This is a genomic window from Acidovorax sp. K2F (assembly GCF_025246485.1).
GTDB lineage: Bacteria > Pseudomonadota > Gammaproteobacteria > Burkholderiales > Burkholderiaceae_C > Acidovorax > Acidovorax delafieldii.
The window spans coordinates 110,284-222,196 of record NZ_JAOBSQ010000001.1 but is presented as its reverse complement, the minus strand read 5'-3'; the positions used below and the strand labels follow the sequence as shown (position 1 = coordinate 222,196).

110 protein-coding genes (1 of these 110 cut by a window edge) are annotated in these 111,913 nt (G+C 66.9%); 51 read left to right on the top strand and 59 right to left on the bottom strand.

The features are described 5' to 3' along the window. Together N4G42_RS01080 and N4G42_RS01075 are read left to right on the top strand one after the other, a co-directional pair. A protein-coding gene (locus N4G42_RS01080) for a class I adenylate-forming enzyme family protein (protein ID WP_260665839.1) crosses the window boundary here: on the top strand, positions 1–391 show its end. It extends 1,298 nt beyond the left edge of the window; only the last 391 of its 1,689 coding nucleotides appear in the window; its start codon lies beyond the left edge, outside the window; the stop codon is at positions 389–391. An 8-nt stretch (positions 392–399) separates the two neighbouring features. Beyond that, positions 400–1,917 (top strand): MFS transporter, encoded by a 1,518-nt coding sequence (locus N4G42_RS01075; protein ID WP_260665838.1) that lies wholly within the window; start codon positions 400–402, stop codon positions 1,915–1,917. 19 nt (positions 1,918–1,936) lie between these two features. Here the strand turns inward: N4G42_RS01075 and N4G42_RS01070 are convergent, their stop codons facing one another. Further along, a complete protein-coding gene (locus N4G42_RS01070; RefSeq protein WP_260665837.1) occupies positions 1,937–3,094 on the bottom strand; it encodes a hypothetical protein in 1,158 nt (385 codons plus the stop codon). A 207-nt stretch (positions 3,095–3,301) separates the two neighbouring features. Here N4G42_RS01070 and N4G42_RS01065 point away from each other — a divergent pair, with 207 nt between their 5' ends. Further along, entirely contained in the window at positions 3,302–3,946 is a 645-nt protein-coding gene (locus N4G42_RS01065; RefSeq protein WP_260665836.1) for a hypothetical protein, read from the top strand. 64 nt (positions 3,947–4,010) lie between these two features. Here the strand turns inward: N4G42_RS01065 and N4G42_RS01060 are convergent, their stop codons facing one another. From N4G42_RS01060 to N4G42_RS01040, 5 genes are all read right to left on the bottom strand, one after another. Then, positions 4,011–4,721: a hypothetical protein gene (locus tag N4G42_RS01060; protein ID WP_260665835.1), complete on the bottom strand. Its 711-nt coding sequence runs from the start codon at positions 4,719–4,721 to the stop codon at positions 4,011–4,013. A gap of 67 nt (positions 4,722–4,788) precedes the next feature. Continuing rightward, positions 4,789–6,165, bottom strand: a complete 1,377-nt coding sequence (locus tag N4G42_RS01055) for an SH3 domain-containing protein (RefSeq protein WP_260665834.1) — start codon at positions 6,163–6,165, stop codon at positions 4,789–4,791. 21 nt (positions 6,166–6,186) lie between these two features. After that, entirely contained in the window at positions 6,187–7,623 is a 1,437-nt protein-coding gene (yegQ, locus tag N4G42_RS01050; protein WP_260665833.1) for a tRNA 5-hydroxyuridine modification protein YegQ, read from the bottom strand. Positions 7,624–7,657: 34 nt separating this feature from the next. Then, positions 7,658–8,608 carry a tRNA 2-thiocytidine(32) synthetase TtcA gene (gene ttcA, locus N4G42_RS01045; RefSeq protein ID WP_192419539.1) on the bottom strand — a complete coding sequence of 317 codons (951 nt, stop codon included), beginning with the start codon at positions 8,606–8,608 and terminating at the stop codon, positions 7,658–7,660. A 177-nt stretch (positions 8,609–8,785) separates the two neighbouring features. Further along, positions 8,786–9,850 (bottom strand): homocysteine S-methyltransferase family protein, encoded by a 1,065-nt coding sequence (locus N4G42_RS01040; protein WP_056057104.1) that lies wholly within the window; start codon positions 9,848–9,850, stop codon positions 8,786–8,788. 185 nt (positions 9,851–10,035) lie between these two features. Here N4G42_RS01040 and recQ point away from each other — a divergent pair, with 185 nt between their 5' ends. From recQ to N4G42_RS01010, 6 genes are all read left to right on the top strand, one after another. After that, positions 10,036–11,895: a DNA helicase RecQ gene (gene recQ / locus N4G42_RS01035; RefSeq protein WP_260665898.1), complete on the top strand. Its 1,860-nt coding sequence runs from the start codon at positions 10,036–10,038 to the stop codon at positions 11,893–11,895. Between the two features lie 159 nt (positions 11,896–12,054). Next, on the top strand, positions 12,055–12,900 hold the full coding sequence (locus N4G42_RS01030; protein ID WP_260665832.1) for a hypothetical protein: 846 nt from the start codon (positions 12,055–12,057) through the stop codon (positions 12,898–12,900). 135 nt (positions 12,901–13,035) lie between these two features. Beyond that, the gene (locus tag N4G42_RS01025) at positions 13,036–14,235 is read left to right on the top strand and encodes a threonine ammonia-lyase (RefSeq protein WP_260665831.1); all 1,200 of its coding nucleotides are present in this window, start codon (positions 13,036–13,038) and stop codon (positions 14,233–14,235) included. An 88-nt stretch (positions 14,236–14,323) separates the two neighbouring features. Beyond that, the gene (locus N4G42_RS01020) at positions 14,324–14,470 is read left to right on the top strand and encodes a hypothetical protein (protein WP_165836532.1); all 147 of its coding nucleotides are present in this window, start codon (positions 14,324–14,326) and stop codon (positions 14,468–14,470) included. Positions 14,471–14,562: 92 nt separating this feature from the next. After that, positions 14,563–15,270, top strand: coding sequence for a 7-cyano-7-deazaguanine synthase QueC (queC, locus tag N4G42_RS01015; RefSeq protein WP_260665830.1), 708 nt, complete (start codon positions 14,563–14,565; stop codon positions 15,268–15,270). A 305-nt stretch (positions 15,271–15,575) separates the two neighbouring features. Then, positions 15,576–17,447 (top strand): phosphoenolpyruvate carboxykinase (GTP), encoded by a 1,872-nt coding sequence (locus N4G42_RS01010; RefSeq protein WP_260665829.1) that lies wholly within the window; start codon positions 15,576–15,578, stop codon positions 17,445–17,447. A 185-nt stretch (positions 17,448–17,632) separates the two neighbouring features. Here N4G42_RS01010 and N4G42_RS01005 read toward each other — a convergent pair whose 3' ends face one another. Beyond that, positions 17,633–18,073 (bottom strand): hypothetical protein, encoded by a 441-nt coding sequence (locus tag N4G42_RS01005; RefSeq protein ID WP_056057089.1) that lies wholly within the window; start codon positions 18,071–18,073, stop codon positions 17,633–17,635. Between the two features lie 137 nt (positions 18,074–18,210). Between N4G42_RS01005 and N4G42_RS01000 the strand changes: the two genes are divergently transcribed. From N4G42_RS01000 to N4G42_RS00980, 5 genes are all read left to right on the top strand, one after another. Beyond that, complete coding sequence (locus tag N4G42_RS01000; protein ID WP_015012001.1) at positions 18,211–19,188, top strand: LysR family transcriptional regulator; 978 nt, start codon at positions 18,211–18,213, stop codon at positions 19,186–19,188. A 12-nt stretch (positions 19,189–19,200) separates the two neighbouring features. After that, the gene (locus N4G42_RS00995) at positions 19,201–20,046 is read left to right on the top strand and encodes a metallophosphoesterase (RefSeq protein WP_260665828.1); all 846 of its coding nucleotides are present in this window, start codon (positions 19,201–19,203) and stop codon (positions 20,044–20,046) included. A gap of 113 nt (positions 20,047–20,159) precedes the next feature. Further along, positions 20,160–20,582 carry a universal stress protein gene (locus N4G42_RS00990; RefSeq protein WP_015011999.1) on the top strand — a complete coding sequence of 141 codons (423 nt, stop codon included), beginning with the start codon at positions 20,160–20,162 and terminating at the stop codon, positions 20,580–20,582. A 199-nt stretch (positions 20,583–20,781) separates the two neighbouring features. Further along, complete coding sequence (locus N4G42_RS00985; RefSeq protein WP_260665826.1) at positions 20,782–21,237, top strand: fasciclin domain-containing protein; 456 nt, start codon at positions 20,782–20,784, stop codon at positions 21,235–21,237. Between the two features lie 55 nt (positions 21,238–21,292). After that, on the top strand, positions 21,293–22,231 hold the full coding sequence (locus N4G42_RS00980; protein WP_260665824.1) for a fasciclin domain-containing protein: 939 nt from the start codon (positions 21,293–21,295) through the stop codon (positions 22,229–22,231). Positions 22,232–22,334: 103 nt separating this feature from the next. Here the strand turns inward: N4G42_RS00980 and N4G42_RS00975 are convergent, their stop codons facing one another. Together N4G42_RS00975 and N4G42_RS00970 are read right to left on the bottom strand one after the other, a co-directional pair. Beyond that, complete coding sequence (locus tag N4G42_RS00975) at positions 22,335–22,958, bottom strand: TetR/AcrR family transcriptional regulator (RefSeq protein ID WP_082564834.1); 624 nt, start codon at positions 22,956–22,958, stop codon at positions 22,335–22,337. Between the two features lie 116 nt (positions 22,959–23,074). Further along, a complete protein-coding gene (locus N4G42_RS00970) occupies positions 23,075–23,986 on the bottom strand; it encodes a LysR family transcriptional regulator ArgP (RefSeq protein WP_056057711.1) in 912 nt (303 codons plus the stop codon). Between the two features lie 176 nt (positions 23,987–24,162). Here N4G42_RS00970 and N4G42_RS00965 point away from each other — a divergent pair, with 176 nt between their 5' ends. Further along, positions 24,163–25,500, top strand: coding sequence for a D-amino acid dehydrogenase (locus N4G42_RS00965; RefSeq protein ID WP_260665823.1), 1,338 nt, complete (start codon positions 24,163–24,165; stop codon positions 25,498–25,500). Between the two features lie 48 nt (positions 25,501–25,548). After that, positions 25,549–26,124, top strand: a complete 576-nt coding sequence (locus N4G42_RS00960; RefSeq protein ID WP_108497655.1) for a flavodoxin family protein — start codon at positions 25,549–25,551, stop codon at positions 26,122–26,124. A 45-nt stretch (positions 26,125–26,169) separates the two neighbouring features. On the opposite strand, the gene N4G42_RS00955 is transcribed toward N4G42_RS00960, so the two are convergent. Both N4G42_RS00955 and N4G42_RS00950 read right to left on the bottom strand, forming a co-directional pair. Beyond that, positions 26,170–26,928, bottom strand: coding sequence for a YdcF family protein (locus N4G42_RS00955; protein ID WP_260665822.1), 759 nt, complete (start codon positions 26,926–26,928; stop codon positions 26,170–26,172). A 61-nt stretch (positions 26,929–26,989) separates the two neighbouring features. Continuing rightward, complete coding sequence (locus N4G42_RS00950; protein WP_260665821.1) at positions 26,990–27,781, bottom strand: alpha/beta fold hydrolase; 792 nt, start codon at positions 27,779–27,781, stop codon at positions 26,990–26,992. A 103-nt stretch (positions 27,782–27,884) separates the two neighbouring features. Between N4G42_RS00950 and N4G42_RS00945 the strand changes: the two genes are divergently transcribed. Both N4G42_RS00945 and N4G42_RS00940 read left to right on the top strand, forming a co-directional pair. After that, positions 27,885–28,406 (top strand): flavin reductase family protein, encoded by a 522-nt coding sequence (locus N4G42_RS00945; RefSeq protein ID WP_260665897.1) that lies wholly within the window; start codon positions 27,885–27,887, stop codon positions 28,404–28,406. Beyond that, the gene (locus N4G42_RS00940) at positions 28,403–28,993 is read left to right on the top strand and encodes an MOSC domain-containing protein (RefSeq protein ID WP_260665820.1); all 591 of its coding nucleotides are present in this window, start codon (positions 28,403–28,405) and stop codon (positions 28,991–28,993) included. The genes N4G42_RS00945 and N4G42_RS00940 overlap by 4 nt, the downstream gene beginning before the upstream one ends. A gap of 40 nt (positions 28,994–29,033) precedes the next feature. Here the strand turns inward: N4G42_RS00940 and yccS are convergent, their stop codons facing one another. From yccS to minC, 4 genes are all read right to left on the bottom strand, one after another. Continuing rightward, positions 29,034–31,232: a YccS family putative transporter gene (yccS, locus tag N4G42_RS00935; RefSeq protein ID WP_260665819.1), complete on the bottom strand. Its 2,199-nt coding sequence runs from the start codon at positions 31,230–31,232 to the stop codon at positions 29,034–29,036. Positions 31,233–31,402: 170 nt separating this feature from the next. Then, positions 31,403–31,669 (bottom strand): cell division topological specificity factor MinE, encoded by a 267-nt coding sequence (minE, locus tag N4G42_RS00930; RefSeq protein WP_015011987.1) that lies wholly within the window; start codon positions 31,667–31,669, stop codon positions 31,403–31,405. A gap of 2 nt (positions 31,670–31,671) precedes the next feature. Then, a complete protein-coding gene (minD, locus tag N4G42_RS00925; protein ID WP_056057067.1) occupies positions 31,672–32,487 on the bottom strand; it encodes a septum site-determining protein MinD in 816 nt (271 codons plus the stop codon). 47 nt (positions 32,488–32,534) lie between these two features. Continuing rightward, positions 32,535–33,299, bottom strand: coding sequence for a septum site-determining protein MinC (gene minC, locus N4G42_RS00920; protein WP_056057065.1), 765 nt, complete (start codon positions 33,297–33,299; stop codon positions 32,535–32,537). 173 nt (positions 33,300–33,472) lie between these two features. Between minC and N4G42_RS00915 the strand changes: the two genes are divergently transcribed. Further along, complete coding sequence (locus tag N4G42_RS00915; protein WP_260665816.1) at positions 33,473–34,396, top strand: DMT family transporter; 924 nt, start codon at positions 33,473–33,475, stop codon at positions 34,394–34,396. 101 nt (positions 34,397–34,497) lie between these two features. Here N4G42_RS00915 and N4G42_RS00910 read toward each other — a convergent pair whose 3' ends face one another. Beyond that, complete coding sequence (locus tag N4G42_RS00910; protein ID WP_260665815.1) at positions 34,498–35,010, bottom strand: hypothetical protein; 513 nt, start codon at positions 35,008–35,010, stop codon at positions 34,498–34,500. A 59-nt stretch (positions 35,011–35,069) separates the two neighbouring features. Then, positions 35,070–36,212 (bottom strand): MFS transporter, encoded by a 1,143-nt coding sequence (locus N4G42_RS00905; protein ID WP_260665814.1) that lies wholly within the window; start codon positions 36,210–36,212, stop codon positions 35,070–35,072. A 66-nt stretch (positions 36,213–36,278) separates the two neighbouring features. Here N4G42_RS00905 and N4G42_RS00900 point away from each other — a divergent pair, with 66 nt between their 5' ends. Next, complete coding sequence (locus tag N4G42_RS00900) at positions 36,279–37,160, top strand: LysR substrate-binding domain-containing protein (RefSeq protein WP_260665895.1); 882 nt, start codon at positions 36,279–36,281, stop codon at positions 37,158–37,160. A gap of 118 nt (positions 37,161–37,278) precedes the next feature. On the opposite strand, the gene N4G42_RS00895 is transcribed toward N4G42_RS00900, so the two are convergent. Together N4G42_RS00895 and pssA are read right to left on the bottom strand one after the other, a co-directional pair. Next, positions 37,279–38,121 (bottom strand): PhzF family phenazine biosynthesis protein, encoded by an 843-nt coding sequence (locus N4G42_RS00895; protein ID WP_260665813.1) that lies wholly within the window; start codon positions 38,119–38,121, stop codon positions 37,279–37,281. A gap of 42 nt (positions 38,122–38,163) precedes the next feature. Beyond that, positions 38,164–38,790 (bottom strand): CDP-diacylglycerol--serine O-phosphatidyltransferase, encoded by a 627-nt coding sequence (gene pssA / locus N4G42_RS00890; RefSeq protein WP_056057700.1) that lies wholly within the window; start codon positions 38,788–38,790, stop codon positions 38,164–38,166. 272 nt (positions 38,791–39,062) lie between these two features. Between pssA and N4G42_RS00885 the strand changes: the two genes are divergently transcribed. After that, positions 39,063–41,015, top strand: a complete 1,953-nt coding sequence (locus N4G42_RS00885; protein ID WP_260665811.1) for an AMP-binding protein — start codon at positions 39,063–39,065, stop codon at positions 41,013–41,015. A 90-nt stretch (positions 41,016–41,105) separates the two neighbouring features. Further along, positions 41,106–42,107 carry a Bug family tripartite tricarboxylate transporter substrate binding protein gene (locus tag N4G42_RS00880; RefSeq protein WP_260665809.1) on the top strand — a complete coding sequence of 334 codons (1,002 nt, stop codon included), beginning with the start codon at positions 41,106–41,108 and terminating at the stop codon, positions 42,105–42,107. A gap of 88 nt (positions 42,108–42,195) precedes the next feature. On the opposite strand, the gene N4G42_RS00875 is transcribed toward N4G42_RS00880, so the two are convergent. After that, a complete protein-coding gene (locus N4G42_RS00875) occupies positions 42,196–44,268 on the bottom strand; it encodes an acetoacetate--CoA ligase (RefSeq protein ID WP_260665808.1) in 2,073 nt (690 codons plus the stop codon). A 106-nt stretch (positions 44,269–44,374) separates the two neighbouring features. Here N4G42_RS00875 and N4G42_RS00870 point away from each other — a divergent pair, with 106 nt between their 5' ends. The 4 genes from N4G42_RS00870 to ubiM all read left to right on the top strand — a co-directional run bounded on the left by N4G42_RS00870 (position 44,375) and on the right by ubiM (position 48,195). After that, positions 44,375–44,986, top strand: a complete 612-nt coding sequence (locus N4G42_RS00870; protein ID WP_108498223.1) for a TetR/AcrR family transcriptional regulator — start codon at positions 44,375–44,377, stop codon at positions 44,984–44,986. A 247-nt stretch (positions 44,987–45,233) separates the two neighbouring features. Then, positions 45,234–46,130, top strand: a complete 897-nt coding sequence (locus tag N4G42_RS00865; RefSeq protein WP_260665807.1) for an alpha/beta fold hydrolase — start codon at positions 45,234–45,236, stop codon at positions 46,128–46,130. Between the two features lie 167 nt (positions 46,131–46,297). Then, complete coding sequence (locus N4G42_RS00860) at positions 46,298–46,729, top strand: hypothetical protein (protein WP_260665806.1); 432 nt, start codon at positions 46,298–46,300, stop codon at positions 46,727–46,729. A 179-nt stretch (positions 46,730–46,908) separates the two neighbouring features. Then, positions 46,909–48,195, top strand: a complete 1,287-nt coding sequence (gene ubiM, locus N4G42_RS00855; protein ID WP_260665805.1) for a 5-demethoxyubiquinol-8 5-hydroxylase UbiM — start codon at positions 46,909–46,911, stop codon at positions 48,193–48,195. A 100-nt stretch (positions 48,196–48,295) separates the two neighbouring features. On the opposite strand, the gene N4G42_RS00850 is transcribed toward ubiM, so the two are convergent. Both N4G42_RS00850 and N4G42_RS00845 read right to left on the bottom strand, forming a co-directional pair. Further along, entirely contained in the window at positions 48,296–49,210 is a 915-nt protein-coding gene (locus N4G42_RS00850) for a class I SAM-dependent methyltransferase (protein WP_260665804.1), read from the bottom strand. A gap of 196 nt (positions 49,211–49,406) precedes the next feature. Further along, positions 49,407–50,153 (bottom strand): zf-TFIIB domain-containing protein, encoded by a 747-nt coding sequence (locus tag N4G42_RS00845; RefSeq protein WP_260665803.1) that lies wholly within the window; start codon positions 50,151–50,153, stop codon positions 49,407–49,409. A 131-nt stretch (positions 50,154–50,284) separates the two neighbouring features. Here N4G42_RS00845 and N4G42_RS00840 point away from each other — a divergent pair, with 131 nt between their 5' ends. The 4 genes from N4G42_RS00840 (at position 50,285) to N4G42_RS00825 (ending at position 55,283) form a co-directional block, all read left to right on the top strand. Then, positions 50,285–51,574, top strand: coding sequence for a solute carrier family 23 protein (locus N4G42_RS00840; protein WP_056742381.1), 1,290 nt, complete (start codon positions 50,285–50,287; stop codon positions 51,572–51,574). A gap of 142 nt (positions 51,575–51,716) precedes the next feature. Then, positions 51,717–53,258 carry an acetyl-CoA hydrolase/transferase family protein gene (locus N4G42_RS00835; RefSeq protein ID WP_260665802.1) on the top strand — a complete coding sequence of 514 codons (1,542 nt, stop codon included), beginning with the start codon at positions 51,717–51,719 and terminating at the stop codon, positions 53,256–53,258. 199 nt (positions 53,259–53,457) lie between these two features. Continuing rightward, entirely contained in the window at positions 53,458–54,609 is a 1,152-nt protein-coding gene (locus N4G42_RS00830) for an ABC transporter substrate-binding protein (RefSeq protein WP_043565868.1), read from the top strand. Between the two features lie 251 nt (positions 54,610–54,860). Next, entirely contained in the window at positions 54,861–55,283 is a 423-nt protein-coding gene (locus N4G42_RS00825; RefSeq protein WP_108500132.1) for a hotdog fold thioesterase, read from the top strand. Between the two features lie 198 nt (positions 55,284–55,481). On the opposite strand, the gene N4G42_RS00820 is transcribed toward N4G42_RS00825, so the two are convergent. Both N4G42_RS00820 and N4G42_RS00815 read right to left on the bottom strand, forming a co-directional pair. Beyond that, the gene (locus N4G42_RS00820) at positions 55,482–56,051 is read right to left on the bottom strand and encodes a cob(I)yrinic acid a,c-diamide adenosyltransferase (protein ID WP_108500130.1); all 570 of its coding nucleotides are present in this window, start codon (positions 56,049–56,051) and stop codon (positions 55,482–55,484) included. Between the two features lie 261 nt (positions 56,052–56,312). Then, positions 56,313–56,753, bottom strand: a complete 441-nt coding sequence (locus tag N4G42_RS00815) for a hypothetical protein (protein WP_260665801.1) — start codon at positions 56,751–56,753, stop codon at positions 56,313–56,315. Between the two features lie 316 nt (positions 56,754–57,069). On the opposite strand from N4G42_RS00815, the gene N4G42_RS00810 reads away from it, so the two are divergent. Next, positions 57,070–57,438, top strand: coding sequence for an EF-hand domain-containing protein (locus tag N4G42_RS00810; RefSeq protein WP_099732274.1), 369 nt, complete (start codon positions 57,070–57,072; stop codon positions 57,436–57,438). 131 nt (positions 57,439–57,569) lie between these two features. On the opposite strand, the gene N4G42_RS00805 is transcribed toward N4G42_RS00810, so the two are convergent. The 10 genes from N4G42_RS00805 to N4G42_RS00760 form a co-directional block, all read right to left on the bottom strand. After that, positions 57,570–58,373 (bottom strand): amino acid ABC transporter ATP-binding protein, encoded by an 804-nt coding sequence (locus tag N4G42_RS00805; RefSeq protein ID WP_313771893.1) that lies wholly within the window; start codon positions 58,371–58,373, stop codon positions 57,570–57,572. Then, positions 58,357–59,010 (bottom strand): amino acid ABC transporter permease, encoded by a 654-nt coding sequence (locus N4G42_RS00800; protein WP_260665800.1) that lies wholly within the window; start codon positions 59,008–59,010, stop codon positions 58,357–58,359. Before N4G42_RS00800 ends, N4G42_RS00805 begins: the two co-directional genes overlap by 17 nt. A 6-nt stretch (positions 59,011–59,016) precedes the next feature. Continuing rightward, complete coding sequence (locus N4G42_RS00795) at positions 59,017–59,691, bottom strand: amino acid ABC transporter permease (RefSeq protein WP_260665799.1); 675 nt, start codon at positions 59,689–59,691, stop codon at positions 59,017–59,019. A gap of 68 nt (positions 59,692–59,759) precedes the next feature. Further along, positions 59,760–60,581, bottom strand: coding sequence for a transporter substrate-binding domain-containing protein (locus tag N4G42_RS00790; protein WP_260665797.1), 822 nt, complete (start codon positions 60,579–60,581; stop codon positions 59,760–59,762). After that, positions 60,578–61,372 (bottom strand): GntR family transcriptional regulator, encoded by a 795-nt coding sequence (locus tag N4G42_RS00785; protein WP_099731604.1) that lies wholly within the window; start codon positions 61,370–61,372, stop codon positions 60,578–60,580. The genes N4G42_RS00790 and N4G42_RS00785 overlap by 4 nt, the downstream gene beginning before the upstream one ends. A gap of 264 nt (positions 61,373–61,636) precedes the next feature. Continuing rightward, entirely contained in the window at positions 61,637–62,101 is a 465-nt protein-coding gene (locus N4G42_RS00780; protein ID WP_313771892.1) for a DUF2752 domain-containing protein, read from the bottom strand. Then, positions 62,073–62,645, bottom strand: a complete 573-nt coding sequence (locus N4G42_RS00775; RefSeq protein WP_260665796.1) for a hypothetical protein — start codon at positions 62,643–62,645, stop codon at positions 62,073–62,075. The genes N4G42_RS00780 and N4G42_RS00775 overlap by 29 nt, the downstream gene beginning before the upstream one ends. A gap of 107 nt (positions 62,646–62,752) precedes the next feature. After that, entirely contained in the window at positions 62,753–64,261 is a 1,509-nt protein-coding gene (locus N4G42_RS00770) for a carboxylesterase/lipase family protein (RefSeq protein WP_260665794.1), read from the bottom strand. Then, positions 64,258–65,256: a Bug family tripartite tricarboxylate transporter substrate binding protein gene (locus N4G42_RS00765; protein ID WP_260665793.1), complete on the bottom strand. Its 999-nt coding sequence runs from the start codon at positions 65,254–65,256 to the stop codon at positions 64,258–64,260. The genes N4G42_RS00770 and N4G42_RS00765 overlap by 4 nt, the downstream gene beginning before the upstream one ends. A gap of 95 nt (positions 65,257–65,351) precedes the next feature. Continuing rightward, the gene (locus tag N4G42_RS00760; RefSeq protein WP_260665792.1) at positions 65,352–66,044 is read right to left on the bottom strand and encodes a TetR/AcrR family transcriptional regulator; all 693 of its coding nucleotides are present in this window, start codon (positions 66,042–66,044) and stop codon (positions 65,352–65,354) included. A gap of 170 nt (positions 66,045–66,214) precedes the next feature. Between N4G42_RS00760 and N4G42_RS00755 the strand changes: the two genes are divergently transcribed. The 3 genes from N4G42_RS00755 (at position 66,215) to N4G42_RS00745 (ending at position 68,923) form a co-directional block, all read left to right on the top strand. Beyond that, positions 66,215–67,639 (top strand): FAD-binding oxidoreductase, encoded by a 1,425-nt coding sequence (locus N4G42_RS00755; RefSeq protein ID WP_260665791.1) that lies wholly within the window; start codon positions 66,215–66,217, stop codon positions 67,637–67,639. A 119-nt stretch (positions 67,640–67,758) separates the two neighbouring features. Continuing rightward, positions 67,759–68,550 carry a hypothetical protein gene (locus N4G42_RS00750; RefSeq protein ID WP_260665790.1) on the top strand — a complete coding sequence of 264 codons (792 nt, stop codon included), beginning with the start codon at positions 67,759–67,761 and terminating at the stop codon, positions 68,548–68,550. A gap of 79 nt (positions 68,551–68,629) precedes the next feature. Further along, positions 68,630–68,923 carry a hypothetical protein gene (locus tag N4G42_RS00745; RefSeq protein WP_101390007.1) on the top strand — a complete coding sequence of 98 codons (294 nt, stop codon included), beginning with the start codon at positions 68,630–68,632 and terminating at the stop codon, positions 68,921–68,923. Positions 68,924–69,065: 142 nt separating this feature from the next. Here N4G42_RS00745 and N4G42_RS00740 read toward each other — a convergent pair whose 3' ends face one another. Next, entirely contained in the window at positions 69,066–69,422 is a 357-nt protein-coding gene (locus tag N4G42_RS00740) for an antibiotic biosynthesis monooxygenase family protein (RefSeq protein ID WP_260665788.1), read from the bottom strand. Continuing rightward, positions 69,419–69,763, bottom strand: a complete 345-nt coding sequence (locus N4G42_RS00735; RefSeq protein WP_260665787.1) for an NIPSNAP family protein — start codon at positions 69,761–69,763, stop codon at positions 69,419–69,421. The genes N4G42_RS00740 and N4G42_RS00735 overlap by 4 nt, the downstream gene beginning before the upstream one ends. 79 nt (positions 69,764–69,842) lie before the next feature. Here N4G42_RS00735 and N4G42_RS00730 point away from each other — a divergent pair, with 79 nt between their 5' ends. Continuing rightward, positions 69,843–70,571 (top strand): ArsR/SmtB family transcription factor, encoded by a 729-nt coding sequence (locus N4G42_RS00730; RefSeq protein ID WP_099731615.1) that lies wholly within the window; start codon positions 69,843–69,845, stop codon positions 70,569–70,571. Further along, positions 70,565–70,891 carry a YnfA family protein gene (locus N4G42_RS00725; RefSeq protein WP_260665786.1) on the top strand — a complete coding sequence of 109 codons (327 nt, stop codon included), beginning with the start codon at positions 70,565–70,567 and terminating at the stop codon, positions 70,889–70,891. The genes N4G42_RS00730 and N4G42_RS00725 overlap by 7 nt, the downstream gene beginning before the upstream one ends. A 50-nt stretch (positions 70,892–70,941) precedes the next feature. On the opposite strand, the gene N4G42_RS00720 is transcribed toward N4G42_RS00725, so the two are convergent. After that, a complete protein-coding gene (locus N4G42_RS00720) occupies positions 70,942–72,417 on the bottom strand; it encodes an ABC transporter substrate-binding protein (RefSeq protein WP_260665893.1) in 1,476 nt (491 codons plus the stop codon). Between the two features lie 261 nt (positions 72,418–72,678). On the opposite strand from N4G42_RS00720, the gene N4G42_RS00715 reads away from it, so the two are divergent. Next, on the top strand, positions 72,679–73,197 hold the full coding sequence (locus N4G42_RS00715; protein ID WP_260665785.1) for a hypothetical protein: 519 nt from the start codon (positions 72,679–72,681) through the stop codon (positions 73,195–73,197). Positions 73,198–73,226: 29 nt separating this feature from the next. Here N4G42_RS00715 and N4G42_RS00710 read toward each other — a convergent pair whose 3' ends face one another. Then, complete coding sequence (locus N4G42_RS00710) at positions 73,227–73,757, bottom strand: BON domain-containing protein (RefSeq protein ID WP_260665784.1); 531 nt, start codon at positions 73,755–73,757, stop codon at positions 73,227–73,229. Between the two features lie 317 nt (positions 73,758–74,074). Here N4G42_RS00710 and N4G42_RS00705 point away from each other — a divergent pair, with 317 nt between their 5' ends. The 5 genes from N4G42_RS00705 (at position 74,075) to N4G42_RS00685 (ending at position 82,775) form a co-directional block, all read left to right on the top strand. After that, entirely contained in the window at positions 74,075–75,139 is a 1,065-nt protein-coding gene (locus tag N4G42_RS00705; protein ID WP_260665783.1) for a ligase-associated DNA damage response exonuclease, read from the top strand. Then, the gene (locus tag N4G42_RS00700; protein WP_260665782.1) at positions 75,136–76,833 is read left to right on the top strand and encodes an ATP-dependent DNA ligase; all 1,698 of its coding nucleotides are present in this window, start codon (positions 75,136–75,138) and stop codon (positions 76,831–76,833) included. Before N4G42_RS00705 ends, N4G42_RS00700 begins: the two co-directional genes overlap by 4 nt. Beyond that, positions 76,830–79,553, top strand: a complete 2,724-nt coding sequence (locus N4G42_RS00695; protein ID WP_260665781.1) for a ligase-associated DNA damage response DEXH box helicase — start codon at positions 76,830–76,832, stop codon at positions 79,551–79,553. The genes N4G42_RS00700 and N4G42_RS00695 overlap by 4 nt, the downstream gene beginning before the upstream one ends. 5 nt (positions 79,554–79,558) lie before the next feature. Then, complete coding sequence (pdeM, locus tag N4G42_RS00690; RefSeq protein ID WP_260665780.1) at positions 79,559–80,296, top strand: ligase-associated DNA damage response endonuclease PdeM; 738 nt, start codon at positions 79,559–79,561, stop codon at positions 80,294–80,296. A gap of 241 nt (positions 80,297–80,537) precedes the next feature. Then, entirely contained in the window at positions 80,538–82,775 is a 2,238-nt protein-coding gene (locus N4G42_RS00685; RefSeq protein ID WP_056742425.1) for an NADP-dependent isocitrate dehydrogenase, read from the top strand. Positions 82,776–82,882: 107 nt separating this feature from the next. Here the strand turns inward: N4G42_RS00685 and N4G42_RS00680 are convergent, their stop codons facing one another. The 3 genes from N4G42_RS00680 to N4G42_RS00670 all read right to left on the bottom strand — a co-directional run bounded on the left by N4G42_RS00680 (position 82,883) and on the right by N4G42_RS00670 (position 86,385). Then, on the bottom strand, positions 82,883–84,274 hold the full coding sequence (locus tag N4G42_RS00680; RefSeq protein WP_260665779.1) for a hypothetical protein: 1,392 nt from the start codon (positions 84,272–84,274) through the stop codon (positions 82,883–82,885). 176 nt (positions 84,275–84,450) lie between these two features. Beyond that, the gene (locus tag N4G42_RS00675) at positions 84,451–84,963 is read right to left on the bottom strand and encodes a DUF1993 family protein (protein ID WP_260665778.1); all 513 of its coding nucleotides are present in this window, start codon (positions 84,961–84,963) and stop codon (positions 84,451–84,453) included. Positions 84,964–85,107: 144 nt separating this feature from the next. Beyond that, positions 85,108–86,385, bottom strand: a complete 1,278-nt coding sequence (locus N4G42_RS00670; RefSeq protein WP_260665777.1) for an MFS transporter — start codon at positions 86,383–86,385, stop codon at positions 85,108–85,110. A gap of 65 nt (positions 86,386–86,450) precedes the next feature. Here N4G42_RS00670 and N4G42_RS00665 point away from each other — a divergent pair, with 65 nt between their 5' ends. After that, positions 86,451–87,398, top strand: a complete 948-nt coding sequence (locus N4G42_RS00665) for a helix-turn-helix domain-containing protein (RefSeq protein WP_260665776.1) — start codon at positions 86,451–86,453, stop codon at positions 87,396–87,398. A 239-nt stretch (positions 87,399–87,637) separates the two neighbouring features. Continuing rightward, positions 87,638–88,273, top strand: a complete 636-nt coding sequence (locus N4G42_RS00660) for a flavin reductase family protein (RefSeq protein WP_260665775.1) — start codon at positions 87,638–87,640, stop codon at positions 88,271–88,273. 11 nt (positions 88,274–88,284) lie between these two features. Here N4G42_RS00660 and N4G42_RS00655 read toward each other — a convergent pair whose 3' ends face one another. The 15 genes from N4G42_RS00655 to mnmG all read right to left on the bottom strand — a co-directional run bounded on the left by N4G42_RS00655 (position 88,285) and on the right by mnmG (position 102,044). Continuing rightward, positions 88,285–89,370 (bottom strand): alpha/beta fold hydrolase, encoded by a 1,086-nt coding sequence (locus N4G42_RS00655; RefSeq protein ID WP_260665774.1) that lies wholly within the window; start codon positions 89,368–89,370, stop codon positions 88,285–88,287. Between the two features lie 6 nt (positions 89,371–89,376). Further along, positions 89,377–90,339 carry a hypothetical protein gene (locus N4G42_RS00650; RefSeq protein ID WP_056056992.1) on the bottom strand — a complete coding sequence of 321 codons (963 nt, stop codon included), beginning with the start codon at positions 90,337–90,339 and terminating at the stop codon, positions 89,377–89,379. Positions 90,340–90,359: 20 nt separating this feature from the next. Beyond that, the gene (gene lpoB / locus N4G42_RS00645; protein WP_056742439.1) at positions 90,360–90,977 is read right to left on the bottom strand and encodes a penicillin-binding protein activator LpoB; all 618 of its coding nucleotides are present in this window, start codon (positions 90,975–90,977) and stop codon (positions 90,360–90,362) included. Between the two features lie 42 nt (positions 90,978–91,019). Next, complete coding sequence (locus N4G42_RS00640; protein WP_056056988.1) at positions 91,020–91,427, bottom strand: YcfL family protein; 408 nt, start codon at positions 91,425–91,427, stop codon at positions 91,020–91,022. 35 nt (positions 91,428–91,462) lie between these two features. Continuing rightward, positions 91,463–93,001 carry a COG3014 family protein gene (locus N4G42_RS00635; RefSeq protein WP_260665773.1) on the bottom strand — a complete coding sequence of 513 codons (1,539 nt, stop codon included), beginning with the start codon at positions 92,999–93,001 and terminating at the stop codon, positions 91,463–91,465. A gap of 333 nt (positions 93,002–93,334) precedes the next feature. Then, the gene (locus N4G42_RS00630; RefSeq protein ID WP_056056984.1) at positions 93,335–94,078 is read right to left on the bottom strand and encodes a class I SAM-dependent methyltransferase; all 744 of its coding nucleotides are present in this window, start codon (positions 94,076–94,078) and stop codon (positions 93,335–93,337) included. A 12-nt stretch (positions 94,079–94,090) separates the two neighbouring features. Continuing rightward, on the bottom strand, positions 94,091–95,446 hold the full coding sequence (locus N4G42_RS00625) for a hypothetical protein (protein ID WP_260665771.1): 1,356 nt from the start codon (positions 95,444–95,446) through the stop codon (positions 94,091–94,093). Positions 95,447–95,683: 237 nt separating this feature from the next. Continuing rightward, complete coding sequence (locus N4G42_RS00620; RefSeq protein WP_099731631.1) at positions 95,684–96,601, bottom strand: ParB/RepB/Spo0J family partition protein; 918 nt, start codon at positions 96,599–96,601, stop codon at positions 95,684–95,686. A gap of 42 nt (positions 96,602–96,643) precedes the next feature. After that, entirely contained in the window at positions 96,644–96,940 is a 297-nt protein-coding gene (locus tag N4G42_RS00615) for a cupin domain-containing protein (protein WP_056056978.1), read from the bottom strand. Positions 96,941–96,965: 25 nt separating this feature from the next. Next, on the bottom strand, positions 96,966–97,241 hold the full coding sequence (locus tag N4G42_RS00610) for a hypothetical protein (protein WP_146870385.1): 276 nt from the start codon (positions 97,239–97,241) through the stop codon (positions 96,966–96,968). Then, positions 97,238–97,780 (bottom strand): alpha/beta hydrolase, encoded by a 543-nt coding sequence (locus N4G42_RS00605; RefSeq protein WP_260665770.1) that lies wholly within the window; start codon positions 97,778–97,780, stop codon positions 97,238–97,240. Before N4G42_RS00605 ends, N4G42_RS00610 begins: the two co-directional genes overlap by 4 nt. Positions 97,781–97,814: 34 nt before the next feature. Further along, on the bottom strand, positions 97,815–98,627 hold the full coding sequence (locus N4G42_RS00600; RefSeq protein WP_056742454.1) for a ParA family protein: 813 nt from the start codon (positions 98,625–98,627) through the stop codon (positions 97,815–97,817). A 24-nt stretch (positions 98,628–98,651) separates the two neighbouring features. Further along, positions 98,652–99,266: a LysE family transporter gene (locus tag N4G42_RS00595; RefSeq protein WP_260665769.1), complete on the bottom strand. Its 615-nt coding sequence runs from the start codon at positions 99,264–99,266 to the stop codon at positions 98,652–98,654. 118 nt (positions 99,267–99,384) lie between these two features. Beyond that, positions 99,385–100,062 (bottom strand): 16S rRNA (guanine(527)-N(7))-methyltransferase RsmG, encoded by a 678-nt coding sequence (rsmG, locus tag N4G42_RS00590; RefSeq protein WP_260665768.1) that lies wholly within the window; start codon positions 100,060–100,062, stop codon positions 99,385–99,387. Then, positions 100,059–102,044: a tRNA uridine-5-carboxymethylaminomethyl(34) synthesis enzyme MnmG gene (gene mnmG / locus N4G42_RS00585; RefSeq protein ID WP_260665767.1), complete on the bottom strand. Its 1,986-nt coding sequence runs from the start codon at positions 102,042–102,044 to the stop codon at positions 100,059–100,061. The genes rsmG and mnmG overlap by 4 nt, the downstream gene beginning before the upstream one ends. Positions 102,045–102,372: 328 nt before the next feature. Here mnmG and N4G42_RS00580 point away from each other — a divergent pair, with 328 nt between their 5' ends. The 6 genes from N4G42_RS00580 (at position 102,373) to gstA (ending at position 106,734) form a co-directional block, all read left to right on the top strand. Further along, the gene (locus tag N4G42_RS00580) at positions 102,373–102,969 is read left to right on the top strand and encodes an NADPH-dependent FMN reductase (RefSeq protein ID WP_056743165.1); all 597 of its coding nucleotides are present in this window, start codon (positions 102,373–102,375) and stop codon (positions 102,967–102,969) included. Between the two features lie 12 nt (positions 102,970–102,981). Continuing rightward, positions 102,982–103,302 (top strand): YkgJ family cysteine cluster protein, encoded by a 321-nt coding sequence (locus N4G42_RS00575; protein ID WP_260665766.1) that lies wholly within the window; start codon positions 102,982–102,984, stop codon positions 103,300–103,302. Between the two features lie 123 nt (positions 103,303–103,425). After that, positions 103,426–104,304, top strand: coding sequence for an RNA polymerase sigma-70 factor (locus N4G42_RS00570; protein ID WP_260665765.1), 879 nt, complete (start codon positions 103,426–103,428; stop codon positions 104,302–104,304). Positions 104,305–104,528: 224 nt separating this feature from the next. Continuing rightward, positions 104,529–104,987 (top strand): carboxymuconolactone decarboxylase family protein, encoded by a 459-nt coding sequence (locus N4G42_RS00565; protein WP_260665764.1) that lies wholly within the window; start codon positions 104,529–104,531, stop codon positions 104,985–104,987. Between the two features lie 248 nt (positions 104,988–105,235). Next, the gene (locus N4G42_RS00560) at positions 105,236–106,009 is read left to right on the top strand and encodes a class II aldolase/adducin family protein (RefSeq protein ID WP_056742476.1); all 774 of its coding nucleotides are present in this window, start codon (positions 105,236–105,238) and stop codon (positions 106,007–106,009) included. Between the two features lie 116 nt (positions 106,010–106,125). Then, positions 106,126–106,734: a glutathione transferase GstA gene (gstA, locus tag N4G42_RS00555; RefSeq protein WP_260665763.1), complete on the top strand. Its 609-nt coding sequence runs from the start codon at positions 106,126–106,128 to the stop codon at positions 106,732–106,734. A 112-nt stretch (positions 106,735–106,846) separates the two neighbouring features. Here the strand turns inward: gstA and N4G42_RS00550 are convergent, their stop codons facing one another. Further along, complete coding sequence (locus N4G42_RS00550; protein WP_260665762.1) at positions 106,847–108,073, bottom strand: YbfB/YjiJ family MFS transporter; 1,227 nt, start codon at positions 108,071–108,073, stop codon at positions 106,847–106,849. A 172-nt stretch (positions 108,074–108,245) separates the two neighbouring features. On the opposite strand from N4G42_RS00550, the gene N4G42_RS00545 reads away from it, so the two are divergent. Next, on the top strand, positions 108,246–109,349 hold the full coding sequence (locus N4G42_RS00545; protein WP_260665761.1) for an alkene reductase: 1,104 nt from the start codon (positions 108,246–108,248) through the stop codon (positions 109,347–109,349). A gap of 104 nt (positions 109,350–109,453) precedes the next feature. Here the strand turns inward: N4G42_RS00545 and N4G42_RS00540 are convergent, their stop codons facing one another. Continuing rightward, positions 109,454–110,041, bottom strand: a complete 588-nt coding sequence (locus N4G42_RS00540; protein ID WP_056056944.1) for a hemerythrin domain-containing protein — start codon at positions 110,039–110,041, stop codon at positions 109,454–109,456. A gap of 154 nt (positions 110,042–110,195) precedes the next feature. Further along, the gene (locus N4G42_RS00535; protein ID WP_260665760.1) at positions 110,196–111,863 is read right to left on the bottom strand and encodes a methyl-accepting chemotaxis protein; all 1,668 of its coding nucleotides are present in this window, start codon (positions 111,861–111,863) and stop codon (positions 110,196–110,198) included. Positions 111,864–111,913: the final 50 nt, after the last annotated feature.

Here is a 111,913-nt window from a genome sequence, read left to right as displayed (position 1 = left end):
CCAGGCGCTGAACCCGCGTGAGATCGAAGAAGTGGCGCACTCCCACCCGGCCGTCAAGGAGGCCTGCCTGGTGCAGCATGGCACCGCCGCCGTGCTGGTGGCCAGCCTGCGGCAAAGCTGGCGCAACGACCGGGGCACCCAGGCCCTGGAGCACGATCTGGCAGAGTTTCTGGTGCAACACCTGCCGCCCGAGATGCGGCCCGACGATGTGCGCCTGGTCACCGAGATTCCGCGCAGCTTCCTCAACAAGATGCTGCGGCGCGAGGTGCGCCTGATGCTGGAAGCCATGCCGCCGCGCAGCAGCGCGGCGCACACGGCGCGCGCAGAGCCTGTGGCGGGCTCGATGGTGACGGCTGCCCGGGCCGAAGCAATGGCATCCGCGCACCCATGACAGCCCCCATGAACATGCAGTACACCCCACACATCCGGCTGAGCCTGGGCACCAAGCTCGGCTACGCCGTGGGCAACGTCGGCCTGCAGATGCTGATTGCGGCCATGAGCTTCCTGCTCATGATCTTCTACACCGATGTGGCCCTGGTGCCTCCGGCCGTGGCCGGTGCGGCGCTGCTGGTGGGCAAGGTGTGGGACACCATCAACGACCCGCTGTTTGGCTGGCTGACCGACCGCACGCGCTCGCGCCACGGCCGCCACCGCGTGTACCTGATCTACGGCGCCCTGCCCCTGGCGGTAGTGGCTGCCGCCGTGTGGATGGTGCCCCCGGGCCTGAGCCCCTGGGCAGCGTTTGTATGGATCGCCGTCACCTACACGCTGTTCGACACCGCGATGACGCTGGTGCAGCTGCCCTACCAGGCCATGGCCGCCAACATGACGCAAGACTACGACGAGCGCACCAGCCTCACGGCTTTTGCATCCATGGGTGCCCTGCTGGGGTTTTTTGCGGGCAGCGTGTTCATGCCCCTGCTGGTGCGGGCCGCGCCCGATGCACGCACGGGCTACGCACTGGCAGGCGCCTGTTTCGGGCTGGCCGCCGGGGTTGCTGTGGCCGTGGTGGCCTGGCGCGTGCGCGAGCCCGCCGCCACCGGCGACTTATCGCCTACGGCCCCAACCCCTCCAGCAGCCACACCCGGCTGGGCATCGGTACGCAGCACCCTGCTGGCCACGCTGCGCAACCGCCCGTTTGTGATGCTGGTGAGCGCAGCCGGGCTGGTGCGGCTCGGCCTCACGCTGGTGCAGGCCTCGCTCGCTTATTTCGTCATCTACCAGCTGCAGGGCGACAAGGGCGATTTGCCACGCTTCATGGGCATCCTGCTCGCGGTGGTGGGCGTCTCGCTGTTCGTCTGGAAGCGCGTGGTGGACCGCTGGGAGAAAAACCGGGCCTACATCCTCGGGCTGGTGTTCTGCTGTGCGGGGCTGGTGGCGCTGTACTGGGTGGGCCCAGGCCAGCAGGCCCTGGTGACGGGCATCCTGGTGGTGGTGGGCATTGGCATGGGCGCGCACTGGATCGTGCCGTTTGCCATGGTGCCCGACACCATCGACCACGGCCACATGCAAGCGGGCGAGCGGCAGACCGGCATGTACTACGGCCTGTATGGCCTGGTCGACAAGCTGGCTCGCACCCTGGCCACGGTGCTGGTGGCCGGCATGCTGGAGCTGACCGGTTATGTGCCCAACGTGGCCCAGTCTGCCCAGGCGCTGCAAGGCATCACGGCCATGACGGGCCTGCTGCCGGCGCTGTGCCTGGTGCTGGCCATCCCGCTGCTGATGGCCTACCCCATCACCCGCGCCCGCCATGCAGACCTGGTGCGCAGCGTGGGCGCTGCCGCCCCGGCGGAGACGGCCAGTGCGGCAGCAGTGGCCGCAACCCCTGTACGCCAGAGCGAACACACCACCCGCCCTGCGTGGGAGCCCTCACGCACACTGCCCGGTGGTGGGCACGACTTCGCACACAGTCGTTAGAGAACATCCGGGAGCGCCCTCAGGCAGACGGCGCTGGCCCGACCGGTTCGGGCGGCAACACGCCGCGCAGCGCCAGACAGAAGGGCTGCGCACACTCTGCGCGCGCTGCATACGGGCAGCCCACGGTCTCGCACAGGCCCGAATCCCCGTTGCGCGCCCGCGCGTCCTCGCGCGGCACCTGGCCGCTGGCCTGCAGCACGGCCATCTGGGTCCAGGGGTCCAGGCGCCCTGTGGCCTGCTGCAGCATGTCGCGGCCATACACGGTGGCGGCCAGTTGCGGTTGCAGGTCCAGCACCAGCAGCGCGCTGGTGCGCGGCGCGGCAGCATCCATGCCCTGCAACACCAAGGCCATGACCCCCGATTGCAACGCCTGGCCGCCGCCCGCAAAAGGCACCTGCAGCGCGCCGCCCGCAGCGGTGGCGCCCGCGCCCAGGCTTGCGCTGACTTGCGCCGCCGCCGCGCCCGCAGCGGCAGGTGAAGCCTGGGCCGCCAGCCACGGCACCGGGGCACGCAAGGTGAGCGCCAGCCCGCGCGGCCCCTCGGGGGTCGACACCACGCCCTGGCGCACCAGCCAGGTTTGCAGCGGCGGCTGGTCGGCATCCAGCGCGCCGCTCTCCAGCGCCTGCGCCATGCCAATCGGCCAGGGCTGCGCGGCCACCACGCGCTGCGGCACTCCGGCCTGGGCGGTGACCTGTGCCACCAGGGCACTCACCATCCGCAGCAACGGTGCGCTGAGGCCCGACGCGGGCCAGGCCGTGCCACTTGTGGCGGAGGCAGCGGACGCCGCGACATTGCCAGACGTACCCGGGGTTGCGCCACGGGGCAGCGCCGATGCCCCCGGGGGCGCAGCCCGCGCGGCCCCCTCACCCCTTGCGCCCTGCAATCGGCCATCGGCCCCGCCCGCCCGGCGCGGGTCGAAGCCCGCCGCCAACTGTTCGCGCGCCTGGGGCGAGATGCTGGCCTGGTCCGCCGGCGTAGGCAGCGGCCCGCCGGGCGGGCTGGGTGATGTGACCGAGGGCGGCGGCGCGCTAGGGTCTGCGGTGGGCAGCGGTGCGGGTGCAGCAGATTTGGGTTTGTCCAGCCCCAGCAACGCCGTCTGCCGCTGCAGCGCCGCCTCGGCCAGGAACTGGGCCACCGGCGGCAGTGCCGTGCGGGACGGATCGATCGGGAGGGTCATGCCGGGTTGCCTGGGGAAGGGATGTCCGATTCTGTAGCGATTCGTCCAGCGTGAACAGGCCATGGTGCGGGCAGGCCTGCCGCGCGCATCAGCTATCAACTACATAGCAAAAGGTGCAATAAAGTCCGGCGCTACCGGCACTTTTTGCCCACAATCCGGTTCCACCGCCCGCCGCCTTGCCTCTCAGCGCGCAGCCACCTCCCCGCCATGCAACCGCACACCACCGCCCGCTCGCGCCTTGTTGATCGCCACCCCACGCCCCACACCGGGGTTGCGCCCGCACTGCTGATGGCCGTGCTGGGCTTCCTGCTGTTCAGTGGGTGGATGTATGCGCCGCAGTGGGAGCGAGCCTTCCGCTCGGACGGCTCGCCGGTGTCGTGGCTGTCGAGCGCGCTGCTGCTGGCGCTCAGCATCACGGCCCTGCGGATGGTGGGGGACCGCGCCCTGCCCCGGCAGCTGGGCGCCTGGCTGGCGCTCTCGTTTTTTGTGCTGGCGCTGGACGAGCAGTTCATGCTGCACGAGCTGTGGAAATTCCGCTGCCATGAATGGACGGACGCCTGCCGCTGGGCCCCCGTGCGCGAAGCCCCCATGCTCGCCGTGGCGGTGGTGGGCCTGCTCACCATGGCTTGGCTGCACCACGCCTTGTGGCACCCCGGCACCCGCGCGCTGCTGTGGGCGGGCCTGGCGGTGGGCTGGCTGGCGATAGGTGTGGACCAATGGCCCGAAGTGCAAGCGCGCTGGCCCCGCCTGCCCGAGCTTCCATCGCCGCTGGCCACGCTGGAAGAAGGGCTGGAAGTGGTGGCCGAGGCGCTGGTGCTGGGGGCGTTGTTGCGGCAACCGGGGCAGCGATAAGAGGGAGACGCCGTGCAGATCCGCTGGCAGACGGATGAGAGCCATGCCCGACGTTCAGCAGTACTCAGCTGAACTGCTCATAAAACACATCAATCGGGCTCGTGGCGACCTTGGCCTGGAGCGGAAAAATCTCCCAGGAATTTTCAACGCTCATGTCATCAAGGCGAGCCAACAATTGATCCCGCACAGCCGCTTTCACTTCCTGTCGCCAGTTCAAGACCTGGCCCCAGGTTGAACTCCCATTCAAATGCAATGGAAACCGCACAGCTTGCACTGATGCGCTATAGGCCAGAGGAAAGAGCCGCCTGTAGGCGTGAAGGTTGTAGAGCCACGAAACGCCACGCACTGTTGTAGCCATTGGCGCACTTCGCTGAACATGTGCAAACAAGTCGCGCAGGTCTGACATCCTCGCGCCGACGTTCTCAACGGCCAATGGACTGGACTTGAGTCCACTTGGCGGTAGAAAGTGGATGCGCAAGGTACCGGTGGCATCGGGCGGGTCGTACGAGAAGCAGCCAAACGACCGTTCGAGTTCGGGGTAGGAGTGGGGCCGCTGGTACTCGGCGTACAAGGCGAGTTGGGCAGCATGGTCACTGCCTGTGCTTTGAACTCTGGCCAAGAAGCGATGCCATTGAGTCTCGCCGGCGTTGCCCCAAAGGTTCAGCCTGCGTCGCAGGTTAGTACAACGGTCAATGGCCACGTCAATTGGAACCGCCGCTTTCACCGCATAGTGCGCGGCAAACTTCAATTGAAGAGAAAAATAACATTCAAGCATTGAATTGGACGGTGACACTGGCTCGCCGACTGCTGCTCCCAGCCGAACGTTGTCCAGCAGCCTCCCCTCACGTGCACTCCTGATCCACCCAATACCCCGCCGGAAACCATTGACCGTTGATATTGAGATACCAGCGCCATTCAAAAATGGGCTCAAAGCTCATGCCCCCTGGCGAAGGGGTGTCGATGCGCAGGATGTCCGCCACACCGTCGCGGTCCAGGTCAATCTCGTGCACCGTCACCGCCGTTTTCTTGAGCTCGGGCTGGGGCCGGTAGGGCGGGTCGGCGGGCATCATCCAGCTGGTGGCGTAGCGCCGGGAGCGCACCTTCACCGCATCGGGCGGCAGCTTGCCGGGCACCACCAGGCGCACCAGCACTTCAGCGGAATCTGACACCTTGGCATAGCCGCGCACGGCAGTGGTCTCGTCGTTGCGCGGGTCGTCAAAGCCCTTGCCCGGGTAGTGGCCGCCGCAATAGTGGTCTGCATTGCTGATGTCCCAATACCGCCGGCCCAAGGTGCGGGCGCCCACCAGGCCCTGGTGCGTGATGGCGTACAGCGTGAGCGCCGGGGCAAAGGCCAGATCGGCACCGCCCACGTCCCAGAAGCCAGTCACGAACTCGATCTCGGGTCCGCTGTGGCGGTTGAAGCTGCCATAGGGCACAGCGGTGGGCTCCACGGCAATGCGGCTGCCCGCCACGGCCGCGATGCCGTCGGCCTCGGTCTCGTGCAGCAGGGCCACGCTGGTGTGGCTGCGGAAGTACGACGGGGCAATGGCAGGCAGCGTGGGGGCGGATGCCAGGGGCGCCACGGCCGGGATATGGTCCACGGCGCGGGTGGCCAGCTTCAGGTTGTCCAGCGGGTTGACGGGGCGGCCCCGGTCGATCTCCTGCTCGGGTCGCAGCAACACGCCGCCGCGCATGAGCTTTTTGGCAGCCTCCCATTCGGGGCGCAGGGGGTACTGCACGGGCATCCGGGGCGTGTGGCTTTGAGTCAACGCGGGCAACTGCAATGCAGCGGGGCGCGGCAGGGCGTTGCCATAGGCCCGCATGCGGTTGGCGGACGGCGCCACCCAGAAGGCGCGGGCGGCGTCCTTGCCCGCCTGGGCCAGGGTGAGGGGCTGGTCGGCCAGCAGGTTGCAGGCCACATGGGCTTGCAGGGGCTCAGGCAAAGGCGGGCCTAGGCGCGCATCGCCCGTGTAGAGCACGGCGCACCAGCCGTCGCGCTCGGTGAGCTGTTGCAGCACGGTGTTGGCAGGCACCTGGGCCACGATGCGGGCCTGCGACTGGGCAGCATCGCGCAGGTTGACCCACGAGCCCTGCACATAACGCTGCTTGGCGGGCGCGACAGCCGGTGTCTGGGCATTGGCCGGGCCGATGAGTGCTGCGCCCAGCAAAGCAGCCATGGTCCAGTGGCGAGGCCGTGTGGCGTGCACCAAGGTCTTCATGCTCCAGCCCCTGCAAAAGAGTTACACCGCCAATGCAGGCTCTGCCGCTGCAGCAGGCGGTTGCGATTCAATCACCCGCGCCAGCAGCGCGCCGCTGTAGCGCGCGGGCAGCGGGATCCAAACGCGCACCGGGCTGCCCTGGGCGACCTGCACGGGCTGGCCTTCCACATTGCGCATCTCTTGCAGGCGCACGGTGATGTTGCCGCTGGGGTGCACGACCTCGACCAGGTCGCCCACGGCAAAGTGGTTCTTGGTTTCGACCTGAACCCAATCTCCTGACAGGCCCACATCTGCCTGTCCTTCGGCACCCAGCACCTCGCCCACATACTGGCTGCGCTGCGTGGCCGAGTGGCCGCTGATGTAGTTTTGGTAGTCGTTGCTGGGGCGGCGCTCCAGCAGGCCGCCGGTGTAGCCGCGGTTGGACAGGCCTTCGAGCTCGATCAGCAGCTCGGGGTTGAAGGGCCGGCCCGCCACGGCATCGTCGATGGCCCGGCGGTACACCTGGGCGGTGCGGGCCACGTAGTACAGGCTCTTGGTGCGGCCCTCGATTTTGAGCGAATCGACGCCGATCTGCGCCAGGCGCGCCACGTGCTCCACCGCACGCAGGTCCTTGCTGTTCATGATGTACGTGCCGTGCTCGTCTTCCATGATGGGCATCATCTGCCCTGGGCGGCCCGCTTCTTCGATCAGGTAGACCTTGTCGGCCTTGGGATGACGCTCGCCGTTGCCGGTGGTGGAGAACGACTGCTCGGCCTTTTGCTGCGCGGCCTCGAAGTTGAAGTCGCCTTCCATCTTCTGCGCAATGGCTTCGCCCGTGGTGGGGTCGATGTCGGCGTCGTGCGTGGCGTAGTTCCAGCGGCAGGCGTTGGTGCAGGTGCCCTGGTTGGGGTCGCGGTGGTTGAAGTAGCCGCTGAGCAAACAGCGGCCCGAGTACGCAATGCACAGCGCGCCGTGCACGAAGACTTCCAGCTCCATGTCAGGGCATTCCTGGCGGATTTTCTCGATCTCGTCCAGGCTCAATTCGCGCGAGAGGATGACGCGCTCCACGCCCATCTTCTGCCAGAACTTCACGGCCGCCCAGTTGGTTGTGTTGGCCTGCACCGAGAGGTGCACCACCTGCTCGGGCCACTTCTCCTTGACCATCATGATCAGGCCCGCGTCGGCCATGATGAGGGCGTCGGGCTGGCAGTCGATCACGGGCTCGATGTCGCGCAGGTAGGTGCGGATCTTGTCGTTGTGCGCAATCAGGTTGCTGGTCACAAAAAACTTCTTGCCGCGTGCGTGCGCCTCGTCAATGCCTTGCTTGATCTGCTCCAGGCGGAACTCGTTGTTGCGCGCGCGCAGGCTGTAGCGCGGCTGGCCTGCGTACACGGCGTCGGCGCCAAAGTCATAGGCGGCGCGCATCTTGTCGAGCGAGCCGGCGGGCAGGAGCAGTTCGGGGGCTTTGAGCGTGGTCATGGGGTGGCCCAATCTAAAAATCGTCGGTATCAGGTCAGCGCGGCATCAGTGGCAGGCCCGCGAGCATGCCCACGGCCTGCGCTGGAAACGCTTCGGCATCAAACGCCTTGTCCCCATCGGCATCCTGCACGCCGTTGGGCACCAGGCCCTTGAAGTCGAACTGTCGCGGGTCCATGAAGTGCGAGGGCACGAGGTTGCGCAGCGCCACGGCCATGTTCTCGATGCGGCCGGGGTAGAGCTGCTGCCAGTCGCGCAGCATCTGGCCGATCTGCTTGCGCTGCAGGTTCTCCTGGCTGCCGCACAGGGTGCAGGGGATGATGGGGAACTGGCGGTGTTCGGCCCAGCGCGTAAGGTCGTCCTCGGCTACATAGGCCAGGGGGCGTATGATGAGGTGGTCGCCCCGGTCGCTCTGCACCTTGGGCGGCATGCCCTTGAGCTTGCCGCCGAAGAACATGTTGAGGAAGAACGTCTGCAGCATGTCGTCGCGGTGGTGGCCCAACGCGATCTTGGTGCACCCCAGCTCGTCGGCCACGCGGTACAGGATGCCCCGGCGCAGTCGGCTGCACAGGCTGCACATGGTCTTGCCTTCGGGGATGTGCTCCTTGACGACGCTGTAGGTGTCCTGCGTTTCGATGTGAAAGGGCACGCCGACCTGCGTCAGATACTCCGGCAGCACGTGGGCCGGAAAGCCGGGCTGCTTCTGGTCGAGGTTGACGGCGATCAGCTCGAACTTGTGGCCGTTGCGCTGCTGCAGCATGCGCAGCACGTCGAGCATGGCGTAGCTGTCCTTGCCGCCCGAGACGCAGACCATGACCTTGTCGCCGTCTTCGATCAGACCAAAGTCGGTGATGGCCTGGGCCACCTGGCGCACCAGGCGCTTTTCGAGCTTGAGCGCGGCGTGGGCGGCAGCCTTGGCAGCCGCTGCGGCAGCGTCGTCGTCGCCCTCCACAAAGGAAGAGGCGGGCGGGGTAGCGGTATCAAGCATGGAATGGACGGACCAGACGGCGAAACGGGAAGGCGCAATGAAGGGGGGATTGCAAGGTTGCCGCACCCAGCGGCGCCTTGCAATGGGCTGCCGCACTGCGCTGGTACGGCATTGACTACTATTTTTATAGCTACCAGCGCATATGGAACAGGCGCTAGCAGCCAATTCGACTCAAATTCAGGCTTCTGCGGGGTAGAACATCTTGCGAGTGGGCACATCGGCCACCGCCTTGGCAATGGCGCCAATGTGGTCTGGCGTGGTGCCGCAGCAGCCGCCCAGGATATTGACCAGCCCCTCGGCCGCAAACTCGTGCACCAGGCGGCTGGTGATCTCGGGCGTTTCGTCAAAGCCGGTGTCGCTCATGGGGTTGGGCAGGCCGGCGTTGGGGTAGCAGCTGATGAAGGTGTCCTCGGCCACCCGGTTCAGCTCCTGGATGTAGGGGCGCATCAGCGTGGCGCCCAGGGCGCAGTTCAGACCAATGGCCAGCGGGCGCGAGTGGCGCACGCTGTGCCAGAAGGCGGTGACGGTCTGGCCCGACAGGATGCGGCCCGAGGCGTCGGTCACGGTGCCGCTGATGATGAGCGGCAGGCGCTCGCCGCTCTTCTCAAAGAATTCGTCAATCGCGAACAGCGCGGCCTTGGCGTTCAGGGTGTCGAAGATGGTCTCGACCAGCAGCACGTCGGCGCCGCCTTCGACCAGCGCCTCGGTCTGCTCGTAGTAGGCAGCGCGCAGGGTTTCAAAGTCGATGTTGCGGGCGCCGGGGTCGTTCACGTCGGGGCTGATGCTGGCCGTCTTGGGCGTGGGGCCGAGGGCGCCGGCCACGAAGCGGGGCTTGTCGGGCGTGCTGTATTTGTCGCAAGCCGCGCGCGCCAGCTGGGCCGAGCGCAGGTTCATCTCACGCGCCAGCTCGGCCATGTGGTAGTCCTCCTGCGCCACGGTGGTTGCGCCGAAGGTGTTGGTCTCGATGAGGTCGGCGCCAGCGGCCAGGTAGCGCTCGTGGATGTCGCGGATCACGTCGGGCCGGGTGATGCTGAGCAGCTCGTTGTTGCCCTTCACGTCGTACGCAAAGTCCTTGAACCGGTCCCCCGCGCCATCCGGCCCGGTGTAGCCCTCGCCCCGGTACTGCGCCTCGCCCAGCTTGAAGCGCTGGATCATGGTGCCCATGGCGCCGTCGAGGATGACGATGCGTTGGGCAAGGATATCGGGGAGTTGCGCGGCGCGCGTGTAGTGGAGGGCTTGCATAGGCCCCTATTGTAGAAAGTGCGGCCCCTGCGCCCTTGCAGCGCACAATATGCGCCTGCCGCGCTCAGGGCCAAGCCCTGGCGCGCCAGAAAATACTGGCCGTATCGGCACCAAGCGCTTGATTTATATGCGCTTGTAGCTATCTATTTCAGAGTATCCGCTTGTCCTCTCGCCCGTCTCCCGCGCTGTCCCCTGCCCATGCCGTTTTGCAGGACGTTTTTGGCTACGAGCAGTTTCGCGGCCCGCAGCAGGCCATTGTTGAGCATGTGATCGCCGGTGGCGATGCGCTGGTGCTCATGCCCACCGGCGGCGGCAAGAGCCTGTGTTACCAGGTGCCGGCCATCGTGCGCCAGCGGCAGGGGCGTGGGGTCACCATCGTGGTGTCGCCGCTGATTGCGCTGATGCACGACCAGGTGGGCGCGCTGCACGAGGCGGGGGTGTCTGCCGCGTTTCTCAACTCCACGCTGAGCTATGACGAGACGCAGGACGTGGAGCTGCGGCTGCAGACCGGCGACATCACGCTGCTGTATGCCGCGCCCGAGCGGCTGAACACACCCCGGTTCCTCGGCCTGCTCGACAGTCTGTACCACGGCGGTCACCTGTCGCTATTTGCCATCGACGAGGCGCACTGCGTGAGCCAGTGGGGCCACGACTTCCGCCCCGAATACCGCGCGCTTACCGTGCTGCACGAGCGTTATGCGGGCGTGCCCCGCATTGCACTCACGGCCACGGCCGATGCGCTGACGCGCGCCGACATCGTGGAGCGGCTGCAGCTGGAAGGCGCGCAGCATTTCGTGAGCAGCTTTGATCGGCCGAACATCCGCTACCGCATTGAGGAAAAGAAGGAGCCGCTGGCGCAGCTGCTGCGCTTCATCGAGCGTGAGCACCCGGACGACGCAGGCGTGGTCTACTGCCAGTCGCGCAAACGCGTCGAGGAAATGTCGGCTGCACTCGTGGACGCGGGCATCAAGTCCCTGCCCTACCACGCAGGCCTGCCCGCCGAGGTGCGCCAGCAGAACCAGGACCGCTTCCTGCGCGAGGAAGGCATCGTGATGGTGGCCACCATTGCGTTTGGCATGGGCATCGACAAGCCCGACGTGCGCTTTGTGGCGCATGTGGACATGCCCAAGAACATCGAGGGCTACTACCAGGAGACGGGCCGCGCAGGCCGCGACGGGCTGAACGCCGACGCGTGGATGGCCTACGGCCTGCAGGACGTGATGAACCAGCGCCGCATGATCGACGAGAGCCCGGCAAGCGAGGAGTTCAAGCAGGTGATGCGCGGCAAGCTCGACGCGCTGCTGGCCCTGGCGGAGGCCACCGATTGCCGGCGCGTGCGGCTGCTGGGCTACTTTGGCGAGCAGTCCACGCCCTGCGGCAACTGCGACAACTGCCTGAACCCGCCCGCCGTGTGGGACGGCACGGATGCGGCCCGCAAGCTGCTGTCCACCATCTACCGCGTGCAGCAGGCCAGCGGCCTCAGCTTTGGCACCGGCCACATCATGGACATCGTGCGCGGCAAGGACACCGAGAAGGTGAAGCAGTTCGGGCACGACAAGCTCTCCACCTTCGGCGTGGGCAAGGACTATTCCGAAGCGCAATTGCGCGGCGTGCTGCGCCAGCTGCTGGCCACCGGGGCCGTGGGGCTGCAAAAGGTGATGCTGGAGAGCGGCCACAGCTTCGACACGCTGAGTCTCACCGACGGCTCCCGCCCTGTGCTCAAGGGAGACGTGCCCGTGCTGCTGCGCGAATCCACGGCCAGCGCACCCGCCAAGCGCACGCGGCGCAGCACGGCACCGCCGGCCGCTGCCGCCAACCTGGGGCCCGATGCCCAGGCGCGCTTCATCAACCTCAAGGCCTGGCGCGCCGAGGTGGCACGCGAGCACAACCTGCCCGCTTATGTGATCTTTCACGACGCCACACTGGCTGCGATTGCCGAGCGCAATCCCGCGTCCCTGGACGACCTGCAGGGGATCAGCGGCATGGGGGCGAAGAAGCTGGAGGCTTATGGGGCTGAGGTGCTGAGGGTGTGCACGAATGCCTGACCGTTTGGAGTTGCTGCACTGACTCCGCGTTTCGCTCTATCGCCCAGTGCTGGGCATTCGACATGCTTATCCTGTTGTTGGAGGCTGGGACCGTCTTGTGCGGATAGGCTATAACCTTCTTCGCCTCGAAGGGAGGTTCAACCAATGAGAAAGACGCGGATGTTCAAGAAAATTCTGGGGGTGGCGGCATTGTTGGGCGCAGGTCTGGCGCAGGCGTTCTCCCCCCAAGTGGGTACCTGGATCGTGACCTCGGAGATGGACGGTAAGCCTGGTCGGGGCTTCGGCATCGACGTGCAGAACACCACGCTGGTGATGCAGATGTATGCGTACGAGAACAGCGGCCAGTCGACCTTTTACCTCGCGGTGGGCGATATGGTGGACAACAAGGTGACCGCACCGCTGACCAAGTATACCGGCGGCCGGTTCTTTGGCAGTGGGGCCCGTTCGGGCACGGCGGCAGGAAGCCCGGGCAACGTGACCGTGCGCTTCACGACAGGCACCACGGGGTTCATCACCTTTCCGAACGAGCCTGAGGTGGCGATTGCACGTTTCAACTTCGGTTACGGCGCCGTGGCGGAGAGTCTGCGCGGCTTCTGGACACTGAACTCCATCGGCAGCGAAGGCCTGCAGTCGGACCTAGTGGAATTCAACACCAACCTGGGCGCAACCACCAACGGCAACGGCCTGATGGCCAACACCGCCCAGAGCTTCGGGTGCGAACATCAGGTGCGTGGCGCCCTGAGCGGTAATGTGCTGTGCGTCAAGATCAACTCCAGCAACCAAGTCGTTCGCACCTATGTTTTCGTCTACAGCGTGAATGAAGGCGAAGGCTACTCTGTAGCGTCTGCCAACAGCGCCCAGCAGTCGTTGTATATCCGCCGCCTGACCACGCCCAAGGGTGTCGGCACCGGTCTGCTGTACAAGAATGCGGAGGCGGGCACGAGCCACGCATCCGCTTTGGTCCAGCACATCGAGAAGATCTCCCTCGACGGCCTCCCTGAGTAAACCAGGCCACCGGACCGCAGCGCAGCGGATGCCCTGGAGGTGGTGCGTACTACGGCGGGCAGTAGCTAGGCAGTTTGTGTGCCGGGACGCAGCGGACGCCCGCCACAGAGCCCCGCGCTGCGACACAATGGCGCCATGCTGACCCTCCAAGACATCCGCGACGCCGCCACCCGCCTACAAGGCCAGGTGCTGGACACCCCCTGTGTGGAATCCAAGACGCTCTCGCAGATCGTGGGCGCGCAGGTCTTCCTCAAGTTCGAGAACCTGCAGTTCACCGCGTCCTTCAAAGAGCGCGGCGCCTGCAACCGGCTCACGCTGCTGACGGACGCCGAGCGCGCACGCGGCGTGGTGGCCATGAGTGCGGGCAACCATGCGCAGGGCGTGGCCTACCACGCGCAGCGACTGGGCCTGCGCGCAGTCATCGTGATGCCGCGCTTCACGCCCGGCGTGAAGGTGGAGCGCACGCGCGGGTTTGGTGCCGAGGTGGTGTTGCATGGCGACACGCTGGAAGAAGCCCGCGCCCACGCCTACGCGCTGGCCGATGCGCAAGGCCTGACCTTTGTCCACCCCTACGACGACGAGGGCGTAGCTGCGGGCCAGGGCACGCTGGGCCTGGAGATGCTGCAGGCCGTGCCCGACCTGGACACGCTGGTGATTGCCGTGGGCGGCGGCGGGCTGATCTCGGGTGTGGCGACGGCGGCCAAGGCGATCAAGCCCGGCATCGAGGTCATTGGCGTGCAGACCATGCGCTTCCCGGCCATGGTCAACGCGGTCAAGGGCACGCACCACCCGCAGGGCACATCAACCATCGCCGAGGGCATTGCCGTGGGCACGCCGGGCAAGATCACGCAGGAGATCGTCAAGCGCCTGGTAGACGACCTGGTGCTGGTGGACGAGGGCGACATCGAGCAGGCGGTGCTGATGCTGCTGGAGATCGAAAAGACCCTGGTCGAAGGCGCAGGCGCCGCCGGCCTGGCGGCGCTGGTGCGCTACCCCGAACGCTTCCAGGGCAAGCGCGTGGGCCTGGTGCTGTGTGGCGGCAACATCGACCCGCTGCTGCTGGCGGCCATCATCGAGCGCGGCATGGTGCGCTCGGGGCGCCTGGCGCGCATCAAGGTCAGCGCACGCGATGTGCCCGGCGTGCTGGCGCGCATCACCGCCACCGTGGCCGACGCGGGCGCCAATATCGAGGAAGTGCACCACCAGCGCGCCTTCACCATGCTGGCCGCGCAGAACGTGGAGATCGAACTGGTGCTGCAGACCCGGGGCAAGCCCCATGTGGATGAGGTGCTGGGACAGCTCCGCACGGCGGGCATGCAGGCCGACCTGATCTGAGAGCCTGTTCATAGAGACCACAGGGTTTTGCCCCTGCACAGGTTCTCGCGGCTAGAATTGCGCAAGTTTTAAGCATCTGGAGCCCACCATGTCTGACCACAACACCTCGCACGCCCCCGCAACACCATCGAACGACCCTGTGGAAAACGTCGTTCACGTGGTCCCCGTGGTGCTGCCGGTGGTGGGCGGCATCATGATGTTCCTGCTGGCATTCATCGCCGTGATGATGGCCTGACCGCTCCGGCAGGCCTCCACCACAGCCCCGCAGTGCGGGGCTTTTTTTCGTCCAGCCCCCACTCCCATCCTCGTTTGACCTGGAGAACCCCCATGAGACCCGGACACGCACTCGTCCTCTTTTCCGGAGGCCAAGACTCCACCACCTGCCTGGCCTGGGCCCTGGAGAACTTTGCCCATGTCGAAACCGTCGGCTTTGACTATGGCCAACGCCACCATATCGAACTGCAGGCGCGGCAGACGGTGCTGTCATCGCTGCGCGCGCAGTTTCCGCAGTGGAACGCGCGGCTGGGCGATGACCACATGCTGGACCTGGCCGTGCTGGGCCACATCAGCGACACGGCGTTGACGAGCGATACCGAGATCCAGATGACCGCCGCAGGCCTGCCCAACACTTTTGTGCCAGGGCGCAACCTCCTGTTCTTCCAGCTGGCGGCCGCCGTGGGCTACCGGCGGGGCCTGCACACCCTGGTGGGCGGCATGTGCGAAACCGATTTTTCGGGCTACCCCGACTGCCGTGACGACACGCTCAAGGCGCTGCAGGTCGCGGTATCGCTGGGCATGGGACAGCGTTTCACCTTCGATACCCCGCTGATGTGGCTGGACAAGGCCGAGACCTGGGAACTGGCCCGGGCCCTCGGTGGGCAAGCACTGGTCGATCTGATCGTGAACGACTCGCACACCTGCTACCACGGCGTGCGCGACACGCTGCATGCGTGGGGCTACGGCTGCGGTACCTGCCCGGCCTGCGCGCTGCGCAAAAGCGGCTATGAGCGCTGGAGCGGTGCCACGACCGCCTAGTCCCAAAGTCCACGAAGATGGGGGCAAGAACCATGCATAAACCTATGTTATTTTTGCATGGTTTTGACCCCTGTCTGACAGACAAACCGGCGGCAGATTCATAAAATTGACACCCCAGCCGACCCGCGGAATCCGTGGAACTAGCCTCCACCCGTGGGGCTGACACACGCTCCCGCCCGCCGACTGAGCACGAAAGCCGTTTTTTCAAAGGCAGCGCTCAGCACCGCAACTGCGCCAGGCCTCGCCGTGACCCGCCCGGTCCGCTTCCTTTGAAAAAACGTTTTTTCAACTTAGGAAGCTCCCCGATGAACGCACCCACGATGCAGGGCCTGAATCTCAACGCCCCCGCTTACGTCAAAAACGCCCGGCTGCTCGCCTGGGTGGCCGACATGGCCGCCCTGTGCAAACCCGACAGCATCTACTGGTGCGATGGCTCCAAAGAAGAGTACGACCGCCTGTGCCAGCAGCTGGTCGATGCCGGCACCTTCAAGAAGCTGAACCCCGCCAAGCGCCCCGGCAGCTTCCTGGCCTGGTCCGATCCATCGGACGTGGCCCGTGTGGAAGACCGCACCTACATTTGCTCGGCCGCCAAGGAAGACGCCGGCCCCACTAACAACTGGATGGCTCCCGCTGAAATGCGCGCCACGCTGCAGCCACTGTTTGACGGCTGCATGAAGGGCCGCACCATGTACGTGGTGCCGTTCAGCATGGGCCCACTGGGCAGCCACATCGCCCACATCGGCGTGGAGCTGACCGACAGCGCCTACGTGGCCGTGAACCAGCGCCTGATGACCCGCATGGGCAAGGCCGGGTACGACGTGCTGGGTGTGGAAGGCGAGTTCGTGCCTTGCATGCACACCGTGGGCGCGCCCCTGGCCGAAGGCGAGAAGGACACGACCAGCTGGCCTTGCAACCCCAAGGTCAAGTACATCGTGCACTATCCCGAAACGCGCGAGATCTGGTCCTACGGCTCGGGCTACGGTGGCAACGCGCTGCTGGGCAAGAAGTGCCTGGCCCTGCGCATCGCTTCCACCATGGGCCGCGACCAGGGCTGGCTGGCCGAGCACATGCTCATCCTGGGTGTGACCAACCCCGCCGGCAAGAAGTACCACGTGGCAGCGGCCTTCCCCAGCGCCTGCGGCAAGACCAACTTCTCGATGCTGGTGCCTCCCGAGGCGGGCTTTGCCGGCTGGAAGGTCACCACCATCGGTGATGACATCGCCTGGATCAAGCCCCATGCCGACGGCAAGATGTACGCCATCAACCCCGAGGCTGGCTACTTCGGCGTGGCTCCCGGCACCAACATGCACACCAACCCCAACTGCATGCGCAGCCTGGACAAGGACGTGATCTTCACCAACGTGGCCCTGACGGACGACGGCGACGTGTGGTGGGAAGGCATGGAAAAGGACACGGGCAAGCTGCCAGACCACCTGATCGACTGGCAAGGCAAGGACTGGACGCCCCAGATCGCCAAGGAAACTGGCGCCAAGGCCGCCCACCCCAACTCGCGCTTCACGGTGGCTGCCACCAACAACCCCGCACTGGACGCCCAGTGGGATGACGCCAATGGCGTGGCCATCGATGCCTTCATCTTCGGCGGCCGTCGCTCGACCACGGTGCCCCTGGTGACCGAAGCCCGTAGCTGGACCGAAGGTGTGTACATGGCTGCCACCATGGGCTCCGAGACCACTGCCGCTGCGTTTGGCGCCCAGGGCGTGGTGCGCCGCGATCCGTTTGCCATGCTGCCGTTCTGCGGCTACAACATGAGCGACTACTTCCAGCACTGGCTCAACATGGAAGGCAAGATTGCCGCCACCGGCAAGGCGCTGCCCAAGGTGTTCTGCGTGAACTGGTTCCGCAAGGACGAGGCCAGCAAGTTCGTCTGGCCCGGTTATGGCGACAACATGCGCGTACTCAAGTGGATGATTGACCGCATCGAAGGCCAGGCCCAAGGCCAGGAAACCATGTTCGGCGTGGCCCCGCAGTACGCAGAGATCAACTGGACGGGCCTGGACTTCAGCGCCCACAAGTTTGACGCAGTGACCAGCATCGACAAGGCGGCCTGGGCCGAAGAGTTCAAGCTGCACGATGCACACTTCGAACAGCTGGCCTACCACCTGCCAAAGGCGCTGCTCGATACCAAGGCGCAACTGCAAAAGCGTTTGGCAGCCTGACGCTGCGACATTCAGTCAAGGAAGCTGACCATTCAAAGCCGTCCCGCCCTTGCGGGGCGGCTTTTTTTCGTGCGGACACTGCAAGAACAGACTGCACGCGGGGCGCAACGGGGCATAAAAAAAGCCGTGGCGTTGGCCACGGCTTTGAATGGGAGTCTCTGCGCAGCGTGCGCCGCGCAAATGCTTCAGTAGTACTTGCGGATGCTGTTCACAGTGGGAATGCCCATGGCATGGTTCAGTTCAGCCATGATCCGTGGGTCCTTCAGGGCGACTTGCCAGGTGCGCTGATCTTCAGCAGCGCGGCGTCGGCTTTCAGCCCATGCCAGCGCAGTGCCGCGCAGCGCAACACCGGCGCGGCGGGCGGGGCTGGTCAGGAGCGCCAGGGCCGCAAAGGCCACGAGCCACAGCACCATCCAGGCAGCCAGCAGGTGGCCTTCGGTCCAGGTGTCGATGACTTGGTTGGCCACCACCAGCAGCGCGGAGACCACGGCGGCCAACAGCAGGGAGGCTGCGCCACGCGCGCCGTCAAAATGGGCGGCAGCGCTCTTCAGAGCGGCAGCGGCGTTTTCGGCGCGGACAACGCCGGGGTGTTCGGTGGGGTACTCAACGTGTGCAAAGGCGGTCATTTCGGTTTCCCTTTTCTAACGCTTGTGGCGAGATTGCCGGGCGATGGGGTGATATTAGGGTTTACCCTTTGCATATTCAAGTTTATATTTTGAATCATTGATATTCATGTCAGTGATGAATATGCTCTTGGGTGACCATGACTCCCCTGAACTTCCGCTCCCTGGACCTGAACCTGCTGCGCGTCTTTGACGAGGTGATGGCCGAGCGCAGCCTCACCCGGGCTGCGCACAAGCTGTCTATCACCCAGCCGGCAGTCAGCAATGCCATGCGGCGCCTGCGCGATGTGGTGGGCGATGAACTGGTGGTGCGCAGCGGCCAGGGGGTGGAGCCCACGCCACGTGCACTGGCCCTGTGGCCCCCAGTGCGCGAGGCCCTGGCCCATTTGCAGGAGTCCCTGGCGCCGGGGCACTTTGACCCGGCAACGGCGGAGTCCACCTTTGTGCTGGCCATGGCCGATGCCACGGCGGCGACACTGGTGCCGGCCCTGGTGGAGATCATCGAGCGCGAAGCCCCCGGCATCTCCATCCGCGTGCTGCCGCTGACCACGCGCGACCCCCGGCGTCTGCTCGAAGAAGAGGCGGCCGACATGGCTGTGGGTTACTTTCCAGCGGCACTGGCCGACCTCACGGCGCGGGCACAGTCCGGTGGCGTGGTCGCCTTTGAAAGCCGCCGGCTGTACGACGGCGAATACGTGTGCGTGATGCGCCAGGGCCACCCTCTGGCCGACGCGCCGCTGACGCTGGACACCTACTGCGCAGCGCGGCACATGCTGGTGAGTTTTTCGGGCCGGCCCTTTGGTTTCATCGACGAAGCCCTGGCGTCGCTGGGCCGCGAGCGCAAGGTTGTGATCACGGTCAACCAATTCTTCACGGCCGGTCGGGTGGTGTCGGGCTCGGACCTGCTGACCGTGCTGCCGCGCCACTTTGTGCCAGTGACCGGCATCGCCGACGCCTTGGTGCAACGGGCTTTGCCCCTGGACGTGCCCGCCGTGCACGTGGATGCCCTGTGGCGCCGGCGCGGCCCCCAGCAGGCTGCAATGACCTGGCTGCTGCAGGCGCTTGCACGGTCAGCACGGCGCACCTTTCCGGGGCAGGACCTGCACGGCACGCCTTAGACTGTACGGCTGATGAATATCCAGCTTTTGTCCGACCTCCATCTGGAGGCACACCCCCACTTTGTGCCCGAGCCCGCCCTTGGCACGGATGTGTTGGTGCTGGCGGGGGACGTGGGCTCCTACCAGCAGGGCTCTCAACTGGACGACGACGACTTCGGCCTGGCCCGGTTTTCGCCGTTGTCCCAATATGCAGGCTGGCCGACCCCCGTGCTGTTTGTGCCCGGCAACCATGAGTACGACGCCCAGGACTTCGATGCCGCGCACCTGCGGCTGCGCCGGACCTGTGACCGCTTGGGCATTGCGTGGCTCGAACGTGAAACCCTGGTGCTGCAAGGCGTGCGCTTTGTCGGCACGACACTCTGGAGCGATTTCGACGCGCTGGCCGACCATGAAGGCACCACCGACCTCACGCGCCGGCTCCAGCTGCGCGACAAGGCTTTTCGTGCGGCCAACTTCTACCTGCGCAAGACCGGTGGCACGCGCCACGCGGAGCCGTTTCTGGCCGAACCCATGCGCGATCAGGCGCTGGTTTGCCAGCAGTGGCTGCGCGATGTGCTGCAGCAGCCATTTGACGGTGCCACCGTGGTCGTCACCCACTTTGCGCCCAGCCTGCGCAGCGCCGACCCCCGCTACGGCCTGGTGCCTGGCACGGCGGGGTTTTGCAACGCGCTGGACGACCTGCTGATGTACACCCCGTTGTGGCTGCACGGCCACCTGCATGCGCCCAGCGACTACACCGCCCAGGGCACGCACAGCGATGGCTCCGCCTGGCAGTGCCGGGTGGTGGCCAACCCGCTGGGTTATGCGCGCAAGGGCGAGCAGATCGCGTTTCAGCCGCGCTGCATGGTCACCGTATGATCGGTGCGCGGTTCGTACGAATCCGCCACGCGCCGAACAGAACAACATGACCCAGGTCAAGACAACAGGCACCCGCGCAGAGTAGTCTGCTTCATCCTTTTTCGGAGAACACCATGAACATCCTGCTTGCTGTCGATGGCAGCGCCTACACCAAGAAAATGCTGGCCTACCTGGCCACCCACGAAGAACTGCTGGGCGGCACCCACACCTACACCGTGCTGACGGTGCAGGCCCCGCTGCCTCCCCGTGCACGCGCCGCGCTGGGCAAGGAAGTGGTCGACAACTACCACGCAGAAGAAGCCGAAAAAATCCTCGCCCCGGTGTGCAAGTTCCTGGGCCGCCACGGGGTGGATGCCAAGCGCAGCGTCAAGGTCGGCGCGGTGGGCGAGACCATTGCCAAGGTGGCAGACACCGGCAAGTTCGACCTGCTGGTCATGGGCTCGCACGGCCATGGCGCCATCGCCACGCTGGTGATGGGCTCGGTGACCACCCAGGTGCTGGCCCACAGCAAGGTGCCGCTTCTGATCGTTCGCTGAACGCACAGGTCCACAGCGCACGACGGCGCAACGGCGCAACGCCCACCCCAAAGCCCTGCCTTGCAGGGCTTTTTTTCATCTCGTTACGACTAAATGGTTATTGAATAACCAATCAGTTTACTTTCGTACCAAATGGTTATACATTCGCGCCACGCCCATCTTGGCGTGTCATTTCCATCGAAACCGAGAGGAACGACCCATGAAGAAGACCCTGATTGCACTCGCTTTGACCGCTGGCGCCACCTTCAGCGCCATGGCGCAAGACATCGTCGATACCGCCGTGAAGGCGGGCAACTTCAAGACCCTGGTGGCCGCCGTGCAGGCCGCCGGTCTGGTGGACACCCTCAAGGGCCCCGGCCCGTTCACGGTGTTTGCCCCCACCGACGAAGCGTTCGCCAAGATCCCCAAGGCCACGCTGGACGGCCTGCTGGCTGACAAGGCCGCACTGACCAAGGTGCTGACTTACCACGTGGTGCCCGGCAAGGTCATGGCCAAGGATGTGAAGGCGGGCAAGGTCAAGACCGTGCAAGGCCAGGAACTCACCGTCAGCACCAGCATGGGCGTGACGGTCGACCAGTCCAAGGTCATTGCCACCGACGTGGCCGCCAGCAACGGCGTGATCCATGCGATCGACACGGTGCTGATGCCCAAGTAAGCCACAGGCACCACCGCTCTTTTCACCCACCATCCATTCACGAGGAGAAGCCGCCATGAACACCGTATTCAATCGCCGCACCGTCCTGATGGCCGCCGCCCTGGGCGCCAGCACCACCCTGTTGCAGGCCTGCGGGGGCAGCGACGACGAACCCCAGCGCAACATCGTCGAACTGGCGCAAAACACCCCCGAGCTGAGCATCCTGGTCGAAGCCGTGGTCGCAGCCGGCTTGGCGCCCACGCTGAGCGCAGGCACGCTCACCGTGTTCGCGCCCACCAACGCGGCGTTTGCGGCGTTGCTGACCGAACTGGGCGTGACCAAGGAAGCGCTGCTGGCCAACAAGCCCCTGTTGACCGCCGTGCTGACCTACCACGTGCTGGGCAGCAAGGTGATGCGGGCTGATGTGCCTCTGGGCAAGGCGATCACGCCGGTGTCGGGCGGCTTCTTCAAGATCGAGTCGAACAACGGCCTGAAGATCACCGACGGCCGCAACCGGGTGAGCACCATCACCAGCACCGACATCCAGGCCAGCAACGGCGTGGTGCATCTGGTGGACAAGGTGCTGCTGCCCGCCGACAAGGACATCGTGGCCACGGCCTCGGCCCTGCCTGACTTCAGCATCCTCGTCGAGGCCGTAGTGGCCGCGGGCCTGGTGAGCACACTGCAGGGCGCTGGCCCTTTCACTGTGTTTGCCCCCACCAACGCCGCGTTCGCGGCGCTGCTGACCGAGCTGGGCGTGACCAAGGACGCGCTGCTGGCCAACAAGACCCTGCTGACCCAGGTGCTGACCTACCACGTGGTGCCCGCGCGCGTGCTCAAGGCCGAAGTGCCCGTCAATACCGCCATCACCACAGTGCAGGGCCAGACCTTCACCATCAACGCCAGCTTGGTGATCACCGACCAGAACATGCGCACCAGCAATATTGTGGCGACCGACGTATTCACCAGCAACGGCGTGATCCACGTGGTGGACAAGGTGATCCTGCCGAAGTGACAGGGCCCCAGGTGCTGCGCGGCTCCACCGGCGCAGCACCCATACAGCAAAAAGCCCGGCGTGCCGGGCTTTTTTTATCGATGCGGCTTATCGTGCCGCCATGTCAACGCGCTGCCAGCCCGTCAAAACAGGTGCGCACCACCAAGTCCACGATTTCGGCGTCCGAATACTGCCCGCCTTCCTTGAGGAAGCTCACCACCGGGTCACACGCGCGCGCATACAGGGTGTACAGCACCACCAGCGGCGGCAGCGTGGGGCTGATCACCCCTTGGGCCTGGGCCTCGGTGATCCATTCGCCGATCTGGTCGCTCACGGCCACCAGTCCGTTCAGGTAGTCCTTGTTGGCCATGAGCACCGCACGCAGCGTGGAGTTGCGGCTCGGCAGCAGGGGCATCTCGTTGGTCAGCAGGCGCTCCAGCGACCAGCGCACCAGCGCATGCAGCTTTTCCAGCGGGGGCATGTCGGCCGGCAACCCTGCCAGATAAGCCTGTACGCGCCCCAGGATCTGCACCATTGCAGCGCTGCACAGCTCTTCCTTGCTGCAGAAATGCTTGTACAGGCTGGCCTTGGCGATACCGACGGCGTTGGCCACGTCGTCCATGGTCATGGCGTCGAAGGCTTTTTCGCCCAGCAGGCGGCAGGCGGACTGGAGGATGGCATCCTCGCGGGCCTGATGCATCTGCTCCTTGAAAGAGACTTTGGGTTGCGGCGTTTGCATGGCGTCCATTTTATACATTGCAGTAAAAAAATAAATGACTAAGTTGCAATGCAACTACGTCGTTCACGTTTTTGACAGCACAAACCGTGCCTTGCGCCCCGCATGTGGCGAACAGCAAGGCCGTGTCAGGACACCAGCGCCTGGGCAGCGGCGCCCGTCAGCGCTGCCGACAATGCATCCAGCAGCTCGGACTCCAGGTTCCAGCAATGCCAGTACAGCTGGATCGGCAGCGACCGGCCGGGGGCCAGGTCCACCATGCTGCCGTCGGCCAGCGCCTGCCGCGCCATCAGCTCGGGCATCACCCCCACGGCCCAGCCAGCGGCCACCGCACGCATCTGCGCCTCAGAGCCCGGCACAAACAGGTGGTTGAGCGCCACGCGCTTGAGCCCGAACGCACGGGCCACAAACTCGGCCGCCATGTCGTCCTTGCGGTTGAACGACAGAAACGACACGTCGCGGAAGTTGTGGGGCGTCAGTCCCTGCGGCAGGTACTGCTGCGCGTAACTGGCCGACGCCACCGCGACATAGGGCATGGCCCCGAGCGGCACCATCTTGCAACCGCGCAGTGCCTGCTTGAGCGTGGTCACACAGCCCAGCACCTGGCCCGAGCGCAGCCATTCCTGCGTGAAGTCCTGGTCGTCCACGATGATTTCGAGCGGCAGGCGCTGGCGCACCAGATCGTGCAGCGCACCCATGGCCCAGGTGGCGATGCTGTCGGCGTTGATGGCGATCGAGATGCGCTCATCTTCGCGCGAGCCCCCCGGCGCGCTGGGCGCCAGCTCCTGCAGGTCGCGCTCCAGGTCGGCGCGCAACAGGCGCATTTGCTTGGTGTGCTTGAGCAGCAGCTGCCCGGCCGACGTGGGCCGCAGCGGGCGGCTGCGCACGATGAGCACCGAGCCCACCTGCGCCTCCAGCGCGCGCAGGCGCTGCGAGACGGCCGACTGCGTGACGTTCAGGCGCTGCGCGGCGCGCTCGAAGCCGCCCTCTTCAACGATGGCGGCAAGGCATTCCAGGGCGGCGGGATCGTAGGTGCTCATGGTCTCGGACTCGAACAAAAGAGGGTTGTCTCCGCAGCGCTATTCATTAGGTGCGCTGATGTTTTTGGAGTAAGTTTAATTTTGCTTTTAGTTGAATGCAATGTCGCGCACACTGCGCCCCATCGTGTCCCGCACTGGGGCGTGTGGCACGCAAAGGCTCACAAGGCATTCCGCATATGAAAACCATTGTTCTCGGCGCCGGCATCATCGGCATCAGCACGGCGTGGCACCTGCTGGAACGCGGTCACGAAGTCATCGTGATCGACCGCCAGCCCGATGCAGCACTCGAAACCAGTTTTGCCAACGCGGCGCAGATCTCGGTGAGCTACTGCGAGCCCTGGGCCAACCGCGAGGCGCCGCTCAAGGCGCTCAAGTGGATGTTCGACAAGGAAGCGCCGCTGCTGTTTCGCCCGCAGATGGACTGGCAGCAATGGCGCTGGGGCCTGCAGTTCCTCGCGCAGTGCAACGATGCGGCGTTCGAGCGGAACGTGGCGCAGATTGTGGCGCTGGGCGCCTACAGCCATGCGGCTCTGAAGGACCTGGTGAAAACCACGGGCATCGAATACAACCGGCTCGAACGCGGCATTGCCCACTTCTACACCGACCAGAAATCCTTCGACGCCGCAGGCCATGCGGTCGAACTGATGCGCAAGCACGGCGTACAGCGCCGCCTGGTCAGCCGCGACGAGCTGCTGCAGATCGAACCGGCCTTCAAGGCCTACGGCGACAAGATCACCGGCGGCACCTACACCAGCACTGACGAGAGCGGCGATGCACGGGTCTTCACCCAGGAACTGGCCCGCCGCTGCGCAGCGCGCGGCGTGCAGTTCCTGTACGGCCACGATGTGCTGCGGCTGAACAAGATTGGCAATGCTATTGATTCAGTAGCGGTTATGCCAAATTCCACTAGCGCAAGCGGCAAAAAAGACTTCATATTGAAGGCGGACGCCATCGTGGTGGCCTGCGGCTCGTACAGCGCTCCGCTGCTGCGCAGTGTGGGCGTGGACCTGCCGATCTACCCTGGCAAGGGCTACAGCGCGACCTTCCCGCTGCTCAAGCCCCAGGGCGCTCCCATGGTCTCCACCATCGACGACGGCAAGAAGATTGCCATGAGCCGGCTGGGCAACCACCTGCGCGTGGCGGGCACCATCGAGCTCAACGGCTGGGACCTGACACTCGACAGCTCCCTGGCCCGCGCGCGCTGCCACATGCTCTCGCGCCGCATCGAGGCCATCCTGCCCGGCGTGTGCGACACCCGCACGCCCGAGGAAGGCGGCAACCCGCAGTACTGGACCGGCCTGCGCCCCGCCACGCCCACCAACATCCCGTTCATCGGTCGCACCCGCGTGGGCAAGCTCTGGGTCAACGCGGGCCACGGCACGCTGGGCTGGACGCACGGTGCGGGCTCGGGCAAGGCCCTGGCGGAGTTGATCAGCGGCGAGCAGCCCGCGATGAACTTTGGTTTTCTGGGTGCCGAAGCCGTGCGCGCGCCGCGCGCTGTGGTCCCGGCCTGAGGGACGGCGCGCACCCTGCGCCTGCAGACACGGGCCGGTGCCGCTACGATGCCGGCCATGTCTGCACCCCATTACCTCTTCCTCACCACCTCCACCCGCGAACCCGGCCACCTCGGCAACACCGAATGGTTGGCGCGGCAGGCCGCCGCCGCCCTGCCTGCGGGCACGGAGCAAACCTGGCACCACCTCGCGCGCATGCAGTTGCCGCCCTTTGTGGACCAGCGCCACACCACCGGCACCTACGCACCGCCTGAGGGCGACATGAAAACCCTGCTGGACGCCACGCTGGCCGCCAGCCACATCGTTTGGGTGGCGCCGGTGTATTGGTACAGCATCCCCTCGCCGCTCAAAACCTACCTCGACCACTGGAGCGCCTGGATGCGCGTGCCCGGCTTGGACTTCAAGGACGCCATGGGCCGCAAGACGCTGTCGCTCATCACCACCAGCGGCGACCGCACCAAGGCCCAGCCCATGATCGATTCGGTGGCGCTGTGCGCGCAGTTCCTGTCCATGACCTGGGGCGGTGCGCTGTGGGGCAAGGGCGGCCCCCCGGGCGCCGTGCAGGCCGATGCGCAGGCGGTGGAAGCCGCCAGCCGCTTCCTGGTCACACCCGCCGCAGGCTGATCTGAGAGCCTGTGGACGATCTCGCAGGGGATCGTCAACGAGCTCTCACCGGTCCAGCGAAGCACGCTGGGCCACTATGCCCAGCCACTCGTGCAGCGCCAGGCTGCTGTCGGACAGGGCCGAGGCGCGGGGCAGCACGCGATAGAGCTTGCGTGACTGCCCCCCTTTGAAGCCCATGGGCGCAGGCAGCACCTGCAGCCCGGCATGTTCAAAGTCCTTCGCCGCCCGAACCATGTGCCAGCCGTGGGTGACGAGCGCAATGCGCTCGATGCCCGAGGTCTTGAGCAGGACAGCCGATTTTTCGGCGTTGTTGCGGGTGTCGAGGGACTCCACTTCGGTCCAGCGCACGCGGCCCTTGAACTCCCGCTCCACCACGTCCTTCATCACCAGGGCCTCGGCCCGTGTGCCGCCCGTCGAGCCCCCTGTGGCCAGAATAGGAAGGCCGGTCTGCTGCTGCAGGTAGGCGGCATAGCGAACCCGCTCGCGTGCGCCCCGGCTGAGCACGTCCACCCCGTATTCGGGCGCCACGGTGTCGGCGCCGCCGCCCAGCACCACGATAGCCTGCACCTTCGCCTCGGGCAACTGGCGCGGCGTGACGGCGGGGTAGCGCTCGAGGCTGCGCACCAGCGCGTCCGACACCGGCGGCCAGGACAACACCAGCACCGACAACAGCGACAGCACCACCAGCGTGTTGCCAGTGCGACGGTGGTACCGCGCCAGCCACAGACCAAACAGCGCCAGCACGATGCTGGACACCGGCGGCAACAGCAGCGCAGACAGAATTTTCTTGAGGGCAAACAACATGGAGAAAGAAGGCAGCTTTCATGCCCGGGCGCGGCGGCCGGGCGAGCCAAGATCAAAAGGGTCAGTGCAGCGTGCGCCGGTGGGCCAGAAAATCGAGCAGCGCAGCGTCAAACCCCTCGGGGTCTTCCAGCTGGGGCCAATGCCCCACATGCGGCAGCAGCACCGTCTGCGCATCGGGCAACACCTGGGCCAGCGCCTGCAAGGCTGCGGGGGGAGTGCACCGGTCCTGATCACCGCCCACCAGCAGCACCGGCATGGCCAAGTGCGCCAGCGCGGCGGCACCCCGGTCAAACGTGGGCAGGGCCTCCAGGGCGCGGCGGTAAGCGCCCGGGAACACCTGGCCCAATGCATGGCCCGCCAGCCGCACGCCTTCGGGCAGGGCGCCGGTGCCGATCCACTGCGGCACCAGGGTCTGTGCCAGTTGTTCCATGCTGCCGCCCGCGTCCAGGGCCTTGAGGGCCTGCTCGCGCGGTGCCACCCAGTCCTGCACGGCCTGGGCATCCAGCGCCGGGCCGCCTGCGCACAGCACCAAGCGGCGCACCTTGGACGCATCGCGCACCGCAGCCTCCAGCGCCACCATGGCGCCCATGCCGTGGCCGACCAGCGTGACAGGGCCACAGCGCAGCGCCTCGATCAGCGCCAGGCAGCTTTGTGCCAGTGCCTTGAAGGTGTAGGGCTCCACGGGCGCGCTGCGGCCATAACCTGGCATGTCCCAGGCCACGGCCCGGTAGCCCGAGGTGGCCAGGGTCTCCACCTGGGGCGCAAAGGTAAGGTGGTCGCCGTCGGCATCGTGCAGCATGAGCACGGTGGGGCCGGAGCCGAGGGTGGTGAAGGTAGGGAGCAGTGCAGCCATGCGGTGAAAAGCAGAAGTAAACCCCGCAACAGCGCAGCGGAGGGTGGCGCCTGATAATAGGTCCTGTTGCTTGCCCCACGCCGCCACCGCTGGCGCCGCTTTTGTGAACCCATCGCTCCCCCGCCCCGCCCTCGCCCTGCCGCCGAGCTTTTCGACCCGCGAATTCCGCAATGCGCTGGGCATGTTCGCCACGGGTGTGACCATCGTGACCGCCCGCAATGCCGCGGGCGAACTGGTGGGGCTCACGGCCAGCTCGTTCAATTCGGTGTCGCTGGAGCCCCCGCTGGTGCTGTGGAGCCTGTCGCATGGCGCCAGCACCATGCCGGCGTTTGCCAACGGCTCACACTACGCCATCCATGTGCTGGCAGCGGACCAGAAAGACCTGGCCGAACGGTTCGCCACCCGCGGCATCGACCGCTGGGCCGGCCTGGAGCACCGCCCCGGTATCAGCGGCGCGCCGCTGCTGGTCGGTGCCGCCGCCACGTTCGAGTGCTTCAACCGCAGCCAGTACAAGGAGGGTGACCACACCATCTTCGTGGGCGAGGTGGAGCGCTGCGAGCACCGCGAGGGCGCGTCGCCCCTGCTGTACCACGGCGGCAAGTTCTACACCGAGCACCCGCTGTGACGGCGCCCGTCATCGTCGTACGCCACCTGAACGTCGGCTCCGCCCGCCGCCTGAAGGTGGGCGAGCGGTCGGTGCTTACCGCCATCGGCAAAACATCCGTCACCGACCCCGTGGCGGTGGGCCCACTGGGGCTGGCGGGTGACGAGCAGGCCGACCTGAGCGTGCACGGCGGTCTGGCCAAGGCGGTGTATGCCTACCCCGCTGCGCACTATGCGTTCTGGCAGGCCCAACGCCGCGAGCGGGGCGTGAGCCTGTTCGACGAGGCGCTGCCACCAGGCTTCATGGGCGAGAACCTCACCATTGACGGACCGCTGGAGCATGAGGTGTTTGTGGGCGATGAGTGGCATTTCCCGGACTGCGTGCTGCGCGTGACGGCCCCCCGCGAGCCCTGCTTCAAGTTCAATGCCGTGATGGGTTTTGCCCAGGCCGGCCGCGCCATGGCGGTGGCGGGCTGCTGCGGCTACTACCTGGCGGTGGACCGGCCCGGCACCATCGCCGCCGGGCAGACCGCCACGCTGGTCGCGGGGCAACGCGGGCTGAGCATTGCCCAGGCATTTGCGGGCAAGTTCGCCAAGCACGCACGCTGACCCGGCTGCGGCAGCATTCGCGCGCCGCACTCCACCCACGTTATTCCGTGATCACCAGCTGGCGTGCCTGCGCCTGCAACTGTGGGAACACCTTGCCCACCAGCTGCAGCTGCGCCGCCATGAGGCTGTGCGCGCTGGGCGCTGCCGGTACCGTGCCCCACTCGCGCAGCACCTGGGCCACTGCCGGGGCGCTGTGGGACTTGCGCACCCGGCCTGACTGCTGCGCGCGCTCCAGCTCCAGCGCCAGTTGCTGCAGGGACGCCAGCAGGCTTTGCGCCAGTTCACGCGTGGCCTCGTCCATGGGCTGGGCCGCCGCACCACCGCGCTGGGCACCCAGGGCCGACAGGTAGTTGAGCTGGGTGTGCGACAGGCACAGGAAATGCCCCACCACCTCGGCGTTGCCACGTACATGCAAGGGCTCCTTGAGCATGGCGCTGTACGAGTTGGACAGTGCGGCATCCGCATTGTGGGCATTGCGCCGGGCCAGACGGTAGGCCAGGTGGTCGCACTTGCCGCCCTGGTACTGCGCCAGAATCTCCCGCAGGTACAACGCCTGGGTCTGCAGCACCTGGGCGGCCAGCCGGGGCCAGTGGCGCGACTGCCACGACGGCAGCACCAGCCATGAGGCGACGGCGGCGATCACGCAGCCGACCACGGTATCGAGCAGGCGCGCGGAGATCACGCCGCTGGCCGCGCCCATCTGGTGAAAGCTGAGCAGCAACAAGGTGGTGACAGCCGCAGTAGCCAGGGTATAGCGGGTGTGCCGCGCCCCAAAAAATACCGCGCCCCCCAGCACCAGCAAGGCGGCCTGCACCAGCTCGCCCGGAAACAGCTGGATCACCGCCCACCCCAGCGCAAGCCCCATGGCAGTGCCCTTGGCGCGCTCCATCAGCCGCGTCTGCGTGGCCGCGTACTGCGGCTGGCTCACGAACACGATGGTCAGCAAGATCCAGTACCCGTGCGGATCGGCCGTGGCCTGCATGAGGGCAAAGCCCACCATGAGGGACAGGCTCAGCCGCAGGCTGTGGCGCAGCCAGGGAGACTGCAGCTGCCAGTGCGATCGCAGGCGTGTCCAGGCATCGCGCAGGCTGCGGGGCTCGCGGTCAAACAGTGCGTGGTCCACCGCCACTTCGGCGTTGCCAGCTGGCAGCGCCAGCGCACCGGCAAACACCCCGGCCAGCGCGGTCAGGTTGTCGGCCAACGCATGCAGCGACCGCAACGCCCGGGACTGGGCGGGAAGGGACGCGGCACCGGCGGGCTGCGCCTGGGACTGCAGGTGCGCCACGGCGGCCTGCATGTCCTCGATGGCACGGGTCGTCACGCCCCAGTGCTGGGGCACCGACTGCGCCTCGATGGCCACCGACAGCTTGAGCGCCTGTTCGCCCAGCAGCGTGAGCACGCGCTGGCAGCGGTACAGCACATCGCTGTGAAAGAACGACTGGGCAAGCAGGTCGTAATGCTCGTGGGACGAACTCACGCGCTCATGCACGTCCTGCGCCGCCAGGTACTGGTGCATGGCCGTTTGCAGCCACAGCGGGGGGGCGCTCGCACCCATGCGGCTGATCAGGCTCTCCTTGGTGGCGTTGAGGGCGTCCACCACGCGGCCGTTGTGCAGTGCCAGCGCCATGCGGCGGCGCTCCAGATCCACATCCCGCACCGGCTCCAGCAACAGCGCCTTCAGGCGCAGGTATTCGCCCAGCATGGCGTAGAGCTTGGCCAGGCGGTAGCGCACCGGTGCACGCGGCAGCACGGCATGCCACAGCACCGACACCACGCCGTACCAGGCCGCACCCGCCAGCATGCGGGGGATGGCGTCACCCGCACCCGCACGGCTGCTGTGGGCGGCCAGCCCCGCATAGATGAACAGGATGAGCGAACCAAAGGCAATGGCGCGGTAGCGCTCGCTCAACGCCCCCAGCATGGTGATGCCGAAGGCCAGCAGCGCCATCACCCCCATCAGCACCCAGGGCCAGGACACCGCCGCCCAGACTGCCCCCGCCATGAGGCCAAAACACGCCAGCGCCAGGCACTGAGCACGCAGGCGCCCGCGCCAGCTGTCGTCGGTTTCGGTGAGCGCGCTGGCGATCACGCCCAGCAGCACCGGCATCAACTCGGCCTGCCAGTCGGCCCACCAGCCATAGGCCAGCACGGCGGCCAAGGCCACCAAGGCACGCGCGCCGCGCGTGACGCCCTCATGGTTGCGTGCACGCTGCCAGCTGAGTTTCCAGGTTGTGTCCACAGGAGCCTTGTTGCCGAGAAATTAGGGATTACCCTAGTACATCTAGCAATTGTCAGGCCAAATCAGGCCACGCCGGCCCAAAAAGAAACCCTGCCGCGCAGGGTTGCGGGGCAGGGTCTGGGGCGATACCGGGGCACGATGGGAGTGCGTGGCCCAGTGGCAGTGGCTGCCTATCGCACGGTATCGGGCAGCTCGATCTTGACTTCCAGCACTTCCAGGTTGTCCTGGCGTTCCAGGTGCACCTTGAGGTCGTCGGGGTTGATCTTGACGTACTTGGAGATCACCGCCACCAGCTCGCGCTGCAGCGCGGGCAGGTAATCGGGCTCGGACGCATTGCGGCCGTTGCGCTCGTGCGCCAGGATGATCTGCAGCCGCTCCTTGGCAACGCTGGCGGTTTTTTTCTTCTCGCCGAGCAGGAAGGACAGAAAAGAAGCCATGGCTATTTGCTCCCGAACAGGCGTTTGAAGAAGCCGGGCTTTTCGGCGTCAATGAAACGCAGCGGCTTGTCCTGCCCCAGGAAGCGGTCGATCACGTCCTTGTATGCCTCGCTCACATCGCTGCCCTGCGCATGGATGGCGGGCGTGCCCTGGTTGGACGACTGCAACACCACTTCCGACTCGGGAATCACGCCGATCAGCTTGATGCGCAGGATGTCCTGGATGTCTTCCAGGCTCAGCATCTGGCCGTCCTGCACACGGCTGGGGTTGTAGCGCGTGATGAGCAGATGTTCCTTGATGGGCTCGCCGCCGTCAATCGCACGCTTGGTCTTGCTGCCCAGCATGCCCAGGATACGGTCGGAGTCGCGCACCGAAGACACCTCGGGGTTGGTCACCAGCAGCGCCTCGTCGGCGAAGTGCATGGCCATCAGGGCGCCGCTTTCAATGCCGGCAGGCGAGTCGCAGACGATGTATTCAAAGTCCATCGCGGCCAGGTCCTTGAGGACCTTCTCGACGCCATCTTGCGTGAGCGCATCCTTGTCGCGTGTCTGGCTGGCGGCCAGCACAAACAGGTTGTCGCACTGCTTGTCCTTGATGAGCGCCTGGTTCAGGTTGGCCTCGCCATGGATGACGTTGATGAGGTCGTACACCACGCGGCGTTCGCAGCCCATGATGAGGTCCAGGTTGCGCAAGCCGACGTCAAAGTCGATCACGGCGGTCTTGTGGCCGCGCAGGGCGAGGCCGGTGGCAAAGCTGGCGCTGGTGGTGGTCTTGCCCACGCCACCTTTGCCGGAGGTCACGACGACGATTTTGGCCATGTGTTGCTGATTCTCTGTGGGGTTGGTACGAATGGGGAATGAAGGGGTCAGGCCAGCGGCTCGATGAGGAGCTTCTCGCCTTCCAGCCGCACCTGGGCCGGCTTGCCGCGCACATCGGCAGGCAGCTCGGTCTCGGTGGTGCGGTAGATGCCTGCGATGGAGACCAGCTGGGGCTCCAGGCAGGTCGAAAAGATGCGGGCTTCCGTGTTGCCCCGCGCACCGGCAATTGCGCGGCCACGCAGCGGGGCATAAACGTGGATGTTGCCGTCGGCAATCACCTCGGCGCCAAAGCTCACCACGGCCATCACCACCAGATCGGCGCCGCGCGCATAGACCTGCTGGCCAGAACGCAAGGGCTTGTCCACCACCACGGTGCCGGGGCCGGGCATGGGCACTTCGCGTACCACTTCCACCTCAACCTCGCGGATCACTTCACGCACCACCTCCTGCACCGGCGCTGGCGCCTCTGCACGCGCGGGAGGCGCGTCGGGTGCGGCGGCCAGCCCCGCGGCGCGCGCGGCCTCCATCTGGGCAGTGCTGCCGCCGCGCACGGCCACGGGCAGGGTGTTGTGCTGGCGCAGCGCGGCTGCGATGGCAGCAAAGTCGATGGGTGCTTCGGCCTCACGCACGGGCGCCAGGTCGATCAATACGGGGTCGTTGTCAAAAAATCCCGGGGCGTCGGCCACGCGCTCGGCCAGATCGGCTACGAACTGGGCGGCGTCGGTGGTCTTGAGCAACACCGCCACCACTGGCAGCGAGGCGCTCTTGAGGTCAAAGCTGGAGCGGGACTGCGCCGCCGTCGTAAGGGCCATGAGGGGGGATAGGAAAAAGGAGCGCGGTAACCTGTTTCAGAAGGCGCAAAGTGTACCGTGGGCCTGTGTAAGCGTCCGTATGCGCTTTTTCGGCATTCACAGCGGACTGCAAGAAGGCCAGCGGATGCACCCAGGCGACCGGCAGACCCACCGCGCCCTTTGATAATGCGCCGATGCCTTCCACCCGCAAAACACACATCGACGCCCTGGCTATCTCCCTGCTGCTCGCCTGCTGCATGTTCTGGGGCTTCCAGCAGGTGCTGGTCAAGGCCACAGTGGCTGAGGTGGCGCCCGTGTTCCAGGCCTTTGTGCGCTTTGCGCTGGCCACGGTCGCGGTAGCGGCCTGGTGTTTGTGGCGTGGTGTAGGCCTTTCCGGCGCGGGCGAGCCCGCCGGGGCCACGCGTGCCGGGCTGTTGGCGGGGGCGCTTTTTGCGGGCGAGTTTGCGTGCATCTACCTGGGGCTGCAGTACACCACCGCCTCGCGGCTCACGGTGTTTTTGTATGCATCGCCCTTCTGGGTGGCATTGCTGCTGCCGCGTTTCATCCCCGGTGAGCGCCTGCAGGGCTGGCAATGGCTGGGACTGGCCGCTGCGTTTGTGGGCGTGGGGCTGGCGCTGGGCGACGGGCTGCTGGGCCATGCCAGCACAGCGCTGCCCAAAGGCTGGCTGGGAGATTTGCTAGGACTGGCCGCAGGCCTGATGTGGGCACTGACCACGGTGGTGATCCGCACCACGCCCCTGGCACGCGTGGCGCCTGCCAAGCAGCTTTTCTATCAAGTGGCGGTGAGCACGGCGGTATTGCCAGTGCTATCGCTGGGCCTGGGCGAGGCGTGGGTCTGGCAGTTCAGCGGCTTTGCCTGGGGATCGCTGCTGGTGCAGGCGCTGGTGGGCGCGTTTGTGAGCTACCTCGCCTGGATGTGGATGCTGGCGCACTACCCGGCCACCAAGATCTCGGTGTTCGTGTTTCTCACGCCCGTGTTTGCGCTGCTGTTTGGCGCGCTGTGGCTGGGTGAACCTGTGACGCCCGGGCTGGTGGCTGCGCTGGTGCTGGTGGCGGCGGGCATCGTGCTGGTGAACCGGCGGCCTGTGGTCGCGTAGTAACCGCAACAAAAGAGATTCATAAAAACACCGCTTAGCGCCTGACCAACAAGCGCTTACTGCTTCAATTTTTATAGCAATTCGTGTGCTGGTGGGTGTCGTCAGCCAACCCGACTCAGTGCATACCGTGTATCCAGCAACGCCTGAATGCGCACACCCAGCGCGGCGCCCTCATCGTCCTCCAGTCGTGTGAACTGCTGGGTCCAAGCCTCAGACTGCGCAAAATTCGGAAACCGGGGCGGTTCGCCCCACAGCCAGTCCGGGTGGGTGGCCCGGGGGCTTCGCCCAAATACATGCAGGTGCATCTTGCGGTGCAGCGCGGGGGTTTTCGGCCCCTGCGGGTGGGCCAGCGGGTTCAGCGCGTTGTTGCCCGCCTCCCAGTAGTTCAGGCAGCCTCCGGCGAGCTGCGGCAAGGTGTCGAGCATGGCCCGGCCCGTTGCGGCCACCAGGCACGACCAATGCGCCAGCTCTTCGGGCGTCAGCTCGCTGCGTTCCCAGACGGGGCGCGGCGGGTGGACCAGCACATGCCCGCCATCGCTGCGGTGGTTCATGGGCCGCACGGGCAGGTCGACCGTGCCACCGGCACAGCGGATCAGGGTGGTGTGGATGTCCAAGGGGAGTTCTCCAAAAAAAGAGGATTTGTGAGAAAGAGCGATGGTCGATGCGCAGACGATCAATCGCCGCGAGGCGCCCAGCAGGCGATGGCCGTGGCCGACAGCAGCAAGGCTGCAACGCCATACACCCAGGCAGAGGGCGCAATGGGCAGCAGCACACCCGCCAGCACCGGGCCCGCACCGGCGCCCAGGTCCCGCCACACCGACCGCGTCGCCAGCGCCTGGATGCGCCCCGGCCCCGGCGTGCGGCGCGCCACCAGCGGTGGCAACAGCGGCAGCAGCAGGGCCCGCAAGATCACGATGGCCAGTGCGCTGGACCACAGCCACCCCAGGCCAAAACCCACCAGGGCCACCGACGTCAGCACCGCAAAACCCACCAGCAGCACTTCGGCGCCGTAGCGCTCGGCCAGGTCGCCGCCCAACGCGCTCAGCACGATCTCGGCCAGATAGCGGACCGACAGCAACAGCCCCGCCACGATCACCGGATGGCCCGGCAGCACATCGCGGCCCAGGTACGACAAGCCGATGATGAACAGGCCGTCCAGCACCAGCCCCTCGACGAATGAAAAACGGTCCAGGCTACCGGGGAGCCTGCCCCAGCGCTTCTCCGGGGGCGGCACGGCATGCGACTGGGCGGGCAAATGCCGCGTGGCCAGCAAGGCGCACAACGCGACGGCGGCAAACACCCAGAAGATCGCCCGGGGCTCCCACCACAGCGCGCAGACACCCCCCGCAGGCAGGGCCAGCATGGGCCCCAGCGCTGCAAAGGCGCGCGACTGCCCGGCGCGTCGCGCTGCGCCCAGAGGCTCGGCTGTGGCCAGCGCCTGCGTCGCGAGGTTCAGCGCCGCAAAGGCCAGGCCCCACAGCAGCCGCAGGCCCAACAAGGCGACGAAGCCGCTGAGGGTGGCGTACCCCAGCGCACACGCGGCGGCGGCCAGCACGGCCAGCGAGCAGGTGAGACGCTCGCCATGGCGGGCATAGAACCGCGCCACCGCCCCGTAGCCCGCAATGCGCACGAGGCGGTTTGCGGCCAGCAGAATGCCCGCCTCGAACAGGGTGACGCCAAACGCCGGGGCAAACATCGGCAGCAGCAGGTAGAGCACCGTGTCCCCAGGCAGTGCAAGGCCGAGCGCCAAGGCAGCGCGGCGCGAGTGGTTGTCTGAGGCCAAGGTGTGGTCTGAAGGCTGTGGCATGGCCCGCATGGTGCGCGGCAGTGCCGGGCGCGACAAACGATATTGCTGCGCGCCATGCGTGACAAAATTGCACGCATGCCACCCCGCCTGCCCCCGCTGAACGCGGTCCGTGCCTTTGTGGCGGCGGCGCGGCACCAGAGCTTTACCCACGCCGCGCTGGAGCTGCACGTCACCCACAGCGCCATCAGCCGCCAGATCAAGACGCTGGAGGCCCACCTGGGCGTGGACCTGTTCGAGCGCAAGACGCGGCAGGTGCTGCTCACGGCGGCGGGCCACCAGTTCCACGCACAGGTCGGGCCGGCGCTCGCGCAGATCGGCGCTGCCGCCCAGTCGCTGCGGGGCGATGCCGGGCTGCGCAGCGTGAAGATCAATGTGCGGCCCAGCTTTGCGGTGCGGTGGCTGATCCCCCGGCTGCCGGGTTTTGTGGCCCAGCATCCGGACATTGAGCCCCAGGTCATCACCAGCACGCTGGCGCCGGACCATGCCACCGCGACCTTCGACCTGGCCCTGCGGCGCGGCCCACGCGGTTGGCCGCCGGGCATGCAGGTGCAGCCGTTTCTGGAGGACGAGGCGCTGGTGGTGGGCGCTCCTGCCCTGTTCGCCCAGCGCCCGGTGGCGCAGCCCGAGGCGCTGTCGGCCCATGTGCTGCTGCTGTCCAAATCGCGCAGCAAGGACTGGGAAAGCTGGAAGAAGCTGGTGAACGCGCCAAGGCTCCAGCCCGCCAGCTGCCTGCAGTTTGACCACCTGCACTTTGTGCTGCAGGCCGCCGTGGATGGGCTGGGTTTTGCGGTGGCCCCGGTGTCGCTGATCACCCACGACCTGGCCTCGGGGCGGCTGGTGTCGCCCCTGCCCACCTTGCGGCTGCCGCTCACGCGGCACTACCTGGGCATGGCGCCGGACCCGTCACCGGAGACGCTGCGTTTTGTGCAGTGGCTCCAGGACGAGATCAGCGCCTGAGCGGAAGACCGGGCGGGGCGCACAGAGCCCCACGTGCTCGGCTGGCCCGCTTTCTGCACAAATCGGACGGTAGCGCTAGTGAATCATGTGCCAGTAGCTATATTTTCAATAGCAAAAATCATTCGCCATCGCCCATCCACCGCGCCGTTCCCGACACGCGGATGGAGCTGCCAGCCACCGGCCCGATCTCGGCCCGCAGGCGCGAGCGCATGCCCATGTCTTCGCCCTGCACCACGTCAATGGCACCGCCGTGCGGCCAGCCCAGGTCGCGCAGGTAGCCCGCCAGCGCGGCCGTGGCGGCACCCGTGGCCGGGTCTTCCAGCACGCCGCCCGACGCAAAGGCATTGCGGGTGTGCAGCAGCCGGTCGGACTCCACCCACACCAGCACAATGGTGACCAGCTTGGCGTTCACCATCAGCGTGCGGCCAACGTCCAGCGCGTAGTGCATGGCCGCCAGTGCCTCGCGACTGCGCAGCGCCAGCGCCAGGTGGTCCGCACCGCCGTGGATGAGCGCGGGCGGAATGCGCGGGTCCAGATCGACCGCGCTGAGGCCAAACAGGGCCAGCGCATCGGCCAGCAGCGCCGCAGGCACAGGCCCGCTGCGCGTAGGGGGCGACTGCAGCGCCGCCTGCACCAGATCGCCCGCGCGGCGGCCTTCGACCGTGATCTCGGCCTGGCTCAGCGACAGCGCAAACACGCCGTCGCCCTCGCGTTGCGCGAGCGCGGCGCCCAGGGCAATGGTGGCGTGGCCACAGAAGGGCACCTCGCTCTCGGGCGCAAAGTAGCGCACCCGCCAGCGGCCATCGCCCAGCGGGGCGGCGAATGCGGTTTCAGAAAAACCGACCTCAGCGGCGATGCGCTGCATGTCTGCGGGGCTGGGCAGCGCGTCACCGATCCATACACCGGCGGGGTTGCCGCCCTGGGTGCCGTCGGAGAACGCGGCGATTTTTTGGAGTGCCATGGTGTTCAACATCCACAAAGAAAGGACGCGCTAGCCAGCGGCTCAGAGCTTCGGAATCCGAATCCGGCTGATCATCAGCGACCCCGACACCGCAAACAGCAGCACCAGCGGGTGCAGCGTGAAGCCGCCGATCAGCAGCTTGCCAAACCACAGGTTCTCGCGCACTGCGCCCAGCCAGGCGGCCAGGGCCAGCAGGCCCACCAGCACGATGGAGGTGGGGATGGGGGTGCCCTCGAAGTATTTGACCTTGCCATCGTCGCCCGACAGGGTTTCGGCGGTGACGTTGTAGCGCGCCAGGCGCGACACGCCGCAGGCCACAAAGTAGGCCAGCACGATGCGGTCGTACAGGCCCTGCATGCCGCAGCCATAGGCAATGATGGCCGGGGCCACGCCGAACGAGATTACATCCGCCAGCGAGTCCAGCTCGCGGCCCATGGCCGAGCTTTTCTGGCGCCAGCGCGCGATGCGGCCGTCCAGCACATCAAAGATCAGCGCGGCCAGCACCAGGGCACATGCAAAGTACACATGCACCACATTGCTGGTCTCCAGGTACGACATGACCGAGAACAGCGCGCCCACGCCGCAGACCGCGTTGCCCAGCGTGAACCAGTCGGCCAGGTGGAACTCACGGATCATCGAAAAACGTTTGGGCGGCTGCGGTGTGTTCATGAAGTAAAGGCGCGCAGCGGGGCGCGCAGTGGCAATCAACAAGGTCCATTATGGGTGTGCTGCAGCGCCACCGGCGCGTCAAGAGCCTGTTGTCCATTGCGCAGCGGATCGCCTGTATGCCCTGAAAACCTGCCCTGACATCTGAGTGACTGCTTTTGCGCTGGTACACGGACAGACTGTGGGCAAGCGGCGGTCGCCGCCAGGTAGGACGACGCCGCATATGTGCACCGTCGGTGACCGACCTGATTCCCCACAAGACCCGAGACAACCCCATGCGCCACCCCTCGTTGCCCCCCCTGCACAGTCCTTTTGCCCCGGGTGCCCCGGTGCGCAGCCTGCAGGATGTGGAACGGCTCGAAGCCCGCCCCTTGGCCGAGGCGCTGCCGGTGCAAAGCACCTACGAAATTTTTGTGAATTCGGCAGCGGCGTTTGGCGACAAGACGGCGCTGGCCCTTTTGCCCACCGCCGACCCGGCTGCCGAGCCCATCCGCTGGTCGTATGCGCAGCTGCTCACCGGCATCCACCAGACGGCCAACCTGCTGCACCACCTGGGCGTGGGCCCGCAGGACGCCGTGGCCGTGCTGCTGCCCGGCTGCCTGGAATACCACTTGGCCCTGTGGGGTGGCGAGGCGGCGGGCATCGTGCAGCCGCTCAACCCCATGCTCACCGACGAGAAGATCGCGGCCATGATGACCTTGGCCCGTGCCAAGGTGCTGATCGCCTACGGCGGCGAGGGCGACCTGGGCTACTGGAGCAAGGCCCTGCGCCTGCGCGCCCTGGTGCCCAGCCTGACCACGGTGCTGCGCGTAGCGCCGCACGATGAGGCAACGGGTACCACGCCCGCCCTACCCCCAGGCGTGCTCGACCTGGCCGCGCGCCACCAGCACCCTGGCGACCACCTGGTGAGCGGCCGCCGCATTGTGGCCAGCGACATTGCCGCGTACTTCCACACCGGCGGCACCACGGGTGCGCCCAAGCTGGCGCGCCACAGCCACGGCGCGCAGGTGTTCACCGCCTGGGGCAGCGTGCAGATGCAGGGCATACGGCCCGAGGACGTGGGCATCAACGGCTACCCGTTGTTCCATGTGGCGGGAGTGCTGCCCGGCTCGCTGGCGGCGCTGTCTGCGGGAGTGGAGACCATCATCCCCACCACCGGCCTGTTCCGCAACCGCGAGGTGATTGCGAACTACTGGCGGCTGGTGGAGCGCTACCGCTGCACCTACCTGTCGGCTGTGCCCACGGTGCTGGCGGCGCTGGCCAACGTGCCGCTGGACGGGGCCGACATTGCCACGCTGCGCTACTGCCGCACCGGCGCGGCCATCCTGGCCCCCGAGCTGGCGGCGCGGTTTGAGCGCCTGTTTGGCCTGCACATCCACGAAAGCCTGGGCATGACGGAGATGGCGGGCATCTCCACCATCACCCCGCCCGGCGTCAACGCGCCCGCAGGCTGCGTGGGCTGGCGGCTGCCGTACACCCAGCTGCGCGTGGTGGCGCTGGATGCGCAGGGCAATGCGTCCGACCAGGACCTGCCGCCCGGCCAGCCGGGCATGGTGCTGTTCCAGTCGCCCAACCTGTTCTCCGGCTTTCTCGATGCAGCCGACACGGCCAAGGCCTTCACGCCCGATGGCTGGCTGGCCACGGGCGACCTGGGCTTTGTGGATGAGCAGGGCCGCCTGCACCTGAGTGGTCGCTCCAAGGACCTCATCATCCGCAGCGGCCACAACATCGACCCCAAGGTGATCGAGGACGCGCTGGGCGCCCACCCCGCCGTGCAGCTGTGCGCCGCCGTGGGCGCGCCCGATGCTTATGCGGGCGAGCTGCCCGTGGTCTACGCCACGCTGGTGCCCGGTGCACCGGCTGTGACCGAGGCCGAACTGCTGGCCTTCACCGCCGACCGCGTGGACGAGGCCGTGGCCCGCCCGCGCTGGGTGCAGGTGCTGCGGACCATGCCCGTGACCAACGTGGGCAAGATCTACAAGCCCGATCTGCGCCAGCGCGCGGCCTGCCACACGGTGCAGGCGCTGGTCGATGGGGTGTGCGGACAAGCCACGGGCGGCCTCCGTCCCCAGGTACAGCCCGAGGGCGACAACGCCGTGCGCGTGACCGTGGCCCCGGGCCCCGACGCCGACGCGCTGCAGGCCCGCCTGCGCGAAGTGCTCGCGCCCCTGCCCCTCACCGTGCGCGTCACCACCGGCCCCGCCCCAGGGAGCCCCCAGACCGCATAAGCCCATGGCGTGACAGCCAGGCCCCGGCCCGCCACCATGCATCGCGGAGCCCGCTGAGTGATTTTTATAACCATGACAGGAGACAAACCCATGCCCTTCCACGCCCTGACCCGCCGTTCATGGCTCGGCGCCGCCGCGCTGGCCGCTGCCACCGCCTGCACCGGCACTGCCGCCTGGGCCCAGGCCGCCTACCCCAGCAAGCCCATCAAGGTGGTGGTGCCCTTCGCCCCCGGCGGCGCCACCGACGTGCTGGCGCGCGTGCTGGCCGAGAAGATGGCCGTGGGCCTGGGCCAGCCCATGGTCATCGACAACAAGCCCGGCGCGGCCGGCATCATTGGCACCGACGCGGTGGCCAAGGCCGCACCGGACGGCTACACCCTGCTGCTGGCGCTGAGCAACTCCATGCTCACCAACCAGTTCCTGTACACCAAGCTGCCCTACAGCCCCGAGAAGGACATCGCGCCCATCTACCAGATCGCCATCGCACCCCTGGTGCTGGTGGCCCACCCCAGCGTGCCGGTGGCCACGGGGCCTGAGCTGCTGAAATACATCGCCGCCAACAAAGGCAAGGTGGCCTACGGTTCGTACGGCACGGGTGCCTACCCGCACCTGGCCGGCGCGTACATGAGCCAGTCGCAAAACGCCGACATGAGCCACGTGGCCTACCGGGGCGAGGCGCCCATGGTGCAGGACCTGCTGGGCGGGCAGATCCAGATTGCTTTTGCGAGTGCACTGCAAGTCAAGGCGCACATCGACGCCGGCAAGCTCAAGGCCATTGGCGTGAGCGGCGAGCGCCGCATGGGCACGCTGCCCAACGTGCCCACACTGGGCGAGCAGGGCCTGAACGACGAGGCCTACCGCGTGGCGGGCTGGCTGGCGTTTGGAGCCCCCGCAGGCACACCGCCCGCCATCCTGGAGCGCGTTGCGGCCGAGGTGCGCAAAGCCACCGAGCATCCCGATGTGGCCCAGCGCATCACGGCCATGGGCTTTGACGTGCAAAAGAGCTCACCGGCCTTGTTCACCGCGGCCATGAACAAGGAGCGCCCGGTGTGGGAGCGGCTGATCAAGGCATCTGGCGCGAAGCTGGACTGACTCCATGGGGTGCAGCACGCCTCAGCGCCGCACTCACTCTTGCATCCAAACAAGGCGCTAGCGCTTATTCAATAAGCGCTAGCAGCTATTATTTTTGGAGCGTACTCGCCCGCTGCGCCGCAAACGCCACATACCAGTCCAGACACCCCGGGTTGGCCATCGCGTCCTTGTTGACCACCTTTTCGATGGGCTGGCCCAGCAGCAGTTTCTTGATGGGCAGCTCCTGCTTCTTGCCGCTCAGCGTGCGCGGCACCTCGGCCACGGCAAAGATGTCGTCGGGCACAAAACGCGGGCTCAGCGCCGTGCGCACCGCGCCATTGATGCGCGCGCGCAGGGCATCGTCCAGCGCGTAGCCGGGGCGCAACACCACAAACAACGGCATGTAGCTCTCGCGGCCCAGGTACTCCAGGTCCACCACCAGGCTGTCGAGCACCTCGGGCAGCGATTCGACCGCGCTGTAGATCTCGCTCGTGCCCATGCGCAGGCCGTGGCGGTTGATGGTGGCATCAGAGCGGCCATAGATCACGCAGCCGCCGTTGGCGCCGATCTTGAGCCAGTCGCCATGCCGCCAGACTGCGCCCATGCTCGCGGGGCCATCGCCGCCGCCGGGCTGGCGGCCGTGGCCTGCGGGGTACATGTCGAAGTAGCTCGACAGGTAGCGGCTGCCGTCCTGGTCGCCCCACAGGTAGAGCGGCATCGACGGAATGGGCTGCGCGCAAACCAGCTCCCCCACCGCGTCCTGCACGGGGCGGCCCTCGGCGTCCCAGGACTCCACGGCCGCGCCCAGCATGCGGCATTGCATCTCGCCGGGCACCTGGGGCATCTCGCGGTTGCCGCCGATGAAGGCGCCGCAGAAATCCGTGCCCCCGGAGATGTTGTTCCACCAGATATCGTGCGTGCCCAGCGCCTCGAATTGCGCCGAGCCCCACTGCTGCACCTCGGGCGACAGCGGCGAGCCCGTGGTGCCCAGCGCGCGGATGCGCGTGAGGTCGCCGTAGTCGGTGAGCTTGATGCCCGCCTTCATGCAGTTGGCAAAGAACGCCGCGCCCGCGCCGAAGAAAGTCACGCCCGTCTCGGCCGCAAAGCGCCACAGCACGCCCCAGTCCGGGTGCTCCTTGCTGCCACCGGGGTTGCCGTCGTAGATCACGCAGGTGGTGCCCGACAGCAGGCCGCTGAGCTGCGCGTTCCACATCACCCAGCCGGTGGAGCTGTACCAGTGGTAGCGCTCGCCAAAGCTGTTGGGCTCGTAGCTGCAGCCGATGTCGTTGTGCAGCACCTTGAGCTGCAGCGCCACCAGCACCGTGCCGCCGTGGCCGTGCACGATGGGCTTGGGCAGGCCGGTGGTGCCGCTGGAGTAGACGATCCACAGCGGGTGGTCAAACGGCAGCCACATCGGCTCGAATGCTGCCGTTTCTGCATCATTTTTAGCGGTAGCGCTAGTCCAGCTTGCCCAGCCAGCTATCGAAACAGAAGCATCCAGATTGCCCAGCAGCACCGCGTGCTGCACGCTGGGCAGGGCCTCGCGCAGCTCGGCCAGCACGGGGCGGCGGTCGTGGTCGCGGCCGCCATAGCTCACGCCGTCCACGCCGATCAGCACCTTGGGCTCGATCTGCCGAAAGCGGTCGAGCACCGCATGCGTGCCCATGTCCGGCGCGCAGATGCTCCACACGCCGCCGATGCTCACCGTGGCCAGGAAGGCAACCATGGCCTCGGGCACGTTGGGCAGGTAGGCAGCCACGCGGTCGCCGGGCTGGATGCCCTGGGCCTTGAGGTGCAGCGCCAGCGACGCGACCTGGCGGCGCAACTCGGGCCAGCTCAGTTCGCGGTGCTGGCCCTTTTCGTTGCGGCTGATGATGGCGGGCAGGCCCGCCGCGTGGGCGGCATCCACATGCCGCAGCGCCTGGCGTGCGTAGTTGACCTGCGCACCGGGGAACCACAACGCGCCGGGCATGGTGTTCTTTGCCAGCACGGCCGTGTGGGGCGTGGGCGACTGCAACTGGAAGTAGTCCCAGATGCTTTGCCAGAAGGCGTCGAGGTCGGTGGTGGACCAGCGCCACAGCGCGTCGTAGCTGTCGAACTGCAGACCGCGCTGGTCGCGCAGCCAGTTCTGGTACAGGCGGATCTGGGGAATGTAGGGCGGGGTGTTGTGTGTTGTCTCCATGGCGACGCAGCGTACCAGCGGCGCCCGGCAGAGGCCAGCCACACCCGTCGCCCGGTTGACAGCGCGGGGATTGCGTTATTTCGCACAATCGTGCTAAATTGCGCCCATGGACGCCAAAACCCAGAAAGCCGAACTCACCCGCGCCGCCATCGTCGGCGCGGCGCTGGACCTGGCTGCGGCCGAGGGGCTGGAGTCGATCACGCTGCAGGCCGTGGCGGACCGCGTGGGCCTTTCCAAGAGCGGCGTGTTCTCGCGGGCCGGCTCGCGCGAGGCGCTGCAAAAAGCGGTGATCGAGGAGTTTGGACGCCGCTTTCTGGCCGACGTGTTCGTACCCGCCATGCAGCAGCCCAAGGGCCTGCCGCGCCTGCAGGAGATCCTGCGCCGCTGGATTGCCCGCACGCGCGACGTGGAGGCCTTCACGGGCTGCATCTACACCGCAGGCGCCTTCGAGCTGGACGACCGCGAGGGCGAGCTGCGCGACCTCCTGCACGCTGAAATCACCCGCTGGCGCGCCGCATTGCGCCGCACCGTGATCCAGTCCATCGAGGCCGGGCACCTGGCGGCCGACACATCCCCCGACCAGCTGGTGGGCGAGATCTATGGCCTGATCATGGGCTTGTTGCACGACGTTCGCTTCCTGCGTGATCCGCAGGCAGCGGCACGCACCGAGGCGTCCTGGGCGCGCCTCGTCAAGAGTTACCTCCCCTCCCCCGCTTGATACGCGGTGGTGTGCCAGGGAGTGCTCTTGTTTTTTTATGCCCCAATTTCGCACAACCGTGCGAAGAAAGGAACCACCATGTTGATCATCCTGGGCATCGCCGCCATCGCGGCCGCAGTGGGCGCCATCCGGTCGCTGCGCAGCACCCTCACCAGCCTCCCGCGCAGCAACCGGGACTGGATCTTTTACTGACCGTCCGCCCGGTCCACCTCCCCCATCTACCCCATCTCCCTCCTGGAGTCCCACCATGAACACCTCTCCATCCGCCGCGCTGCAGGCCACGTCCAGCTTCTACGGCGAGCACCCCGGCATGCGCCTGCTGCGTGTGGCGCTGGGCACGGCCGAACGCCTGTGGCCCACCTTGGCCGTGCGCGCGGCCTACCGCTTGTTTGGCACGCCCCTGCCCCTGCGCAAACCGGGCCGCAGCGCCGTGCCACCGGGCCACTGGCGCACGGAGCGCCTGGCGTTTGAAGACGCCGAGATCACGCTGTACCTGCCCCAGGCCCAGCCACACGGCCCCACGGTGCTGCTGCTGCACGGCTGGGGCGGGCATGCGCGCCAGATGCTGCCGCTGGCCGACGCCCTGGTCGCGCGCGGCCTGCGCCCGGTGCTGGTGGACCTGCCCGCACACGGCGGCAGCCGGGGCCGCGTGAGCAACCTGCCGCAGTTCGCCCGTGCCATCGAATACGCCACCGCCCGCCTGCACGCGCAGGACTCGGCGCCCCACGCCGTGGTGGCCCATTCGCTGGCGGCCAACGCAGCGGCCCACGCGGCCAGCCGGGGTCTGGCCACCGGGCGCCTGGTGCTGCTGGCGCCGCCCGCCTCGCCGCACGAGTACACGCGCCTGTTCGCACAGGTGTTCGGCCTGTCGGAACGCACGCGCGCGGCCATGCAGCGGCGCATCGAGGCGCGCGAAGGCATCCTGATGCGCCAGTTCGAGCCCCCGGCCGTGGGCCCGCGCATTGCCCTGCCCACGCTGGTGGTGCACGACCGGGGCGACCGCATCAACCGCTTTGCCGACGGCGAGGCCTACCGCGACCACATCCCCGGCGCCACGCTGCTGGCCACCGAGGGCCTGGGCCACCGCAAGATCCTGCAGCAGGCCGAGGTGCTGCAGGCCGTGGCCGACTTTGTGGCGGCGTAAGCGCCGGCCGGCGGTGGCAGACGGGTCGCGCGACCCGCCGGAATCAGCCGGTGACAGGCAGCCTCTATCATCCGCACTCGACCGCCTTCCTGGAGGCGCCCTGCCGATGAATCGCTGGTGCCCGCACCAGCGGCCCCTGCTGCCTGTTGCTACCTGCCGTGTCTCCCATGTCCACTCTCCTGTCCGCCTGGCCCGCCCTGGTCCTGTTGTTGCCCGCGCTGTGGCTGGTGTCGGCCATCGTGTTCCTGGCCAAGGGCAACCGGCGGGCGTTCGCACAGCTGATGGCCCTGCTGGCCTGTTTTCTGATCGGCGCGCTGCTGATGGAGTTCTTCACCTTCATGGGCGCCCTCATGGCCCGCTCGGGCAGCCAGCACGCCACGCCCACGCTGGGCACCGGCACGCGCCAGTTGCTGGAGACCATTGCCAACCCGCGCTCCATCACCGCACCACCGCTGTCGCTGGCGGCTTTTGCGGCGTACAGCATCCCGGCGGGCTACCTGTGGCTGCTGGTCACCTGGGTGCTGCACCTGCGCGGCAAGAAGGCAGGCCCGGCCAAAAAGAAGTCCAGCAGAACCCCGCGCAAGGCAGCCAGAGACTGAGTTTCGATTGTTTTAGCCCCCAGGCGCTAGAAACATATGCCTGAGCAGCTATCAATTGGATAGCGCCACCACGCCATGGCTTGACGCAGGGCAAAGCGTGCCCCAACCCGCCCGCCCACAATGGCGCGCGGCCTCCCCGACCCGGGGCGGGCACCTTGTCACCCTGTATTCATCCCGCCATGACCACCCACCACAGCGACGTGCTCATCGTCGGCGCAGGCCCGGCGGGCCTGTCGCTGGCCATCTCCCTGGCGCAGGCCGGGTTCACCGCCACCGTGGTGGAGCAGCAGGGCGACCGCGCGCTGGCCCAGCCCGCACCTGACGGCCGCGAAATCGCCCTCACCCACCCCAGCCGGGCAACGTTGCAGCGGCTGGGCAGCTGGGCGCACCTGGCCGACCACGAGGTGGGCCAGATTGCCGAGGCCCAGGTGCACGACGGCCCGCTGGGCCGCCATAGCGCGCTGCAACTGAACGCGGCCAGCGGCACCCACGGCGATGTGTCAGCTCCCGGCGCCCTGGGCTTCATCGTGCCCAACCACGCGCTGCGGCGCACAGCCCACGCGGTGGCTGCGAGCACCCCGGGCGTGCGCCTGCTCACCGGCACCCAGGTCACCCGCGTGGCCGCGCTGCCCGGCCATGCCGAGCTGGACTGCGTGCCCTCCCACACGGGCCCTGGCGACCACGCCACGCCCCAGCGCCTCACCGCCCCGTTGCTGGTGGCCGCCGACAGCCGCTTCTCGGCCACGCGCCGCCAACTGGGCCTTGGCGCAGACATGACCGACTTTGGCCGCACCGTCATCGTCTGCCGCATGCGCCACGCCCTGCCCCACGGCAACGTGGCGCACGAATGTTTTGGCTACGACCGCACACTGGCCGTGCTGCCCCTGCCCGATGACCCACAGACGGGACAGGCGCTGTGCTCGGTGGTGGTCACGGCGGGCGCGGCCGACGCCGCCGCGCTGATGGCCCAAAGCCCCGAGGCTTTTGCCACCCAGGTGCAGGCCCAGTTCAACGACCGGCTGGGACCCATGGCGCTGGTGGGCGAGCGCCATGCCTACCCGCTGGTGGCCGTGTATGCCCAGCGCTTTGCGGGCCACCGCTGCGCGCTGCTGGGCGACGCCGCCGTGGGCATGCACCCGGTCACGGCGCATGGCTACAACCTGGGGCTGGCGGGGGTGGAGCGGCTCACGGCCGCGCTGGTCAGCGCCCGCCAGCGCGGGCAGGACATTGGCAGCGCCGACGCCCTGGCCCCCTACGCCCAGGGCCACCACCGCCACGCCTGGCCCATCTACCAGGGCACCAACGCCATCGTGCGCCTGTACACCGACGCCCGCCCGGTGCCCCGCCTGCTGCGGCAACTGGTGCTGCAGGGCGCGCGGCGCCTGCCACCGCTGCAGGCGGCCATCGTGGGGCAGCTGACGGGCAAGGCACCCCAATGGATGCGCGCACTGACGCTCAGGCCGTAGCCAACCTCTGCAACGGGCGCGCCCCACGCCAGCGCCACCGTGCAACTGGCTTTGCCAGGCCACCGGTGGCGTCCCCCTCAGGGGGAAGACGCGAAGCGGCTCAGGGGAGGCTGTCCCTTACCCCCAGCGTGGCCAGGCCATACAGCGGCGCACCGAGCCAGGGGCGCCACCACATGTCCATGGCAATACCGGCCCAGCCGTAGCCCTCCGCCACGCTTTGCTCGCGCAGCAGGTGCAGGCGCGGGTGCACGGCCGCCAGCTCTGTCATGCGGCCGACACCCCACCGAAACTCCGCGCCCGTAGGCCCCACGCTGGCGTGGCGGGCCGCGCAACCCACGGCCTGGCGCGTCATCACGTCCAGCACCATGCGCGAGCCCGGTGGCGCGTGCTGCGCAAACTCGGCCAGCACGGCGTGCACCTGCGCGGGTGGCAGGTACATCAACACGCCCTCACACACCAGCAGCACCGGGGGTGCGGTGCGCTGCGCGGGCAGCCCGAGCCGCTGCCACCAGCCGGTTTGCGACAGGTCCAGATCGGCATGGCGCATGCGCGGGCACTGCGGCGGCAACAGGGGCTTGCGCAGCGCCATCACCGCAGGCAGGTCCGCATCAAGCCACTGGTTGGCCCCCGTGTCCAGCCACTGAAAGTGGTGCGTGAGGCCACACCCCAGGTTGACGCCCAGGGCCTGCGGGTGCTCGGCAAAAAAGGCGCGCCCCGCCTCCTTGATGGCGCGGGTGCGCCACAGCACATGCAGCACCGTGGGCAGGTCGTCCAGGGTGCTGCTCACATCGGCACCCAACTGGGTCAGCAAGGCCTGGGCCACGGCATCGTGGCAGTCGAGCCAGGGGAAATAGCGCCCGCCGTGGGCACGCGCGGCCAAAGGGATGAGCAGGGTGCTGGGCACGGGGGGCAGCTGCGCGCGCTGCAGCAGGCTGCCGGTGCAGTGGAGCGCACGCGCCGGTGGCGCAGGGCTGCGCGGCGATCGGGCAGGGCGTCTGGTGGGGGACTGCGGCACGGGGCGCTCCTCCAGTGGCTGCGGGCGCCACGGTTGCGTGGGTGGCCCAGGGCAAGGGCCTCGGGGCCTCGGGGCCTCAGAACAGGTTCTTGAACCATTCTGAACGGTCTGCCCCAGTCTGTCGTGAATGACCGCAGCGCGTGCTGCGGTATGTCAATGCACTGGCGGGGCTTGCGGCCAGCGCGACGCTGAATCCCTAGTCCTTCACCAGCGCCCACACCAGCGCCACCCCGGCCGCCAGCAGATCTCCGGTGAACGAGCTGTCATTGGCATCGCTGCTGGCCGTGGTGAATGCGCGCTTCTGGCGCTCGCGCTCGGCCCGGGTGCGGTCGCGCTCCAGGGCCACCAGGGCGTCGCCAATGTCCACGGGCGATACCGGCGCCGCCGGTGCCTTGGAGCTCGCGGCGGCATAGCCCTCCATGGCGCGCAACACGGCCTCGGGGTCGATGAGGGAGAACGCGGCACGGCAATAGGGGCAGGCGTGGTCCTTGCGGATGTCCACGGGCGCGCCGCAACTGGTGCAGTAGATGGCGCCCACGCGCTTGGCGAGGTCGTCGATCTCGGGGCGCGTCATGTGGCGCACAAAGCCTTTTTCGACCATGAAGGACGAGAAGGTGCTGAAGCGCCCATGCTGTCGCCCGCAGCGGTACACCATGTAGCGGCCGCTGCGCACCACGTCGTAACCCTTGGCCAGGCTGGTGTTGCAGCGCGGGCAGGCCATGCTCTCGGCCAGGGCCTGGTGCTGGTCCACACGGTGCTCGTGCAGCAGCCGAAACAGCTCGACCACGGACTGGGGCGTGAGCTTCAGGTTCTCGTGCCGGTCAAACCACAGGCCCTGGCAGGCAAAGCAGATGTCCAGCTCCAGCGAATCGCCCAGGTTGCTGGCAAAGCGGTGTGCCTGCATGGGTTGGCGGCACGAGGGGCAAGTGGGTGCAGGAAACATGGCAGTGAGGGTCTGGGCAGCGGTGCGGGGTGCCTCGCGGGGGCGGGGGCATCGTAACCCGCCCGGGATGCTCGTCCCCCACCCTGGCCGCATCCACTAGCATTCGCGCCTCAACCACAAGGAACAACCACATGGGATTCATGAACTGGCGTGTGAAAAGCGCTGATGTGTTGCAACAAGGCGGCGTGATCGCGCCGGACGAGCGGCTGCCCTGGCCGCAGACGGCGGTGATGGGCGTGCAGCACGTGATTGCGATGTTTGGCGCCACGGTGCTGGCGCCCATCCTGATGGGCTTTGACCCGAACGTGGCCATCCTGATGAGCGGCATCGGCACGCTGATCTTCTTCCTCGTCACCGGCGGCAAGGTGCCCAGCTACCTGGGCTCGAGCTTTGCGTTCATTGGCGTGGTGATTGCGGCCACGGGCTATGCGGGCCAAGGGGCCAATGCCAACATCGGCGTGGCGCTGGGCGGCATCATTGCGTGTGGCCTGGTCTACACGCTCATCGGAGCGCTGGTGCAGGCGATTGGCACGGGCTGGATCGAGCGCTTCATGCCGCCCGTGGTCACGGGCTCGGTGGTGGCGGTGATCGGGCTGAACCTCGCGGGCATTCCCATCAAGAACATGGCGGCCAGCAACTTTGACAGCTGGATGCAGGTGGTGACCTTTGTGAGCGTGGGCCTGGTGGCCGTGCTCACGCGCGGCATGGTGCAGCGCCTGTTGATCCTGGTCGGGCTGATCGTGGCCAGCATCATCTATGCAGTACTGACCAACGGCCTGGGCCTGGGCAAGCCCATGGACCTGACCGCACTGGCCAACGCTGCGTGGTTTGGCCTGCCGAACTTTGCGGCCCCGCAGTTCAGCGGCAATGCCATGCTGCTGATTGCTCCCGTGGCCATCATCCTGGTGGCCGAGAACCTGGGCCACGTGAAGGCCGTGACGGCCATGACCGGCCAGAACCTGGACCGCTACATGGGCCGCGCGTTCATCGGTGACGGCATTGCCACCATGGTCAGTGGCAGCGCAGGCGGCACGGGCGTGACCACCTATGCCGAGAACATCGGCGTGATGGCGGCGACCAAGATCTATTCCACCGCCGTGTTCCTGCTGGCGGGTGTGTTTGCGCTGGTGCTGGGCTTTTCCCCCAAGTTCGGCGCACTGATCCAGACCATTCCGCTGCCGGTAATGGGCGGCGTGTCCATCGTGGTGTTTGGCCTGATCGCGGTGGCGGGCGCCAAGATCTGGGTGGACAACAAGGTGGATTTTTCGCAGAACAAGAACCTCATCGTGGCGGCCATCACCCTCATCCTGGGCACGGGCGACTTCACACTCAAGTTCGGCCAGTTCGCGCTGGGCGGCATCGGCACCGCCACGTTCGGGGCGATCCTGCTGTACGCGCTGCTCAACCGCAAAGCGGCGTAATCTGTGGATGTGGCCAGGCCGAACCGCATTTGTAAGGGTTAACCCTTAATTTGTAAGGAACGAAGGCTAGCATCCTGGGTTTTGTCCACAGGGCCATCCGCTCACCGGGCGGGTGGCCTTTTTCTTTTTGCGGAGTTTGTTCATGTCCCTGGCCGATCGGGTGCTGTACCCCGACTTTCTCTCCCGCACCATGACCGCCGATGAGGCGGCCGCCCTGATTCCTGCCGGCGCCCATGTGGGCATGAGCGGATTCACCGGCGCGGGCTACCCCAAGGCCGTGCCCGGCGCGCTGGCGCGCCGCATCGAGAGCCTGAACGCGCAGGGCCATGGCTTCAAGATCGGGCTGTGGACAGGCGCCAGCACCGCACCCGAACTGGACGGCGCGCTGGCCCAGGTGGACGGTATCGAGATGCGCCTGCCCTACCAGTCCGACCCCACGGTGCGCCGCCAGATCAATGCGGGGCAGATGCAGTATGTGGACATCCACCTGTCGCACGTGGCGCAGTTCGTGTGGTTCGGCTTTCTGGGCAAGCTGGATGTGGCGGTGGTCGAGGTGGCGGGCGTGTTGCCCGACGGGCGCCTGATCCCCTCGTCCTCGGTGGGCAACAACAAGACCTGGCTGGACCAGGCCGACAAGGTCATCCTGGAGGTGAATGCCTGGCACAACCCGCAGCTGGAGGGCATGCACGACATCTACTACGGCACCGACCGGCCGCCGCACCGCAAGCCCATCCCCATGACACGGCCCGACGAACGCATTGGCGAGCCCTACCTGCTCTGCGACCCGAGCAAGGTCATCGCCGTGGTGATGACCAACCAGCCCGACCGCAACAGCGTGTACGCCGCGCCCGATGACACCTCCAACCGCATCGCGGGCCACATCATCGAGTTCCTGCAGCACGAGGTGAAAAAGGGCCGCCTGCCCGCAGACCTGCTGCCGCTGCAGTCGGGCGTGGGCAACATCGCCAACGCGGTGCTGGCAGGGCTGAACAACGGCCCGTTCGACAACCTCACGGCCTACACCGAAGTGCTGCAGGACGGCATGCTGGACATGCTGCGCTCGGGCAAGCTGGCCAGCGCCTCGGCCACAGCGCTGTCGCTGAGCCCGGCGGCCATGCAGGACTTCAACGACCGCATCGACTACTACAAGCAGCGCATCGTGCTGCGCCCGCAGGAGATCAGCAACCACCCCGAGCTGATCCGCCGCATGGGCTTGATCGCGATGAACGGCATGATTGAGGCCGACATCTACGGCAACGTGAACTCCACGCATGTGATGGGCTCGGCCATCATGAACGGCATCGGCGGCTCGGGCGACTTTGCGCGCAATGCCTACCTGTCGATCTTCATGACGCCGTCGCTGGCCAAGAACGGCGCCATCTCGTGCATCGTGCCCATGGCCTCGCATGTGGACCACACCGAGCACGATGTGCAGATCCTCGTCACCGAACAAGGCCTGGCCGACCTGCGCGGCCACTCGCCCACGCAGCGCGCCGAAATCATCATCGACCGCTGCGCGCATCCGGACTTCCGCCCCGCCCTGCACGACTATGTGGCCCGCGCCAAACGGGGCGCCGTGGGCCAGCACACGCCGCACCTGCTGAACGAGGCCTTGTCATGGCACCAGCGGTATGTGGAGACGGGCAGCATGCGCGCGCCAGCGGGCCCGGCGAGCGCGGCATAAGGGCGCAAGGGGCATAAAGGGCAAATGCGGCACAAGGGGACGCGGCGCGCGCCCCAGACCCTGCCGGAGCCTTTGACAGCCAATTGCCAGCCTGCGCAGATAAAATCAGGGTTAACCCTATGTCTTTCGACCTCCCCCTGTCCACCCCCACCAGCCCCCATGCGGGGCTGGTGGCATTTTGTCTGCGAGTTTTTTGACCATGCAACGCCGTCAGTTCACCCAATCCCTCGTGGCCGCCAGCGCCGGCCTGCTGCTTGCCCCCTCGTCGCGCGCCGTGGGCGTGCAAGACCCCATGGACGCCAAGAGCGTGACCATTGGCTGCTCGCTGGGAACGACCGGCGCGCTGGCCAGCCTGGGCAAGGAACTCAAGCAGGGGCTGGACGCAGGCTTGGCCCAGGCCAACGCCAAGGGCATCCACGGCCGCGAGATCAAGCTGCTGGCCCTGGACGACGGCTATGACGCCGCGCGCTCCGAAGACAACGTGCGCAAGCTGATTGCCGACGCCAACGTGGTGTCGCTGATCTCCTGCATGGGCACGGCCAACAACCAGCGCATCCTGCCGCTGGTGGACGAGGCGCAGATCCCCTACGTGGCCCCGCAAAGCGGCGCCACCTCGCTGCGCAAGGCCGAGTACCGCTCGGTGTTCCACGTGCGCGCCAGCTACACCGACGAAGCCCAGCGCCTGGCGCAAAAGCTGGTGTCCATGGGCATCACCGAGCTGGCCGTCGTGTACCAGGACACCGCCTTTGGCCGCGAGTTTCTGGCCGATGTGACCAAGGCCATGGCGGCCGCCAAGCAGCCCGCACCCAAAGCCTTCAAGCTCGACGCCCAAGGCGCCCAGGTGGCGGATGTGGTGGGCAAGGCCGTGGCTGCCAAGCCCAACGCCGTGCTGCTGGGCACGGCGGGCGACATCACCGCCACGCTGGTCAACGAGTTCAAGAAAGTGTCGCCCAGCACGCCGCTGGCCGCCACCAGCGTGGCGCTGTCGGGCGACAACCTGCGCCAGCTGGGCGGCAAGGCCTCGGGCATTGCGCTGTCGATGGTGCTGCCCGACGCAGCCCGCACCAGCTTTGCCGTGGTGCGCGACTACCAGAAGGCCATGCGCGCACTGGGCTACCAGGAGTTCTCGGCCCGCAGCTTTGAAGGCTATGTGAACGCCCGCGTGCTGGCCGAGGGCCTGGAGCGCGCCGGCCGCGACCTGACCCGCGCCAAGCTGCGCAACGCCCTCGCAGGCATCCGCAGCAACGACCTGGGTGGCCTGTCCATCGACTACGCCAGCGGCGCGCCGTATGTGGGCTCGCGCTTTCTGGACCTGGGGGTGATGGGCGCCAACGGGAAGTTTGTGGGCTGAGGCTAGGAGCCTGTCGGACTTGGAGCGTCGATAGCGAGAATCGGCCCCAGCGAGGACAGTTTTTGCCGGACTTGCAGACCCATAGCCCAGCTATGGGGCAAAAAGACGGTAAAAAATGGACCGCTGCGGCCGATTCGCAGCCGACGACTTCCAAGTCGGACAGGCTCCTAGGCGCCTGCGGCACAGGGCGGGACCACAGGCATTGGCACAATCAGCGGCTTGCACTGACTTGGCCCTGTCCCGTGACCACCATGCCCATCTGGAAAAAACCCATCGACCTGGCCCTGCTGAAGGCCGCCAACCGCAACACCGCCGTAGAGCACCTGGGCATTGAGTTTGTCGAGGTGGGTGACGACTTTCTGCGCGCCCGCGTGCCGGTAGACCACCGCACCATCCAGCCCTTTGGCCTGCTGCACGGCGGTGTCAGCGTGGTGCTGGCCGAGTCCATGGGCTCCACCGGCGCCTACTACACCCTGCCCGAGGGCTACCGCGCCGTGGGCCTGGACATCAACGCCAACCACCTGCGCTCTGCCACCAGCGGCTGGGTGACCGGCACAGCCAAGCCGGTGCACATCGGCCGCACCACGCACGTGTGGCACATCGATCTGCACAACGAAGCGGGTGAGCTGACCTGTGTGTCGCGGCTGACGATGGCGATCCTCGCACCCCGCTAGTGGGCATCCCCCTGAGGCGCTTCGCGCCTTCCCCCTTCTCTCGCATCGCTAGCGCGATCCGGGATGGGGGACACCGCCAGCGCGGCGGGGCGGCCCTTGCGCGGCGGTCTTGGCCTGGGATGGGCCCGTGGCAAAGGCTGGGTGGTGTTTTTGATGAAATCGGCCCCAAGCGCTAGAAGAATATGCGCTGGTAGCTATCTATTCTGTAGCGTTTTGCTGGGCCAGGCGCTCGCTTTTCCAGTACACGTCATCACCGCCATCCATGCGGTTGAGCACGCGGGCCAGCACGAACATCAGGTCGGAGAGGCGGTTGAGGTACTGGCGCGGCGCGTCGTTCAGGGCCTCTTCGTTGCCCAGGGCGACCACGGCGCGTTCAGCGCGGCGGGCCACGGTCCGGCACACGTGGGCCTGTGACGCGGCGCGGGTGCCCGCAGGCAGGATGAACTCCTGCAGGCGCGGCAGCGCGGCGTTGTGGTGGGCCAGAGCTTCGTCCAATGCCAAGACGGCGTCGGCCTTGAGCAGCTCGAAGCCCGGGATCGACAGCTCGCCTCCCAGGTTGAACAACTGGTGCTGCACCTCGACCAGCAAGGTGCGGACTTCATCGGGCAGCGGCTCGCACAGCAACAGGCCGATGTGCGAGTTGAGTTCATCCACATCCCCCATGGCGTGAATGCGCAAGCTGTTCTTGGAGACACGCTGGTTGTTGCCCAGGCCGGTGGTGCCTGCGTCGCCGGTGCGGGTTGCGATTTCTGTGAGTCGGTTGCCCATGGGGTGCCTTGATGAGGAAACGGGAGGATGGATGCCAGCTTCTGCGGGGCACAAGCCACCGCAGTGAATCTGCCCCGGATTCTCCGCCACCGCCACGCGGCTGCAAGCGTTTCGCCTCCAATCCCCTACGCACTGCGCCCTGAGCACTGACTGCCCACCACACGCAGCATGCCCGCTACGCGAACCCGCGCCCTGTGGCACACAGCCTGGTGCGTCACAGGGCGACGGCGCAGCGCTATCAAGGCGCTGCGTACGGCGAGATCAATGCGCAGCGGGGGTGCGGTTGAGCTTGTCGATGTCTGCTGTGGATACGCCAGCGTTGGTGGGCTTCATGGTGTCCCATGCATGTGCGTGGTAGGTGTCCCACTCCTGGCGCGACACCATGCCGTCACCGTTGGTGTCCATCAGGCGCGCATTGACGCGTGCATCGGCCTTGGCTGCGGCCTTGCCGCCTGAAGCGCTGGGGTTGATCTCGGCCACCGGAGCCGCACGTCCGTCGCCAGCTGCGGGGTTGGCAGGCATGGCGCTGCTGTTGGCGCTGCGCGTGTCCACCTTGTTTTGTGCCTTGGACGCCGCCGCACCACCGGATGCAGAAGGGTTCACCTCGGACGGAGGGCGCGCATTGCTGTTGGCGGGGGCCTGGGCCAGCGCAGCGGTGCATGCCAATGCGGCCAGAGCGGCGAAGACGGTTTGCTTTTGCATGGAGAACTCCTTCAGAAAAACGTGCGATCAAGCGAAATGCTTGGATGCATTGTTTTGCCGCGCCCCGACCCCGCTTGTAGGACGTTCACGGGCTTGCAGGTCAGGCCAAGCGCTTGAGCAGGTGGGGTGTGAATGCGCACCAGGGGACGCTTGCGTCTGGCTACAAACTGTGCGGACATCTACACACAACCGGCGTGCCGCGTTACACCGCGCTGGCAAATGTAGAGTGAGGCAACAGCAGGCAAGAGTGCTGGCGCGGCACGCTTTGCTGCGGTGCAATGCAAGCCTGTTCAACTTCAAAGGAGCCAGGCTCACCATGAAAGCACTGCAACGACGCCACTACTCGTTCGACACACGCAGCGTGATGCTCTTCGCCGCCCTCTCTCTGGGTGGTGTGGGTGCCTTGCAGGCACAGACGTCCTCCTCTTCCTCTCCTCCCCAATTTGGCCCCGCAAGCAAGAGCACCGCACAGTCAGGCTCGCCTTTTTCTGTGGGGCCCAGCAGTGGCGGCGTCTCCACCGCAGCGGCCGTCGCATTTGACAAGGCCGACACCAACAAGGACGGTCAGCTGAGCGCGCAAGAGGCCGCCACGCTGCCAGCCATCAGCCAACGTTTCAAGGAACTCGATACCGACAAGAACGGATCGCTGTCCCGCGCCGAGTTCGACAAGGGGGTGCAGTCCTGACCCTGCCCAACGCTTAACTGCCCTGAGCCAGAGGCCGGGGTAGGCGCAACTACCAAACCGCAAAGCCTGCCCGCGCTGGAACTCCAGGGCGTGGGCAGGCCTTTGTGCGTACAAGCAGCGGCAAATGAATTTCAGTCGTGCAACGATGACAAAAACTGCTGCAGCTCAGGCGTCTGCGGACTTCCAAACAGCTGGGCAGGCGTGCCCTGCTCATGCACCCGCCCCTGGTGCATGAAGATCACACGGTCGCTCACCTTGCGGGCGAACGCCATCTCGTGCGTGACCATCATCAGCGTCATGCCTTCTTGCGCCAGCGATTCGACCACGCGCAGCACCTCACCCACCAGTTCAGGGTCCAGCGCCGAGGTGATCTCGTCGCACAGGAGCACCTGCGGCTCCATGGCCAGTGCGCGAGCAATGGCCACGCGCTGTTGCTGCCCGCCCGAGAGCTGGTCGGGCATGGCGTCAAACTTTTCGGCCAACCCCACGCGCGCCAAAAGCTGACGCGCCTGCGCCTCGGCCGCCTTGGCATCGCGCGCCTTCACCAGCGTGGGCGCCAGCATGATGTTGCGGCCCACAGAGAGGTGCGGAAACAGATTGAAGCTCTGGAAGATCATGCCCACCTGCTGGCGCAGCGCGCGCATGGCGGCAGGGCTGTCGTGCAGCAGCTTCTGGCCGTTGACGCTGAGGGCGCCTTCCTGGAACTCCTCCAGCCCATTCACGCAGCGCAGCAACGTGCTCTTGCCCGAGCCACTCTTGCCGATGATGGCGATGACCTCGCCGCGCTGCACTTTCAGGTCGATGCCCTTGAGCACTTCATTGCTGCCATAGGACTTGCGCAGCGCAGTGATGTCCACAATGGGCGGCTCACCCACCACGATGCCGTCGTGCGCAGGGGTGGGTTGGGTTGCGGAGGCTTCAGCGGCGATGGCCATGGAGTTTCCTTTCAAGGGACTGCGCCACCAGGCTCACCGGGAAGCACAAAACAAAATACAGCAGCGCTACGCAGGCGTAGACGAGGAAGGGCTTGTAGGTGGCGTTGGAGATCATGCTGCCCGCCTTGGTCAGCTCCACAAAGCCGATGACCGAAGCCAGCGCCGTGCCCTTGATCACCTGCACCAGAAAGCCCACCGTGGGCGGCACCGCGATGCGCAGCGCCTGCGGCAGCACCACATGGCGCAGCTGTTCGCCGAAGTTGAGCGCCAGGCTCTGCGCCGCCTCCCACTGCCCCTTGGGGATGGAGGCCACACAGCCGCGCCAGATCTCTGTGAGGTAGGCACTGGTGTAGAGCGTGAGCGCCACCGCAGCGGCCGTCCACGGCGAGGTCTTGATACCGAACAGCGCAATGCCGAAGTAGGCCAGGAACAGCTGCATCAGCAGCGGCGTGCCCTGGAACACCTGCACATAGGCGCCCACCGCGCGGTCCACGCCGCGCAGCTTGGACAGACGCAACACCAGCAGCACCAGGCCCACCAGGCCACCGCCGATGAAGGCGATGAGGGACAGGGACACCGTCCAGCGCGCTGCGAGCAGCAGGTTGCGCAGGATGTCCCAAAGGGAAAATTCAACCATCTCGATTTACCTCCCCACCAAGAATCGGGTCCCCACCCACATCAGCAGACGACGAGTCAACATCGACAGCACCAGGTACACAGCAGTGGCCAGGATGAAGGCCTCGAAGGCGCGGAAGGTGTTGCTGGAGATGAGGTTGGCGGCGTAGCTCAGCTCGGGCGTGGAGATCTGGCCGCACACGGCCGAGCCCAGCATCACGATGATGATCTGGCTGACCATGGCAGGCCACACCTTTTGCAGCGCGGGCGGCAGCACCACGCGCCGGAAGGTCTGGCCCGGCGTCAGCGCCAGGCTGTGCGCGGCTTCGATCTGGCCGCGTGGCGTGGCCTCGATGCCTGCGCGGATGATTTCGGCGGAATACGCGCCCAGGTTGATCACCATGGCCAAGACCGACGCGAACTCGGGCGAGAGCTTGAGCCCCAGCGCGGGCAGGCCGAAGAACAGGAAGAACAGCTGCACGATGAAAGGCGTGTTGCGCACCAGCTCCACATAGCTGGCCACGGCCCAGCGCAACGCAGTGGGCCGGTGGCCCAGGTTGCGCGCACGCGCCCAGGCGCAGACCGTGCCCAGCAGCAGGCCCAGCACGGTGCCCACGATGGTGAGGGCTATGGTCCAGACCACGCCGCGCACCAGCAACGGCCACGACGCGAGGACGGCAGAAAAATCGAGCGCAATCAGCATGCTTGTGCCCTGCGCCGCTTGTCGCGCCGCAGGCCCTTGGGTTTCAGCAATTCATCCTGTGCGCCGCATCACAGGGGCAGGTCACCCGCAGGACGACCCAGCCACTTGTTGGACAGCTTGTCGATGTCGCCCGACTTGCGGGCCTCGGCAATGATTTCGTTCACGCGCAGGCGCAGCTTGTCTTCGCCTTTGGCCACACCGATGAAGTTCGGGCTGTCCTTGAGGAGCAGCTTGTATTCGGTGGCCAGATTGGGGTTCTTGACCATGATGGTGCCCGCCGTCGATGCGCTGGTCGCAATGGCCTGCGTCTGGCCCGACACAAAGGCCGCAATGCTGGCGGCGTGGTCTTCAAAGCGCTTCACATCCACGCCGGGAGGCGCGACTTTGGCCAGCTCCTGGTCTTCCATGGCGCCGCGCGTCACGGCCACCGTCTTGCCCGCCAGGTCGGCAAAGCTCTTGATGTTCAGGCTCTTGCTCGCAAACACGGCCTGGAAGAACGGTGCGTAGGCCGCAGTGAAGTCGATCACTTTCTCGCGCTCGGGGTTCTTGCCCAGCGTGGAGATCACGAGGTCGGCCTTCTGCGTCTGCAGGTACGGGATGCGGTTGGCGCTGGTCACGGGAATCAGCTCGACCTTGACGCCCAGCTTGGCGCCGATGTAGTTGGCCATCTCCACGTCCAGGCCCTGGGGCTTGAGGTCGGTGCCGACAAAGCCGTAGGGCGGGTAGTCGGTGGGGATGGCGATCTTGATTTCCTTGGCCTTGAGAAGGTTGTCCAGCGCGTTCTGCGCGTGGGCGGCAGGTGCCATCAGGGCCGCTGCGAGGCCGGTGGCGGCAAGCACGCCCAGGGTCAGGCGGCGGGTGGACGAAGTGACGGTGCGGACGGTGGTCATAGCAGGGCTCCTAGGTAGGTGGATGCGTCGGCGGGTGCGTCTGGGTCAGACGCTGGGGGGATGGAACTGGTGGCGGCGCGGGGCTTGCGCGCGCGGGCTGGTGCGGTGGTTGGTGCGGGGCTCTTGCGCACCGGTGCCAGCGCGTCGCGCAGCCCGGCCAGCGGGTCGCTGCTGGCCTGCAGGCGCAGGGCCGACTGCACGGTGCCGATGTGCTCGGACATGAGTGCCTCGGCGCCGGCAATGTCTCCCGCTTCCAGCGCCTCGACGATGCGCACATGGTCGGCACAGCTCTGAGCCGCATCGTGCGATGACTGGTAGAGCATGGCGATGAGCGTGGTGCGCGCCGTGAAGTCGCGCAGCGTGTCGGCCAGCAGGCTGTTGCCCAGGCATTCAGCCAGGCACACATGGAAGTCTCCCAGCAAGAAGCTGCGCATGCCCACATCGGTGCCCGCCAGCGCGGCTTTTTCGCGTTGCAGATGGCTCTTGAGCTGGCGCAGCGCCGTCTTGTCCACCACCTTGAGCTGGTGCAGCAGGCCCAGCTCGATCACGCGGCGCGCCTCAAAGGCCTCGCGCGCTTCGTCCTGCGACGGCTCGATCACATACCAGCCGCGCCGGGCACTGACGGTGACGATGCCCCGTGTGGCCAGCCGCGTGAGCGCCTCGCGCACGATGGTGCGGCTGCAGTCGAACAGCATGGCCAGCTGCTGCTCGCCCAGGCGGGAGCCGGGCGCGAGCTTTTGCGCCATCACGGCTTCGATGATGCGGTTGCTGATCTCGGTGGCGGTGGTCATTGCCTGCGGTATCGCAGGTTCCGTGCCAACTGGTATACAAGCTGAATGCACCAGCCTGGCGCACGGAGGCTGTGCACCATGGGGCAGCCTGCCCCGCAACGATGCGCGGGGCTGCGCTAGCCTGACCCAAGGGGATGCTGGTGCATGGATGTGGTGCAGGCGCTGGCGTTGGCGGGCCACCGGCTGCGCAGGGCACTCAGACGGCCATAGAAGGCGGTCACCTCACGAAGAGGAAGTACCAAGACCCAAGGACCCAGCGAGCGGCTACACCAGCCCGGCCAGGCGCGAGAGCCAGGACAGCACCAACCCGCTGCCCAGCACGGCAAACACTGCCGGGTGCCACCAGGGCCAGCGCGCCACGCGGCGGCGGCCCTGAGCGCCTTCGACCACCGCCTGGCCCGCCAGCAGCAACAGCCACAGCAGCAACACCATCGCACCCGGGTTGGCTGCCCAGGCTGCCGCCCAATCGCCCTGGACCAGGGCCGCACACGCGTGCGTGCCGCCGCACAGCGGGCAGGGTATACCCGTCAGCGCACGAAACCCGCAACCCAGACCCGGCCCGCCCTGCCCCAGCCACCAGGGCGTGGCGGCCATGGCCAGTGGCCAGCCCAGGCCCAACGCCAGCCGCTGCCGCCGATCGCCCCCGCCCAGCGGCTGCCAGGCGGGCGGGCTGCCCACCGGCACCACTGCGGGGCCGGGGTCAGAGGGGAGGAAGGGCCACCGGCTCATCGCCCACCAGCTGGCGTGCCATGTAGTAGGAACCGATGGTGGACAGCGGCAGCGTCAGCAGCGCACCCACCCAGCACAGCAGGAAACCCAGCGAGCCCACGATGCCCAGCACCAGCGAGCAGAAGAACGCCGAGCCCAGGTTCTTGGTCACGATGGTCCAGGCCTGGCTGAATGCCGCGACGCCATCGCGCTCGCCACGCGCCACGAAGAACAGTGCCACCGGGGGCAGCGCCATGACCAGCAAGCCGGGGATGAAACACAGCATGAAGCCCAGCGACACCACCAGCGAACTGATGAGCCCCGCCACAAAGGCGGGCACAAAGTCGTCAAAGCCCCGAAAGACGTCGCCGATCTGCACCGCTTCGCCGCGCGTCTCGCGCTCGATCATGCGCATGTAGCCCACCATCATGGGTCCGGCCAGCAGGCCCGCGCTGATGCCGGCGACCACCATCACCAGCAAGGTGCACACCACATGGGTGAGGACGTTTTTCTTGAAGGTGCCCCAGGCACCCGACAGGCAATCTCCCACACTGGCTGAAGCCATGGCAATCCCTCTCTCTGTAGTTGGTCAGTCGCGCGCAAGCGCTGGCTCAGTGTAGCGAGCCAGCGGCCGCTGTGGTACCCCTGACGGTGAGCCCTGAGAGAGGGTCGCTACAGAACTCCCTCCCACAGCGCAAACCGCTCCGGCTGCGTGAGGGGCGCACAAAACAGCGTTTCGCCCACATGCTGGACCGGTGGCTGTGCACCGGCATACGGCGCCCATCCAGGGTTGCCATCCCGCGCAAACGCCACCCAGCGCTGCTGAAGTGCCTCGGCCAGCACAGCGGGCGGCGTCGGCCCCGTGAGTTCCTGCCCTGTGGGCGTGTGGAGATTGCCGAACACAAACGGCAGCTCCAGCCCATGCGCTGCGCCCAAGCGCCCACGCCACTGCGGCGAGGGCCAGGTGAACTCATAACCATGGGCGCTGCGGGCCCAGCGGTGGGCCAGCGCGGCAATGCGCTGCGCGGGCACGCGGTAGTAGTAGTCGGACTGCAGAGCGCACAGCCACTCGCCAGGCGTTTGCTGCGCGGGTGGCAGCATGTTTCGCAGGGCCTGTGCGGCGGAGGCATTCAAGCCCACGTCCTGCGCAAAGGCATGGACCTGCGCCTCTGTCACCCGGTCAATGGCACCGCCGGGCACGTGGTACAGGCGCATCTCCTGCGCGTTGCTGCCCACCAGCACCTGCAGGTCGGGCGGCTGGGCCGCCCACTGCTGCGCAAGCGCCTCCAACGGCGTTGCGGTGAGCACCTGGCCATCCACCACGGGCCGCAAGGGAAAGAAGTTGCGTCCGCCCAGCCCGTGCTGTTGCCGCAGGGCGGGCTCGGAGGCCAGCCGGTGTACGGCGTGCAGCACAGCAGCCTGCTGCGCCGCGCCCAGTGCAGCCAGGGTGGACTTCACACCCGCCAGCACGGCCACGGCATGGCGCGCCGCAGCGGCCTCCTGCAAGGTCTGGCAGGCGACGCTGGGGCTTTGCAGAATGGCGCGCTGGAACAACCCACGCGAAGCGGGCATGCCCATCAGACAGGCCAAGGCCCCGGCACCGGCCGACTGGCCGAACACCGTGGTGCGCGCTGCATCTCCGCCCCAGGCGTGGATATGGTCGCGCACCCACTGCAGTGCCATCAGCAGATCCATCAGGCCGCGATTGGCGGGCGCAGCGTGCTCCTCGCCTTCGAAGTGCAAAAACCCGTCAATGCCCAGCCGGTACTGCACCGACACCACCACTACGCCCCGTCGCGCCAGCGACGCCCCGTCGTACAGCGGCTCGCTGGCCGCGCCGCGAAAGAAGCCTCCGCCATGCACCCAGACCATGACGGGCAGGTGGGCTCCTGGCTCGGCGGTTGGCGCCCACACATTGACCGCCAGGCAGTCGTCGCCCCCCAGCATGGGCGCATCGGCACGCGCGCTGCGGGCCAGCTGCGGTGCCATGGGCGCAAACGCGGTGGCATCGCGCACGCCGGACCACGGCGAAACAGGCAACGGCGCCGCAAACCGCAGCGCGCCGCGTGGCGCTTGCGCGTACGGCATGCCACGGAACACACACACGCCCTCTTCCCACAGGCCGCGCAGTTGCCCACCGTGGGCCAGCGTGACCTGAGGCTCTGCAGTGCCCGTCGTCATTCCGTGGCCAGGCCCAGCTTGTCGATCAGCGGGCGCCACACGGCCGCATCACGCGCCGCCCAGGTGCGCGCATCGGCAGGTGCGGTGGCAGTGAGCGTGACGTTCATGGCTTCAAGGCGAGCCTTGTACTGCGAATCGCCACCCCGACACTTCTCAGTGACCGCATTGAGCCGGTTCAGCAACTCGGGGGGCGTGCCAGCCTTGGCCACCACGGCAATCCACGCGGGCCGCGCCAGGTCGCTGGCAGCGGGCAAGGCTTCGGCGATGGTCGGCACATCGGGCAGCAACGGCGAGCGCTGCGCACCAAACAGCGCCAGCGGCACCAGCTTGCCCGCCTTGACCTGTGCTGCTGCCGTGCCAATCACCAGCGTCATCGCGTGGATCTGCTGGCCCATGAGCGCGGTGAGGCCCGCGCCCTCACCCACAAAAGGCACATGGGTGCCGGGCACACCCAGCTTTTCTATCAACGCCGAGGTCAGCAGGTGCGCTGGGCTGCCCTTGCCCGGCGACCCGAAGTTGACCCCGCCCGGCGTGGACCGCGCCAGCTTTTGCAGATCCGCCAGGCTGGCAATACCCTGCCCTGCGGGCACTGCCAGCACCAGCGGCGACGTGCCCAGCACCGCCACGCCATCAAAGTCGCGCAGCGGGTCGTAAGGCTGCTGCTTGTAGACGTAGGGCGTGATGGTCATCTGCGACATGCCGATGCTCAGCAGGTTATAGCCATCTGCAGGCTGGGCCTTGAGGTAGTTGACGGCCAGGATGCCGTTGGCCCCGGGCTTGTTCTGCACCACGACGGGCTGACCCAGTTCGCGCGCGGCGCAGTCGGCCCACACCCGCGTCATGGCGTCCGAGCCACTGCCGGGCGGCTGCTGGGCGATGAGCTGGATGGGTTTGACCGGGTAGGCAGCAGGCTGCTGCGCCTGGGCGCGACCGGCCAGGCAGGCGAGTGCGGCCAGCGCGACTATGCTTGGAACGCGCGTAAAAGCTGAGGTCATGGTGTGTCTCCTGGTAATGTTTTCTTCGATGGATGTCCGCGATGCGTGGCGTGCAGGCGGGAGATGCCGCACGACAAGCAGGCAGACAAAAGGGGTCAGCGACGGCGTGTACGTGCCTTGGTGGACACAGCGGCGGCCGTTGATGGCACAGCCGCTTCGCACCGGGTGGCAATCCAGTCGGCCAGGCAAACCAGTTGTGCCTGCTGGACGGTATCGGGCACGGTGGGCGGTGCAGGCGCAAACAGCTGCAGCAGCCCCAGCCCGCGCAGCGACGACAGCACCAGGCCCAGCAGTCCATCGCGGTCGGGTTCTGCTGCCAGCTCGGGGAAGGCGCTGAAAAAGCCTTCGTGCATGCGCGCCTGCACGCTCTGGCGCAGCTCGGCAATGTGGCCCAGCACCTCGGGCTGGTTGCGGCAGCCCAGGTAGATGTTCCAGGCCACGATGAAGCGCGGCTGCGCGTAGACCAGGCGCCACACCGCCTGCACAAACTTCGCCGCCCGCTCGCGCGCTGGCAGTGCCGCGCTGGGCCAGAGTTCGCCCGAGCGCACGGTGGACTCGATCAGCTCGCTCAGCACGTTCATCATCAGCACCGCCTTCGACTCGAAGTGGTGCTGCACCGCGCCCGAGGTCATGCCCGCCGACTTGGCCAGTTCGTGGATGGACATCTCCTCCAGGCTGCGGTGCTGGATCACGTCGATGGCCGTGGCGATCAGGTGCTGGCGGGTGGCGGCGCTGCGCTCCGCATGGGTGCGGCGCGCCCCGGCCTTGGGGGAAACACGGTGGTTCATGACGCTTTCACAATATACATTTCGAACGTAATGTATTTACACCCCCGCTGGCCAGCAAGCCCGTGAATACCCGCATCCCCTCCCGGGCCCAAGGTGGATCACCCAGCACCCGGCCACGGGGCCGAACCTAGAATGCTTCTCACTGACCGCACCCACCGGAGACACACACCATGAACGCCCCCACCGCTGCCGCCCACCTGCTGCCCGAAATCCAACTGCGCGACGTTCCGCAAGCACTCATCGATGCGCTGCAGGCCCGCTTTGGCGCGCAGTGCTCGCTGGCCCAGGCTGTGCGCGAGCAGCACGGGCGTGACGAAGGTTCGCTACAGGCCCCACCGCCCAGCGCCGTGGTGTTTGCCGAAAGCACGCAGGACGTGGCCGACGCGGTCAAGCTGGCCAGCCAGTACGAAGTGCCTGTGATCCCCTACGGCGCGGGCTCCTCGCTCGAAGGCCACCTGCTGGCCGTGCAGGGCGGCATCAGCATCGACGTGAGCCGCATGAACCAGGTGCTCAGCATCAACGCCGAAGACCTCACGGTGACCGTGCAGCCCGGCATCACGCGCAAAGCACTGAACGATGCGATCAAGGACACCGGCCTGTTTTTCCCCATCGACCCCGGCGCCGACGCCAGCATTGGCGGCATGGCCGCCACCCGCGCCAGCGGCACCAACGCCGTGCGCTACGGCACCATGCGCGAGAACGTGCTGGCGCTGGAGGTGGTGACCGCCAGCGGCGAGGTCATCCACACCGGCACGCGCGCCAAAAAGAGCAGCGCGGGCTACGACCTCACGCGCCTGCTGGTGGGCAGCGAAGGCACGCTGGGCATCATGACGCAGATCACCGTGCGCCTGTACCCCCTGCCCGAGGCCGTGAGCGCGGCCATCTGCTCGTTCCCGAGCATCGAGGCTGCCGTGCGCACCACCATCCAGACCATCCAGCTGGGTGTGCCCATCGCCCGCGTGGAACTGATCGACCACCACACCGTGCGCATGGTGAACGCGCACAGCAAGCTCAATCTGCGCGAAGAACCCATGCTGCTCATGGAGTTCCACGGCTCACCCGCCAGCGTGAAGGAACAGGCCGAGATGGTGCAGGACATTGCCAGCGAATTCGGCGGCCAGGCTTTTGAATGGGCCAGCACGCCCGAAGAGCGCACGCGCCTGTGGACCGCGCGGCACAACGCCTACTTCGCCGCCGTACAAAGCCGCCCCGGCTGCCGCGCCATCAGCACCGACACCTGCGTGCCCATCAGCCGCCTGGCCGACTGCCTGCTCGAATCGGTTGACGAAGTGGAAGCCAGCGGCATCCCCTACTTCCTCGTCGGCCACGTGGGCGACGGCAACTTCCACTTCGGCTACCTCATCGACCCGAACAGCGCCGAAGAACGCACCAAAGCCGAAGCCATGAACCACACCCTGGTTGCCCGGGCTCTCAGCATGGGCGGCACCTGCACCGGCGAACATGGTGTGGGCATCCACAAGATGGGTTTTTTGCTGGACGAGACCGGCACGGGCGCGGTGGACATGATGCGCGCCATCAAGCGGGCGCTGGACCCGAAGAACATCCTGAACCCAGGCAAAATTTTTGCGATGTGAGGGCATGGCGCCGTCCGCCTGGACGGCGGAGACCCATGGTCGATCGAGCCTCAAAAAGATGGCGGAGGCGCCACCGGGTGCATCTCCGTACCCATCAATGAACAACAAGAGAGGTCAACGTGGGTGCTTGGGGAGCAGGTCTCTTTTCCAACGACACAAGCTGTGATGTTCGCGACGACTATGTCCGTCACCTGAAGCACGGGCTCTCTGCCGAGGAAGCTCGCCAGAAGATCCTGGCCCGCTACGGCGACCTGCTCGCAAACACGGAAATCGCCTGCCTTGTATACCTCGCCCTGGCCGACACCGCGTGGCGCTATGGGCGACTGGATCAGGCACTGAAAGACAAAGCCCTTTCGCTGCTGCAGTCGGGTGGGGATGTCGCTGTGTGGGAGCGGGATGCACCTGACGACGTCGCGTCGCGCCGCAAAACCCTTCAGGCACTGGAGGCCCGCCTCCACAAGCCCCAACCGCCTGAAAAGCCGATCCAGGTTTCACTACCAAAACCAAAGAAGATCCGGACCTCAGCCCCTGTGGGAACGGTTTTCTCCTTGGACCTGCCCCAGGGAGGCTCGGCCTTGCTGGTGCTGGTGGGGTTTGCGGAGCTGGAGAACAGCGTGGACCCCGTCTTTTCGGTCCTCGGCCAGCGCTTTGCCTCGCCATCAGAGATGCCCGCTCAGATCACCGAGAGCGATACAACGTTGGTGCTTTCAAAGACCTCTTATCAGCCCTATCAACACGTCGCCATTCTTCCCAAAGACGAAAGAAAGAACATACTTTCAGGGCTGGTGCACACCAGTATTCCGGTGGCCGCCGCCATGCCTTACCAACGCGACCGTACGGTGTGGTTGACCCTGGGGCGCATTGCCAAAGAAATCAACGCGCACATGGCTACCGAGCCTGCGCGTGCATAGCACCAAAACCCTCACCTGACGGTTGTTGCGCCCCTCCGAGAGCGTTTTCACAGTGCACAAAAAGCCTATGCCATTTGACATGTACGCCAACGGCCAGCACGAAGCCATCCAGCACCAGGAAGAGTTCATCTTTGCACTGGCCCAGGCCAACGCTCCTCAGTTCCCGGCACTTTCAGCGCTATGGGAGGCGTACTACGACGATCCCCGTATCTCATCCGCACATGCCAGCGCACTGTTGCATGAACTGATCGCGCTGCTGGCTATCAACGGCGGTAGCGCCAACAAGTCCCTGGTGAACATCGTCGTTCGTTTGTTGCCCTTTTTCAGCATGGCGAGCCAAGGCGGTCATGAGATCAGAACGCAGAGTGACTGAGAAGATGTGCCCGCGCATCTAGAAAGCGCAGAAACGGGCATGGAGTTGCACCGACCACCCGGCCTGCCGCTGCTGGATGAGTGCGGGGCGCTAACGTGAAGATCACGAGGCGAGTCGCGTACTCTCGGCCGAATGCAACGAACTACGGCATGCCAGTTTCCAGCGTGGCGCGCGAATCCGGCGGCGCTTCTTCCCGGTCGTACATGCCGTAGTCCCGTACCACAGCGGCCACACGCAAACGGTAGTCACGGAAGATGCTGGCGCGGCCCAGCCGCTGGGTGTGACGGTGGGCTTCCATCTGCCGCCAACAGGCCACGGCCTCCTCGTCGCGCCAAAAGGACAGCGACAGCAGACGGCCAGGCTCAGTCAGGCTCTGAAAGCGCTCAATGGAAATGAAGCCATCCACTTGCTCCAGCAGCGGACGCAACGCTGCAGCCGCTTGAAGGTAAGCGTCCTGCTGACCGGGCGCTGGTTGAACTTCAAAGATCACGGCCATCATGCGGCAGGCTCCTGCCGGTGGGCGGGCAGACCCAATGTGCCTTCCACCCCCTGCGTGAACGTGCGCTCCTCGCGCAGAATGAAGCGCTTTTCCTGCGCCAGCACAAAGTTAGCGAGGCCTTCGGGGTCTGCGCGCAGCCGCGCACGGTAGGCCTCGTAGGCAGCCAGGGACTCAAAGCCGATCAGGCCCCAGGCCTCGTAGTTGCTGCCTTCGTGCGGCAGGAAGTAGCCCAGCAGATGACCACCGCAGCGGGGAATGATCTGGCCCCAGCGGCGTGCGTATTCGGCGAACAGCTCGCGCTGAAAGGGATCGATTTCGTAGCGAATGAAGCATGTGATCATGGCGTTCAGGAGAGGTTGGTGGACAAGGGCTTCACGATAGGCGGTTGACGGCCATCAATGGTTCGCCCAAGATCGAACCATGAAAGATGGCCCCCACATCGCGCGCATTGCCGCGCTCATCGGCGACAGCGCGCGCGCCGAAGTCCTCACCGCCCTGATGGCGGACCGCGCGCTCACGGCCACCGAGCTGGCCGACATTGCAGGCGTGACCAAGCAGACCATCAGCGCCCACCTCGCCAAGCTGCTGGATGCAGGCCTGATCGCCGTGGAGAGCCAGGGTCGGCACCGCTACTTCCGGCTGGCAGACCGCGATGTGGCGCACTTGCTGGAATCACTGATGAACGTGGCGTTTCGCGCCGGTGCCGTGCGGCTGCGCGCCAGCCCCCGGGAGCCAGCACTGCGCCGCGCGCGCATGTGCTACGACCACCTGGCGGGCGAGGTGGGTGTGCAGTTTTATGAAGCGCTGGTGCGCCAGGGCATGCTGCAGGCCACGCCCCAAGGGGCGGCCATCACACCCGCTGGCGCGCGGTGGTTTGCGCACGTGGGTATCGACACGTCCACACTGGCGCTGCAGCGGCGCATGGTGTGCCGCCCCTGCCTGGACTGGAGCGAGCGCCGCCACCACCTGGGCGGCGCCCTGGGCGCGGCGCTGCTGCAGCGCCTCTTCGACGGGGGATGGGCCCAACGCGCTCAGGACTCGCGCGTGGTGCACTTCACCCCCAAGGGCGAGCTGGCGCTGCGCCAGTGGATGGCCACCCACCCGGATGCCCCGAACACCAGTGCCGCACAAGGCCCCGCCCCATGCTGAACACCCTGCTGCTTTTTATCGCTACGGCCCTCGCCGAGATCGTGGGCTGCTACCTGCCCTGGCTCTGGCTCAAGCAAGGCAAACCCGCGTGGATCCTGTTGCCTGCTGCAGCGAGCCTGGCCCTGTTTGCATGGCTCTTGACGCTGCACGATACCGCAGGCGCAGGCCGCGTGTATGCAGCCTACGGCGGGGTCTACATCGGGGTGGCACTGGTATGGCTGTGGGCGGTGGATGGCATCCGCCCCACGCCATGGGATGTAGCGGGCGTGCTGGTGGCGCTGGCAGGCATGGCGATCATCATGCTGCAACCTGCGCGCTGACGCCGACATGCGCCCTGGGCAAGGCGCTGACCAGCACCTCAGAAAGCGACTCAGTTCACCTTGATCAACCGCCAGTCGATGCGGTTGTCCGGCCGCTGCACCAGTTCCACGTTTTTCTTCATGGCCCAGGCCAGCATCTGGTTGTGCAGGGGGATATGGGCCACGGTGTCGTTCTGCAGCTGCAGGCCTTCGGTGAGCAGCCGGTTGCGCACGGGCAGGTCGGTCTCGGTCTTCACGCGGTCCACGATGTAGTCCATGCGCTCGTTGCTGTAGCGGCCCAGGTTGTAGTTGCCATCGCCCCCTGTGGTCTTGGTACGAGTGAGTGATTGCAGCGTGTACAGCGCATCAAACGTGGGCACGCCCCAGCTCAGCAGCGCGATGCTGGCCTCGTGCCGCTGGGCCATGGGGTAGTAGCTCACGGCGGGCATGGTGCGCAGCTTGGCCTTGATGCCGATGCGCGACCACATGGCGGTGATCGCCTGGCACAGTTGCTCGTCCTGCACGATGGCGTTGTTGCTGCAGGCAAAGTCCACCTCAAAGCCGTCGCTGTAGCCGGCTTGCGTCAGCAGGTCTTTGGCGGCATTGGGGTCGTAGGGCAAACGCTTGTCCACCGCGTCGGTCCACCCGTTGACCAGGGGCGACACCATGGCACCGGTGGGTTTGGACATGCCGCGCATGGTCACGCGCTGCAGCGTTGCGCCATCGATGGCCTGGTACAGCGCCTTGCGCACACGCAGGTCCTTCAGCGGGTTCTTGCCCTTGATGTTGCTGCCCGGCAGCTCGTCGCGGAACTGGTCCATGGCCAGGTACACGGTGCGGTTCTCCACCATCTCCATGACCTTGAGGTTCGGGTTGGCCTTGATGCGGCTCAGATCCTGGATGCTGGTGTCGCGCACCATGTCCACCTCGCCGGACAGCAGCGCGGCAATGCGCGTGGCCTCTGACTTGATGGGCAGGTAGGTGATCTCGGTCACATTGCCCTCCACCTTGCCTGCGTTCCACCAGCCCGGGTTGGCAGCGAACACGATCTTCTGGTCGGGCACCCATTCCTTGAGCACGAACGGGCCAGTGCCCATGGCGTTGCGGTGCGAATAGGTCTCGTCCTTGGCCTTGATGTCCTTGGGCTCCACCGCGTTGTTTTTCTCGGCCCAGGCCTTGCTCATCACGCGCAGCTCGGTCAGCTGGTTGAGCAGCACGGGGTTGGGGTTCTTCAGAAAGATGTCGATGGTCTCGCCATCCACCTTGGCAATGCGGTCCATGCCCTGGGTGTAGATGGCGTAGGTGGACGTCTTGCTCATCGCACGCTGCAGCGAATACACGACGTCGTCCGCCGCCATGGCAGAGCCATCACTGAACTTCACGCCCTGGCGCAGCTTGAAGCGCATCTGCGTGGGGCTGACCTGCTGCCACGACGTGGCCAGCAGCGGCTCCACCCTGAGCGTGCGGCTGTTGAACATGACCAGCGACTCGTACACCGCAGCATGGATGCCGTTGCCCAGAGCGCTGTTCTGCGAATGGATGTCCATGGTCTGGATGTCGCTGGAGCCGGACCACTTGAAGGGTTTGGCCCAGGCATAGTTGGGCAGCAGGCAGGGGAGCAGAGCCACAGCGACGATGGACACGGCTGGCAGGTATCTAGATAAAAGCGGGGAAGACAGCAGCTGCACAGATAACTCCTTGTGAATGAAAGGCAACACTTTGCAGCACATGAATGGGTCTGGAGACCATGGAAATCCCGGTAGGACAGGTTGCTCAGCACCACAATCCGGTGCCCAACGATCTGCCCTATGAGCCGCACCTCCATCCGAACCGTGATCCTGTCCCTGGCGGGTGTAGCCTTCGCCGCCCTGTGTGGCCTGCTCATCACCATCGGCTACATATTTTCTATGGAGGATTTCGTGGCGCAGCCCGGATCTCCTGTTTACTACGCGGGCATATCGCGATTGATTCGAAGCCTGGGAGTACCGGAGGGTGCAGAGGATCAGGAATACTTCGGATCGGTGGGCGATGGCAACAAGCCGCCGCAATCGCAGCTTGGCTTCACCACGGCAGCTGGCGCAGGCGAACGGGTCTGGAATGCCTTGGATGCTCAACTCTTGGGCCAGGGGCTGCAGCACTCCACAGCATCCCATGACGGCACGGATCCCACACCCGCATACAGCACCAACCTGAGTACGGTGGTGCCTACCCTCCGTGAAGTGCAATACCGGTCGACACGAGGAGACTTGGTTGTATTGGGCATGCATGCACTGCCTAAGAACAACGGCCAGGCGAGTGTGCGTTTCTCAATCACACATTTCGACTGAAGCGCAGCCTGCCCTTGTTCAGGGCGCCGTCAAGGTCTGAGCAACGGGTACCGCGCCGCCGCTGCATCCGTCCCCACCTGCAGCAGATTAATCACCCCCATTACATCGTCTACCAGCCACACAGCCTTCTCCAGCGCATCAGACTGCGCTTGCGACTGCGCGCAGCCCTTGAGCGTCACCAGCCGCCGCTCGCCCAGCACCCACACGCTGGTGTCGTCAAAGCGGCCGTCCTGCTGGATGTAGCGCTGCACGCGCGGGATGATCTCGGCGTCGTAGAGGTAGGAGTTGGGCAGGCGACAGCGCCCCACGCGGTGGCAGCTGCCGCCATGCTGAGAGCGCACATGCGCCAGTTCGCGCACCTCGGCCTCGGTGTACAGAGGCCCTTCGGGAACGGGGCATTGCGGGATGGCTTGAGTGACTTGGACGAAGGGGTCGTTGAAGGCGTTGGTGCGCGGCGCGGCGCCCGAAGGGGCCTGGGCGCCGGCTGATGCGGCCACGAGGCCCAAAACCGGGCCGTAGAGCACGACAAAAAGCGACCGATACGACGGATACATGCGCATGGATGAGTCCCTGGCTGCGGGTCTGGGCCGCAGGCGACCGCCATCGTACGGGCGTGGTTTTCTGCCGTAAAGACAGGCGACCACGCGCAGAACGCGGCGCAGTCCTGCAGACGGCGCAACCGATGGCGGGATGATGGGCAGGGACGCGCCTTGAGCGGCACGGCCCAACAGGTCAATATGCTTCATTATTGATAGCAAATGAGACATGCAATACCGGCGCTTGTGGCAGATTGGACGTCAAAAGTGCCTGCAACACCCCACCGGGCAAACCCGGGCAGCCCCACCGGCTTTGCCTTGCCGCCTACGATGCCACACGCATGTCCTGCAACGAATTGATCGTCCACCGCCCCGAAGGCCTGTACTGCCCACCCGGCGACTTCTACATCGACCCCTGGCGGCCGGTGGAGCGTGCCGTGATCACGCACGCCCATTCAGACCATGCGCGCATGGGTTCGGCCCACTACCTGGCGCACCACGACAGCGCGGGCACGCTGCGCAACCGGCTGGGGGCAGACATCGCGCTGCAGACGCTGGCCTACGGCGAGGTCATCAACCACCATGGCGTGCGCGTTTCGCTGCACCCGGCCGGGCACGTGCTGGGGTCGGCCCAGGTGCGCGTCGAACATGGCGGCCAGGTGTGGGTGGCCTCGGGCGACTACAAGCTCGAAGACGATGGCACCTGCCCGCCCTTCGAGCCCGTGCGCTGCCACACCTTCATCACCGAATCGACCTTTGGCCTGCCCATCTACCGCTGGCCGTCGCAGCCCGCGCTGTTTGCCGACATCAATGCCTGGTGGGCTGCCAATGCAGCGGCGGGCAAGGCCAGCGTGCTGTATGCGTACGCCTTCGGCAAGGCGCAGCGGCTGCTGCACGGGGTGGATGCCAGCATCGGGCCCATCGTGGTGCATGGGGCGGTGGAGCCGCTCAACGCCGTGTATCGCGCGGCGGGCGTGGACCTGCCACCCACGCTGCGCGTGACGGACCCGGGCCTCACTAAGGCCGACCTGAAACGCGCGCTGGTGCTGGCGCCGCCCTCGGCAGCGGGCACACTCTGGCTCAAGCGGTTTGGCGAACACTCCGACGCGTTTGCCAGCGGCTGGATGCTGGTGCGCGGCGCACGCCGACGCCGGGGGGTGGACCGGGGCTTTGTGATGAGCGACCACGCCGACTGGCCCAGCTTGCAAAAAGCCATTGGCGCCACGGGCGCGGAGCGCGTCATCGTGACGCACGGCAGCACGGCCGTGATGGTGCGCTGGCTGTGCGAGCAAGGGCTGGACGCCCAGGTGTTCGCCACCGAATACGGCGCCGATGACAACGAGGACGATGCAGGGGCGGCGCTTGAGGTGCCAGGCAGCACACCCACACCTGAGGCAGCCGCATGAAGGCCTTTGCCCAGCTGTTCCAGGCGCTCGACGCCACCACCGCGCAGTCGGCCAAACTCGCGGCACTGGTGGCTTACCTGCGCGTGGCACCGCCCGCCGATGCGGCCTGGGCCACGTACTTTCTCGCAGGCGGCAAACCCCGCCAGATGGTGCCCACCAAGCGCCTGAAAGCGCTGGCTCAAGAGGCCGCTGGCCTGCCCGAGTGGCTATTTGAAGAAAGCTACCAGGCCGTGGGCGACCTGGCCGAAACGTTGGCCCTGCTGCTACCCCCGCCTGCCCAGCCCACCGAACTGACACTGGCCGAATGGATGGCCCAGCTGCTGCCCCTGCGCACCCTGCCGCCCGATGAGGCCGACGCCCGCCTGCGCACGCAATGGGACAGGCTGGCACCTGAGCAGCGCTTTGTGTACTTCAAGCTCATCACCGGCAACTTCCGCGTGGGGGTGTCGCGCCTGCAGGTGACGCAGGCGCTGGCCACGGTGAGCGCGCTGGACCCCAAGCGCATCGCCCACCGGCTGATGGGCTACACGCAGATCGGCCGGCAGCCGCAGGACAGCGACTACCAGGCGCTGATCGCGCCGGTGGACGACGATGCCAATACGCAGGATGCTGCCGATGCGGGCCAGCCCTACCCGTTCTTCCTGGCCCACCCGTTCAACCAGCCTGTGGCCGAGATGCCCGCACTGCTGGGCGCGCCCGGCGACTGGCTGGTGGAATGGAAGTGGGACGGTATCCGCGCGCAGATCGTGCGGCGTGCGGGCGCGGTGTGGATCTGGTCGCGCGGCGAGGAACTGGTGACCGACCGCTTCCCCGAACTGGCCGAGGCCGCGAAGGCGCAGCTGGCCGATGGCACGGTGGTCGATGGCGAGATCCTGGTGTGGCTGCCCGATGAGCCCCAGCCCCGCACGTTTGCCGACCTGCAAAAGCGCCTGGGCCGCAAGACGCTGACCCCCAAACTGCTGCGCGAGCTGCCCGTGGTGCTGGTGGCCTACGACCTGCTCGAACACGCCGGGCAGGACCTGCGCCAAGAGCCGCAGCAGGCCCGCCGCGCGCTGCTGGAGGCCGCGCTGCAACAGCCTGATGAAGCCACCATCGCACCCGCACCGCACCAGGCCCTGCGCCTGAGCACGCTGCTGCACGGCACCGATTGGCAAGACCTGGCGCGCCAGCGCGAAGCCGCACGCGGCATGGGCACCGAGGGCTTCATGCTGAAGCACCGCAGCGCCCACTATGGCGTGGGCCGCACCAAGGATGTGGGCGTGTGGTGGAAGTGGAAGATCGACCCCATGAGCGTGGATGCGGTGCTCATCTACGCCCAGCGTGGGCATGGCCGCCGCGCAAGCCTCTACACCGACTACACCTTTGCCGTGTGGACCGGGCCGCAGGACGACCCAGACCGGCAGCTGGTGCCCTTTGCCAAGGCCTATTCGGGCCTGACGGATGCCGAGATTGCGCAGGTGGACGCCATCATCCGCAAGACCACGCGCGAGAGCTTCGGGCCCGTGCGCAGCGTGGACGCGACGCTGGTGTTTGAGCTGGGCTTCGAAGGCATTGCGAAGAGCCCGCGCCACAAGAGCGGCATTGCGGTGCGCTTTCCGCGCATGCTGCGCTGGCGGCAAGACAAACCCGTGGCCGAGGCCGATACCTTGCAAACGCTGATGGCACTGCTGCCTGGGCAGGACGCGGCCGCATGAGCACGACACGCCGCCCGCGCAAGCCCCTGCCCCCGGTGGCACCGAGTGCCGCAGCCGCCTGGATGGCGGCGCGCGGGTGGCAGCCCTTCGGCTTCCAGCAAGACGTGTGGCGCGCGATGGGCGAGGGCCGCTCGGGCCTGCTGCACGCCACCACTGGCGCGGGCAAGACCTATGCGGTGTGGCTGGGCGCGCTGCAGCACTTGGCGCAGGCCGATGCTGCACCTGCGCCTGCAGAAGCACCCAACGCCCGCACCACCCTGCGCACGCGCCGCGCTGCGGCACCACCCCTCACCGTGCTGTGGATCACGCCCATGCGCGCACTCGCTGCCGATTCGCTGCGCGCGCTGCAGACACCGCTGCCCGAACTGGCCCCCACCTGGACCAGCGGCCTGCGCACGGGCGACACGGCCAGCGGCGAGCGCGCTGCGCAAGACCGCCGCTTGCCCACGCTGCTGGTGACCACGCCCGAAAGCGTCTCGCTGCTGCTGGCGCGCGCCGATGCGCGTGAGCGCTTGGCCAGCGTGCGCCTGGTGGTGGTGGACGAATGGCATGAACTGGTGGGCAACAAACGCGGCGTGCAGGTGCAGCTGGCGCTGGCGCGCCTGTCGGGCTGGAACCCGGCGCTGCAGGTGTGGGGTATGTCGGCCACGCTGGGCAACCTAGACGAGGCCCTGCACACCTTGCTGCCGCAGCCCGTGCCCAGCGCGGCGGGTGCGCCACAGCCACCGCCTGCCGTGCTGGTGCAGGGTCGCATCGACAAGCGGCTGGAGGTGCAAGTGATGCTGCCCGCGCGGGCCGACCGCTTTGCGTGGGCGGGCCACATGGGGCTGAGCCTGCTGCCGCAGGTGGTGCAGTCGATCGAAGCGGCAGCGTCCACCTTGGTGTTCACCAACACCCGGTCGCAAGCAGAGCGCTGGTACCAGGCGCTGCTGGAGGCGCGGCCCGACTGGGCGGGCGCCATTGCGCTGCACCATGGGTCGCTCGGGCATGAGGTGCGCGACTGGGTCGAGCAAGGCCTGAAGGCCGGGCAGCTCAAGGCCGTGGTGTGCACATCGAGCCTGGATCTGGGCGTGGACTTTTTGCCGGTGGAGCAGGTGCTGCAGATCGGTTCGGCCAAGGGCGTGGCGCGGCTGGTGCAGCGTGCGGGCCGCTCGGGCCATGCGCCGGGGCGCAGCTCCAGCATCACGCTGGTGCCGACGCACAGCCTGGAGCTGGTGGAAGCTGCCGCCGCACGCCACGCGCTGGCGCAGGGCCGCATTGAGGACCGGCACACGCCGCGTGCGCCGCTCGATGTGCTGGTGCAGCACCTGGTCACCGTGGCGCTGGGCGGCGGCTTTGTGCCCGATGCGCTGCTGGCCGAGGTGCGCCGCGCACCCGCCTACGCTGCCTTGGCCGACAACGACTGGCAATGGGCGCTGCAGTTCGTGCGCCAGGGCGGCGCATCGCTGGCCACCTACCCGGACTTTCACCGCGTGGTGCCCGACGACGAAGGTATCTGTCGCGTGCCCGATGCCCGCCTGGCGCGCCGCCACCGCAGCAACATCGGCACCATCGTGAGCGACGCCAGCATGCAGGTGCAGTTTGTGAGCGGCGGGCGCCTGGGGTCGGTGGAAGAGAGCTTTATCGCCCGGCTGCGCAAGGGCGATGTGTTCATGTTTGCAGGCCGGCTGCTGGAGCTGGTGCGCACCCAGCAGATGACGGCCTATGTGCGCATCGCCCCCAGGGGCAGCGCTGCGCTGCCGCGCTGGAGCGGCGGGCGCATGCCGCTGTCGAACACGCTGGCCGATGCGATGCTGGAACAGCTGGCGCAGGCGGAGCGCGGCCAGTTCGCCACGCCCGAGATGCGCTGCGCCCGGCCATTGCTGGAGCTGCAGCAGGCCTGGTCGGCCCTGCCCACCCCGGGCCGCTTGGTGGCCGAAACCCTGCACACGCGCGAGGGCTGGCACCTGTACCTGTACCCGCTGGCGGGGCGCCTGGTGCACCTGGGCCTGGCCGGGCTGCTGGGCTGGCGCGCATCGCAGCAGGTGCCCAACACCTTCTCCATCGCGGTCAACGACTATGGGCTGGAGCTGCTGTCGGCCAAGCCGGTGGACTGGGCCACGCTGCTGCCGCGGCTGATTGGCGAAGGCACGCACACCACCATCGGTCGCGGGCTCGAAGACGAAGTGCTGGCCAGCCTGAACGCCACCGAGATGGCGCGCCGGCGCTTTCGCGAGATCGCGCGCATCGCGGGCCTGATCTTTCAGAGCCACCCGGGCGAGCAGCGCAGCAGCCGCGAGTTGCAGGCCTCGTCGTCGCTGTACTACGACGTGTTTGCCCAGTACGACCCGGGCAACCTGCTGCTGGCCCAGGCCCGTGCCGAGCTGCTAGCGAACGAGCTGGACATGGAGCGACTGGCCCGCACGCTGCGCGGCATGCAGGCGCAGACCCTGTCCATTCATGCCCTGGAGCGTCCCACCCCGTTTGCCCTGCCGCTGATGGTGGAACGCTTTCGCGAGCGCCTGAGCACTGAGACCCTGGCCGACCGGCTGGCGCGCATGGTGCAGGCGCTGGAGCAGGCGGCCGACGCGACCACGGGCACCCACCTGGCGCAGCACGCGGTGCAGTCCACAGATATGGCGTGGGACCTGCCCGATAGCTCCGGCGCCCGCACACAACGCGCGCGCCGTGCAGCGGGCGGGGACACCCCCCGCCGCACCCGCAGACGCCACGGATTCTGAGCACGATGACCACGCTCCCCCTTCACACGGCAGTCCTCGGCACGCCGGCTGTCCCTACGCCCCCCATCGGTGCGCACGCCATTGCCCTGCCCTGCGGCACCGCACTGCAGCTACTGCCCCAGCGCGCCCTGTGGTGGCCCGCTGCCCGCATGGTGCTGGTGGCGGATGTGCATTTCGGCAAGGCAGCCACCTTCCGCCGCGCGGGCCAGCCGGTGCCGCATGGCACCACGGCGGACAACCTGGAGCGGCTGGATGTGGTGCTCGCTGCCACCGGCGCCGATCACCTGGTGTTTCTGGGTGACTTCCTGCACGCGCGCAGCGGCGCGGCCAATGCGCTGTGGCGGCAGCTGCTGCCCTGGCGCCAGCGCCATGCCCGTGTGGCGATGACCCTGGTGCGCGGCAACCATGACCTGCATGCGGGCGACCCGCCGGCCGCGCTGGCAGTGGCGCTGGTCAGCGAACCCTGGTTGCCCTGTGCCGATGCGCCGGTGCTGGCCTGTCACCACCCTCAGGCTGTGGCAGGCCACACGGTGCTCGCCGGGCATCTGCACCCCACGCTGCGGCTGCGCGGCCCGGCGCGCGATACGCTGCGGGCGCCTTGCTTTGGCTGGGGCGACGGGCAGTTGATCCTGCCCGCCTTCGGGGCTTTCACCGGCACGGCGCCCGACACCCTGCCCGCGCACTGGACGCAGTATGCCGTCCTGCCTGGCCGCGTGGTGGCGGTTCCTGGGGGGAGTTCATAGGGTCTGCCAGGGGTGGCGCGCGAGCGCCAACGGGGTCAAACTGCAGAAGGCCGCAGGGTGATTACCACCTATTTGGTGAAAAAAAGTGCCCTGGGCTTATGATAATTTTGCATTGTGAGATTCGATTGCAAAAACAGCGGGCTGTGACAGCCCCGAGCAAGGAGAATCAGAGAGCATCCGCGTTTGGCCCCGCTGCGACGCAGCCGGGGGCATCTACCTACTCTGTTTCGTGAGACAAGCCATGACGACCCAGCAACCTTCCATCATCTACACCCTGACCGACGAGGCACCCCGTCTGGCCACGGCTTCCTTCCTGCCCATCATCCGCACGTTTGCGGCGCCGGCAGGCATCAACGTGCTGGAGAGCGACATCTCGGTGGCGGCACGTATCCTGGGTGAGTTCCCCGACTACCTGACCGAAGAACAGCGCGTGCCCAACAACCTGGCCGAGCTGGGGAAGAAGACGCTGCAGCCCGACGCCAACATCATCAAGCTGCCCAACATCTCCGCGTCCGTGTCGCAGCTCAAGGCAGCCATCGCCGAGCTGCAGGCCAAGGGCTACGCCCTGCCCGACTACCCGGACCAGCCCAAGGACGACAAAGAGAAAGAAATCAAGGCCCGCTACAGCAAGTGCACCGGCTCGGCCGTGAACCCCGTGCTGCGTGAAGGCAACTCCGACCGCCGTGCGCCCAAGGCCGTGAAGGAATATGCCCGCAAGAACCCGCACAGCATGGCCGAGTGGAGCCAGGCCTCGCGTTCGCATGTGTCGCACATGCACGCCGGCGACTTCTACCACGGCGAAAAGTCCATGACGCTGGACCGCGCCCGTGACGTGAAGATGGAGCTGATCACCAAGAGCGGCAAGGCCATCGTCTTGAAGCCCAAGGTCAGCCTGCTCGACCGCGAAGTGATCGACAGCATGTTCATGAGCAAGAAGGCGCTGCTGGAGTTCTACGAGAAGGAAATCGAAGACGCACGCAAGACCGGCGTGATGTTCTCGCTGCACGTGAAGGCCACGATGATGAAGGTGTCCCACCCCATCGTGTTCGGCCACTGCGTGCGCATCTTCTACAAGGACGCATTCGCCAAGCACGCCAAGACCTTTGAAGAGCTGGGCGTGAACGTCAACAACGGCATGGTGGACCTGTACGCCAAGATCGAGACCCTGCCGCAAAGCCAGCGCGACGAGATCAAGCGCGACCTGCACGCCTGCCACGAGCACCGCCCCGAGCTGGCCATGGTGGACTCGGCCAAGGGCATCACCAACTTCCACTCGCCCAACGACATCATCGTGGACGCCTCCATGCCCGCCATGATCCGCAACGGCGGCAAGATGTGGGACGCCAACGGCCGCCTGAAGGACGTGAAGGCCGTGATGCCCGAATCGACCTTCGCCCGCATTTACCAGGAGATCATCAACTTCTGCAAATGGCACGGCGCGTTCGACCCCAAGACCATGGGCACGGTGCCCAACGTGGGCCTGATGGCCCAGCAGGCCGAGGAATACGGCAGCCACGACAAGACCTTCGAGATCCCCGAAGACGGCGTGGCCAACATCACCGACCTGGCCACCGGCGAAGTGCTGCTGAGCCAGAACGTGGAGCAAGGCGACATCTGGCGCATGTGCCAGGTCAAGGACGCCGCGATCCGCGACTGGGTGAAGCTGGCTGTGAACCGCGCCCGCAACTCCGGCATGCCCGTGGTGTTCTGGCTCGACTCGTACCGTCCGCACGAAGCGCAGCTGATCACCAAGGTCAAGATGTACCTGCACGAGCACAACACCACCGGCCTGGACATCCAGATCATGAGCCAGGTGCGTGCGATGCGCTACACGCTGGAGCGCGTGATCCGCGGCCTGGACACCATCAGCGCCACCGGCAACATCCTGCGCGACTACCTGACCGACCTGTTCCCCATCATGGAACTGGGCACGTCGGCCAAGATGCTGTCCATCGTGCCGCTGATGGCCGGTGGCGGCATGTATGAAACCGGTGCAGGCGGCTCGGCCCCCAAGCACGTGCAGCAGCTGGTGGAAGAAAACCACCTGCGCTGGGATTCGCTGGGTGAATTCCTGGCGCTGGCCGTGTCGCTGGAAGACCTGGGCCTGAAGACCGGCAACGGCAAGGCCAAGATCCTGGCCCAGACGCTGGACGCCGCCACAGGCAAGCTGCTGGACAACAACAAGAACCCCTCGCCCAAGACCGGCCAGCTGGACAACCGTGGCAGCCAGTTCTACCTGGCCCTGTACTGGGCGCAAGAGCTGGCCACGCAAACGGCCGATGCCGAACTGGCCCAACTGTTCGCCCCACTGGCCAAGCAACTGGCCGACAACGAGCAGACCATCGTGGCCGAACTGGCTGCCGTGCAGGGTGCACCCGCCGACATCGGTGGCTACTACCTGCCCGACGTGGCCAAGCTGGACGCCGTGATGCGCCCCAGCAAGACGCTGAACGAAGCCCTCAAGGCCGTGGCGGCCTGAGTCCGGCCCCACCGCTGCTGCGGCCCTGTGCTGCAGCGGCAAATGAAAAAGGCCCCGCTCTGCGGGGCCTTTTTTATGGCGCGGCGGGAACCGCAAGAGAAAACAATCTACGGCCGCTCGCGATCGGCCACGCGGGTGTTCAGCGCCGCCGGCACATAGCCAGGCAGGAAGGCGCAGCCCTTGCCGAACGTGGCCTCCATGCCTGCGCACTGCTGCGCAATGCCCTCGGGCGTGGGCTTGTCGCCCGCGTCCACCCAGCGCAGCAGCGCGGTCATGAGCGTGGGGTAGGTGGGGTCGCTCAGGTAGCTGTGGGTGTTGTGCTGGGTGAAGGTCTGCACCAGGCGCGCCGCGCTGCCGCCTTGCGCCATGGTAGCCCGGAAGGCGGCGTCCAGCTCGACAAAGGCCGTGGGGTCGTCCACGCCCTTGACGGTGAGCACGGGCACGGGGATGCGGCCCGTCAGGTCGGTGTCCTGCGCAAAGCGGGCCACGGCGGCAGGGTCTGCACGGTAGCGCAGCACGGCGGCGTTCAGCGCGGCATCGTCGGGCGAACCTCGGTATTGCACACCCCGGTTGCCAAACGGACTGGCGCCGCCCGTGCGGTGCTGCACAACGTCGCGGAAGTGGAAGGTGGCCCAGTTCAAGTGGCCCTGGATGGAGCTGGCCGGGATGCGGACCACATCCACGATGGTTTTGACTTTGCGCTGCTGCTCAGGCGTGCGCTCGGCCACAGGCTTGTTCAGCGCCAGGCATTCGTTCACGCGTGCGGCCAGGTCCGCCTGGGTCATCGCCGCATCGGCAGGCAGGCCGATGTTCAGCGGGTACTGCACCTCGGTGGGCCGGGGGTGGTTGTTGCACAGGTACTGGTAGACCACGCGCAGGTCGGTGCGAAAGTCGTAAGAGCGCGTCCCGCCCGCCAGCACGCCGCTGGTGAGCAGCACGGCGTCGTAGGGGCGCTTGCCATCGGCCGTGGTCTGGAACATCTCGGCCCCCTTGGCCGCCACGCTGGCGCCCCAGGACTGGCCGTGCAGGATAGTGCGCTGCGGCTGGGCGACGTGGCGCACGAAAATCTGGCGCAGCCGCTCGGTGTCCTCGGCCGCGGCACGCACCTCCACACCGCCCTGGCGGAAGGTGCTGCCCGCCCAGGCGTACCCCGCGCGGACCATGATGGCCCAGCGCTCCAGGTCCTCCACCGACCGCTCCATCTTCGGCGCGCCCAGCGCCGGGCCGCCGTGGGCGTGCAGCACCAAGTGACCGTTCCACTGCCGAGGCACCGCCACCAGGTAATACGCACCGGCCGAGTCCTTGCCCGACAGGCAGCGGGCGATGGGCGCCAGGTCCTTGGGGCACGGGGTGGCCGTGGGCGCGGCCTCGGCCGTGGCACTCACCGGCGCCGAAGCTGGTGGTTGTGTGGGCACCGGCGCGCAGGCAGAAAGCAGGCAGGTCACGCCGGCCAGCGCCAGGGCTGGCAGGGTGCGTGGTGTGGCACGGGGGGTAGGCATGGGTCGGGTCTCCGTTGTCTTTTTTGTCCGCGCTGGCGTCGTGTTAGATACTACAAGTTTGATAGCACCTCAGGCATGATTCACTAGCGCTACGGGCCATTTTGACCCATATCTGCATGCTTGAACCCACACGGCAGCACCCGGGGCACCTTGGCGCCCCGGGACAGGGCTCAGGGTCAGAACTTGCCCATGTAGTCGCGCTTGCCCAGTTCCACGCCGTTGTGGCGGGCGATGGCGTAGGTCGCGTTCACGTGGAAGAAGAACTGGGGCAGGCCGTAGTGCAGCAGGTAGTGTTCGCCCACAAACTGCTTTTCGCGCGGCGTGCCGGGCTGGATGGTGATCTGGCGCGTGGCGGCCTCGGCAAACGCGCCCTGCGGCAGGCCTTCGATGAACGCCAGCACCGTGCGGATGCGCTCGGTCAGGTCGGAAAAACCGGGGCGCTCGGCGTCGGGCAGCGAAGGCACCTCCACACCGGCCAGGCGCGCGGCAACGCCCTTGGCAAAGTCGCAGGCGATCAGCACCTGGCGGGCCATGGGAAACATGTCGGGGAACAGGCGGGCCTGCAGCAATGCGTCCGGCTCGATCTTGCGGGCAGCGGCATGGGCCTCGGTCTTGGCCAGGATGTCCTGGAGCGAGCCCAGCATCTGGCGAAAGACAGGGATGCTGGCGTTGTACATGGGGTTCGTCATGGGCGGTGTCCTGGAAGTGCGTTGAAAACAAAGGGCGCCGTTGCGGACCCTGCCAAACAGGGCCCCGGCGCCACCGACCGCGATTGCAACACAGGCCCGCGCGGCGTGCTGGGCGCCGTACAGAGCCCCCGCCCCGTGGACCCTTCAGGCCGCTGCAGGCACGGGCCGTGCCGCCCGCGCTGCCACGCCCACCCCCACGAGCGCGGCCGACACCACGCTCAGGCCCAGCGTCACGGCCGAGCCGTAGAAGATGCCCGCCGTCATGCCGTGGTCCAGCATGGCGCCAAACACCGGTGCCGCCAGGCAAAAGCCCAGGTCCAGCCCCGAGTACACCGTGCCATACACGCGGCCCGTGGCACCGGGGGGCGCGGCGCGCTTGATCAGCATGTCGCGCGAGGGGCCCGCCAGGCCCGTGCCCAGCCCTGCCACCGAGGCCACCATCAGCGCCGCCATGCCGGGCAGCAGCCCCGAGGCCACCACCACCAGCAGCGCGGCCGAGCCCAGCAGGCACACGGAGATGATCTTCTCCAGCCGCTGCACACGCCCCACCAGGAAGCCGCCCACCAGCATGCCCGCCGCGCCACACAGCATGTAGCCCGTGACCACCATGGCCGTCACGCTCAGCGGCAGGCCGTACATGGACTGCAGCGCCGGGCTGGCAAAGCTCTGGATGGCGCTGAGTGCGCAGGTGCTCCAGAAGAAGAACGAGAAACACAGCCACACCGAAGGCAGCCTGAGGAAGGCCATGGGGTGCTCGGGCTTCGCCGCCGCCGCGCCGCCCTTGGCCTGGTGCGCCCAGGCGCCCTGGCGGTCGTCAATGGCATCGCGGTTCCACACCATGATGGCCAGCACCGTGAGGGCCAGCAGCGCGCCGCACAGGCAGGCCGTGCGCCACGAGCCCGTGGCGGTAGCAATGCCCGCCATGAACACCGGCGCCGTCGCCCAGCCTAGGTTGCCGCTGATGCCGTGCACCGAGAAGCCATGCCCCAGGCGCTGGGGCGACACGCGCTTGTTGAGGATGGTGAAGTCCACCGGGTGGAACGGCGCATTGCCCAGCCCGGCCAAAGCCGCCGCGAGCAGCAGGCCCGTGTAGCCCTGCGCCGTGCCCGCCGCCAGCCCCGCCGCGGCAAAGCTCGACAGCGCAAAAAACATCACCGGCCGCGCGCCCACACGGTCCACCAGGAAACCCGACAGCGCCTGGCCCACGCCCGAGATCACGAAGAACACCGACACCAGCAGGCCCAGCTCGGAATAGCTGAAGCCGAACTCCCCGATCAGCCACGGAAACAGCGGCGGCAGCAGCATGTGAAAGAAGTGCGAGCTGCCGTGGGCCAGACCGATCAGGCCGATGGTGCGGGCGTCCTGCCGCAGGGGGACGGGGTTGGCAGTGGTGGCGGTAGCGCCAGAGGTGGAAGCAGTCATGGGTTGAATCTTAGGCAGCATGCCCTCGGCAGGTTTACGATAGACGGCCAATTTCTATCGCAAACATGCCAAACCCACCCACCAGGCCCCCCACCCCTACCGAACCGGTGGTGGAACACTTCGCCGCCGAGGTCGTGCCTCGCGCCCAGGCCGGCAAGTCGCGCGGGATGTCGTACGTGGACTCGCTCACGCCCGAGCTGTTTGTGCCCACCGCCGCCCGCCCGGTGCGCGCCAAGCTGCGCTGGCTGGCCGCCGACACGCAGGTGATGCCCCACAGCCACCCCTGGGCGCAGGTGGCGATCTCCACCACGGGCGTGATCCGGCTCACGGTGAACCACGGCACCTACATCGTGCCGCCCTCGCGCGCGCTGTGGATTCCGCCCGGTGTGGAACATGCCGTGACCATGGTGGAAGACGCCGACCTGCGCACGCTGTACTTTCACCAGCCCCGGGGGCGCTGCGGCCCCGGCGTGCCGCGCGACCAGGAAGACGCATGGCGCCAGTGCCGCGTGCTGGAGGTGTCCGACCTGCTGCGCGCCCTGGTGCGCGAGATGCCCACCGCACCCGACGGCGGCGCCGCGATCAGCCCCGCCGACCTGCGACGCGAGCAGCACCTGAGCGCCCTGGTGCGCGACGAACTGGCCCGTGCCGCCGCCGTGAAGCTGGGCGTGGACCTGCCGCAGGACAAGCGCCTGCGCCACCTGTGCGAGGCCGTGCTGGCCGACCCCACGCGCCACGACACCCTGGCCGACTGGGCGCAGGACACGGGCGCCAGCCCCCGCACCGTGGCACGCCTGTTCCGCTCCGAACTGGGCAGCACCTTCACCCAATGGCGCCAGCAGGTGATCCTGGCCAAGGCCGTGTCGCTGGCCGCCGGCCGCATGCCCATGGGCCAGATCGCCGCCGAGCTGGGCTACAGCGCCAGCGCCTTCAGCGCCATGGTGCGCAAGTCGGTGGGGCAGCCGCCGGGGCGGTTTCTGGGGCAGCAGCAGCCGGCGGCCGCGGTCCCGTAGCCCCGTGCGGTGCGTGCAGCCGAAGCTGCCGGGCGTTACGGCATGACCATGCCTTACGGGGCCTTGGCCAGGGTGTACGGGAGCTCGGTGAGCCCTATCTGCCTGCTATTGCCCCTGTGCGCTAGAACCATATGCCCAGGCAGCTATGAAAAAGTGAGCATGCAGATACCCCGATGACTGCAGCGCGCCGCGTCTGCCGCTAAGGTGTCCGCTTGTTCGCTCCGACCCTGCCGAGCCCCATGACCACTCCACAGCCCCCACACACCTTCCACAGCTACGAACCCCGCCTGGGCCACGGCCTGCCGCACGACCCGTTCAACGCCATCGTGGGGCCCCGCCCCATCGGCTGGATCTCCACGCAAAGCGCCACGGGAGCGACCAACCTCGCGCCCTACAGCTTCTTCAACGCCTTCAACTACGTGCCCCCCATCGTGGGCTTTGCCAGCATTGGCTACAAGGACACCGTACGCAACGTGCAGGCCACGGGCGAGTTTGTGTGGAACCTCGCCACCCGCGACCTGGCCGAGGTGATGAACCAGAGCTGCGCCGCCGTGCCACCTGAAGTGAGCGAGTTCAACCTGACCGGTCTGACCCCCCTGCCCTCCACGCGCGTGCGCCCCCCGCGCGTGGCCGAAAGCCCGGTCACCTTTGAATGCCGCAGCACGCAGATCCTGCAGCTGCAGCGGGAGGACGGGGCCCAGGTGGATACCTGGCTGGTGCTGGGCGAGGTGGTGGCCGTGCACATCGATCAGGCGCTGCTGAAGGACGGCGTGTACGACACCGCGAACGCGGGGCACATCCTGCGCGGCGGCGGGCCGGCGGACTATTTCACCGTGGGGCCGGAGCAACTGTTCAGGATGTATCGGCCCCGTTGAGTTCCAGGCGCTCAGCGCTGCAGCGGGGCGCACAGCCCGCCCTGGGGGGCGCGTGCCCATTGTTCCAGCCAGGCCCAGACGCGCTGCACGCCATCTGCCGGGTGCTCGCCGTCTGCCACCCGCTGTTGCAGACCATGGTCTGCCCCCGGGAGTCGGCGTACGCACCAACCGGCAGGTGAACGCGGCGCCGCCCGTTTCGCAAACCGTTCGTAGGCCTGCGCAGGCACCAGCACATCTTCAGCCCCCCACACCTGTAACACTGGCCAGGGGCTGTCGATGAGCGGCTGCGCCACTGGCCAGTGCCACAGGTCGCGCCAATAACCCAGGCTGCGCCCTTGCACTACCACGCTGTCGTGGGGGGCCCCTGCCACGAGCTGCCCCAGCGCGGTCCAGTCGCCCTCTGCACCCATGCGGCGGGCTTGCAGTGCCCCTGCCTCCTGGGGGTCCAGGCCGCTGGCCCCAATGAGCACCAGACCAGCCAGATGCGGCACCTCAGGGGCCAGCGCGGGCAGCAGCTCAGCCCCTTCAGAGATACCCACGAGCAGCTGCGGCACGGCGGGCTGGCCCTGGCGCTGCAGTGCATCTGCAAGCAGCGCCGCGCGCGCCTGGGCGAACCAGGTGGAGTGGCGGTCTTGCAGCACAAATGGGTGGGGGCAGTCGGCGGGCTTTGTCTGTGACTGGGGATCGACCCCGGGCTTGTGCAGCACCAGCACCTGCGCGTGCAGCAGGCCGGCAAAGTAACGGTCCGCGATGGGACCCATGCCCGCGCAGCCCGAGCCAGGGATGACGATCACGCGGTAACGCAGCGGCGCGGTGCGCTCCGCGCGCTGCAGGGTCTGGAGCACGGCGCCGCTCGCACCCGGCAAGGCCCGCTGGAGGAACCCAGCGCCTGGCGGGGGGCCCTGTTCTATGGCGGGCATCGCAGGGTTCGGCTGTGCTGCACTCGCACTCCCATGTGCGTGTGGGGCCACGCAACCAGCCAGCGTCAAGGTCAGGGCGGCAGACGCAAAAAAGGCCAGCGCAGGGCTGGCCTTGGGCAGGGCAGGCACCGCACGGGCCGGGGCCCGCGAGGGCTGCGGGTGCACGGTGGGGCGCACGGCGGTTTACTTGAGGATCAGCACCTGCTCAGGCTGCTGCGGTTGCGGCACGGGCATGGGCTGGCCGCCTTGCTGGTACACCACCGGTGGGCGCACACCGCGCGCCAGGTTGGCGTCGGTGTAGCCCAGTTGCACCGCGAGCTGCTGGTACACGTCCTGCGCCAGCGACAGCGAGGTTTCGCGCATCACCTTGGCCCGGTTGGGGGGCGCAATGTCGCCGCGGATCGACAGGATCTTGGTGTCGTTGCCTTCGCCCTGGGCGGAGAACGCGGCCTTGATCTCGTAGGTCTTGGTGTTGATGAGCGAGAAGTCGGCCAGCAGCTGCAGGCCGTACTGGCGCGTGGCGCTGGTGGTGCCCTGCAGGGGCGAGAGCGCGTCGGTGAACTCGATGCTGGAGACCACGCCGAACAGCACGTAGTCGGCGCCGTTGAACTCGCCCTTCTTGATGCGGGTGATCACGTCATTGACCTGGGGCTGTGCCTGGGGCGTGGCCATCTTGCCGCCCTGCACTTGGTTGAGCACCTGCTCGGCCTTGCTGGGCTGGGGCTTGCCCGCGTCAAAGCCCTTGCCCTGCACCAGACGGAAGTACGTGCCCTGCAGGATGGCGCCCTTGATGTCGTTGGTGTAGCCGCCCAGCTCGCGCTGCTCGATGTAGCTGTAGCGCCCGGCCACATAGGTGCCGCTGGCCTGCTCGGACGCCTGCATGGACTGCTGGCCGGAGTACGAGCCCCCGCCGCCGTACATGCCATGGCTGTGGCTGCCGCCCTGGCTGCCCTGGGCGCTCATCTGGCTGCTGCGCTGGTAGGTGCCGGCCATGAAGTATTCGGACACGCGCTGGGCATAGGCCAGGTCGGTCACGGCGATCTTGGGCGCGGCGCCGGGCTGCTGCGCCTGCGCGCCCGTGCCCCAGGCCAGCGTAGTGGCCGCGATCACGGCCAGGGCCGTGTGGAGGGTGATTCTGCGTTGCATGGTGTTCTCCTTGGGGCAGATCAGCGCTTGCTGGTCTTCCGGATTTCCTTTTCGTCCTGCCACTCGATCGTGCCTTCCTGCACATCAAACAGCTTCAGCGTGAACTTGTAGTACACGTCCTTGGTGCTGTTGTTCTGCTTGACGATGCTGGTCAGCTCGCCTTCCATGCTGTACTTGGCGGCGGTCATCTGACCGACCTTGGCGGTGGTGCCCTGCTTGTACAGGCCGCTCTGGTTCTGGCGCTGCAGCTCGTCCACACCGGCCTGCATCTCGTTGATGGAGCGCACAAAACGCACCTTGCCGGACTTGACCAGCGCGGTCTGGATGGAGTTCATCACGTTGGTGGTGTCGATGTACTCGCTGGTCTTGTTCTTCACGGTGGAGATCGTCACCGTGGGGCGGCCCTGGAAGATGCCGGTTTCGAGCAAACCACCGGTCATCTTCTCGGCAATCATCTGCAGGTCGGTGGAACCGAACTCGTTGGTCACCAGCTCGACGGCCTTGGCGTCGCCGTAGTTGACCTGGCGGTCAAAACGCACGGTGGGGGACGACAGGTTCTGGCAGGCCGACAAGGCCAGGGTGCTGGCCGCAAAGGCCAGGATCAGCGCGCTGCGCTGGATGCGGTTCTTGGTGTTCATGTTGGTTTACTCCTCACTCAAACAGGGATTGGCGCGGCGCGATCAGCGCGGCTCCACATTCATTTCCAGGCGCAGGTCCACGGCAGCGCTGGTGGGCGCCACGCTCTTGACGGTCTGCTGGCCCAGGCCCAGCACGCTCATCTGCTTCCAGGACTCGCCATCGCCCACCTGGTTGCCCACGTTGTCCAGCCACTTGAAGCGGTAGAACACGGTGCGGTCGGTGCGGCCCATGTTGGCCATGTCGGCCTGCACCACCAGGATGTCGTTCTTGCGCACGATGCGCATCTCGCGCACGGCGATGCTGTTGGCCTCGCCTCGCAGCGCCACCTTGGCCGCCACGGCCAGCGGCGTGGCGGGGTCGTGCAACTGGGCGCTGGCGTTGCCAGCCAGGGTCATCAGGGCCGCGCACAGCACTGCAGGGATCGCGGCGGGGACAAAACGGGTTCTCATGCCAGAGGCTCCTTGAATGGGGTCAGAAACAGGGGTCAGTTCTTAGCAGCCGCCGCGGGCTGGGCGGCCGTGGGCTTGACGGTGGACGAGGGCACGGTGCGGGCGCGGTTGTTGTTGGTGGTGCGCACCGGGGCTGCGGGTGCCGCTGCTGCGGCGGGAGCCGGCTGGGGTGCGGCCGCCACCTTGGGCAGCTGGCCCAGCATGGCCACGTCGCCGATCAGCACGCTGTTGTCGTACATGCGCAGGGGCACCAGAGCGTACTGGCCGTCGATCTTGATCGGCTGAGGCAACTGGCGGCCATTGATGGTGACGGTGTGCTCGCCCGGGGGCAGGTAGCCACGGGCCACATACACGCGGCCGGGCAGCATGCGCCACAGGCGGTCGTCGGCCTGCTCGGTGGCCACCGAGGCGGCGGCACCGATGATGCCGCCGATCAGACCGCCACGCTTTTGCAGCTCGTTCTGCAGCACGCCCTTGGCCACGGCGCGGGTGAAACCACGCAGCACCATGCCCGGCATTTCGTCCTTGAGGGCACGGCGAGCCATCACGTTCACGTCCACCACTTTTTCGAGCTTGAGGTCGGTACCAGCGGCCGACACCACCGTCAGGGGCGCGTCCTTGGAAGGCTCGATCACAGGGTATGAAATGCTGGCGGTGACCAGGCCACGGCCGGTGGGCACGGGGATGGTGAAGGCCTTGGGCTTGCGCGCGGGGGCGTCGCCGGCTTCGACGATGAAGAGCACGTCGGTCATGCGCTGGCGGCGCTTCCAGGTGAAGCCGGTGCGGTTGTCCAGGCCGCGCAGGCCTTCCTCCAGCACGGGGGTGTCGGGCTTGAGCTCGATGGCCTTGCGGTAGCCGGGCGCGGCCAGGCCGGGCTCGTTGAGCATTTCGTACAGGAAGCCGGCCAGGTAGTGGCTCAGCGCGTTGGAGTAGCCGTTCTTGAGCGCCAGCACCTCGGGGTCGTTGAGGGTCTCGACGGGGTAGCCATTCAGCTCCTTGCCACCCGATGTGGCGCCCTTGGACTTGGCTTCCTCTTCAGCGGCCAGGGTTTCCTTGGCACGGAACTCGGCAATGATGGCTTCGCGCTCATGGGTGCGCTTGATGTCCACGCGGGCGTTTTCAAAATCACCCACGGCCATGCGGTTGAGCGCCAAGCGCGTGGTCAGCCATACCTTTTCGTAATCCTGGCCTTCGTAGACCTTCAGGCGCTCGCTCACCAGGGCGGCGCCCACGGTGCCCATCAGCTTGGAGGGGTTGGTCTTGGCGGTTTCTTCCCATTCCTTGACCTTGTTGTCGGCCAGCAGGAAGGCGTTGGTGCTGTCGGGATAGCGGCGGTCCATGCGCAGCAGCTCGCCGCGCTCCATGTTGAAGAGCAGCGCCGTTTTTTCTTCTTCGGTCTTGGCCGTGCTTTCCAGGCTGGCCAGCGCGGCGGGGATGCCGCCACTGCGCCCGGCGGTCTGCATGTCGGTGGCCAGCTTGTCATGGCTCTGCATGGTGGCGCAGCCGGTGAGGGCCGCGCTCAGTGCCAGGGCCCATAGCAGGCGCGGACGGAAACGGGGTGGGTGGGCGGTCATGGATGCTCCTTGCAGATCGGTCGGTTGCTCACCAGAAACACCCCGCGCTTACCACGCGCAGCCGTGCAACAGCCCCGCCAGAGGGAGGGTGCTGTGAATACGGCGTGCGTGGTGGAAGTCCGGTCAAGGCGGGTGCTGGCAGCCCGTGCGCCCCCTCCCGGCGCTGATACGTGCTGTGTGCGGCCCCCTCTGGCTGTGAGTTTCTTGGTTGTTGTGTATGGGGTTGTAGCCAGCCGCGGAATGTAGCAAAAGCTTGTATCTTTTCTGTAACCGTGTGGGGCCGGTGACACAGACGGACACAGGGACCGGCACAGTGGGAGCATGGTGTGCATGTCATCCCTCCTGCTGCTGGCGCGGCATGCGGTACAGCCACACCACCCGCCCGCCGGGCGCACGCAGCTGGACGCTGGGTAGCCAGCCGGGCACCGCGAACTCCAGGCTCACCAGCCACGCGCCAGGCGCCAGCTCGGCCTGGGCCTTGGCGGCCGCGCGAGCCATGCTCTCGGGCCGCTGGAACAGGTACACCATCTGGTAGGCGCTCCAGTCGGCCTTCCACATATCGGCACGCTGTACCCGGGCCCAGGGGCAGCGCAGGGCGCACAGCAGGCGCAGCGGCCAGCTCCACTCCAGCCCGTCGAGCTGGGCGGCCGGGTAGGCATGGCGCAGGGCCTTGAGGCCATCGCCCAGGCCACAGCCTGCGTCGAGCACCCGCGCACCCAAAGGCAGCGGGGCCTGCACGGCCAGAGACTGCAGCGCATGGCGCGGCGTGGGGAACAGGGGCGCATCGCGCCACGCATTGAGTGGGTAGACCAGCAGCAACAGCGACAGCGGCACCAGCCACGCCCAGGTAGGCAGGCTGGCCGCCCCGAGCAGCGCCAGCGACAACGGGAACCCTGCGGCAATCAGCCCGCGCCGCCACCAGCTGTCGCCCAGCACACTGGCAGCCGTGCCCAGCAGGCAGGCCACCAGCAAGGCGGCCACCGGGGGCACCGCGCGCTGCAGCGCCACAAAGATCAGCCACGCGCACGCCCACGCCGCCAGTGCGGGCAGGGGCCAGGGCATGCGCAGGGCGAGCATGGTTCTCCGTTCTCAGCGGCCAAAAATGCCGCGCAGCAGATTGACGGGGTTGACCACGTTGCCCGCGTCCGTGCCGCCGTCGCCTGCCGGCGGCTGGCCTGCGGGTGCACCGCCCATGCCGCTGGAGTAAGCGCCTGTGCCGCCCGACGGTGCACCGGGTGCCGTGCCCATGCCACCACGGCGCCCCTGCATCTCTTCACCCAGCATGGCCATGGTGTGCGACTTCACGCGCACGCGCACCGACCATTCAGGCTCCCACGCAGCTTTGGGGTCGGCCGGGCGGGGTGGGTACACAATGTGGCTCTCGCCACCGTAGGCCATCATGCGCAACATGGGCGTGGCATCGCGCCCGCCACCCGCAAAGATGCCCTGCGGAATGGCGCATTGGGTGGTCTCGGGCTGCAGCAGCACGCGCTCCTTGAGCCAGCGGTCGATGGTGGCGGGCGAGAGGTAGTCGAACAGGCCCATGCCGGTGTCCGGCGTCTCGGCGCTGGACCACATGATGAGATCGTCCCCGCTCTGTGACATGGCATGCAGGTAGTAGGCACGCGCGTTGCGCACGGGCTGCCAGCTGGTACCCATGCTGTCCTGCGGCTTGCCGGTGGTGCGCAGGTCGATGGCGGGCATCAGGTCCTGCGCCGCGCCCAGGGTAAATTTCATGGAGGCAGGCACGCCGTCGCCACGCACCTGGTGCTCGCCCACCACCGAGCTGTCCCGCGACAGGCTGACCTGGTTGCGTTCGTTGGGGTACAGCGCATAGGCCGGACCCACGCGCGGGCCCCGGTCCGGCACGGCGCGGCCCGCGAAGGCCTGGGCGTAGTCGGAGGGCTTGGCACGTGCCAGATCGATCACGCGGGGCTGGCCCGCACGCACCGCGCTACCGCAGCCCCAGTACAGCAGGATGCGGCCCTTGGGCTGCTGTTGCTGGTACTCACGCGGCACTTCGCCCGGCTCGGTCTGCGTTGGCTGGGCACGCGGCGGGATCAGCGGCAGGGACTCGCCCATGCGCATGCCGGGCGGGATGGACTGGCTCGCCTCGACGCCGGGGCGCAGGCTGTTGTGCAAAGCGATATCCATGACGCGCGGCGGCATGATGGACATGGCGCGGGCGTTGCCATACGACGTGTTGCTGCCGCCCCCCATGCCCGGCGCAGCGCCGCCGCCCATGCCCCCCATGAGGCCGCCGAGCATGCCGCCACCACCGGGCAGGCTGTCCATCTCGGGCATGCCGGCCATGGTGCCGGTGGACAGGTCCATCCACAGCTGCACCTTGGGAGCCTTGGTGTTTTGGGCCTGGGCGCCCAGGCTGGCAATGCACAGGCCAGCGGCCAGGCAGGCGGGGGTCAGGTAGCGCAAAGGGGTTGTCATCAGGTCTGCTCCAGGAGATACATGGATCACCCGGCAAACCATCATGGGCCGCAAAGCAGCGTCGTCGCCGCCCTGTGAAGAGGCCTTGCGGTCAACCCGGGTGTGTTGAACGCAGCGCAGTGTAGGCCCCGCAAGGACGCATTTTGCCCCTGCAAGTTACTTGTGGAAACCGTTTGTGTGCGCTATTTCACGCCATCTTGCGCGGCAACAACCCCGCGCCCCGGAGCGATGAGAGGGTCAGCCGCGCAGGCGGTCGATCAGCCCGTTGAGCGCCTCCAGCGACCCGAACTGGATCGCCAGCTCGCCCATGTCCTCCACCCGGCCGTTGCGCTTGACGCGTTTCTTGACGCGCACTTCGACCTCGGCCATGAGCAGGTCCGACAGTTCTTCTTCCACGCGCTTGAGGTCGCGCGACTTTTCCTTCTGGGGCTTTTGCGGCACCAGGCTGAACTCGGCACCGATCTTCTTGACCAGGGCCTCGGCCTCGCGCACCGACAGCTTCTTGGCCGCGATCTGGTTGCCGGCCGTGATCTGCGCGGCGCGGTCCAGCGACAGCAGCGCACGCGCATGGCCCATGTCGATGTCGCCCGCCATCAGCATGGTCTGCACGGGCTCGGCCAGATTCAACAGGCGCAGCAGGTTGCTGGCGGCGCTGCGCGAGCGGCCCACGGCCTGGGCAGCCAGCTCGTGCGTCAGGCCAAACTCCTTGACCAGGCGCTGCAGACCCTGGGCTTCTTCCAGCGGGTTGAGGTCTTCGCGCTGGATGTTTTCGATGAGCGCCATGGCGGCGGCCGACTCGTCCGGTACATCGCGCACCAGCACCGGCACCTCGGCCAGGCCCGCCAGGCGGGAGGCCCGAAAACGCCGCTCGCCCGCAATGATTTCGTACTTACCTGCGTGTTCACCCCCCGCGAGGCGCCGCACCAGGATAGGCTGCATGACGCCCTGGACCTTGATGGACTCGGCCAGCTCGTACAGCGCGCCCTCGTCCATGCGCGTGCGCGGCTGGTACACACCCGGCACCAGCTCGGAGAGCGGCAGGCTGCTGGGCAGGCCCGCTTCGGCGGCCTGGGCCTGCTCCACTTTGTCTTCGACCTTGGGGCCCAGCAGGGCTTCCAGGCCTCGGCCGAGGCCCTTGGGTTTTTTGGTGACCATGAAATGCGTCTCGCGAAAGGAAAAAGGGAAAGGGGGGAAGAATCAGCGGTCGATGATGACCAGCGTGCCGTGGCTGCCGGGCGCCACGGCGTGGGGCACGCCAGCGGGCACGATGAACACCTCGCCCGCGTTCACCTCGGTGACCTGCCCTTGCAGGGCGAGGCGCATGCAGCCGTCCAGCACCAACAGGGCTTCATCAAAGTCGTGCGATTCGTCGGGATAGGCAGCGTCGTCCATGCGCAGCACCTTGACGTTGGCGCCCGCAGCCTGGCCCACCACCGTGGAGTTCCAGGCGCGGGGCAGTTGGTCGGCAATGGCGGGCAGGCTGATCTTGGTCATGGGTCGGCAACAAGGGTTCAAAACATCAACGCGCAGAGCGGCTCGCCACGCGGCGCCGCTTGCGACTGCGCCACAGGCGCAGCCACACACCGAACCCGATGGCCAGCAGCACCAGGGCCAGCATGAACTGCCCCAGCGCGCCCACCACCACCGCCCCGCTGGGCAGCAGCCAGGCCAACACCACTTGCAGCGCATCGAGCGGCCAGTAGAGCGCCGCAGGACGCTGCACCATCGTGGGTAATTGGCTCTGTGCAGCACCCGCCGTATCCGGGCGCTTGCGCCAAAAGGCCCAGCGGTTCATGCCGGGGTGGCGAGCTGCATCAGCCAGCCGCGCCCCTCATCCCAGTCGCCCAGCCCGGATTCGGCATTGATATGCCCGCGCTCGCCATAGTCCACACACCGCGCACCCCAGGCCTGGGCCAGACCTTCGGCGCGCTCGAAGCTGCAGTACGGGTCGTTGCGGCTGCCCACCAGCACGGCCGGAAACGGCAGCGGCTGGCGCGCAATGGGCGCCCAGCCGTGGATCTGCGCAGCCAGGTCGGGCCGCTCCACATCGCCCGGCGCCACCAGCAGCGCGCCGCGCACCTTGGCCGCGTGGCGGGTGTGCGCCGCCCACCAGGCGGTGAGGATGCAACCGAGGCTGTGCGCCGCCAGCAGCACGGGGCCATCCGCATCGGCCACGGTTTCTTCCAGGCGCGCAGACCAGTCGCCGCGCAGCGGGCGCATCCAGTCGTGCTGCTCCACGCGCTGGTAGCCGTGCGCGGCCTCCCAGCGGCTTTGCCAGTGGTCGGGGCCAGAGTTCTGCCAGCCAGGCAGCAGCAGGATGTTGGAGGCCTTCATTACTATCAAATTAATAGCTGCTACCGCATACTCTTCAAGCGCCTGCGGCCATTTTGGCCATGGAAGAGGCTGCAGGAGGCATGGTTTGCACGCGCTCGACCATCTCCTGCGCAAACTCCACAAAGGCCTGGCTGCCCTTGGCGGCCGGGTCAAACACCACGCCGGGCAGGCCATAGCTGGGCGCCTCGGCCAGGCGCACGTTGCGCGGAATCACGCTGTTGAACACCTTGTCGCCAAAGTGGCCCTTGAGCTGGTCGCTCACCTGCTGCTGCAGCGTGATGCGCGGGTCGAACATCACGCGCAGCAGGCCGATGATCTGCAGGTCGGCATTGAGGTTGGCGTGCACCTGCTTGATGGTGTTGACCAGGTCGGTCAGGCCTTCCAGCGCGAAGTACTCGCACTGCATGGGCACGATCACGCCGTGGGCGCTGCACAGGCCGTTGAGGGTGAGCATCGACAGCGACGGAGGGCAGTCGATCAGCACGAAGTCGTAGTCACCATCGGCCTCCGCCAGCGCGGATTTGAGGCGCTTTTCGCGGTGCTCCAGCGCCACCAGTTCCACCTCGGCCCCGGCCAGTTCGCGGTTGGCGCCCAGCACCCAGTAGCCACATTTGTCCGACAGCACGGCCGCCTCTTTCACCGAGGCGGATTCGAGCAGCACGTCGTACACCGTGAGGTCCAGACTGCGCTTGTCCACCCCCGAGCCCATGGTGGCGTTGCCCTGCGGGTCCAGGTCCACCATCAGCACGCGCTGGCCGATCTTGGCCAGGCCAGCGGCGAGGTTGACGGTGGTGGTGGTCTTGCCCACCCCACCCTTTTGATTGGCAACGCAAAAGATCTTGGCCATGTGGGTGCTGCAGTTCGTGTGGTGTTATTTGGAGATGGCCAGCTTGATGCCAAAGCCGATCAGGAAGACGCCTGCCACTTTCTCTAGCACGCGGCCGATGCGCGGGTTGGCGCGCATGCGCTCGGCCAGGTGGTGCGTGAGCAGCACGGCGACCAAGCCATAGAGAAACGTCAACGCGGCCACCGTGGCCGCCATCACGCCAAAGGTCAGCATGCCCTGGTGGCGCGCAGGATCGACGAAAAGCGGAAAGAACGCCATGTAGAAAACGATGGCCTTGGGGTTGAGCAAGGTGATCAGCCCGGCCTGCTTGAAATAGTGGCGTGGCTCGATGTTCAGGATGGGCTGGGCGCCCGGCTTGGCCGTGACCATCTTGAAACCCAGCCACGCCAGATAGGCGGCCCCCAGCCACTGCACCGCGTGGAAGGCGGTGGGGTAGGTGGCGAGCAACGCAGCCACACCGGCCACTGCCGCCCACATCAGCACCTGGTCACCCGCAATCACGCCCATGGTGGCAGCCAAACCACCCCGGATGCCGCCCTTGCTGGTGGAGGTGATGAGCGCCAGATTTCCAGGGCCTGGGATGAGCAGAAACAACACGATGGCGGCGACAAAGGCGCCGTAGTCTGCGATGCCGAACATGGTTTCTCCTGGTGCGCGGGGAGGGTGCGGTGCAAAGATGCACCCGGGTGAGCAGCCGAGTTTACGCGAGCCCCCTGCTTCGGCTGCCGAAAAGTCGGCAGCCCGGTGGTCCGGGTGATCAGGCGGGCTTCATCCAGACGATGCAACGCTCGGCATCCAGGCCCGGCACCGCGAGCTGTTCCACGTGAAACACCGCCACATCTGCAGGCAGCGCGGCAATTTCGTCCTCCGGGTGTTTGCCCTTCATGGCCAGCCACACCCCGTGGGGCGCGGCCAGTGCGCTGCGCGACCAGGTCACAAAGTCCGGCAACGAGGCAAACGCGCGGCAGCTGATGAGGTCAAAGGGCGTGGTCAGCGTCTCGACCCGCGCATGCACGCCGTGCAGGTTGCGCAGCTTGAGCGCCACCGCTGCCTGCTGGATGAACGCGGCCTTCTTGCCCACGGTGTCCACGCAGCTCACATCCACGTCGGAGCAGCAGATGGCAAACACCACACCGGGCAGGCCACCGCCCGACCCGACATCCAGCAGCTTCACCGCCGCCACCCCACCCTGCTGCAGGCCCGCTACATGCCGCCGCAGCGGCGCCACGGCGGCCAGGCTGTCCAGCAGGTGGTGCGTCAACATCTCCTGCGGGTCGCGCACGGCCGTCAGGTTGTAGACCTTGTTCCACTTCTGCAGCAGCGCCAGAAAATCCATCAACAGGGAGACCTGTGCGTCGCTCAGGCCCAGCGCCAGCGCATCGGCCCCGGCTTGCAGTTGCTGGCGCAGGCTGTCGTTGCTCACGGTCATCGTCATGCTGCCACTTCGCCTTCTGCCTTGGTGGGCGTTGCCGGTGCCACGGCAAACTCCTTGAATCCGCCCTTCTTCAGATGCACCATCAGCAGCGAAATCGACGCAGGTGTGATGCCCGTGATGCGCGAGGCATGGCCCAACGTCTCCGGACGGTGGCGGTTCAGAACCTGTCGGGCCTCGATGCTCAGTGCCGTCACCTGCATGTAGTCCAGGTCGGGCGGCAGGCGCAGCTTCTCGAAGTGCGCAGCGCGCTCCACCTCACCCTTCTGGCGGTCGATATAGCCCGCGTACTTGGCCGCAATCTCCACCTGCTCCAGCACCGGGGCGCTCAGGTCGCCCAGGGTTTCACGTGAAACATCGGCCGATGCGTACTTGCCACCGTCCATCGATACCAGGTTGGCGTAGCTCACGTCGGGGCGGCGCAGCAGTTCGAACAGGTTGTACTCGTGCTCAATGCTCTTGCCCAGCACGCGCTCCGATTCCGCCGCTGGCAGGTTGCGGGGGTTCACCCAGGTGGCTTTCAGGCGCTCTGTTTCACGTGAAACCGCATCACGTTTGCGACTGAACGCATCCCAGCGTGTGTCATCCACCAGGCCCATCTGGCGCCCCACTTCCGTCAGGCGCATGTCCGCGTTGTCTTCGCGCAGCTGCAGGCGGAACTCGGCGCGGCTGGTGAACATGCGGTAAGGCTCGGTCACACCCTTGGTGATGAGGTCATCCACCAGCACGCCCAGGTAGGCCTCGTCCCGGCCAGGCAGCCAGGGCGCATCGCCTCGGCACTGCAATGCGGCGTTGATGCCGGCGAACAGGCCCTGGGCCGCCGCCTCTTCATAGCCGGTGGTGCCGTTGATCTGCCCGGCAAAGAACAGGCCCTGGATTTGCCGCGTCTCGAAGCTGCTCTTGAGCGAGCGGGGGTCGAAGTAGTCGTACTCGATGGCATATCCGGGGCGCAAGATGTGCGCGTTCTCCAGCCCCGGCATGCTGCGCACCAGGTCGTACTGGATGTCGAACGGCAGGCTGGTGCTGATGCCGTTGGGGTAGTACTCGTGCGTGGTCAGGCCTTCGGGCTCCAGAAAGATCTGGTGGCTGTCCTTGTCCGCAAAGCGGTTGATCTTGTCTTCCACACTCGGGCAGTAGCGCGGGCCCACGCCCTCGATCTTGCCGGTGAACATGGGGCTGCGGTCGAAGCCGCTGCGGATGATCTCGTGCGTGCGCTCGTTGGTGTGGGTGATCCAGCAGGGCACCTGCTGGGGGTGCATTTGTGCATTGCCCATGAAGCTGAACACAGGCACCGTGCCCTCGTTTACGCCGCCGGGCATGCCGTCTCCGGGCTGTTCGGTGCACTTCGAGAAGTCGATGCTGCGCCCGTCGATACGGGGCGGCGTGCCGGTCTTGAGGCGCCCTTGCGGCAGCTTCAGCTCCTTGAGGCGCGCCGACAGCGACACCGCAGGCGGGTCCCCTGCCCGGCCCGCCGCGTAGTTGTTCAGGCCCACATGGATCTTGCCGTCCAGAAAGGTGCCCGCCGTGAGCACCACGGTGCGGCTGCGGAAGCGGATGCCCACCTGCGTCACGGCGCCCACCACGCGGTCGCCTTCCACCATCAGGTCGTCCACCGCCTGCTGGAACAGCCACAGGTTGGGCTGGTTCTCCAGCATGCGGCGGATGGCGGCCTTGTACAAAATGCGATCGGCCTGGGCGCGCGTGGCCCGCACGGCCGGGCCCTTGGAGCTATTGAGGATGCGGAACTGGATGCCGCCCTCGTCCGTGGCCAGCGCCATGGCCCCGCCCAGCGCATCCACCTCTTTCACTAGGTGGCCCTTGCCGATGCCCCCAATGCTGGGGTTGCAACTCATCTGCCCCAGAGTCTCGATGTTGTGGGTCAGCAGCAGCGTTTTGCTGCCCATACGGGCAGCGGCCAGCGCGGCCTCGGTGCCTGCATGGCCACCGCCGACAACGATCACATCAAATTCCTGGGGGTACAACATGGGGGTGCTCCGGGGCCCGGAGGGCCCGACATTCAAAACCGCCCGCCCTCCTGCGACGGCCCAACGAGGGCGGGTCGCAGGAAGGCGGGATGCATCATTCACCAGCCCATCGGGGCGGCAAGGGTGCAAGGGGAAACCCACGATTTTCCCACCTTTGCATGCTTTTTGTGCAAAGCCCTGGTCACAGCGGTTGCGCCACCCATCCGCAGCGCTACCAGCCCCTGCGGCCTTGCGCGGATGTTCCACGTGAAACAAGCGCCCGCCCCCACACGCCGGAGGGCGGCAGCTTGCAGTATTCCTGCCGTGGCTTTGTGCTCCAATGGCCCGCATGACTACCCAACTTCTCATCTTCGCGGGAAGCACCCGCCAGCAATCCTTCAACCGCAAGCTGGCCCACGCCACCGCTGCCATCGCGCGCGATGCGGGGGCCAGCGTCACGCTGATGGAGCTGTCGGACTTCAACATCCCGCTGTACAACGCCGACCTCGAAGCCCAGGGCACGCCTGCCGACGTGATCCGGCTGAAGGAAATCCTCTGGCAGCACCCGGCCTGGATCATCTGCTCGCCCGAATACAACGGCAGCTACACCGCCCTGCTCAAGAACACCATCGACTGGGCCTCCAGCCCCGTCAAGGGCAACCCCGACTGGCAGGACGGTGGCAAGAGTTTTCGCGGCAAGGTCGTGGGCATGCTGAGTGCCTCGCCCGGCGCTCTGGGCGGCCTGCGCTCGCAAAGCCACCTGGCACCCCTGCTGATCAATGCCGAATGCTGGCTGGCGCCCAAGGCGTTTGCCCTGGGCTCGGCAGGCAGCGCGTTTGACGACAGCGGCGCCCTCGTCCAGCCAGCCCACCGCGACCGCGTGCGTGCCGTGGTGGACCAGGTGCTGTGGGGCGCCAGCCGCCTGCAGCCCGCTGGCGGCCAATAAGGCGGCCCGCCCGTGGACTGCCGCCCCGGTTGCGGCGCCTGCTGCACCGCCCCCTCCATCAGCTCGCCCATCCCCGGAATGCCCCAGGGCAAACCGGCCGGGGTGCGCTGCATTCAGCTGGGGGACGATGCGCGCTGCCGCATCTTTGGCCAACCCGAGCGCCCGGCGGTGTGCGCAGGGCTGATGCCCTCTGCCGAGATGTGCGGCAGCAACCAGGCACACGCCCTGCACTACCTGTACCGGCTGGAATCGCTCACGCAGCCGGCCCCGCGCCCGTTGGCCGTCTCGCGGGGCCACGGAGGGACACTGCAGGCGTTTCAAGCCCCAAAGTGAACTCAAGCGCTAGTGCCACATGCACTAGCAGCTATAAAAACGATAGCTCCAAGCCAGGCTGTCACAAACCGCAGGTGTGCGCCGTCTGTGCTTCACTGAAAGCACTCCACCGCCGCCATTGCCATGACCACCTCTACCGACCCCTTCACCACCCTGCGCCCTCGCCTCTTTGGCATTGCCTACCGCATGCTGGGTGTGCGGGCCGATGCCGAGGATGTGCTGCAGGACGCCTGGCTGCGCTGGAGCCGCACCGACGCCAGCACCCTGCAGTCGGCCGAGGCCTGGCTGGTGACCATCGTCACGCGGCTGTCCATCGACCGGCTGCGGGCGGCCAAGGCCGAGCGTGAGGCCTATGTGGGCTGGTGGCTGCCCGAGCCGCTGGTGGAGCTGGACGCGCACACCCCCGAGTCGGCGGTGGAACTGGCGGGCGAGCTGTCGGTGGCGTTCATGTATGTGCTGGAGCGGCTGGGGCCGGAGGAGCGCGCGGCCTTTTTGCTGCGCCAGGTGTTCGACTACGACTACCCCGAGATCGCCGCCCAGCTGGGCAAGACCGAGGCCAGCTGCCGCCAGATGGTGCACCGCGCCAGCGAGCGCGTGCAGCAGGCGCGCACCCGCTTTGAGGTGCCGCAGGCGGTGCACCACCAGTTGCTGCAGCGCTTCATGAAAGCCGCCCAGAGTGGCGACCGCCATGCCATCGAGGCACTGTTGAGCGAGGACGCACAGCTCATCGGCGATGGGGGCGGGGTGGTGCCCTCGTTCCCCAAGCCGCTGGTGGGGCCGTTTCGCATCACCAACCTGTACTGGGCGGTGTTCCGGCGCCTGGGCGCGCAGGTGGTGTACCGCATGGCGCTCATCAACGGCGAGCCGGGCCTGCTGCGCTATGTGGACGGGCGCATAGAGTCGGCCCAGGCATTTGTGACCGATGGCGAGCGCATCGTGGCCATCTACGCTGTGCGCAACCCGGACAAGCTGGCCGGCATCCCGGCCATGCTGCCGCTGTAAAGACATGGGCATGGCGCCGTCCGCGCAGACCATCACGCGGGCACCTCCGGCGAGTGCGCCAGGGCAGAAAAAACGCAGGCCACCTGTCACAACCCGGCACGGTGCAGCGTCTTGAAGGGTATGGAAGACGGCAGTGTGGCCACACGGTAACAAGGCCACAAGGCTACACACGAGCGCCGTCTTTCACCGCCGTTATCAACACCCTTTCACACCAGGAGTTTTCCATGTCGCAACACAACAGCGCCCGCCTGCCCTACCACCAACTGTCGTCCAAGGCCTTCATGGGCCTGGTCAACGTCTCTGAAACCATCAAGAAAGGCCCGCTGGGCACCCGGCTGGCCGAGCTGGTGTTCCTGCGCATCTCGCAGATCAACGGCTGCGCCTACTGCATGGACATGCACTGGAGCGCGCTCGTCAAGGACGGCGCCAATCCGCGCCACCTCAACGCTGTGGCTGGCTGGCGCGAGGCACCGTTCTTCAGCGAACGCGAACGCGCCGCCTTCCGCTGGGCAGAGATCATCACCGCCACACCCCACAGCGACGCGAGCGATGACGAATACGCCAAGCTGAAGGCCCTGTTCTCCGACGCCGAGATTTCCGACCTGGGCTTTGCCATCGCCATCATCAACGCCTGGAACCTGCTGAACGCGGGCATGCGCGCACCGATTCCACAGGTCGGCTGATCGCTGGCCGATGAGGGTTACGGGCCGGTGAAGGGGACATCGGCCCGTGGGGCCCGCTGCGGGCGCCGTGCACCAAAGATTCGGGTCAAAATGGCCGATAGCGCTAGTGCTTCATGCCTCTTTTGCTATCAATAATGAAGCACAAGGCACCCGACACATGGCCACGGGTGTAGCCTGCCTGACAGACCCAGCCACCGCCCCGCCCTACAGTGGTGTCTTCCCACCCACAACACCGGAGACACCCACCCATGCTCAACATCCCCTCGCTGCAAGGCAGCGTCAGCCCTGAAGAATGGCAGCTGCGCTGCGACCTGGCCGCGTGCTACCGGCTCGTCGCGCTGTACGGCTGGAGCGACCTGGTCTTCACCCACATCAGCGCCAAGCTGCCCGAGTCGGTGTCAGGCCCGGGCGAGCACCATTTCCTCATCAACCCCTATGGCCTCATGTTCGACGAGATCACGGCGTCGAGCCTGATCAAGGTGGACATGCTGTGCAACAAGCTGCACGACTCACCCTTCCCCGTGAATCCTGCCGGCTTCGTGATCCACAGCGCCGTACACGAGGCCCGGCCCGAGGCGGGCTGCGTGCTGCACACCCACACCCGCGCTGGCGTGGCCGTGAGCGCGCAAAAGGGCGGCGTGCTGCCCATCAGCCAGCAAAGCACCTTTGTGCTGGGCTCGCTGGCATACCACGAGTACGAAGGCGTGGCCTTCCGCGACGAAGAAAAGCCGCGCCTGCAGGCCGACCTGGGCGAAGCCAACTTCCTCATGCTGCGCAACCACGGGCTGCTGACGGTGGGCAAGACGATTGCCGACGCCTTCCTGTCCATGTACACCTTCGAGAACACCTGCCGCATCCAGATCGACGCGCAGGCCGGCGGCGAACTGACGCAGGTGAACCCGCAGATCGTGAGCGGCGTGGCCCAGGCCATGCGCGTGCAGACCGGCGGTCTGGGCGGCGCTTTTGCCTGGCCCGCGCTGCTGCGCAAGGTGCAGCGCGACCTGCCCGGATACGACAGCTGACACGACCCCTCCCCGCTGCACCACGCGGCGGGCGCCGGGGTTGCGCCCCGGCGCCTGCAAGAATCCGGCGCAGCGCATAGGATCGGCGGTTTCCGACCGTTTCCAAGGACCGATCCATGAAGCTCTATTACTCCCCCGGCGCCTGCTCCCTGTCCCCCCACATCGCCCTGCAAGAGGCCGGCCTGGCCTACACCCCCGTGCTGGCCAGCACCAAGAGCCACAAGCTGCAGGACGGCACCGACTACTACACCATCAATGCGCTGGGCTACGTGCCCGTGCTGGAGCTGGACAGCGGCGAGCGCCTGCGCGAAGGCCCGGCCATCGTGCAATACATTGCCGATCAGGTGCCCGACAAGCAGCTCGCTCCCGCCAACGGCACCCTGGCGCGCTACCGCCTGCAAGAGTGGCTGACCTTCATCGGCACCGAGCTGCACAAGGGCTTCAGCCCCCTGTTCAACCCCGCCACCCCCGAGGAGTACAAGCCCATGGTGCGCGAGCGCCTGCTGCAACGCCTGCAGTGGGTGGATGGCCAGCTCGCCGGCAAGCAATACCTGATGGGCGACCAGTTCACCGTGGCCGACGGCTACCTGTTCACCGTGACCAACTGGACCCAGCCCACCAAGCTCGATATCTCCGGCCTGGCCAACCTGGCGGCCTACCGTGAACGCGTGGGTGCCCGCCCCGCAGTGCAGGCGGCCATGAAGGCCGAAGGCCTGCTGAAATAGGGACACTCCCCTGAGGCGCTGCGGGACGGCCCTTGCTCGGCGTTCCTGGCCTAGGCCCCGCCAGTATCGATTGGGAGCACGTAGCTCGACGCGCGGCCAAAATCCCTGTGTGCTACAGCGGCTTCTGCCGCCACGCCACCAGCGCCCCCACCCACAACGCGCAGGCCGAGAACACCAGCCCGCGCGCCAGGCCTCCAGGCCCATCGGCGATCCAGCCCACCACCGTGGGCCCCACGATCTGCCCGGCCGCAAACACGATGGTGAACGCGCTGATGCCGCTGGCCCACAGCGCCTGCGGCAGGTTGTGCCGCACCAGCGCCGTGGTCGATGCCACCACGGACAAAAACACCCCGCCAAACAGCAGCCCCGAGGCCAGCACCACCGGCCACGCGCTCGTAATGGCGGGCAGGATGGTGCCCACGCCCAGCAGCGCATTCAGGCGCGCCAGGGCCTCACCGCCCCGGCTGCGGTCCAGCAGCCCGGCCCAGATGCGCGACGACAGCACTACGGCCAGCCCCAGCAAGGCGTAGAACAGCGTCACCTCGCCCGCACCCCGGCCCTGCTCGCGCAGCAGCGCCACCACAAAGGTCATGTAGCCGATATAGCCCACGCCAAACAGGCCGTAACCCAGCAGCGCCGGGGCCAGGGCCCGCCAGCGCACGCGGTCGGGCACTGCTGCCTCCGGTGGAGTCCCCGATGCGGCGGCCACAGGTGCAGCCAGCCCGTTCAACACCCGCGCCGGCCACAGCAATGCCACCGTGGCCGCCACACAGGCCAGCGCCAAAGCCCACCAGGCCCAGGTCCAGCCATGCGGCGCGGGCGCCACACCCAGCACTGCTGGCACCAGCAAGGCCGACAGGCTGATGCCCCAGCCCGTGCCACCGTAATACAGGCCCAGCAGCAATCCGTTGTGCCCCGGCACCTGCGCACCCAGCCGCGCCGCGAGCAGGCCCCCGGCAATGAACACCAGCGCACTGGCCCCACCGGCCAGCAGGCGCTGCGCCAGCAAGGGCGTTGCCTGCGTGAAAAATCCGCTCAGGCCCATAAAAACCGTAGCCATCGTGGCGCCCACCAACAGCACTGCGCCCGGGGCCGCACGCCGCAACAGCCAGGGCGTGGCCAGAGCGCCCAGCAGATAGCCCAGCGCGTTCGCCGTGTTCATGCCCCCGGCCAGCGTGTACGACCAGCCCAGGTCTTCGCGCATGGGCGGCAGCAACAGGGCATAGGCAAACCGCGTGATGCCCAGCGAAATGGCGGCGCCCATCGACAGGGCCACGGCGAGCCACAGGCTGCGCAACGGGGAAACAGGGAACGGTGCGGGGGGCGGTAGCAAGGGCATGGCCTTTCATTCTCATGCAACGGCCACGGTGCTGCAGAAGTGACGGGCTTGAGCGACTCGGTTAACACAAAACCGGTGCCCTTGTTGACGCCAGTGCGCTGCACGTTTTGCGCTGCAGCATTAAGCTGCAAGGCTGCTTTGTTTGCACGTACCTCTACAGGACACCTTCAACATGACCTCTTTGTTTGAACCCACCCGCGCGGGCGACCTCCAGCTGGCCAACCGCATCGCCATGGCGCCGCTCACGCGCAACCGCTCGCCCGAGGCCATCCCCACCGACCTGGTCGCCACCTACTACGCGCAGCGCGCCAGTGCCGGTCTCATCATTTCCGAGGCCACAGCCATCAGCCCGCAAGCCCAGGGCTATGCCGATGTGCCCGGCCTGTACGGCACCGAGCAGCTGGACGGCTGGAAGAAGGTGACCCGCGCCGTGCACGATGCCGGCGGCAAGATCGTGGTGCAGCTGTGGCATGTGGGCCGTGTCTCGCACACCGACCTGCAGCCGGGCAACGCCGCACCCGTCGCACCCTCGGCCGTGCAGGCCAACACCAAGACCGTGCTCATCAAGGACGGCGTGCCCACCTTCACCCCCACCTCCATGCCCCGCGCACTCGACGCCGAAGAGATCCCCGGCATCGTGCAGGACTACCGCCACGCCGCGCGCAACGCCATTGCGTCGGGTTTTGACGGTGTGGAAATCCACGCGGCCAACGGCTACCTGATCGACCAGTTCCTCAAGACCGGTGCCAACCAGCGCACCGACGACTACGGCGGCAGCATTGCCAACCGCGCCCGTCTGCTGCTCGAAGTGACCCGCGCCATCGTCGAGGAAATCGGCGGCGGCCGCACCGGCATCCGCCTGTCGCCCGTCACCCCTGCCAACGACATCGTGGACGCCGACCCACAGCCCCTGTTCGACCACGTGGTGCGCCATCTGGGCCCGCTGGGCCTGGCCTACATCCACATCATCGAAGGCGCCACCGGTGGCCCGCGCGAGGTGGAAGGTCGCCCGTTTGACTACGCCGCCCTCAAGGCCGCCTACCGTGCGACGGGTGGCAAGGGTGCATGGATGGTCAACAACGCCTACACCCGCGAGCTGGCCGATGCCGCCCTGGCCAACGGTGCCGACATCGTGGCCTTTGGCCGCCCCTTCATCGCCAACCCCGACCTGGTGGCGCGCCTGAAAGCCAACGCACCGCTCAACGAGGTGAACCGCGCCACGCTGTACGGCGGCGGGGCCGAGGGGTACACGGACTACCCGGCGCTCAGCGCCTGAGTCTGCACCGCGCCGGAACGGCCCCATGGGGCCGCACCGGTTGCAGCTGCCGCTGCGCGAGCCAGCGGTCGCCTGCCGCAGTCAGCACCAAACGGCGCAGTCGCTCAGGAGGGTGAGCCGAGCCCGATCGGACTGGGCGCCCGCATGACGATGCGGGTGAAGAGCCGGTCATAGGCCGCGTCGCGCGGCTTGCCCGGGGCCAGCGGGTTGGTGTTGCTGGCAAAGGCCGCGTCGATGGCGGTCCAGTCGCCCGGCTGCAGGGTCTCCTGCGCGGCGGGCAGCACCACGGTTTCTTCCAGGCGCATGTGCTCCAGATAAAAGCGGATGTAGCGCTCCAGCGCCAGCGCAAACGCCTCGCGGCGCGCGTCGCCCATCAGCTCCCAGCCCAGCAGCAGGTGCTGCAGTTCGCGCACGGCGGCCTCACCGCCCTCATGGTCACGCTCCAGCTGGGCGATGGCCTCGGCCGCCTGGGGCGAGCGCTCGGCCACCCTGGGGAACAGCCACTGCGACTCCTTGGGGTGGTGCTGGCGCTCGGGAAACTCGTCGATGTAGAACAGCATGGCCCGCATCACGTCAAAGAACGCGGCGGGCTCGTCGCCCGGGCCCTGGTCCAGCATCAGGCGCAGCGAGTGCAGCACCGCCGCGAGCGACGCATGCTCCTCGCGAATGGTTCGCAGACTGATCGACGGCATGGCGCACTCCCCAGGTTCAACAAGGCCCCAAGGGTGCCACGCGTGCACGGGTGCGCCCATGACGCAGGTCAATAAACCGCCGGGCAGCTCTGCCCACAAAAAAGCCCCGCAGACCAAGCCTGCGGGGCTCATCGGTAGAAAAGGCCTGGTGCGGTCAGTGCGTCAGGCGCGCCTGCGCGGCGCCTGTTGCCAGCGCCTGGGTTTGATGCCCTGCATACGGTGCGGCCACCGCACCGCCGTGGCCGTAGCCGGCTGCAGATTCGGCCAGGCGGAACTGCTGCACCACATGCGACAGGCGCGCGGCCTGCTCGCGCAGCGACTCGGCGGCTGCGGCGGATTCCTCCACCAGCGCCGCGTTCTGCTGCGTCATGCGGTCGATCTCGCCCACCGAACTGTTCACCTGGCCGATGCCAGCCGACTGCTCGGACGCAGCCGCCGTGATCTCGCCAATGATGTCGCCCACGCGCTGCACGCTGCTCACGATGTCCTTCATGGCCGTGCCGGCTTCTTCCACATGGCGCACGCCGCCGTCCACGGCCGTCACGCTGCTCTGGATCAGGCCCTTGATGTCGCTGGCCGCCGCTGCGCTGCGCTGCGCCAGGCTGCGCACCTCGCTGGCCACCACGGCAAAGCCCCGGCCCTGCTCGCCTGCACGGGCAGCTTCCACCGCAGCGTTCAGCGCCAGGATGTTGGTCTGGAAGGCAATGGAGTCGATCAGGCCGATGATGTCGCCGATCTTGCGGCTCGATGTCGAAATCTCATGCATGCTGGCCACGGCCTGCTGCACCACGCCGCCACCGTGTGTGGCCATCTGCGAGGCCGACGCGGCCAGCTGGTTTGCCATCTGCGACGACGATGCCGTCTGCTGCACCGTGGACGTGAGCTGCGACAGCGAGGACACGGCCTCCTGCGCGTTGCTGGCCGTCTGCTCGGTGCGCTGCGACAGGTCCTGGTTGCCCGTGGCGATCTCCTGGCTGGCCGTGGCGATGTTGCCGCTGGCATCCCGCACCTGCGCCACCAGCGCACTCAGGCCCTGCTGCATGTCGCGCAGCGCGCGCTGCAAATCGGCCACTTCGTCCTTGCCCTCGGCAGCAATGTGCTGCGACAGGTCGCCGCCCGCAATCGCCTGGGCCATCTTGCGTGCGTCTTCCAGCGGCTTGCAAATGGAGTTCATGTTCATCAGCGTGGTGGGCACCACCACCACCACGGTGATCAGCACCGCCAGCACAAACAGCCACTTGGTCTGGTTGGACACTTCGCTTTGCTGCGCCACGGACTTGGCCACCTCGGCGCGCAGCACCGAGTCCAGCTCGGCCATCAGCTTGTCGGCCTCGGCAAACTCCGCCACGGCCTTGCCGCTCATGCGGTTGGCAATGGTGGCGGTGTCATAGCCACCCGCCTCCAGCTGGCGCGCCACGTGCGCAAACAGCTCGCGGTAGCTGTCCAGGCGCTTGACGATGTTGCGCACCACCGGGTTGTCAGAGTCCTCCTCGCCTTCCAGGAACTTGTTGGCAATCTTCTTGGCCTTGTCCTGGCTCTCCACCCACTTGGCATGTGCGGCCTTCACGGCTTCGGGCTTCTCGTAGCCAATGATCATGTCCTTCTCGAACTGGCGGATGGCACCCATTTCGCCCCGCAGCTCGGCCATGTAACCCACCTCGGCGAACGAGTGGTCCATGAAGTCCTGGCTCATGTTGTGGATGCGGAACATGCCCAGCATGCCCGCGCCCCCCAGCAGCCCCAGCAGCCCCAGCACCACGCCAATGGCACCCAGCATGCGCAAACGTATGGTGAACTGCCGCATGAGCGAGAAGAGATTCATGATCTGTCGTCCTTGATATAGCTATGCCAATGCGGTCGCCGCACCTCCCC

Coding starts and splice junctions, on each gene's coding strand:
- N4G42_RS01075 (WP_260665838.1), top strand. CDS start 400: ATGAACATGCAGTACACCCCACACATCCGGCTGAGCCTGGGCACCAAG.
- N4G42_RS01070 (WP_260665837.1), bottom strand. CDS start 3,094: ATGACCCTCCCGATCGATCCGTCCCGCACGGCACTGCCGCCGGTGGCC.
- N4G42_RS01065 (WP_260665836.1), top strand. CDS start 3,302: ATGCAACCGCACACCACCGCCCGCTCGCGCCTTGTTGATCGCCACCCC.
- N4G42_RS01060 (WP_260665835.1), bottom strand. CDS start 4,721: ATGCTTGAATGTTATTTTTCTCTTCAATTGAAGTTTGCCGCGCACTAT.
- N4G42_RS01055 (WP_260665834.1), bottom strand. CDS start 6,165: ATGAAGACCTTGGTGCACGCCACACGGCCTCGCCACTGGACCATGGCT.
- yegQ (WP_260665833.1), bottom strand. CDS start 7,623: ATGACCACGCTCAAAGCCCCCGAACTGCTCCTGCCCGCCGGCTCGCTC.
- ttcA (WP_192419539.1), bottom strand. CDS start 8,608: ATGCTTGATACCGCTACCCCGCCCGCCTCTTCCTTTGTGGAGGGCGAC.
- N4G42_RS01040 (WP_056057104.1), bottom strand. CDS start 9,850: ATGCAAGCCCTCCACTACACGCGCGCCGCGCAACTCCCCGATATCCTT.
- N4G42_RS01030 (WP_260665832.1), top strand. CDS start 12,055: ATGTTCAAGAAAATTCTGGGGGTGGCGGCATTGTTGGGCGCAGGTCTG.
- N4G42_RS01025 (WP_260665831.1), top strand. CDS start 13,036: ATGCTGACCCTCCAAGACATCCGCGACGCCGCCACCCGCCTACAAGGC.
- N4G42_RS01020 (WP_165836532.1), top strand. CDS start 14,324: ATGTCTGACCACAACACCTCGCACGCCCCCGCAACACCATCGAACGAC.
- queC (WP_260665830.1), top strand. CDS start 14,563: ATGAGACCCGGACACGCACTCGTCCTCTTTTCCGGAGGCCAAGACTCC.
- N4G42_RS01010 (WP_260665829.1), top strand. CDS start 15,576: ATGAACGCACCCACGATGCAGGGCCTGAATCTCAACGCCCCCGCTTAC.
- N4G42_RS01005 (WP_056057089.1), bottom strand. CDS start 18,073: ATGACCGCCTTTGCACACGTTGAGTACCCCACCGAACACCCCGGCGTT.
- N4G42_RS01000 (WP_015012001.1), top strand. CDS start 18,211: ATGACTCCCCTGAACTTCCGCTCCCTGGACCTGAACCTGCTGCGCGTC.
- N4G42_RS00995 (WP_260665828.1), top strand. CDS start 19,201: ATGAATATCCAGCTTTTGTCCGACCTCCATCTGGAGGCACACCCCCAC.
- N4G42_RS00990 (WP_015011999.1), top strand. CDS start 20,160: ATGAACATCCTGCTTGCTGTCGATGGCAGCGCCTACACCAAGAAAATG.
- N4G42_RS00985 (WP_260665826.1), top strand. CDS start 20,782: ATGAAGAAGACCCTGATTGCACTCGCTTTGACCGCTGGCGCCACCTTC.
- N4G42_RS00980 (WP_260665824.1), top strand. CDS start 21,293: ATGAACACCGTATTCAATCGCCGCACCGTCCTGATGGCCGCCGCCCTG.
- N4G42_RS00975 (WP_082564834.1), bottom strand. CDS start 22,958: ATGGACGCCATGCAAACGCCGCAACCCAAAGTCTCTTTCAAGGAGCAG.
- N4G42_RS00970 (WP_056057711.1), bottom strand. CDS start 23,986: ATGAGCACCTACGATCCCGCCGCCCTGGAATGCCTTGCCGCCATCGTT.
- N4G42_RS00965 (WP_260665823.1), top strand. CDS start 24,163: ATGAAAACCATTGTTCTCGGCGCCGGCATCATCGGCATCAGCACGGCG.
- N4G42_RS00960 (WP_108497655.1), top strand. CDS start 25,549: ATGCCGGCCATGTCTGCACCCCATTACCTCTTCCTCACCACCTCCACC.
- N4G42_RS00955 (WP_260665822.1), bottom strand. CDS start 26,928: ATGTTGTTTGCCCTCAAGAAAATTCTGTCTGCGCTGCTGTTGCCGCCG.
- N4G42_RS00950 (WP_260665821.1), bottom strand. CDS start 27,781: ATGGCTGCACTGCTCCCTACCTTCACCACCCTCGGCTCCGGCCCCACC.
- minE (WP_015011987.1), bottom strand. CDS start 31,669: ATGGCTTCTTTTCTGTCCTTCCTGCTCGGCGAGAAGAAAAAAACCGCC.
- minD (WP_056057067.1), bottom strand. CDS start 32,487: ATGGCCAAAATCGTCGTCGTGACCTCCGGCAAAGGTGGCGTGGGCAAG.
- minC (WP_056057065.1), bottom strand. CDS start 33,299: ATGGCCCTTACGACGGCGGCGCAGTCCCGCTCCAGCTTTGACCTCAAG.
- N4G42_RS00915 (WP_260665816.1), top strand. CDS start 33,473: ATGCCTTCCACCCGCAAAACACACATCGACGCCCTGGCTATCTCCCTG.
- N4G42_RS00905 (WP_260665814.1), bottom strand. CDS start 36,212: ATGCGGGCCATGCCACAGCCTTCAGACCACACCTTGGCCTCAGACAAC.
- N4G42_RS00900 (WP_260665895.1), top strand. CDS start 36,279: ATGCCACCCCGCCTGCCCCCGCTGAACGCGGTCCGTGCCTTTGTGGCG.
- N4G42_RS00895 (WP_260665813.1), bottom strand. CDS start 38,121: ATGGCACTCCAAAAAATCGCCGCGTTCTCCGACGGCACCCAGGGCGGC.
- pssA (WP_056057700.1), bottom strand. CDS start 38,790: ATGAACACACCGCAGCCGCCCAAACGTTTTTCGATGATCCGTGAGTTC.
- N4G42_RS00885 (WP_260665811.1), top strand. CDS start 39,063: ATGCGCCACCCCTCGTTGCCCCCCCTGCACAGTCCTTTTGCCCCGGGT.
- N4G42_RS00880 (WP_260665809.1), top strand. CDS start 41,106: ATGCCCTTCCACGCCCTGACCCGCCGTTCATGGCTCGGCGCCGCCGCG.
- N4G42_RS00875 (WP_260665808.1), bottom strand. CDS start 44,268: ATGGAGACAACACACAACACCCCGCCCTACATTCCCCAGATCCGCCTG.
- N4G42_RS00870 (WP_108498223.1), top strand. CDS start 44,375: ATGGACGCCAAAACCCAGAAAGCCGAACTCACCCGCGCCGCCATCGTC.
- N4G42_RS00865 (WP_260665807.1), top strand. CDS start 45,234: ATGAACACCTCTCCATCCGCCGCGCTGCAGGCCACGTCCAGCTTCTAC.
- N4G42_RS00860 (WP_260665806.1), top strand. CDS start 46,298: ATGTCCACTCTCCTGTCCGCCTGGCCCGCCCTGGTCCTGTTGTTGCCC.
- ubiM (WP_260665805.1), top strand. CDS start 46,909: ATGACCACCCACCACAGCGACGTGCTCATCGTCGGCGCAGGCCCGGCG.
- N4G42_RS00845 (WP_260665803.1), bottom strand. CDS start 50,153: ATGTTTCCTGCACCCACTTGCCCCTCGTGCCGCCAACCCATGCAGGCA.
- N4G42_RS00840 (WP_056742381.1), top strand. CDS start 50,285: ATGGGATTCATGAACTGGCGTGTGAAAAGCGCTGATGTGTTGCAACAA.
- N4G42_RS00835 (WP_260665802.1), top strand. CDS start 51,717: ATGTCCCTGGCCGATCGGGTGCTGTACCCCGACTTTCTCTCCCGCACC.
- N4G42_RS00830 (WP_043565868.1), top strand. CDS start 53,458: ATGCAACGCCGTCAGTTCACCCAATCCCTCGTGGCCGCCAGCGCCGGC.
- N4G42_RS00825 (WP_108500132.1), top strand. CDS start 54,861: ATGCCCATCTGGAAAAAACCCATCGACCTGGCCCTGCTGAAGGCCGCC.
- N4G42_RS00820 (WP_108500130.1), bottom strand. CDS start 56,051: ATGGGCAACCGACTCACAGAAATCGCAACCCGCACCGGCGACGCAGGC.
- N4G42_RS00815 (WP_260665801.1), bottom strand. CDS start 56,753: ATGCAAAAGCAAACCGTCTTCGCCGCTCTGGCCGCATTGGCATGCACC.
- N4G42_RS00810 (WP_099732274.1), top strand. CDS start 57,070: ATGAAAGCACTGCAACGACGCCACTACTCGTTCGACACACGCAGCGTG.
- N4G42_RS00805 (WP_313771893.1), bottom strand. CDS start 58,373: ATGGCCATCGCCGCTGAAGCCTCCGCAACCCAACCCACCCCTGCGCAC.
- N4G42_RS00800 (WP_260665800.1), bottom strand. CDS start 59,010: ATGGTTGAATTTTCCCTTTGGGACATCCTGCGCAACCTGCTGCTCGCA.
- N4G42_RS00795 (WP_260665799.1), bottom strand. CDS start 59,691: ATGCTGATTGCGCTCGATTTTTCTGCCGTCCTCGCGTCGTGGCCGTTG.
- N4G42_RS00790 (WP_260665797.1), bottom strand. CDS start 60,581: ATGACCACCGTCCGCACCGTCACTTCGTCCACCCGCCGCCTGACCCTG.
- N4G42_RS00785 (WP_099731604.1), bottom strand. CDS start 61,372: ATGACCACCGCCACCGAGATCAGCAACCGCATCATCGAAGCCGTGATG.
- N4G42_RS00780 (WP_313771892.1), bottom strand. CDS start 62,101: ATGAGCCGGTGGCCCTTCCTCCCCTCTGACCCCGGCCCCGCAGTGGTG.
- N4G42_RS00775 (WP_260665796.1), bottom strand. CDS start 62,645: ATGGCTTCAGCCAGTGTGGGAGATTGCCTGTCGGGTGCCTGGGGCACC.
- N4G42_RS00770 (WP_260665794.1), bottom strand. CDS start 64,261: ATGACGACGGGCACTGCAGAGCCTCAGGTCACGCTGGCCCACGGTGGG.
- N4G42_RS00765 (WP_260665793.1), bottom strand. CDS start 65,256: ATGACCTCAGCTTTTACGCGCGTTCCAAGCATAGTCGCGCTGGCCGCA.
- N4G42_RS00760 (WP_260665792.1), bottom strand. CDS start 66,044: ATGAACCACCGTGTTTCCCCCAAGGCCGGGGCGCGCCGCACCCATGCG.
- N4G42_RS00755 (WP_260665791.1), top strand. CDS start 66,215: ATGAACGCCCCCACCGCTGCCGCCCACCTGCTGCCCGAAATCCAACTG.
- N4G42_RS00745 (WP_101390007.1), top strand. CDS start 68,630: ATGTACGCCAACGGCCAGCACGAAGCCATCCAGCACCAGGAAGAGTTC.
- N4G42_RS00740 (WP_260665788.1), bottom strand. CDS start 69,422: ATGATGGCCGTGATCTTTGAAGTTCAACCAGCGCCCGGTCAGCAGGAC.
- N4G42_RS00735 (WP_260665787.1), bottom strand. CDS start 69,763: ATGATCACATGCTTCATTCGCTACGAAATCGATCCCTTTCAGCGCGAG.
- N4G42_RS00730 (WP_099731615.1), top strand. CDS start 69,843: ATGAAAGATGGCCCCCACATCGCGCGCATTGCCGCGCTCATCGGCGAC.
- N4G42_RS00725 (WP_260665786.1), top strand. CDS start 70,565: ATGCTGAACACCCTGCTGCTTTTTATCGCTACGGCCCTCGCCGAGATC.
- N4G42_RS00720 (WP_260665893.1), bottom strand. CDS start 72,417: ATGGACATCCATTCGCAGAACAGCGCTCTGGGCAACGGCATCCATGCT.
- N4G42_RS00715 (WP_260665785.1), top strand. CDS start 72,679: ATGAGCCGCACCTCCATCCGAACCGTGATCCTGTCCCTGGCGGGTGTA.
- N4G42_RS00710 (WP_260665784.1), bottom strand. CDS start 73,757: ATGCGCATGTATCCGTCGTATCGGTCGCTTTTTGTCGTGCTCTACGGC.
- N4G42_RS00705 (WP_260665783.1), top strand. CDS start 74,075: ATGTCCTGCAACGAATTGATCGTCCACCGCCCCGAAGGCCTGTACTGC.
- N4G42_RS00700 (WP_260665782.1), top strand. CDS start 75,136: ATGAAGGCCTTTGCCCAGCTGTTCCAGGCGCTCGACGCCACCACCGCG.
- N4G42_RS00695 (WP_260665781.1), top strand. CDS start 76,830: ATGAGCACGACACGCCGCCCGCGCAAGCCCCTGCCCCCGGTGGCACCG.
- pdeM (WP_260665780.1), top strand. CDS start 79,559: ATGACCACGCTCCCCCTTCACACGGCAGTCCTCGGCACGCCGGCTGTC.
- N4G42_RS00685 (WP_056742425.1), top strand. CDS start 80,538: ATGACGACCCAGCAACCTTCCATCATCTACACCCTGACCGACGAGGCA.
- N4G42_RS00680 (WP_260665779.1), bottom strand. CDS start 84,274: ATGCCTACCCCCCGTGCCACACCACGCACCCTGCCAGCCCTGGCGCTG.
- N4G42_RS00675 (WP_260665778.1), bottom strand. CDS start 84,963: ATGACGAACCCCATGTACAACGCCAGCATCCCTGTCTTTCGCCAGATG.
- N4G42_RS00670 (WP_260665777.1), bottom strand. CDS start 86,385: ATGACTGCTTCCACCTCTGGCGCTACCGCCACCACTGCCAACCCCGTC.
- N4G42_RS00665 (WP_260665776.1), top strand. CDS start 86,451: ATGCCAAACCCACCCACCAGGCCCCCCACCCCTACCGAACCGGTGGTG.
- N4G42_RS00660 (WP_260665775.1), top strand. CDS start 87,638: ATGACCACTCCACAGCCCCCACACACCTTCCACAGCTACGAACCCCGC.
- N4G42_RS00650 (WP_056056992.1), bottom strand. CDS start 90,339: ATGCAACGCAGAATCACCCTCCACACGGCCCTGGCCGTGATCGCGGCC.
- lpoB (WP_056742439.1), bottom strand. CDS start 90,977: ATGAACACCAAGAACCGCATCCAGCGCAGCGCGCTGATCCTGGCCTTT.
- N4G42_RS00640 (WP_056056988.1), bottom strand. CDS start 91,427: ATGAGAACCCGTTTTGTCCCCGCCGCGATCCCTGCAGTGCTGTGCGCG.
- N4G42_RS00635 (WP_260665773.1), bottom strand. CDS start 93,001: ATGACCGCCCACCCACCCCGTTTCCGTCCGCGCCTGCTATGGGCCCTG.
- N4G42_RS00630 (WP_056056984.1), bottom strand. CDS start 94,078: ATGCTCGCCCTGCGCATGCCCTGGCCCCTGCCCGCACTGGCGGCGTGG.
- N4G42_RS00625 (WP_260665771.1), bottom strand. CDS start 95,446: ATGACAACCCCTTTGCGCTACCTGACCCCCGCCTGCCTGGCCGCTGGC.
- N4G42_RS00620 (WP_099731631.1), bottom strand. CDS start 96,601: ATGGTCACCAAAAAACCCAAGGGCCTCGGCCGAGGCCTGGAAGCCCTG.
- N4G42_RS00615 (WP_056056978.1), bottom strand. CDS start 96,940: ATGACCAAGATCAGCCTGCCCGCCATTGCCGACCAACTGCCCCGCGCC.
- N4G42_RS00610 (WP_146870385.1), bottom strand. CDS start 97,241: ATGAACCGCTGGGCCTTTTGGCGCAAGCGCCCGGATACGGCGGGTGCT.
- N4G42_RS00605 (WP_260665770.1), bottom strand. CDS start 97,780: ATGAAGGCCTCCAACATCCTGCTGCTGCCTGGCTGGCAGAACTCTGGC.
- N4G42_RS00600 (WP_056742454.1), bottom strand. CDS start 98,627: ATGGCCAAGATCTTTTGCGTTGCCAATCAAAAGGGTGGGGTGGGCAAG.
- N4G42_RS00595 (WP_260665769.1), bottom strand. CDS start 99,266: ATGTTCGGCATCGCAGACTACGGCGCCTTTGTCGCCGCCATCGTGTTG.
- rsmG (WP_260665768.1), bottom strand. CDS start 100,062: ATGACGATGACCGTGAGCAACGACAGCCTGCGCCAGCAACTGCAAGCC.
- mnmG (WP_260665767.1), bottom strand. CDS start 102,044: ATGTTGTACCCCCAGGAATTTGATGTGATCGTTGTCGGCGGTGGCCAT.
- N4G42_RS00580 (WP_056743165.1), top strand. CDS start 102,373: ATGACTACCCAACTTCTCATCTTCGCGGGAAGCACCCGCCAGCAATCC.
- N4G42_RS00570 (WP_260665765.1), top strand. CDS start 103,426: ATGACCACCTCTACCGACCCCTTCACCACCCTGCGCCCTCGCCTCTTT.
- N4G42_RS00565 (WP_260665764.1), top strand. CDS start 104,529: ATGTCGCAACACAACAGCGCCCGCCTGCCCTACCACCAACTGTCGTCC.
- N4G42_RS00560 (WP_056742476.1), top strand. CDS start 105,236: ATGCTCAACATCCCCTCGCTGCAAGGCAGCGTCAGCCCTGAAGAATGG.
- gstA (WP_260665763.1), top strand. CDS start 106,126: ATGAAGCTCTATTACTCCCCCGGCGCCTGCTCCCTGTCCCCCCACATC.
- N4G42_RS00550 (WP_260665762.1), bottom strand. CDS start 108,073: ATGCCCTTGCTACCGCCCCCCGCACCGTTCCCTGTTTCCCCGTTGCGC.
- N4G42_RS00545 (WP_260665761.1), top strand. CDS start 108,246: ATGACCTCTTTGTTTGAACCCACCCGCGCGGGCGACCTCCAGCTGGCC.
- N4G42_RS00540 (WP_056056944.1), bottom strand. CDS start 110,041: ATGCCGTCGATCAGTCTGCGAACCATTCGCGAGGAGCATGCGTCGCTC.
- N4G42_RS00535 (WP_260665760.1), bottom strand. CDS start 111,863: ATGAATCTCTTCTCGCTCATGCGGCAGTTCACCATACGTTTGCGCATG.